Annotated in this window: 101 protein-coding genes, 2 tRNA genes and 3 pseudogenes (2 of these 106 running past the window's edge); 64 read left to right on the forward strand and 42 right to left on the reverse strand. The window is 71.1% G+C overall.

The features are described from left to right. The 6 genes from FHY03_RS10470 to FHY03_RS10495 all read right to left on the reverse strand — a co-directional run. Positions 1-1775, reverse strand: the 5' portion of a protein-coding gene (locus FHY03_RS10470; protein WP_183930645.1) for a transglycosylase domain-containing protein. 415 nt of this gene lie to the left of the window's left edge; only the first 1775 of its 2190 coding nucleotides appear in the window; its start codon is at positions 1773-1775; the stop codon falls past the left edge of the window. Positions 1776-2056: 281 nt separating this feature from the next. Continuing rightward, the gene (locus tag FHY03_RS10475; protein WP_183930647.1) at positions 2057-3139 is read right to left on the reverse strand and encodes an FAD-dependent monooxygenase; all 1083 of its coding nucleotides are present in this window, start codon (positions 3137-3139) and stop codon (positions 2057-2059) included. Then, positions 3121-3771 (reverse strand): methyltransferase domain-containing protein, encoded by a 651-nt coding sequence (locus FHY03_RS10480; protein ID WP_183931315.1) that lies wholly within the window; start codon positions 3769-3771, stop codon positions 3121-3123. Before FHY03_RS10480 ends, FHY03_RS10475 begins: the two co-directional genes overlap by 19 nt. 41 nt (positions 3772-3812) lie before the next feature. Beyond that, positions 3813-4868, reverse strand: coding sequence for a type III polyketide synthase (locus FHY03_RS10485; protein WP_183930649.1), 1056 nt, complete (start codon positions 4866-4868; stop codon positions 3813-3815). Between the two features lie 112 nt (positions 4869-4980). Next, positions 4981-5067: transfer RNA gene (locus tag FHY03_RS10490), tRNA-Leu, on the reverse strand. Positions 5068-5159: 92 nt separating this feature from the next. Further along, a complete protein-coding gene (locus FHY03_RS10495) occupies positions 5160-5987 on the reverse strand; it encodes a zinc-ribbon domain-containing protein (RefSeq protein WP_183930651.1) in 828 nt (275 codons plus the stop codon). A gap of 143 nt (positions 5988-6130) precedes the next feature. Between FHY03_RS10495 and ftsE the strand changes: the two genes are divergently transcribed. Genes ftsE through FHY03_RS10515 form a run of 4 tightly spaced genes read left to right on the forward strand, consistent with a single transcriptional unit; the run spans position 6131 to position 8950 of the window. Next, on the forward strand, positions 6131-6841 hold the full coding sequence (ftsE, locus tag FHY03_RS10500; protein ID WP_183922969.1) for a cell division ATP-binding protein FtsE: 711 nt from the start codon (positions 6131-6133) through the stop codon (positions 6839-6841). Next, positions 6838-7710 (forward strand): ABC transporter permease, encoded by an 873-nt coding sequence (locus FHY03_RS10505; RefSeq protein WP_183930653.1) that lies wholly within the window; start codon positions 6838-6840, stop codon positions 7708-7710. The genes ftsE and FHY03_RS10505 overlap by 4 nt, the downstream gene beginning before the upstream one ends. Then, positions 7707-8246, forward strand: a complete 540-nt coding sequence (locus FHY03_RS10510; RefSeq protein ID WP_183930655.1) for a YdcF family protein — start codon at positions 7707-7709, stop codon at positions 8244-8246. The genes FHY03_RS10505 and FHY03_RS10510 overlap by 4 nt, the downstream gene beginning before the upstream one ends. Beyond that, positions 8243-8950 (forward strand): 1-acyl-sn-glycerol-3-phosphate acyltransferase, encoded by a 708-nt coding sequence (locus tag FHY03_RS10515; RefSeq protein WP_183922496.1) that lies wholly within the window; start codon positions 8243-8245, stop codon positions 8948-8950. The genes FHY03_RS10510 and FHY03_RS10515 overlap by 4 nt, the downstream gene beginning before the upstream one ends. A 140-nt stretch (positions 8951-9090) precedes the next feature. On the opposite strand, the gene FHY03_RS10520 is transcribed toward FHY03_RS10515, so the two are convergent. The 3 genes from FHY03_RS10520 to FHY03_RS10530 are packed head-to-tail and all read right to left on the reverse strand — an operon-like array spanning position 9091 to position 12029. Next, positions 9091-9999, reverse strand: coding sequence for a prephenate/arogenate dehydrogenase family protein (locus tag FHY03_RS10520; RefSeq protein WP_183930657.1), 909 nt, complete (start codon positions 9997-9999; stop codon positions 9091-9093). After that, positions 9999-11147, reverse strand: a complete 1149-nt coding sequence (gene hisC, locus FHY03_RS10525) for a histidinol-phosphate transaminase (RefSeq protein ID WP_183930659.1) — start codon at positions 11145-11147, stop codon at positions 9999-10001. The genes FHY03_RS10520 and hisC overlap by 1 nt, the downstream gene beginning before the upstream one ends. A 48-nt stretch (positions 11148-11195) precedes the next feature. Further along, the gene (locus tag FHY03_RS10530) at positions 11196-12029 is read right to left on the reverse strand and encodes a formate/nitrite transporter family protein (protein WP_183930662.1); all 834 of its coding nucleotides are present in this window, start codon (positions 12027-12029) and stop codon (positions 11196-11198) included. Positions 12030-12132: 103 nt separating this feature from the next. Between FHY03_RS10530 and FHY03_RS10535 the strand changes: the two genes are divergently transcribed. The 3 genes from FHY03_RS10535 to FHY03_RS10545 are packed head-to-tail and all read left to right on the forward strand — an operon-like array spanning position 12133 to position 14306. After that, positions 12133-13263 carry a homoserine O-acetyltransferase gene (locus FHY03_RS10535; protein ID WP_183930664.1) on the forward strand — a complete coding sequence of 377 codons (1131 nt, stop codon included), beginning with the start codon at positions 12133-12135 and terminating at the stop codon, positions 13261-13263. After that, positions 13260-13859 (forward strand): methionine biosynthesis protein MetW, encoded by a 600-nt coding sequence (metW, locus tag FHY03_RS10540; protein ID WP_183922487.1) that lies wholly within the window; start codon positions 13260-13262, stop codon positions 13857-13859. Before FHY03_RS10535 ends, metW begins: the two co-directional genes overlap by 4 nt. A 45-nt stretch (positions 13860-13904) precedes the next feature. Further along, complete coding sequence (locus tag FHY03_RS10545; RefSeq protein ID WP_183922485.1) at positions 13905-14306, forward strand: response regulator; 402 nt, start codon at positions 13905-13907, stop codon at positions 14304-14306. Here the strand turns inward: FHY03_RS10545 and FHY03_RS10550 are convergent. The 4 genes from FHY03_RS10550 to FHY03_RS10565 form a co-directional block, all read right to left on the reverse strand. Beyond that, positions 14284-15765 (reverse strand): PAS domain-containing protein, encoded by a 1482-nt coding sequence (locus tag FHY03_RS10550; protein ID WP_311721625.1) that lies wholly within the window; start codon positions 15763-15765, stop codon positions 14284-14286. The two genes, FHY03_RS10545 and FHY03_RS10550, sit on opposite strands and share 23 nt — an antisense overlap. A gap of 481 nt (positions 15766-16246) precedes the next feature. Continuing rightward, entirely contained in the window at positions 16247-18181 is a 1935-nt protein-coding gene (locus tag FHY03_RS10555) for a glycoside hydrolase family 127 protein (RefSeq protein WP_183930666.1), read from the reverse strand. A gap of 93 nt (positions 18182-18274) precedes the next feature. Beyond that, a complete protein-coding gene (locus FHY03_RS10560) occupies positions 18275-19942 on the reverse strand; it encodes a carboxylesterase/lipase family protein (protein WP_183930668.1) in 1668 nt (555 codons plus the stop codon). Between the two features lie 229 nt (positions 19943-20171). Further along, positions 20172-20720 carry an FxDxF family PEP-CTERM protein gene (locus FHY03_RS10565; protein WP_311721363.1) on the reverse strand — a complete coding sequence of 183 codons (549 nt, stop codon included), beginning with the start codon at positions 20718-20720 and terminating at the stop codon, positions 20172-20174. Between the two features lie 249 nt (positions 20721-20969). Here FHY03_RS10565 and FHY03_RS10570 point away from each other — a divergent pair, with 249 nt between their 5' ends. After that, positions 20970-22034 (forward strand): spore photoproduct lyase family protein, encoded by a 1065-nt coding sequence (locus FHY03_RS10570; RefSeq protein WP_183930670.1) that lies wholly within the window; start codon positions 20970-20972, stop codon positions 22032-22034. A gap of 231 nt (positions 22035-22265) precedes the next feature. Here the strand turns inward: FHY03_RS10570 and FHY03_RS10575 are convergent, their stop codons facing one another. The 7 genes from FHY03_RS10575 to FHY03_RS10605 form a co-directional block, all read right to left on the reverse strand. Next, complete coding sequence (locus FHY03_RS10575; RefSeq protein WP_183922475.1) at positions 22266-22847, reverse strand: DUF4142 domain-containing protein; 582 nt, start codon at positions 22845-22847, stop codon at positions 22266-22268. Positions 22848-23029: 182 nt separating this feature from the next. Beyond that, positions 23030-23611, reverse strand: coding sequence for a single-stranded DNA-binding protein (gene ssb, locus FHY03_RS10580; protein WP_183930672.1), 582 nt, complete (start codon positions 23609-23611; stop codon positions 23030-23032). 109 nt (positions 23612-23720) lie between these two features. Continuing rightward, entirely contained in the window at positions 23721-25592 is a 1872-nt protein-coding gene (locus FHY03_RS10585; RefSeq protein WP_183930674.1) for a ferrous iron transporter B, read from the reverse strand. 13 nt (positions 25593-25605) lie between these two features. Continuing rightward, on the reverse strand, positions 25606-25911 hold the full coding sequence (locus FHY03_RS10590) for a FeoA family protein (RefSeq protein ID WP_311721364.1): 306 nt from the start codon (positions 25909-25911) through the stop codon (positions 25606-25608). Positions 25912-25976: 65 nt separating this feature from the next. Continuing rightward, a complete protein-coding gene (locus tag FHY03_RS10595; RefSeq protein ID WP_183930676.1) occupies positions 25977-26654 on the reverse strand; it encodes a COQ9 family protein in 678 nt (225 codons plus the stop codon). Beyond that, positions 26654-27628 carry a DMT family transporter gene (locus FHY03_RS10600; RefSeq protein ID WP_183930678.1) on the reverse strand — a complete coding sequence of 325 codons (975 nt, stop codon included), beginning with the start codon at positions 27626-27628 and terminating at the stop codon, positions 26654-26656. The genes FHY03_RS10595 and FHY03_RS10600 overlap by 1 nt, the downstream gene beginning before the upstream one ends. Positions 27629-27716: 88 nt before the next feature. Then, a complete protein-coding gene (locus FHY03_RS10605) occupies positions 27717-28391 on the reverse strand; it encodes a hypothetical protein (RefSeq protein ID WP_183930680.1) in 675 nt (224 codons plus the stop codon). Between the two features lie 214 nt (positions 28392-28605). Between FHY03_RS10605 and FHY03_RS10610 the strand changes: the two genes are divergently transcribed. Both FHY03_RS10610 and FHY03_RS10615 read left to right on the forward strand, forming a co-directional pair. Then, entirely contained in the window at positions 28606-29616 is a 1011-nt protein-coding gene (locus FHY03_RS10610) for a histone deacetylase family protein (protein ID WP_183922456.1), read from the forward strand. 22 nt (positions 29617-29638) lie between these two features. Continuing rightward, positions 29639-31003, forward strand: a complete 1365-nt coding sequence (locus FHY03_RS10615) for a sugar porter family MFS transporter (RefSeq protein WP_311721365.1) — start codon at positions 29639-29641, stop codon at positions 31001-31003. A gap of 20 nt (positions 31004-31023) precedes the next feature. On the opposite strand, the gene FHY03_RS10620 is transcribed toward FHY03_RS10615, so the two are convergent. Beyond that, positions 31024-31959, reverse strand: a complete 936-nt coding sequence (locus FHY03_RS10620; protein WP_183930684.1) for a ribose-phosphate pyrophosphokinase — start codon at positions 31957-31959, stop codon at positions 31024-31026. An 80-nt stretch (positions 31960-32039) separates the two neighbouring features. Between FHY03_RS10620 and FHY03_RS10625 the strand changes: the two genes are divergently transcribed. The 6 genes from FHY03_RS10625 (at position 32040) to ribH (ending at position 37450) form a co-directional block, all read left to right on the forward strand. After that, a complete protein-coding gene (locus FHY03_RS10625) occupies positions 32040-33404 on the forward strand; it encodes a glutamate--tRNA ligase (RefSeq protein WP_183930686.1) in 1365 nt (454 codons plus the stop codon). Positions 33405-33421: 17 nt separating this feature from the next. Beyond that, positions 33422-33769 carry a hypothetical protein gene (locus tag FHY03_RS10630; protein WP_183922448.1) on the forward strand — a complete coding sequence of 116 codons (348 nt, stop codon included), beginning with the start codon at positions 33422-33424 and terminating at the stop codon, positions 33767-33769. A 216-nt stretch (positions 33770-33985) separates the two neighbouring features. Next, positions 33986-34933 (forward strand): bifunctional diaminohydroxyphosphoribosylaminopyrimidine deaminase/5-amino-6-(5-phosphoribosylamino)uracil reductase RibD, encoded by a 948-nt coding sequence (gene ribD, locus FHY03_RS10635; RefSeq protein ID WP_221190124.1) that lies wholly within the window; start codon positions 33986-33988, stop codon positions 34931-34933. Between the two features lie 9 nt (positions 34934-34942). Next, positions 34943-35566 carry a riboflavin synthase gene (locus tag FHY03_RS10640; protein ID WP_183930690.1) on the forward strand — a complete coding sequence of 208 codons (624 nt, stop codon included), beginning with the start codon at positions 34943-34945 and terminating at the stop codon, positions 35564-35566. Then, positions 35556-36689, forward strand: coding sequence for a 3,4-dihydroxy-2-butanone-4-phosphate synthase (ribB, locus tag FHY03_RS10645; RefSeq protein WP_183930692.1), 1134 nt, complete (start codon positions 35556-35558; stop codon positions 36687-36689). Before FHY03_RS10640 ends, ribB begins: the two co-directional genes overlap by 11 nt. 341 nt (positions 36690-37030) lie before the next feature. Next, positions 37031-37450: a 6,7-dimethyl-8-ribityllumazine synthase gene (ribH, locus tag FHY03_RS10650; protein WP_183922440.1), complete on the forward strand. Its 420-nt coding sequence runs from the start codon at positions 37031-37033 to the stop codon at positions 37448-37450. A gap of 340 nt (positions 37451-37790) precedes the next feature. Here the strand turns inward: ribH and FHY03_RS10655 are convergent, their stop codons facing one another. Both FHY03_RS10655 and FHY03_RS10660 read right to left on the reverse strand, forming a co-directional pair. Next, positions 37791-38600, reverse strand: a complete 810-nt coding sequence (locus FHY03_RS10655; protein ID WP_183930693.1) for a DUF72 domain-containing protein — start codon at positions 38598-38600, stop codon at positions 37791-37793. After that, positions 38597-39310: an HPP family protein gene (locus FHY03_RS10660; RefSeq protein ID WP_183922436.1), complete on the reverse strand. Its 714-nt coding sequence runs from the start codon at positions 39308-39310 to the stop codon at positions 38597-38599. The genes FHY03_RS10655 and FHY03_RS10660 overlap by 4 nt, the downstream gene beginning before the upstream one ends. A gap of 214 nt (positions 39311-39524) precedes the next feature. On the opposite strand from FHY03_RS10660, the gene FHY03_RS21040 reads away from it, so the two are divergent. The 3 genes and pseudogenes from FHY03_RS21040 to FHY03_RS21045 all read left to right on the forward strand — a co-directional run bounded on the left by FHY03_RS21040 (position 39525) and on the right by FHY03_RS21045 (position 40055). Beyond that, the gene (locus tag FHY03_RS21040) at positions 39525-39674 is read left to right on the forward strand and encodes a hypothetical protein (RefSeq protein WP_260158876.1); all 150 of its coding nucleotides are present in this window, start codon (positions 39525-39527) and stop codon (positions 39672-39674) included. A 20-nt stretch (positions 39675-39694) separates the two neighbouring features. Continuing rightward, positions 39695-39817: pseudogene (locus FHY03_RS21330) on the forward strand (cupin domain-containing protein); the annotation flags it as partial. Between the two features lie 82 nt (positions 39818-39899). After that, positions 39900-40055: a hypothetical protein gene (locus tag FHY03_RS21045; protein WP_260158968.1), complete on the forward strand. Its 156-nt coding sequence runs from the start codon at positions 39900-39902 to the stop codon at positions 40053-40055. Positions 40056-40109: 54 nt separating this feature from the next. Here the strand turns inward: FHY03_RS21045 and FHY03_RS10670 are convergent. Next, a tRNA-Gly gene (locus FHY03_RS10670) sits at positions 40110-40184 on the reverse strand. Between the two features lie 159 nt (positions 40185-40343). Here FHY03_RS10670 and FHY03_RS10675 point away from each other — a divergent pair. The 19 genes from FHY03_RS10675 to FHY03_RS10765 all read left to right on the forward strand — a co-directional run bounded on the left by FHY03_RS10675 (position 40344) and on the right by FHY03_RS10765 (position 61127). After that, a complete protein-coding gene (locus FHY03_RS10675; protein ID WP_132908299.1) occupies positions 40344-41054 on the forward strand; it encodes a response regulator transcription factor in 711 nt (236 codons plus the stop codon). Between the two features lie 11 nt (positions 41055-41065). Then, entirely contained in the window at positions 41066-42379 is a 1314-nt protein-coding gene (locus tag FHY03_RS10680) for an ATP-binding protein (RefSeq protein ID WP_183922434.1), read from the forward strand. A gap of 212 nt (positions 42380-42591) precedes the next feature. Beyond that, positions 42592-44145, forward strand: a complete 1554-nt coding sequence (locus tag FHY03_RS10685; RefSeq protein ID WP_183930696.1) for a SulP family inorganic anion transporter — start codon at positions 42592-42594, stop codon at positions 44143-44145. Positions 44146-44311: 166 nt separating this feature from the next. Then, complete coding sequence (locus tag FHY03_RS10690; RefSeq protein WP_183930698.1) at positions 44312-45163, forward strand: TorF family putative porin; 852 nt, start codon at positions 44312-44314, stop codon at positions 45161-45163. A 291-nt stretch (positions 45164-45454) separates the two neighbouring features. Continuing rightward, positions 45455-46351, forward strand: a complete 897-nt coding sequence (locus tag FHY03_RS10695; RefSeq protein WP_183931323.1) for a tetratricopeptide repeat protein — start codon at positions 45455-45457, stop codon at positions 46349-46351. Continuing rightward, positions 46348-46971, forward strand: a complete 624-nt coding sequence (locus FHY03_RS10700) for an LON peptidase substrate-binding domain-containing protein (RefSeq protein WP_183930700.1) — start codon at positions 46348-46350, stop codon at positions 46969-46971. Before FHY03_RS10695 ends, FHY03_RS10700 begins: the two co-directional genes overlap by 4 nt. Before the next feature lie 8 nt (positions 46972-46979). After that, on the forward strand, positions 46980-47165 hold the full coding sequence (locus FHY03_RS10705) for a Trm112 family protein (RefSeq protein ID WP_311721366.1): 186 nt from the start codon (positions 46980-46982) through the stop codon (positions 47163-47165). 413 nt (positions 47166-47578) lie between these two features. Next, positions 47579-47890 carry an STAS domain-containing protein gene (locus FHY03_RS10710; RefSeq protein WP_260158877.1) on the forward strand — a complete coding sequence of 104 codons (312 nt, stop codon included), beginning with the start codon at positions 47579-47581 and terminating at the stop codon, positions 47888-47890. Then, entirely contained in the window at positions 47887-48255 is a 369-nt protein-coding gene (locus tag FHY03_RS10715; protein WP_183922417.1) for a response regulator, read from the forward strand. The genes FHY03_RS10710 and FHY03_RS10715 overlap by 4 nt, the downstream gene beginning before the upstream one ends. Continuing rightward, entirely contained in the window at positions 48252-50240 is a 1989-nt protein-coding gene (locus FHY03_RS10720; RefSeq protein WP_183930704.1) for a chemotaxis protein CheA, read from the forward strand. Before FHY03_RS10715 ends, FHY03_RS10720 begins: the two co-directional genes overlap by 4 nt. Next, positions 50237-50767 (forward strand): chemotaxis protein CheW, encoded by a 531-nt coding sequence (locus FHY03_RS10725; RefSeq protein ID WP_183930706.1) that lies wholly within the window; start codon positions 50237-50239, stop codon positions 50765-50767. Before FHY03_RS10720 ends, FHY03_RS10725 begins: the two co-directional genes overlap by 4 nt. Before the next feature lie 100 nt (positions 50768-50867). Further along, entirely contained in the window at positions 50868-52652 is a 1785-nt protein-coding gene (locus FHY03_RS10730; protein ID WP_183930708.1) for a methyl-accepting chemotaxis protein, read from the forward strand. Beyond that, a complete protein-coding gene (locus tag FHY03_RS10735; RefSeq protein WP_183930710.1) occupies positions 52649-53140 on the forward strand; it encodes a chemotaxis protein CheW in 492 nt (163 codons plus the stop codon). The genes FHY03_RS10730 and FHY03_RS10735 overlap by 4 nt, the downstream gene beginning before the upstream one ends. A 117-nt stretch (positions 53141-53257) precedes the next feature. Further along, entirely contained in the window at positions 53258-55312 is a 2055-nt protein-coding gene (locus tag FHY03_RS10740; protein WP_183930712.1) for a methyl-accepting chemotaxis protein, read from the forward strand. A 91-nt stretch (positions 55313-55403) separates the two neighbouring features. Next, positions 55404-57089: a methyl-accepting chemotaxis protein gene (locus tag FHY03_RS10745; protein WP_183930714.1), complete on the forward strand. Its 1686-nt coding sequence runs from the start codon at positions 55404-55406 to the stop codon at positions 57087-57089. A gap of 92 nt (positions 57090-57181) precedes the next feature. Then, positions 57182-57991, forward strand: coding sequence for a protein-glutamate O-methyltransferase CheR (locus FHY03_RS10750; protein ID WP_260158921.1), 810 nt, complete (start codon positions 57182-57184; stop codon positions 57989-57991). Positions 57992-57996: 5 nt separating this feature from the next. Next, positions 57997-59073: a chemotaxis response regulator protein-glutamate methylesterase gene (locus tag FHY03_RS10755; protein WP_183922955.1), complete on the forward strand. Its 1077-nt coding sequence runs from the start codon at positions 57997-57999 to the stop codon at positions 59071-59073. Between the two features lie 15 nt (positions 59074-59088). Continuing rightward, on the forward strand, positions 59089-60816 hold the full coding sequence (locus tag FHY03_RS10760) for a hypothetical protein (RefSeq protein ID WP_183930718.1): 1728 nt from the start codon (positions 59089-59091) through the stop codon (positions 60814-60816). 68 nt (positions 60817-60884) lie between these two features. Then, positions 60885-61127 (forward strand): glutaredoxin, encoded by a 243-nt coding sequence (locus tag FHY03_RS10765; protein WP_260158878.1) that lies wholly within the window; start codon positions 60885-60887, stop codon positions 61125-61127. Positions 61128-61178: 51 nt separating this feature from the next. Here FHY03_RS10765 and FHY03_RS10770 read toward each other — a convergent pair whose 3' ends face one another. The 3 genes and pseudogenes from FHY03_RS10770 to FHY03_RS10780 form a co-directional block, all read right to left on the reverse strand. Further along, positions 61179-61595 carry a cupin domain-containing protein gene (locus tag FHY03_RS10770; RefSeq protein ID WP_183930720.1) on the reverse strand — a complete coding sequence of 139 codons (417 nt, stop codon included), beginning with the start codon at positions 61593-61595 and terminating at the stop codon, positions 61179-61181. A 65-nt stretch (positions 61596-61660) separates the two neighbouring features. Continuing rightward, complete coding sequence (locus FHY03_RS10775; RefSeq protein WP_183930722.1) at positions 61661-62539, reverse strand: type 1 glutamine amidotransferase; 879 nt, start codon at positions 62537-62539, stop codon at positions 61661-61663. 48 nt (positions 62540-62587) lie between these two features. Then, positions 62588-63544, reverse strand: a pseudogene (locus tag FHY03_RS10780) (methyl-accepting chemotaxis protein); the annotation flags it as partial. Positions 63545-63920: 376 nt separating this feature from the next. Here FHY03_RS10780 and FHY03_RS10785 point away from each other — a divergent pair. The 5 genes from FHY03_RS10785 to FHY03_RS10805 all read left to right on the forward strand — a co-directional run bounded on the left by FHY03_RS10785 (position 63921) and on the right by FHY03_RS10805 (position 74515). Beyond that, positions 63921-67049, forward strand: coding sequence for a TonB-dependent receptor (locus FHY03_RS10785; protein ID WP_183930725.1), 3129 nt, complete (start codon positions 63921-63923; stop codon positions 67047-67049). Between the two features lie 57 nt (positions 67050-67106). Then, on the forward strand, positions 67107-68615 hold the full coding sequence (locus tag FHY03_RS10790) for a tryptophan halogenase family protein (protein WP_183930727.1): 1509 nt from the start codon (positions 67107-67109) through the stop codon (positions 68613-68615). 46 nt (positions 68616-68661) lie between these two features. Further along, a complete protein-coding gene (locus tag FHY03_RS10795) occupies positions 68662-72066 on the forward strand; it encodes a glycosyl hydrolase 2 galactose-binding domain-containing protein (protein WP_183930729.1) in 3405 nt (1134 codons plus the stop codon). 203 nt (positions 72067-72269) lie between these two features. Beyond that, entirely contained in the window at positions 72270-73799 is a 1530-nt protein-coding gene (locus tag FHY03_RS10800; protein ID WP_183922387.1) for a carboxylesterase family protein, read from the forward strand. Further along, positions 73796-74515 carry a GDSL-type esterase/lipase family protein gene (locus FHY03_RS10805; protein WP_311721367.1) on the forward strand — a complete coding sequence of 240 codons (720 nt, stop codon included), beginning with the start codon at positions 73796-73798 and terminating at the stop codon, positions 74513-74515. The genes FHY03_RS10800 and FHY03_RS10805 overlap by 4 nt, the downstream gene beginning before the upstream one ends. 270 nt (positions 74516-74785) lie before the next feature. Here the strand turns inward: FHY03_RS10805 and FHY03_RS10810 are convergent, their stop codons facing one another. The 3 genes from FHY03_RS10810 to FHY03_RS10820 are packed head-to-tail and all read right to left on the reverse strand — an operon-like array spanning position 74786 to position 76739. Beyond that, the gene (locus FHY03_RS10810; RefSeq protein WP_183922385.1) at positions 74786-74983 is read right to left on the reverse strand and encodes a hypothetical protein; all 198 of its coding nucleotides are present in this window, start codon (positions 74981-74983) and stop codon (positions 74786-74788) included. Beyond that, entirely contained in the window at positions 74980-76128 is a 1149-nt protein-coding gene (tgt, locus tag FHY03_RS10815) for a tRNA guanosine(34) transglycosylase Tgt (protein WP_183930731.1), read from the reverse strand. Before tgt ends, FHY03_RS10810 begins: the two co-directional genes overlap by 4 nt. After that, positions 76125-76739 carry an EF-hand domain-containing protein gene (locus FHY03_RS10820; RefSeq protein WP_260158879.1) on the reverse strand — a complete coding sequence of 205 codons (615 nt, stop codon included), beginning with the start codon at positions 76737-76739 and terminating at the stop codon, positions 76125-76127. Before FHY03_RS10820 ends, tgt begins: the two co-directional genes overlap by 4 nt. Before the next feature lie 601 nt (positions 76740-77340). Here FHY03_RS10820 and FHY03_RS10825 point away from each other — a divergent pair. From FHY03_RS10825 to FHY03_RS10845, 5 genes and pseudogenes are all read left to right on the forward strand, one after another. Further along, the gene (locus FHY03_RS10825; protein ID WP_183930733.1) at positions 77341-78534 is read left to right on the forward strand and encodes a carbohydrate porin; all 1194 of its coding nucleotides are present in this window, start codon (positions 77341-77343) and stop codon (positions 78532-78534) included. Positions 78535-78637: 103 nt separating this feature from the next. Beyond that, positions 78638-80200, forward strand: a complete 1563-nt coding sequence (locus FHY03_RS10830) for an alpha-N-arabinofuranosidase (protein ID WP_183922378.1) — start codon at positions 78638-78640, stop codon at positions 80198-80200. 11 nt (positions 80201-80211) lie between these two features. After that, positions 80212-81264 (forward strand): annotated as a pseudogene (locus FHY03_RS10835) (family 43 glycosylhydrolase); the annotation flags it as partial. Between the two features lie 497 nt (positions 81265-81761). Continuing rightward, positions 81762-84668 carry a TonB-dependent receptor gene (locus FHY03_RS10840; RefSeq protein WP_183930737.1) on the forward strand — a complete coding sequence of 969 codons (2907 nt, stop codon included), beginning with the start codon at positions 81762-81764 and terminating at the stop codon, positions 84666-84668. 64 nt (positions 84669-84732) lie between these two features. Continuing rightward, positions 84733-85815, forward strand: a complete 1083-nt coding sequence (locus tag FHY03_RS10845; protein WP_183930739.1) for an arabinan endo-1,5-alpha-L-arabinosidase — start codon at positions 84733-84735, stop codon at positions 85813-85815. Between the two features lie 153 nt (positions 85816-85968). Here FHY03_RS10845 and FHY03_RS10850 read toward each other — a convergent pair whose 3' ends face one another. Continuing rightward, the gene (locus FHY03_RS10850) at positions 85969-86796 is read right to left on the reverse strand and encodes an endonuclease/exonuclease/phosphatase family protein (RefSeq protein WP_183930741.1); all 828 of its coding nucleotides are present in this window, start codon (positions 86794-86796) and stop codon (positions 85969-85971) included. 141 nt (positions 86797-86937) lie between these two features. Beyond that, positions 86938-87759 carry a cold-shock protein gene (locus FHY03_RS21335; RefSeq protein WP_183922368.1) on the reverse strand — a complete coding sequence of 274 codons (822 nt, stop codon included), beginning with the start codon at positions 87757-87759 and terminating at the stop codon, positions 86938-86940. 265 nt (positions 87760-88024) lie between these two features. Here FHY03_RS21335 and FHY03_RS10860 point away from each other — a divergent pair, with 265 nt between their 5' ends. The 12 genes from FHY03_RS10860 (at position 88025) to FHY03_RS10915 (ending at position 100356) form a co-directional block, all read left to right on the forward strand. Continuing rightward, entirely contained in the window at positions 88025-88645 is a 621-nt protein-coding gene (locus FHY03_RS10860; RefSeq protein WP_183930743.1) for a ribonuclease D, read from the forward strand. Further along, complete coding sequence (lptC, locus tag FHY03_RS10865; RefSeq protein WP_183922363.1) at positions 88638-89270, forward strand: LPS export ABC transporter periplasmic protein LptC; 633 nt, start codon at positions 88638-88640, stop codon at positions 89268-89270. Before FHY03_RS10860 ends, lptC begins: the two co-directional genes overlap by 8 nt. Before the next feature lie 12 nt (positions 89271-89282). Then, positions 89283-89831 carry an LptA/OstA family protein gene (locus tag FHY03_RS10870; RefSeq protein WP_183922361.1) on the forward strand — a complete coding sequence of 183 codons (549 nt, stop codon included), beginning with the start codon at positions 89283-89285 and terminating at the stop codon, positions 89829-89831. A gap of 321 nt (positions 89832-90152) precedes the next feature. Further along, complete coding sequence (lptB, locus tag FHY03_RS10875) at positions 90153-90947, forward strand: LPS export ABC transporter ATP-binding protein (protein ID WP_183922949.1); 795 nt, start codon at positions 90153-90155, stop codon at positions 90945-90947. Positions 90948-90975: 28 nt separating this feature from the next. Beyond that, positions 90976-92457: an RNA polymerase factor sigma-54 gene (rpoN, locus tag FHY03_RS10880; protein WP_183930745.1), complete on the forward strand. Its 1482-nt coding sequence runs from the start codon at positions 90976-90978 to the stop codon at positions 92455-92457. Between the two features lie 107 nt (positions 92458-92564). Further along, on the forward strand, positions 92565-93521 hold the full coding sequence (epsC, locus tag FHY03_RS10885) for a serine O-acetyltransferase EpsC (RefSeq protein WP_183922357.1): 957 nt from the start codon (positions 92565-92567) through the stop codon (positions 93519-93521). 2 nt (positions 93522-93523) lie between these two features. Beyond that, positions 93524-94279 (forward strand): gamma-glutamyl-gamma-aminobutyrate hydrolase family protein, encoded by a 756-nt coding sequence (locus tag FHY03_RS10890; protein ID WP_183922355.1) that lies wholly within the window; start codon positions 93524-93526, stop codon positions 94277-94279. A 287-nt stretch (positions 94280-94566) separates the two neighbouring features. Continuing rightward, positions 94567-96333, forward strand: coding sequence for a DUF885 family protein (locus tag FHY03_RS10895; RefSeq protein ID WP_311721368.1), 1767 nt, complete (start codon positions 94567-94569; stop codon positions 96331-96333). Positions 96334-96407: 74 nt separating this feature from the next. Beyond that, on the forward strand, positions 96408-97322 hold the full coding sequence (locus FHY03_RS10900; RefSeq protein ID WP_183930747.1) for a dihydrodipicolinate synthase family protein: 915 nt from the start codon (positions 96408-96410) through the stop codon (positions 97320-97322). Positions 97323-97335: 13 nt separating this feature from the next. Further along, positions 97336-98334 (forward strand): 4-hydroxyproline epimerase, encoded by a 999-nt coding sequence (locus tag FHY03_RS10905; protein ID WP_183930749.1) that lies wholly within the window; start codon positions 97336-97338, stop codon positions 98332-98334. A gap of 127 nt (positions 98335-98461) precedes the next feature. Continuing rightward, on the forward strand, positions 98462-98767 hold the full coding sequence (locus tag FHY03_RS10910; protein WP_183922349.1) for a hypothetical protein: 306 nt from the start codon (positions 98462-98464) through the stop codon (positions 98765-98767). Beyond that, a complete protein-coding gene (locus FHY03_RS10915) occupies positions 98764-100356 on the forward strand; it encodes a methyl-accepting chemotaxis protein (RefSeq protein WP_221190126.1) in 1593 nt (530 codons plus the stop codon). The genes FHY03_RS10910 and FHY03_RS10915 overlap by 4 nt, the downstream gene beginning before the upstream one ends. A gap of 1 nt (position 100357) precedes the next feature. Here the strand turns inward: FHY03_RS10915 and FHY03_RS10920 are convergent, their stop codons facing one another. Next, positions 100358-101530, reverse strand: a complete 1173-nt coding sequence (locus FHY03_RS10920) for a phosphatidylserine/phosphatidylglycerophosphate/cardiolipin synthase family protein (protein ID WP_183930751.1) — start codon at positions 101528-101530, stop codon at positions 100358-100360. 150 nt (positions 101531-101680) lie between these two features. On the opposite strand from FHY03_RS10920, the gene rpoZ reads away from it, so the two are divergent. Beyond that, the gene (rpoZ, locus tag FHY03_RS10925; RefSeq protein ID WP_183922344.1) at positions 101681-102025 is read left to right on the forward strand and encodes a DNA-directed RNA polymerase subunit omega; all 345 of its coding nucleotides are present in this window, start codon (positions 101681-101683) and stop codon (positions 102023-102025) included. 286 nt (positions 102026-102311) lie between these two features. Here the strand turns inward: rpoZ and FHY03_RS10930 are convergent, their stop codons facing one another. From FHY03_RS10930 to rpmI, 6 genes are all read right to left on the reverse strand, one after another. Further along, positions 102312-103187, reverse strand: coding sequence for an aldose 1-epimerase family protein (locus tag FHY03_RS10930; RefSeq protein WP_183930753.1), 876 nt, complete (start codon positions 103185-103187; stop codon positions 102312-102314). Then, positions 103180-105570: a phenylalanine--tRNA ligase subunit beta gene (pheT, locus tag FHY03_RS10935; RefSeq protein ID WP_183930755.1), complete on the reverse strand. Its 2391-nt coding sequence runs from the start codon at positions 105568-105570 to the stop codon at positions 103180-103182. Before pheT ends, FHY03_RS10930 begins: the two co-directional genes overlap by 8 nt. Positions 105571-105595: 25 nt before the next feature. Continuing rightward, positions 105596-106705: a phenylalanine--tRNA ligase subunit alpha gene (gene pheS / locus FHY03_RS10940; RefSeq protein WP_183930757.1), complete on the reverse strand. Its 1110-nt coding sequence runs from the start codon at positions 106703-106705 to the stop codon at positions 105596-105598. Beyond that, positions 106702-107043 carry a GIY-YIG nuclease family protein gene (locus FHY03_RS10945; protein ID WP_183922337.1) on the reverse strand — a complete coding sequence of 114 codons (342 nt, stop codon included), beginning with the start codon at positions 107041-107043 and terminating at the stop codon, positions 106702-106704. Before FHY03_RS10945 ends, pheS begins: the two co-directional genes overlap by 4 nt. Before the next feature lie 328 nt (positions 107044-107371). Continuing rightward, positions 107372-107737, reverse strand: coding sequence for a 50S ribosomal protein L20 (gene rplT, locus FHY03_RS10950; protein WP_183922336.1), 366 nt, complete (start codon positions 107735-107737; stop codon positions 107372-107374). A gap of 20 nt (positions 107738-107757) precedes the next feature. Further along, the gene (rpmI, locus tag FHY03_RS10955) at positions 107758-107961 is read right to left on the reverse strand and encodes a 50S ribosomal protein L35 (RefSeq protein ID WP_058755056.1); all 204 of its coding nucleotides are present in this window, start codon (positions 107959-107961) and stop codon (positions 107758-107760) included. A 195-nt stretch (positions 107962-108156) separates the two neighbouring features. Here rpmI and FHY03_RS10960 point away from each other — a divergent pair, with 195 nt between their 5' ends. Beyond that, entirely contained in the window at positions 108157-110313 is a 2157-nt protein-coding gene (locus FHY03_RS10960; protein ID WP_183930759.1) for an AsmA family protein, read from the forward strand. 7 nt (positions 110314-110320) lie between these two features. Here FHY03_RS10960 and FHY03_RS10965 read toward each other — a convergent pair whose 3' ends face one another. The 3 genes from FHY03_RS10965 to FHY03_RS10975 form a co-directional block, all read right to left on the reverse strand. Continuing rightward, a complete protein-coding gene (locus tag FHY03_RS10965) occupies positions 110321-110974 on the reverse strand; it encodes an NADPH-dependent F420 reductase (RefSeq protein WP_183930761.1) in 654 nt (217 codons plus the stop codon). An 81-nt stretch (positions 110975-111055) separates the two neighbouring features. Further along, entirely contained in the window at positions 111056-112288 is a 1233-nt protein-coding gene (locus FHY03_RS10970; protein WP_311721369.1) for an MFS transporter, read from the reverse strand. A gap of 5 nt (positions 112289-112293) precedes the next feature. Then, complete coding sequence (locus FHY03_RS10975; RefSeq protein ID WP_183930763.1) at positions 112294-112521, reverse strand: hypothetical protein; 228 nt, start codon at positions 112519-112521, stop codon at positions 112294-112296. Between the two features lie 376 nt (positions 112522-112897). On the opposite strand from FHY03_RS10975, the gene FHY03_RS10980 reads away from it, so the two are divergent. Further along, positions 112898-114031, forward strand: a complete 1134-nt coding sequence (locus FHY03_RS10980) for a hypothetical protein (RefSeq protein WP_183922328.1) — start codon at positions 112898-112900, stop codon at positions 114029-114031. Between the two features lie 196 nt (positions 114032-114227). Beyond that, positions 114228-115343, forward strand: the 5' portion of a protein-coding gene (locus FHY03_RS10985) for a hypothetical protein (protein ID WP_183930765.1). The gene runs 81 nt beyond the window's last position; 1116 of the gene's 1197 nt are visible here — the first part of the coding sequence; its start codon is at positions 114228-114230; its stop codon lies beyond the right edge, outside the window.

Below are 115343 nucleotides of genomic sequence, written 5' to 3' on the forward strand. Positions count from 1 at the left end.
GCCTGGCGCATGAACTGCGCGAAGGCGCGCGCCGGCGCGGTGCCGCCGTGCAGCCCGCCGACCGGCTTGGCGTCGTCGCGGCCCATCCACACGCCGGTGGTCAGCCCCGAGGAGAAACCGAGGAACCAGCCGTCCTTGCTGCTGGTGGTGGTGCCGGTCTTGCCCGCCACCGGGCGGCCGATCTGCGCGGCGCGGCCGGTTCCGGTGTTGACCGTGGTCTGGAGCAGGTCGATCATCTGCGCCGCGACGTTGGGCGCGACCAGCACGTGGCTGCGATCGACCTCGTGGCGGTAGATCTCCTCGCCCTCGGCGGTCACCCGCGTGATCCCGAACGGCGTCACCGCCACGCCCTTGTTGCCGACGCTGGCGAAGGCGCGGGTCATGTCGATCACCCGCACCTCGGAAGTGCCGAGCACCATCGAGGGATGGGTGTTGACCGCGGTGGTGATGCCGAAGCGCCGCGCCATGTCGGCCACCGTCTGGAAGCCGACCGCATAGCCGAGCTTGGCCGCGATCGTGTTGAGCGAGAAGGCGAAGGCGGTGCGCAGCGTGACCTCGCCCGAGAAGCGGCGCGAGTCGTTGCGCGGGCTCCAACCGTCGATCGTCACCGGCTCGTCGACCTCGCGGTCCTCGGGCGTACGCCCGGCCTCAAGCGCGGAGAGATAGACGAACAGCTTGAACGCCGAGCCGGGCTGGCGCTGCGCCTTGGTGGCGCGATTGTAGTTGGAGGTGACATAGTCGGTGCCGCCCACCATCGCGCGCACCGACCCGTCGCGATCGAGCGCGACCAGCGCGCCCTGCGCGCCCGCGGGAGCGTTGGCGCGGACCGCCTCGTCGGCGGCGCGCTGCATCGCCGGGTCGAGCGTGGTCCAGACCTCGAGCGGCCGCTCGGTCTCGTCGATCAGCAGCTCGAGCTGGGGCAGTGCCCAGTCGGTGAAATAGCGCACGCTGTTCTGCCGCGGCGCGGGCGCGAGGCGGACGTCGTTGGGATCGGCGGCGGCGGCCTGGCTCGACGTGATGAAGCCGTTGCGCACCATCTGCTGGATCACCACGCCGGCGCGACCGACCGCGGCCTCGGCGTCGGCGGTGGGGGAGTAATTGGACGGCGCCTTGACCAGCCCCGCGATCACCGCCGCCTCGGTGAGGCTCAGCTGGCTCGCGCCGTGGCCGAAGAACTTCCGGCTCGCGGCGTCGATGCCGTAGGCGCCGCCGCCGTAATAGACTTTGTTGAGGTACAGCTCGAGGATCTGGTCCTTGCTGAACTTGCGCTCGAGCGCGAGCGCCAGGATCGCCTCGCGGAACTTGCGACCGAACTTTTTCTGGTTGTTGAGAAAGACCGTGCGCGCGAGCTGCTGCGTGATGGTCGAGCCGCCCTGCACCCAGTGGCCGCGCTCGTAGCGCACCCCGACCGAGCGGGCGATCCCGATCGGATCGACCCCGACGTGGCTGCGGAAGCGTCGGTCCTCCACCGCGATCGTCGCGTCGGTCATCACCGCGGGAATACGATCGTAGCTCAGCCACTGGCCGTAGCTCGGCCCGAGCGAGACCAGCACGCTGCCGTCGGCGGCGTGGACGCGCACCATCTGGCCGTTGGGAGAGGATTTGAGCGACTCGAAGCTCGGCAGTTGCGAGCGCGCGATATACACCGCCACGACGAGCGCACCCACCGCGAGCACGGCGAGCGCCAGCAGCGTCTTGAGCGCGACGCTCAGCCGCCGCCGCCACGGGGAGCGCGCCGGGCGCGAGCGGGAAGTGCGGGAGGGGGCGCGGGCCATGGCGTCGGCCCTGGCGGATAGTGGCTTGAGCCAGGCTTAACAAGCGGATTGGCGCGCGATTAACTCGCCGCGGTGATCGGGGGAGCGCGGCGACGACGCGCGCCTCGCTCGCTTGCGGCGTCCGGCGTGCTTCGAGACCGCGCTTCGACAGGCTCAGCGCCTCCTCAGCACGAACGGGAAGGGCAGCGCCGTCCTATACTCTGCCTATCCCGACATTTCTTCGTTCGCGCTGAGGAGAGGCTGAGCTCGTCGAAGCCTCGTCTCGAAGCGCCGCCACGCGCCTACTCGCCCCCGATCCGCGTCCAGCGCGCCAGCGTCTCGAGCAATCCGGCGCGGGCGAGCGGCGCCAGCAGCGGCGCGGCGAGCACCGGATGCTCCGCCAGCGCGCGCACCGCCCCCGCCACGGCGAGCGGTGCCCCCGCGCGGCGGACGAAGCGCGCCTGCCACGATGCCGCCGCCAGCGCGCCGCCGTCGTGCCACGCTCCCGCCGCGCTGATACCGCTCGCCAGCGCGATTCCCATCCCCTCGCCGGCGAGCGAGGGGATCACCGCGGCCTGGTCGCCGAGCCGGAACAGGCCGGTCTCGCCTGGCCGCGCGCGCCACCCGTAGGGCACGTTGGCGACCGCCTCGATCGCGCCGTGCGCCGCGTCGCCGAACCGCTCGCCCAGCGCCGGCGCCTCTGCCGTTAGCATCTCGAGCAGGCGCGCGGGCGTCCCCGCCGCGCTCAGCCGCGAGCGGCGTAACGCGAGGCAGATGTTGGTGCTGCCGTCCTCCTGGCGCACCACGCCCGCATAGCCGCCGCGGAACAGGTGGAGCTCGACCGCGTCGCCGACCAGCCGCGCCAGCGCGGGCGAGTCGGCGCGGCGCGTGCGCAGCCCCAGCGACGGATCACCTTTCGGTGCGGGCCGTGCGCTGCCGCGCACGTCATGCTTGCCGCTGGCGAGAAACAGCGCCTCGCTCGCCAGCAGCGCGCCGTCGGCAGTGCGCACCGCACCGTCCTCCACCGCGCGCGCCGCGACCCCCCGCTCCACCGCCGCGCCCGCCGCCACTGCGCGCGCGAGCAGCAGCGAGTCGAGCCGGTGACGCGAGACGCCGCGCGCGGGCGCTGGCAGCGGTGCCTCAACCACGCGCCCCGCGGCGAAGAGGCGTACGCGGCGAACCACCGCGGGGCCGAGCGCGTCGGGGTCGATCCCAAGCCGCTCCACCGTCGCCAGCGTGCGCCAGCTGAGGAAGCCGCCGCACAAAGCGTCGCCGGTCTCGCGCGTGCGCTCTATCACCAGCGCGCGCGTACCGCCCTGCGCCAGCGTGATCGCCGCCGCCGCACCGGCGGGCCCGCCGCCCAGGATCAGCGGCGCTCGACGCACAGCCGGAACGGAAAGGCGCGGTAGACGCGCGCGTCGCGCACGCCCGCGGCGGCGAGCAGCGGGAGCCACTCGTCGGGTCGGTAGCTGCGCGCAATCGAGACATGGCCGTCGTGGCGCACGATCGGGTGCCAGCCGAAGCCGCGTGCCAGCAGCGGCCAGGCGCGATAGGCGACAGCGTGGCGGTGAAGGTCGTTGACCAGCCAACCGACGCGCGCGTGCCGCTCCATCCAGGCGAGAAAGGCGATCAGCTGGTCGCGCGTCATATGGTGCGCCACCAGGCTGGAGATGACGAGGTCCCACGGCTCGTCGCCGAGCGCGCGATAGTCGCCGACGCGCCAGTCGACCGCGAGCCCGGCCGGGCTGTGCGCCAGCGCCGCGGCGCGGCTGCGCTCGTTCTGGTCGACGCCGACGAGTTCGAGGGCGACCCCGCGCCGCTCGCCCCAGCGCGCGATCCGCCGCAGCATGTCGCCGTCGCCGTAACCGACGTCGAGCAACCGGTAGCGTCCGCCCGGGCGGCAGGTGCGCCGCAGGAAAGCCAGCGTGGGGCGAGCGGCGAGCGTCACGACATTGACCCGGGCGAGATCGGCGACCACCGCCGCATAGATCTCGGGCGCGAGGTCGTCCGCGTCCATCAGCTCGTCCGCGATCCGCCGCTCGGCGAGCGAGGGCGCGCTCACGGCGCGGTACGGAAGGCGATCCCCTCCGCCGCCATGCCCGGTCCGAAGGCGAGCGCCACGCCGTGTCGCACCGGTTCGCCGCGCAGCACGCGCGCGAGCACGAAGAGCAGGGTCGCCGAGGACATGTTGCCGCAGTCGCGCAGCACCGCCCGCGAGTCGGCGAGCGCCTCGGGGGGTAGCGCCAACGCCTGCTCGACCGAGTCGAGGATCGAGCGGCCGCCGGCATGCACCGCCCAGCGGTCCACCGTCGCGCCGCCGGTGAGCGAACCGACCAGCGCTGGATCGCGCAGCGCGCCGCCGAGGCGGCCGGGTACTTCGCCCGAGAGATGCATCGCGAAGCCGCGGTCGGTGATGTCCCAGCGGATCAGCGAGTCCGATTCCTCCAGCGCGGCGCTGAACGGCCGCTCGAGCGCGAGCCCGCGCGGCACGGCGGTGACCAGCGCGGCGGCGGCACCGTCGCCGAACTGGAGCATGGCGAGCAGCGACTCCAGTTCGTCGCTCGCCTGGAGGTGGAGCGTCGACAGCTCCACGGTCACCACCAGCACGCGCGCCGCCGGCTCGGAGCGAACGATATGACGCGCGGTGCGCAGCGCCACCACCGCGGCGTAGCAGCCCATGAAGCCGATCAGGGTGCGCTCGACGGTCGCCGCCAGACCGAGCCGTCGCGCGATGATCTGGTCGACGCCCGGCGCGACGAAGCCGGTGCAGCTCGCCACGACGAGATGCGTGACGCCGTCGAGCGCGACCTGCTCGGCCAGAGCGCCGACCGCGGCGAGCGCGAGCGTGGGGGCCGCCGCGGCGTACAACGCCATGCGCGCGCCGGTGCCGGGCAGCGTCTCGGCGGCGTAGAAGCCGCCCGCGGCGACCGGCGAGCCGGCGCTCTCGGGCAGCACCGACCAGCGGTGCGCGATGGCCGCGCGCGCGGCCATCCGCTCGAACACGCGCGCGGGCCGCTCAGGCAGGCGGTCGCGTGCCCAGTCGACGAAGGCGGTGTGGATGTCGTGCGTCGGCGTCGCGGTGCCGATCGCGTGAAGATACGCGGTACAGGTCATGCTCGGGGCGTAACGCCTGGGAGCGGCGCTCGGCGCCGACGTCCGGCTGCTCCCGCTTGGGACGAGCCGTGCGGGCTCGCCGGCCCGCGGCTCCCGCGCCTAGGCGGGAAGGTGGTGCGGTCGAGAAGACTCGAACTTCCACGTCCTTTCGGACACAACGACCTCAACGTTGCGCGTCTACCAATTCCGCCACGACCGCACGTGATGTCCGCCGGGGTATGCCCGGCGGCTGGCAGGAGCGGGCCCCTAGCAAAGCCCTGAGGGGCTGGCAACACGCTTTCGTCGCCCGGCTCAGCTTTCCTCGCCGACGAAGCTGAGGTCGAGCCGCTTCGACGTGGCGGGGACGTCGACCTGCGCCGAGTTGAAGTCGAGCGCCCCGTTGGGCAGCAGCGTGCGCTGCTGCGGCGTGATCGTCCAGCTGAAGACGATCTTGCCCTGCGCGTCGCGCAGGTCGGCGCGGATGTCGGGGACCCGCTGGCGCGTCGGCGACGGGTTGGTGATCTGCCCGCTGACCGCGAACAGCTCCGAGCCGTTGGCCATCTTGCGGCGCTCGATCGGGTGATCGACGATGCGCAGCGGCAGCTCGGCCGGCCCGATCGAGAGGCCGACCTGCTGCGCCAGGCCGGGCGCGGTGGTCCACAGGATCACCGCCACCGCGGCGAGCATCAGCAGCCCGGCGGCAAGGCTGGCGATGGTACGCATCCGCGCGGTGTTGCGCTCGGGGCGGAACGGCGGGCGATGCGCGAAGGCGTCGTAGCCGGCGGCCACGGCGGAGGGCTCGGGATCGGCCTCGACGAAAGCGGGCGCGATCAGCGGGGGCGGGGCGGGGGGCGACGCGGGCGCAGCGGCCGGCGGCATCGCAGCGTCCGGCTCGGCGACGCGCGAGATGGGGAGGCGCGCCGGCTCGGGCTCGGGCTCGGGCGGGTAGCCTTCCGGCTCCGCGGCGTTGGAGGGCGCGAACGCCTCTTCCTCGTCGAACGCGTCGATGAGCGGTTCGTCCCGCGGCTCCTGGTACCAGCTGTGTCGGCAATTGGCGCAGCGCACGGTGCGGCCGGTCGCGCCGACCGTGCCGTCCGGCACCTGATAGCGCGCGCGACATTCGGGACATTCGATGATCATGGCGGGCCACCGGCAGGAACTGATCGCGATTCTAAGCACGTGCGAGCCATCTGAGGCAAGCGGCCCGTCACCTGCTTGATGCGCGGGGGCACGCGTGCGATGGCGGCGGGGCGATGCGCAGGCGAGAGGTGGTGAGCGGCCGGGTGGCGGGGATCGTCCAGTTCGAGAATGTCGGGCTGCGCTACGGCCAGGGCGAGGAGGTGCTGCGCGACGTCAGCTTCGCGCTTGCGCCGGGCGAATTCTATTTCCTCACCGGCGCGAGCGGCGCGGGCAAGACCTCGCTGCTGAGCCTGCTCTACCTCGCGCAGCGCCCCAGTCGCGGCATCATCCGGCTGTTCGGCGAGGACGTGGTGACGCTGCCGCGCGCGCGCCTGCCCGGCTTCCGCCGCCGCATCGGCGTGGTCTACCAGGATTTCCGCCTCGTGCCGCACCTCAGCGTCGCCGACAACATAGCGCTGCCGCTGCGCATCGCCGGGGCCGACGAGACCGAGGTTGCCGAGGCGGTGCGCGAGATGCTCGCCTGGGTCGGCCTGTCGCACCGCGCCGCGGCCTTGCCGGAGACGCTGTCCGGCGGCGAGCAGCAGCGGGTCGCGATCGCGCGGGCGGTGGCGGGGCGGCCCGAGCTGCTGCTGGCCGACGAACCGACCGGCAACGTCGACGAGCCCATGGCCGACCGGCTGATGCAATTGTTCGCCTCACTCAACGGGCTCGGCACCACCGTGGTGGTAGCGACGCACGACCCGCAGCTGCTGCGACAGGTGAAGGGCGCGCAGCTGATGCGGCTGGCGGACGGGCGGCTGCTCGACCCAACCGGCGCGCTGCGCTTCCCGCCCGCCCGCGTGAGCATGGCATGAGCGCGGTGATCGCCCGCGTGCTCGATCCCGCGCGCGCGACGCGCGCGATGGTGGGCGTGCTCGCGATCATGCTGTTCCTGACGCTGCTCGCCGCGGCGGCGGGGATCGGCGCGGGGCGCGGCGCGGCGGCGTTGGGCGCGCGGCTGAGCGGACGCGCCACGGTGCAGTTCACCGACGCCGATCCCGCCGCGCGCGGGGCGGCGGCGGCGCGCACGCTGGCGGCGCTGCGGTCCTCGCCCGCGGTGACGCGCGCGCGCGCGGTGCCGCGCGCCGAGCTGGCGAGGCTGGTGGCGCCCTGGCTCGGCAGCGCGGCGGACGACCCCGACCTGCCGATGCCCGAGCTGATCGATCTCGAGCTCGCGCCCGGCGACGACGCGCTCCCGGCCGCGCGCGCGGTGCTGCGCCGCGCCGCGCCCGGCGCCGTGATCGACTCGCACGGCGCCGCGGTGGCACCGCTGGCGCGGCTGCTCCGCGTCGCGTCGATCCTCGCCGTCGCGGTCGCGGCGCTGATGGTGGGCGCCAGCGCCGCGGTGGTGGTGCTGGCGGCGCGGGCGGGGCTGGAGGCCCACCGCGCCACGATCGCTGTGATGCACGGGCTCGGCGCGACCGATGCCCAGGTGGCGGGTCTGTTCCAGCGCCGTGTCGCGCGCGATGCCGCGACCGCCGCGCTGGTCGCGACGGCGGCCGCCGGCGTGACCGCGGTGCTGCTGATCCCCGCCTTTGCCGTGGGCGCCGGCGCGCTCGGCGACATCGTCGCGCTCGGCGCGCAGGGCTGGAGCGTGCTCGCGGCGCTCCCGTTCGTCTTCGTCGGCTTCGCCGCGCTGGTGGCACGCCGCACCGTCACCCACGCGCTGGCACGAACGCTGTGATCAAGCGGCTGATCGCGCTCGCGCTGCTCGGCTGGGCGCTGGGCTTCGCATTGTTCATGCTGGCGCTGCCGGGCACCCCCGACGCGAGCCTGCGCACCGACGCGATCGTGGTGCCGACCGGCGCGGCCGGGCGGATCGCGCGCGGGCTCGACCTGCTCGAGCAGAAACGCGCGCGGCGCATGCTGGTGACCGGCACCGCGCCGGGCGTGACGCGCGCCGATCTCGCGCGGATCAGCGGCCATGCCGCCACTTTCGCCTGCTGCGTCGACCTCGGTGCCGAGGCGGTCGACACGCGCGGCAACGCCGAGGAGACCGCCGCCTGGGTCAAGGCGCACGGGTATCGCTCGATCCGGCTGGTCACCTCCGACTGGCACGCGCGCCGCGCCGCGCTCGAGCTCGCCGCCGCGCTGGGCACGTCGGTGAGCGTCGCGGTCGAGGGCGTGCCGAGCGAGCCGACGCTGGCGCAGGCGGTGAACGAATACAACAAGCTGCTGCTGCGTGCGGTGGTGCTGGGGTGGGAGCGGGTGAGACGGTGAACGCGCTGAGATCCTGGCTCTTCCGGCTGGTGTTCTATGCCGGCTCGGTGCCGATCGTGCTGGTGGTACCGATCGTGGCGCTGTTCGGACAGCGCGCGATGGTGCCATACGCGCATGTCTGGTCGGCCTATCATCGCTGGGCGGCGCGCGCTCTGCTCGGCGTGCGCACGCGCTTCGAGGGCGAGCTGCCCGCGGGCCCGGTGCTCTATGCCGCCAAGCACGAGGCGATGTACGAGACGGTGGAGCTGCAGCCGCTGCTGCGCGGCCCGGCGGTGGTGCTCAAGCGCGAGCTGTGGAACATCCCCTTCTGGGGCTGGGCGACGCGGGTCTACGGCGGGATCCCGGTCGATCGCGACGCGTCCGCCGCGGCGCTGCGCCAGCTGGTGCGCGACGCCAAGGTGGCGCGCGAGGCACGGCGATCGGTGATCGTCTATCCCGAGGGGACGCGCGTGCCGCACGGCGAGGCGCCGCCACTGCGCTCAGGCTTCGCGGGACTGTACAAGGCGCTGGGCTATCCGGTGGTGCCGATCGCGCTCGACAGCGGCCGGCTGGGACTGCGCCGCGGCACGGTAACGCCGGGAGAGGTGACGATCCGGCTGGGCGAGCCGATCCCGCCGGGGCTGCCGCGCCGCGAGATCGAGGCGCGCGTGCACGCCGCGATCAACGCGCTGAACGCGGGGGATGCGAGTGCGGGTGAGGCCTAGACGTCGATCTTAGCCGTTTGGCGGCATCCTGAGCTCGTCTCAGGATCCTCAGTGCCGCATACCTGGGCGCCGGAGCGCTCGCGGGCCGGTGGATGCTGCAACGAGTTCAGCATGACGCCAGTCTGCGGGAGAAGGCCTCCTCAGTCGTGCCGGCGCCCGAAGTCGGCGGCGGCGTCGTCCTGTCCCTGGTCGACGATCGAGCGGCGGATCGCGCGCGTTCGCGCGAAACGGTCGTACAGCGCGTCGCCGTCACCCCAGCGGATCGCGCGTTGCAGCTGGCTGAGATCCTCGCTGAAGCGCTGCAGCATCTCTAGCACCGCCTCCTTGTTGGCGAGGAAGACGTCGCGCCACATCACCGGGTCCGACGCGGCGATGCGGGTGAAGTCACGGAAGCCGCCGGCCGAGAATTTGATCACCTCCGACTCGGTCACCTGGCCGAGATCGTCCGCGGTGCCGACGATCGTATAGGCGATCAGGTGCGGCAGGTGGCTCGTCACCGCCAGCACGCGGTCGTGGTGCTCGGGCGCCATCCGCTCGACATCGGCGCCGAGCCGGTGCCAGAATTCCTCGACCCGCGCGACCGCGAGCGGGTCGCTCTCGGCGAGCGGGGTGACGATGCACCAGCGCCCGCGGAACAGCGAGGCGAAGCCCGCCTCCGGGCCGCTCTGCTCGGTTCCCGCCACCGGGTGGGCGGGCACGACGCGCTCGGGCGGCAGCACCGCGGCCAGCGCCTGCGCCACCGCGGTCTTGCAGCTGCCGACGTCGCTGACGATCGCGTCGGCGGGCAGCTCCTCCGCGATCTCGGCGGCGACCGCGGCCATGGCGCCGACCGGCACGCACAGGATGACGAGATCGGCGTCGGTCACCGCCGCGGCGGCGCTGTCGGCGACGTCGTCGACCAGGTCGATCCGGCGCGCGGTCTCACGCACCGCGGCGCTGGCGTCATGTCCGGTGAGCCGCACGGTCGGCAGATACTGGCGCACCGCGCGCGCCACGGACGAGCCGATCAGCCCGAGCCCGATGACCGACACGCGGCTGAACGGCAGCATCAGCCGCGCTCGATCCCGGCGTCGGCCGCCTCGGCGTGCGCGGGCGCGGTGTCGCGCTCGACCAGCGCACGCAGCGCCGCGGCGACGCCGCGCGTCTCCTCCTCGGTGCCGATGGTGATGCGCAGCCCCTGCGCGAGCCCCTGGCCCGGCAACCAGCGGACGATATAGCCCGCGTCCATCAGTCCCTTGTAGGCCGTCTCCGCGTTCAGCGCGCCCTCGAACACGACCAGCACGAAATTGGCCTCGCTCGGGATCGCGCGCAGTCCGCCGTTGCCGAGCTTGGCGATCTCGTCGGCGAACCAGGCGCGCCATGTGGCGTTGTGCGCGCGGGTGTGCTCGACGAACGCGCGATCCTGGATCGCGGCAACCGCGGCGCGCTGGCCGCCGATGGTGATGTTGAACGGCAGCCGGATGCGGTGCAGCGCCTGGACAATGTCGGCGTGCGCGTAGCCCCAGCCGATGCGCTCCGCGGCGAGCCCGTGGATCTTGGAAAAGGTGCGCGTCACCAGCACGTTGGGTGCGGTCGCGGCGAGCTCGAGCCCGCCGTCGTCGTCGTGGTCGGCGAGATATTCGGCATAGGCCTGGTCGAGCACCAGCAGCACGGTCCGCGGCAGCGCGGCGTGGAGGCGCGCGATCTCGGCGCGCGGCGCGAAGGTGCCGGTCGGGTTGTTGGGGTTGGCGACATAGACGACGCGCGTGCGCTCGGTGACGCAGGCGAGGATCGAGTCGACGTCGGTGGCATAGTCGCGGTCGGGCGCGATCACCGGGGTGGCGCCGACTCGCCGCGCCGCGATCTCGTACACCGCGAAGCCGTAGCGGACGAAGATGACCTCGTCGCCCGGCCCGGCGTAAGCGCCCGCGGCGAGATGGAGGATCTCGTCCGAGCCGTTGCCGTAGATGATCCGCGCGGGGTCGAGCCCGAAGCGCGCCGCGATCGCCTCGCGCACGATCGCGCCGCTGGCGTCGGGATAGCGCTCGAGCGAGTCGGCGGCGGAGGCGAAAGCGGCGCGCGCCGCGGGCGAGGTGCCGAGCGGGTTCTCGTTCGAGCTGAGCTTGGCGACCGTGCGCCCGTCATCGGTGGTGGAACGCCCCGGGACGTAGGGGGCGATGTCCATGATCCAGGACTTGGGGCGCGGCGCATCACTCATGTGCGATCGGGTAGCGGGTGTGAGGCGGCTGGGGAAGAGGGCGGCGCGTCACAGCTCCTGCCGCACCTGCGCGTGCGCGAGCAGCGCGAACAGCCCGGTGCCGCCGATCACGTTGCCGATCAGCGCCGGCAGGATCAGCCCGACGAGCGCCTGTGCGAAGCTCACCTCACCCGCGAAGGCGAGCAGCCATGCCTCGCCCGAGCCGGCGACGACATGCGCGAAACCGCCCAGCGCGATGAAATAGGTGAGGACGAACACCACCCAGAATTCCTGACCGCGCGACGAGGGCAACGCCCAGGGCACCGCCGCGATCAGGAAGCCGGCGGGGATGCCGAGCCGCAGCGTCGCCCAGAAATCATGCGCGAGCAGCTCGCGCGACGTCTCCAGCATCGCCGCGCCGCCCTCGGGCGAGCCGATCAGGCGATAGTGGACCAGCCCTGCGATCAGGAGCGTGCCGAGCAGGTTGGTGCCGAGCACCAGCGCCCATAGCCGCAGCAGCCGCACGAGATTGCCGAGGCTGGGATGGGTCGCCACCGGGATCACCGCCGACAACGTGCTCTCGGTGAAGAGCTGGAGCCGCCCGAGGATCACGACGAGGAAGCCGAGCGTGTAGCCGACGCTGGTCACCAGCGGCGTCCAGCCTGCCTCGGGCAGGTCGCGCGCGATCAGCGACTTTCCCAGGATCGAGGCGCTGATCGCGACCCCGCCGGCGAGCCCCGACCAGACCAGCGACCAGCTCGGCCGTTCCAGCTCCTCGTCGCCGGCACGGCGGATCACCTCGTGAATCACGCGCGGGCTGGCCGCCTGACGCTGCTTCACCGCCGCGCGCTCGTCAGGATCGAGGTCGATGTCGCGCTCGCGCGCCTCGGCGTCGTCCGCCATGAAGGGCCTCCCGCGTCGGGCTGACGCTCGACGCCAACGCGGCGCAGGCGCGCGCGGGTCCGGCTCGACTTGGGCGGGGCGGCGCGGGTAAAGCGGCTGCCCGATGCTCACCACGCCCTCCTCGCTGGACCAGCGCTTCGGCCTGTCGCGCCACGTCGTGCTGCCGGGGCCACTGCGGCTCGACGGCGGCGCGCTGCTCGCGCCGGTCGAGATCGCCTATGAGACCTATGGCACGCTCGCGCCCGACGGCGGCAACGCGCTGCTGATCTGTCACGCGCTCACCGGCGACCACCACGTCGCCTCGGCGCATCCGCGGACCGGCAAGCCGGGCTGGTGGCAGCGCATGGTCGGCCCCGGCCGCCCGATCGACACCGACCGCTTCTTCGTGATCTGCGCCAACGTGCTGGGCAGCTGCATGGGCACGTCCGGCCCGGCGAGCATCGATGCGGCGACCGGCCGGCCCTATGCGATGGCCTTCCCGGTCATCACAATCCGCGACATGGTGCGCGCGCAGGCGCTGCTGCTCGACCATCTCGGCGTGGCCAAGCTCGCCGCGGTGGTGGGCGGATCGATGGGCGGGATGCAGGCGCTGAGCTGGGCGGCGACCTTCCCCGAACGGCTCGACGCCTGCCTCGTCATCGCCTCCACCGCGCGCCACACCGCGCAGAACATCGCCTTCCACGAGGTCGGGCGGCAGGCGATCATGGCCGACCCGAACTGGGCGGGTGGTGACTATTACGACGGCATGCCCCCCGCGGCGGGACTGGCGGTGGCGCGGATGGCGGCGCACATCACCTATCTCTCCGAGGCGGGGCTGACCGAGAAGTTCGGCCGCCGCCTCCAGGCGCGCGAGCAGAAGTCGTTCGGCTTCGACGCCGATTTCCAGGTGGAGAGCTACCTGCGCCATCAGGGACTGGCCTTCACCGACCGGTTCGACGCCAACTCCTACCTCTACATCACCCGCGCGATGGACTATTTCGACCTCGCCGAGGAGCATGGCGGGCTGCTCGCGCACGCCTTCCGCGCCGCGCGCGCGCGCTTCTGCCTCGTCAGCTTCGACACCGACTGGCTGTACCCCACCGCCGAATCACGTGCGATCGTCCAGGCGCTGGTGGCGGCGCGCGCGCCCGCCAGCTTCGTCGAGCTCTCCAGCCCCTATGGCCACGACGCCTTCCTGCTCGACTCGCCCGAGCTCGACCGCGTGATCGGCGGCTTCCTCGGGACCGGCGCATGAGCCTGCGCCCCGATCTCGCGATCATCGCCGCGCATGTGCCGCCGGGCGCGCGCGTGCTCGACGTCGGCTGCGGCGACGGCGAGCTGATGAAAGCGCTGCGCGACACCAAGGGGGTGGACGCGCGCGGGCTCGAGCTCGACCCGCGCAACGTCGCCGCGGCGGTGTCGCGCGGTCTGTCGGTGATCCAGGGCGACGCCGACACCGACCTCGCCGGCTACCCCGACCAGAGCTTCGACTATGCCATCCTGAGCCAGACGCTCCAGACCGCGCGCGCGCCCGACCGCGTGCTCGACGAACTGCTGCGGATCGGGCGCCACGCTTTCGTCAGCTTCCCCAATTTCGCGCACTGGCGGGTGCGGCTTTCGCTGCTGTGGGGCGGGCGGATGCCGGTGACGCGGCTGCTGCCCGAGCGCTGGTACGACACGCCCAACATCCACCACCTCACCGTGGACGATTTCCGCGCGCATCTCGCCGAGCGCGGGGTGGCCACCGAAGCTGCCTGGTTCCTCTCGGGCGACAAGCGCACCGGCGGCGCGGCGGCGAACTTCCTCGCCGAGCATGCGGTATTCCTGCTGCGTCGGAACCCCGCCGATTGATCGGGGTTAACCCGAGCCAACCAGCGGAGTCATCGAAGCGACGTCATGCCCCAGACCGCGCTCATCGTGGAGGACGAGATCTTCGTCGCGCTCGACCTCGAGCGGATCCTCGAGGACGCGGGATTCGTCGTCGCCGCGATCGCGGCGGATGCGGAGAGCGCCTATCGCGCCGCGCCGGGCTGTCAGTTCGCCTTCGTCGACGTCAATCTGCGCGATGGCGCGACCGGTCCCGTGATCGCCGAGCGGATCGCGCGCGAGCACGGCGTCAAGGTGGTGTTCGTCACCGCCAACCCCGGCCAGATCACCGACCCCGGCAGCGCGCTCGGCTATATACGCAAACCCTTCAACGATGAGGCGATCCTCAGCGCGGCGCTGACCGCGACCGAGATGGCGCCGGTCGATGCCGCGACGCCGCCCGAGTTCGTCAGGTGGCCGCGGCGCGGCTGAACGCGGGCAGCGGCACCATCACCACCAGCTCCAGCCCGTCCGGATGCCAGGTGCGCGTCACCGCGCCGCCGAGCTGACGCACCGCGCTGAGCTCGATCAGCTGGCTGCCGAAGCCGCCGCCCGGCGGGGGGAAGTCGAGGATTGGACCGTCGCGCTCGCGCCAGTCGAGCCGCACCGTGCCGTCGCGGCGCGCCACCGCGAGGTCGATGCGGCCGTGCTCAGCCGACAGCGCACCATATTTGCTCGCGTTGGTGGCGAGCTCGTGGAACAGCAGCGCCAGCGGCGTGGCGGCGCGATCGTCGACCGCGACGTCGTCGCCGCTGATCGTGATCCGCTCGCCCGGCGCGCGCTGATAGGGCGCGAACAGCTCGGTGAGCAGGCCGTGGAGGCTGTCCTGCGCGAGATGCGGTCGCGACTCGTTGCTGTGCGGGCGGACGAAATCATGCGCGCGGCCCAGCGCAATGATGCGCTGGCGCAGGTCGTTGGCGACGGTCGCCAGCTCGGGATGCGCACGCGCGGCGAAGTGGATCAGCCCCGAGATCACCGAGAAGATGTTCTTGATTCGGTGGCTCAGCTCCTGGCTCACCACCTCACGCTCCTCGAGCGCCAGCTTCTGCTCGTGAATGTCGGTGCAGGTGCCGAACCAGCGCGTGATCGCGCCGTGGCGGTCGCGGATCGGCAGCGCGCGGCCGAGCACCCAGCGGTAGGTGCCGTCGGCGTAACGCAGCCGATACTCGATCTGATAAGCCTCGCCGGTCTCGAGCGAGTGGCGCCACACCGCCCAGGCGCGCGCCTGGTCGTCGGGGTGGAACATGCCGTTCCATTCGTCGCCGTCCGTCGTGCCCTCGGGCATGCCGGTGAACTCGTACCAGCGCGCGTTGTAATAATCGTGATAGCCGTCGGGCAGCGTCGACCACACCATCTGCGGCATCGTGTCTGCCAGCGTGCGGAAGCGCGTCTCGCTCTCGGCGGCGGCGCGTCGTGCCTCGCCCGCGGCCTCGCGCCACGCCGCGTCGTCGCGTGAGCCGCGCAGCCGCGCCATGACATTGGCGGCGAGCACGCGCAGACCGTCGCGCTGCAACGCCGTCAGCCCGTCCGGGCGCGGCACCATGTCGAGCACGCACAGCGCGCCGAGCGGGACGCCGTCGTCCGCCACCAGCGGCATCCCGGCGTAGAAGCGCACGCCGGGGTCGCGCAGCAAGGGGTTGCCGAGGAAGCGCTCGTCCGCGGTCAGATCGGGGAAGACGGTCACGTCCTCCTCCCACATCGCGTGCGCGCAGAAGGACTCGGAGCGCTTGGTCCCCTCCATGTCGGTACCGGTTGACGCGAGGAAGGTCTGGTCGGCCTCCTCGATCAGCGTGATCAGCGCCACCGGTGCGGCGCACAGCTGTGCGGCGAAGTCGGTGATCTGGCGCAGCGCGGCCGAGCGCCGCAGCGAAGCGAGATGGAGCGAGTCGATCGTGGCGCGGCGCCGCGCCTCGTCGATCCGCCAGCCGCGCGTGGCGAGCCCGGCCCCCCCGGGCTCGATCGCGCCGCCAGGCGACGAGTCCACGCTTTGCTGGCTCACGACGCTCGCACCTAGACCGACGAACTGCGGTGAAGGACGGAAATGTCGCCGATTTCTGCTGTTAGATCATAGAGATAAAGCATCGGCTTGGTCACAATCTTAGAGATTATCTGTCACGCTAGCACGCCGGAAAACACCTATCGAGCGTTCCGCGGGTGACAACCATTCTCTTCAACGCTCGTTGCGGAAAAACGCCGCAGCCGTCGATATTGTACGGCGCCTGGTCTGTATTGCCCGAGCTGCCGCGTTTCAGTCCGAAGCGGCTGGATTCGTCGCCGACCCTGACCTGAGACCGACGGAAAAACATCCGCTGAGCCCGCGCGAGCGTCGCGAGGCGCGCGACGGCGCCCCCGCGTCGGCGGGGACGGAAGCGCTACGTCGGGTCACTCAGCTGCCAGTACGTCGCGTAACGCTCGTGCGCGATGCGGTGATAGGGGATGAGGCGGACCTCGCGACGATCCGCCGACGTGATGGTGAACTCCAGCGGAGTCCCCGTGGGCCGCACTGCCCGGGCGAGCGACGTGGCGTCGCCGGCGAGCGTCGGTGCGGTGAACGGGGCATCGTTGTAGCTGCCGTAGCGGCGCTCGTTGACCACGATGTCGGCGCCCGGGGCGAGACCGTCGCTTCCCAGCGCGCCCGCCATTACCAGCGGCCCGTACAGGATCGCGGCGATGCCCGGCGCCGCCGGCGCCTCCTCCACCGTCACGTCCATCGCGAGGCGTAGCTCGACGCGGTCGCCGTCGCGCCAGGTCCGCGTCAGCGCGAGATAGCGCCCCGGCGCGCGCGAGCGCATGACCTCGCGCCCGTTCACCCGCACGGTCGCCTCGCGGCTCCAGCGCGGGTGGCGCAGCTGGAGCGTCAGCTCGGTCGGGGCCGCGAGCGTCCAGCGCAGCGCGGTGCCGGGCTGCTCCGGGAAGCTGGTGGTCTGGGTCAGCGTCGCCTGCCGCTCGGTCCAGCGCACGGCGGAGGGGATGAAGAGGTTCACGTAGAGCGAGCGATCGTCGTGGAAGTAGATCGAGTCGCGGTATTTGACGTGGTTCTCCATGCCCGTGCCGGTGCAGCACCAGAAGGAAGCCTCGGGCGTGTGGTACAATTTCATATAGCCGGGGCGGGCGCCCTGGAAATAGGTCGCCATGCCGCTGTCCGGGTCCTGCGAGGCGAGGATGCCGTTGTACAGCACGCGCTCGTAGAAGTCGGCGTAATCGGCGCTGGGCTCCTGGAGGAACAGCGCGCGCGTCAGCCGCAGCATGTTGTGCTGGCAGCACGTCTCCGATCCCTTGGCGGAGAAGACGTGCTCGGCGAAGGCGGCCATAGGAAAGAAATGCTCGTTGTCGCCGTGCCCCCCGGTCGCGAACGAGCGCGTGTGCGCGACCGTGCGCCAGAAGAAGGCGGCGGCGTCGCGGTAGCGCGTCTCGCCGGTGGCGGCATAGACACGCTCGAAGCCGATGACCTTGGGGATCTGCGTGTTGGCGTGGAGCCCGTCGAGGTGATCGCGCTGGCGCGCCAGCGGCTCCAGGATCGCCTTGTGCGAGAAGCGCTGCGCCAGGGTGCGGTAATCGGCGTTGCCGGTCATCAGATAGAGGTCGGCGAAGATCTCGTTCATGCCGCCATGCTCGGTCTCGAGCATGGCCTCGAACTGCTGGTCCGACAGCGGACGCGTCGCCACCACCGCCCAGTCGGCGAACCGGATCAGCACCGCGCGGGCGCGCTGGCTGTCCGCCAGCAGCGCCGCGTCGCGCAGCCCGGCGAAGATCTTGTGCAGCGTGTACCAGGGCACGCCCGTGATCGGCTCGCCGCGCAGGTGCGCCGCCACGAGCGCCGGCCCCTTGGGGAAGGCGCAGACCAGGCCGCTGTCCGAGGCTCGCTGGCAGGCGGCGAGCTCGTCCGCGATATAGTCGACCCGCTCGCGAAAGCGCGCGTCACCGGTCGAGCGCCACGCCAGCGCGCAGGCGGTGAGATAATGGCCGAGCGTGTGGCCGTGGCAGTTGATGTCGGCCCAGGTCGGCTCGGACTCCCACCCGCCGTAGACCGGTGCCTTCGCCGCCAGCCCGGCGTTCACGCGAAAATTGTGGAGCAGCCGGTCGGGTTCGAGCCGCAGCAGATAGGCCTCGGTCATCCGTTGCGCGTGGAGGAAGGGACCGTCCGCGAGATCGACGTCGCGCAGGTCAAAGGCACGAAGCCGGTCCGGGACGGCCGCCGCGAGCGGCGCCGCGTCGGCATCGAGGGCGGGTACCGCCAGCGGCAGCACCGCCGCACTAGTGAGGAAGTGGCGTCGCGAGAGCGCGCGCGTGGTTCTGACGTCGATCATCCTAGCGCTCCGTCCTGCCGCTCGTTCGCGAATACCGCCCCACGATCACCCTCGTCGCACGAAGGCGTCCGTGACGTCCATCTGCCCTGTCGCTCAGGCGAGCAGCACCCGGCGCACGTCGCCGTCCGGATCGTCCGCCATGCGGCAGTGATCGTCGAGGATCATGGTCTGGCAGCGGTTCGGGTCGGTCGCCTCCCAGGCCAGGCCGGGCTGGCTGGGGTTGCCCGTGCGGGCGAACTGCGCCCAGGCCGTCGCGGTCCGGCGCGCCAGCGCGCGGGCGGCCGGCGTGTTGCCGGTCCCCTGATCGCACAGCGCGGTGTTGTCGAAGCAGAAGGCGAGCTCGGCGGTGTGCCAGGCGCCGCACTGGCCGTCGAGCTGGGGCGACTGCCAGGTGAACCAATATTGGTAGGCGGGCGCACCGCCCGCGTCGTGGCGCAGCTTGACCATGCGCTGCACGTTGTTGCGCTGCGCGTAGCCGCCCACGCCGTAGGAGAGCGTCCGGATGCTCTTGTTCGGCTGCGCGCGCCTCATCGCGGCGATCAGCGCGTCCGCCTTTCCGGCGCCGAGATCCTTCGCAAGCGACGCGCGCCACTCCGCCTCGCTGGGGTTGGAGCTGTACGACATGCCCTCCTCGCTGACCGAGCCGATCAGCAGCGGCACGTCGCGCGCCTGCTCCGGCGCGGCGTCGTGGAACGAGCGCAGCGTGACCGTCGCCTCGTCGAGCGTCGGGCCCCAGCCCACGCGCGGCGGCGCACCCGGACCCATGGCGAACCAGAACGAGCGACGCATCGGGCCGTTGATCTCGCCCGCCACCTTGTTGCTCGCGTCGAACAGGCGTTGCCACGGCATCGCTTGCAACGCCGCGAGGTCGCGCGGGCCGACGCCCAGCTCCTTCACCACGCGCCGGGCGTAGTCGCGCGACTGGTCGCGGCCGGGAATGTTGCCGCCGCCGCCCGACTGGATCGCGGCGCGGTGGACCATGCCGCGGGTCGAGGGCATGCCGAGCAGCGTGGTGACCTTCGATCCGCCGCCGGACTGGCCGTAGATCATCACCTTGTCGGGATCGCCGCCGAAGCCGGCGATGTTCTCCTGCACCCAGCGCAGCGCGGCGACGCAGTCGGTCATGCCGACGTTGACCGACCCCTCGTACGCGCTGCCGCCGACCTCGGTCATGTCGAGGAAGCCGAGCACGTTGAGCCGGTGATTGATCGACACCTGCACCACGTCGTGATGGCGTGCCATCTGCGCGCCGTCGTGCGAGGCGAGCTCGTAGGAGGAACCGAAGCTGAAGCCGCCGCCGTGGAAATAGACCATCACCGGTCGGCTGCCGCTCAGCGACGGCGTCCAGACGTTGAGCTTGAGCATGTCCTCGCCCTGGAAGCCGTCGGTCCATTGCTGCAGGAAGGTATGCTCCTTGGCGCGGAAGCTGTGCGGCGTCTGGGGGCAGTTGGCACCGTAGGCGAGCGCGGGATAGGCGTGCTGCCACGGCGTCGGCGGCTTGGCCGGCAGCCAGCGATTGCCGCCGCCGGTGTCGTCGCCATACGGGATGCCCTTGAAGACCAGCACGTCGTCGGAGACGTAGCCGCGCACCGGGCCATAGCGCGTGCGCGCGATCGCGCTCCGCGGCGTGGTACAGCGGGCGGCAACGGCATCGTCCCGCCGCGGCGTCGCGGCCTCCGCGCGGACGGAAAGGGCGGCACCGGCGGCCGCCCCGCCCAGCAGCGCCGCGCGCCGGTCCATCGTGACACGTGGTAGCGTCATCTCCGCTTCTCTCCTGGCCGCCATCCGACGTGGTGGTATCGTTACCATCAGCCTGCGGAAGCGGCGGCGTGCCGTCAAGTGGTGGCGGAGACGGAGTGGAACGATCCCGGCCGACGACCCGCCTGGGCGACGTGTCGCCCGCAACCGAGCCGCCGAAACGACGAGGGGGAGGGGCGCCGTCGAAGCGCCCCTCCCCCGAGCAGGTCGATGAGTGGCGGAAGCCGCTCGATCAGACGGCCTGACGCGGGCGGAAGGTCACGCGGCGGCGGCGCATCGCGTAGCCGACCACGCCGAAGCCCATGATCATCATCGCCCAGGTGGCGGGCTCAGGTACCGCCGAGCTCAGCGGCGCGAACGTCGCCTGGCCGCCATAGGCACCGTTGCCGCGCGAGATGCCGTTGACGACGAGGCGGTTCAGCTCACCCGCGACGATCGGCACGTTGTTGACGAAGGCGACCTCGAAGGCGCCGCCGGCGGTGCGCGTGATCTCGGCGGCGACGCCGTTGATGAACACCGAGGTAAAATCGACGTCGCTGACCGAGCCGAGGTCGGTCACGCTGGTCGTCACCGTGCCGCTGCCCAGGCCGTCGGTCGGCAAGGTGAAGGTGAAGGTGTCGGTGAACGCCCCCGCGCGGATGCCGCGGTTGAAGAAGGCGCCCGAGAAGGAGCCGCCGGCGCCCGGAGTCGCCTTGAAGTTGCGCGAGCCCACCGGGAAGGTGGCGGCGGTGGCCGACGAGGCCGCACCGGTCGAGGCGGCTGCCACCAGGGCGATAGCCACGAGATTCTTCATACGGATTCCTCTTACGTCACGTCAGCAGGACGCGGCGCTCGGCCGCGGAGCGGCGTCCCTGCCAGTCGCCTCGCGAAAGGTTAACTAAATAATAACTTATGTCGCTTCTTTCTGCGCCACTGCGGCTTCAAAAGCACGGTCGCGATCGCCTCGGGTCCGCCGGCGTGATCGCGTGATGCGTGTCTCACCGCGGGCGAGGCGCATGGTGCGGGCGCGACGGCACCCCATATCGCCCGCATGGCACTGCCCCGCACGCTCATCGACCCGAGGCTGATCTACCTGGAGCCGGCGGTGCGGGAGTTCGCGCGCGGGCGCGACGTGCTGGCCCGTTTCCCCGATGCCGAACAGATCGAGGTGCCGAGCCACTGGAAAATCGATGCGCTGTCCGATCCCGCGCTCGCGGAGGACTGGTTGCGGGTCAAGCGCGACGTCCTCGTGCTCGGCGTCAAGAAGGGCCTGTCGATGCGGCCGAACGGGCGTTCGGCGGACTTCATCGCGCCATCTTCGTCGAACGGCTGCGCGATGGCATGCGCCTATTGTTATGTCGGCCGCCGGAAGGGCTATGCCAATCCGATCAGCATCTTCGTCAACGTCGACGCGATCGCGCGGGCGATCGGGCGCCATGCCGCCAGGCTGGGCCCCAAGCCCGCCCCCGACAGCATCGACCCGGTCGACTGGGTCTATGATCTGGGCGAGAACGGCGACCTCTCGATCGACGCGTCACTGTCGGACAATGTGCGCGATCTCGTCGCCGCGTTCCGCGACATCCCCAACGCCAAGGGCTCGTTCGCGACCAAGTTCGTCAATCGCGACCTGCTCGACTACGACCCGCAGGGTCGCACCCGCGTGCGCTTCAGCCTGATGCCCGAGACGATCGCCAAGGTGGTCGACGTGCGCACGTCGGCGATGAGCGAGCGCATCGCCGCGATCAACGACTTCGTCGACGCGGGCTACGAGGTGCACGTCAACTTCTCCCCCGTGATCGTCCGCGAGGGGTGGGAAGCCGACTGGAAGGCGCTCTTCGCCGAGCTCGACGCCGCGCTCTCCCCGACGGCGCGGGCGCAGCTGAAGTGCGAGGTGATCTTCCTCACCCACAATGAGGGGCTGCACGACCTCAATCTGCTGTGGCACCCGCGCGCGGAGGAATGGCTCTGGCGACCCGACCTGCAGGAGCGCAAGTGGAGCCAGTCGGGGATGCGCAACCTGCGCTACAAGGCGGTTTGGAAGCGGCAGTGGCTCGATCGCTTCCTCGCCTGGCTGGGCGAAGCCCTGCCCTATTGCACGGTGCGCTACGCTTTCTGACCTCCCGTCGGGATGAGCGCAGGCGGCGTATAGACGTCTTCAACGTCAAGCGACGGCGCCGGGCGCCACCTCCCAAGGAGCGCGTCGCGCCGCAGGTCCTGGCGCGCTCCATCGGGGTCCGGGAGTGCGATCGCCGGAGCGCCGATCGCTCGGGAGGCGGCGGTGATCGCACGCGGCGCGGCCGAGCGGGCGCCCGGCGGCGACGCGGGGATCACCCGCGCGAGTCGTGACTTAGACCTTGAGCCCCTTGGCCATGTTGAGATGCGCGGTAACGGTCGGTACCAGATCCTGCGCGAACGTCTTGAGCGCGGGCACGTCACCCGAGGCGGCATAGGCCTTGAGCACGTCGAGCGTCTGCTGGTGCGCCGCCGACTGCGCCGCGGCATAGGCGCTGTCGAACGCGCTGCCCTTGGCGGCGCGCAGGCTCTCCACCGTCTGCTGCTGCTCGGCGCTGAGCGTCGCGACCGGCTGGATCGCGGGCGACAGTCCGGCGGTGACGGTCTTCAGCTTGGCGGTGGAGGCCTCGTGCGCGTCGATCATCGCCTTGGCGAAGCGCTTGACCGCCGGCGAGGAAGCGTTGGTGAGCGCCAGCCGCGAGGTCTCGATCTCGAACGCGTCGCTGGCGGCCGCGGTGTTGGCGAAGCTCTGACCGGCGGCGGCTGGCGCGGCAGCGGTCGGCGTGGCGGTCGCCATCCCGGTCGCGCCGAGGTCGCTGCCGTTCGCCGCGCCGGCCTGCGTCGTGTCGTTCCCGCGGCTGCATGCGCCGAGCGCCAGCACGGCGGTGGCGGCGAGTATCGTCGTACGAAGGCTCATCATGTCGGTCCTCTCCGAATCGTCTCGGCGTAAGCGCCTGCGCGCGCGCAACGTTCCGGAAACAGACCCGATCGCCGTTGCTTAACAGCGGTATCGTGGAGCCACGCCAACACCATCTCAGCAAGCCTCGCGGTCTGCCTCGGCACCGACGCCCCTGCTTCAGATCCTAGAGCGACCTCGCATCAGAAGGGCACGTCGTCGTCCAGGTCGTCTGCGAAGCCGCCCCCGAAGTTGCCACCGCCCCGGCTGCCGCTGCTACCGCTTCCGCCACCAGCGCCGGCACCGCCGCCCGCGCCGCCGCCGAAGCCACCACCGCCGCGCGAACCGCCGCGTCCGCCGCCGCCGCCGCCGCCGCCGAAGTCGTCACCGCCGCCGAAATCGTCGCGGGCACCGCCGCCACCGCCGCTACCCTGCGGCCCGTCGAGCATCGTCAGCACCGAGTTGAAGCCCTGCAGCACCACCTCGGTGGAATATTTGTCGTTGCCCTGCTGGTCCTGCCACTTACGCGTCTGCAGCTGGCCCTCGATATAGACCTTGCTGCCCTTGCGCAGGAAGCGCTCGGCGACGTTGGCGAGCCCCTCGTTGAAGATCGCGACCGAGTGCCACTCGGTCTTCTCCTTGCGCTCGCCGGTGTTGCGATCCTTCCACGATTCCGACGTGGCGATGCGGAGGTTCACCACCTTGCCGCCGTTCTGGAACGAGCGCGACTCGGGGTCGCGCCCGAGATTGCCGACGAGAATGACCTTGTTGACGCTGCCTGCCATCGAATCCTCTGCGCGCCGGTACCGCCGGCGCCTGCTGGTGAGTGCCGGCCACGCCGGCGTACCGCGGCGCCCCCGCCAGGAGCGGGTCGGCGACCGATGGCCTAGATAGTCACAGCCCCGCCGCCACCGCCAGCCAATAAGTGATCCCCGCCATCACATAGGCCGCCGCGAACAGATAGCCGATCATGAACAGCGGCCAGCGCCAGCCGTTGGTCTCGCGCCGCGTCACCGCGATCGTCGAGATGCATTGCGGCGCGAACACGAACCACATCAGGAAGGCGAGCGCGGTGGGCAGCGACCAGCGCCCGCGCAGATGATCGACGAGGCTCTTCGCGCCCGAGGCGTTTTCGGTATCGTCGATCGCATAAGCGGTGCCGATCGCCGCCACCGCGATCTCGCGCGCCGCCATCGTCGGGATCAGCGCCAGCGCGATGTCGTGATTGAAGCCGATCGGGCGGACGATCACTTCCAGCCCGCTCGCGATGCGACCGCCGATCGAATATTCGACCTGTTTCTGCCCCGCCGGCGCCTGCGGAAAGCTGAGCAGCGCCCACAGCACCACCGTGGTCAGCGCGATCGTGGTGCCCGCGCGCTTGAGGAAGATCTCGGTACGGCTCCACAGCCCCAGCCCGACGTCGCGCAGCCGCGGCATCTGATATTTGGGCATCTCCATCATGAAACCGGACGACTCGCCCTTGGTCACGGTGCGCCGCAGCAGCAGCGCCGCCACGAACGCGCCGACGATGCCGAGCAGGTAGAGCGCGAACAGCACCAGCCCCTGCAGCCCGACGAACGGCAGCACCTGCCGCGCCGGGATGAACGCACCGATGATGATCGTGTAGACCGGCAGCCGCGCCGAGCAGGTCATCAGCGGCGCGATCAGGATCGTGGTCAACCGGTCCTTCTCGTCCTCGATCGTGCGCGTCGCCATGATCCCGGGCACCGCGCAGGCGAAGCTGGAGAGCAACGGGATGAAGGCGCGTCCGGAGAGGCCCACCTGCGCCATCAGCCGGTCCATCAGGAAGGCGGCGCGGACCATATAGCCGCTCGCCTCCAGCACCAGGATGAAGAGGAACAGGATCAGGATCTGCGGCAGGAACACCACCACCGCGCCCACCCCCGCGATCACGCCGTCGGTCAGCAGCGAGCGCAGGAAGCCGTCGGGCAGCACGCCCTTCAACCACGCCTCCGCCGCGGCAAAAGCACCCTCGATCCAGCCGATCGGCGCCTCCGACCAGCTGAACACCGCCTGGAACATCACGAACAGCAGCGCGACCAGCAGCACCGGTCCGAACAGGGGATGGAGCGCGACCGAGTCGAGCATGTGGTTCCAGCGCCGCACCGGCGTCTCGCTCACCGTCGCGGCGGCGGCGATCGCGCGCGCGCGGCGCTGGAGCGTGACGATATCGTCGTCGACGCTGCCGTCCGAGGCGCGCAGCCGGCGCAGCCCCACCGCCGCGGGCGATCCGCCGACCAGCGCGGTGAGCTGACCGCGCAGCAGATCGATGCCGCGGCGCCGCACCGCGACGGTCGGCACCACCGGCACGCCGAGCTCGCGCTCGAGCACCGCGGGATCGAGCACCAGCCCGTCGCGCTCGGCAAGGTCGACCATGTTGAGCGCCACCACCACCGGCAGACCCAGCGCGATCAGCTGCATCGCGAAGCGCAGGTGGTTGTCGAGGTTGGAGGCGTCGATCACCACCAGCAGCGCGTCGGGCAGCCGCTCGCCCGCCTGCGCGCCGGTGACGACGTCGCGCGTCACGCGCTCGTCGGGCGATGCCGGGTCGAGGCTATAGGCGCCGGGCAGGTCGACCAATTCGACCGGGCGGCCGTCGTCGAGTGCGAGCCGGCCGGAGTGTCGCTCCACGGTGACGCCGGGGTAGTTGCCGACCTTCTGCCGCGCGCCCGTCAGCGCGTTGAACAGCGCGCTCTTGCCGGCATTGGGATTGCCGACCATCGCGACCAGCGGCGGGAGTTCCATCAGGAGCGGCGGGTCATTCCGCCGGCAGCGGATCGGGCGAGACGCTGATCGCGCGCGCCACGGCGCGGCGCAGCGCCACCGTCATCCGCCCGATACGGCAGGCGATCGGCCCGCCGCCCAGCCGCGAGCGGTGCAGCACCTCGATGGCGACGCCCTCGTCGAAGCCGAGCTCGCGCAGACGCCGCGCCTCGGGCGAGGCGAGCCGCGCCCACTCGATCGACCCCACCGTCGCCGACCGTCGACGCGGCAGCGTCTCGAGCGTGAGCGAGTCGGCCGCGTGGTGAGCGGCGGCATGGCGGGGGGAGCGGATCGCGGTCACGGCCCCGGTATAGGGCGCATGCAACTGATTATCAATAAGCTGCGATGCCCTATCGCCGCGTCGGGTCAGACGACGGGGTAGCGCAGGCGACCGACGAACCGGCTCAGGCTGGGGCGGCGCATGGCGCGCTGCTGGAACGCCGCCTTGCTCTTCTCGAAGCGCATGATGCCGTCGATCCGTCGCGCCAGGAAGGCGCTGGTATCGGCGTGCGCCTCGCTCTCGTCGTCGAGGAAAACGGTCGTGGTCGCGGCATAGACCGCCAGCAGCATCGCGCGCTTGGTGTAATGATTGTAGTCGGTCGCGCGGTCGCCCGCGAGCCGCCACATGCGATCGACGCTGCGCCAGCCGAGTCGCGCCGCGCGCGCGACATTCTGCGGCAGCGCCAGCACCGCGCGCGCGCGTCGCAGCGCCTCGCGCTCGGGCGCCAGCACCGTCAGCCGCGCCTCGACCAGCGCGGTAACTCGCTCGCGGATCTTCATCGCGCCGAGCCGCTCGGGCGGCAGCGCGCGCGCCATCTCGGCGTCGACATGGTCGAACCAGGCGTCGATCATCGCGACCGGCCCGTCCGCGAAGGCGAGCCGCGCGACGTCGGCGTCGATGTCGTGGTTCTCGGCGGCGAGGTCGCGCGCGGCGTCGCCCCAGCCGTCGAAGGCGGCGTTGGCGGCGATCGCGGGGGCGAGCAGCGCGCGCACCTCGTCGAGCGTCAGGTCCTGCGGCGCGACCGCTGCGGCATCGTCACTCATCACGCTTCCTTCGTCACCGGGTTGCCCGCCGGCAACGTCTCCGCCGGTCTAGCACCCTCGCGCTCGCGCCGCACCAGCACCAACGCCGCCGCGATCATCGCCACGCCGACCAGGTCGGGGCCGCCGAGCGTCTCGCCGAACCAGACCCAGCCCACCGCGGTGGCGACCATCGGCTGGATCAGCAGCGCCAGCCCGATCACCAGCGGCGCGGCGCGCCCCAGCGCGTAGATCATGCAGCCCTGGCCGATCACCTGGCTGACCAGTGCGACGCCCAGCAGCGGGGTCCAGTTCCCCGGTATGATCCGCTCACCCAGCGCGAGCGCGATCACCAGCAGCGGCAGCAGCGAGGCCGCCGACGAGAGCGCCAGCGCGGGCAGCGGCGCCATCGCGCGGCGCACGTCGGACATCAGGATGAAATAGATCGCGTAGAGCACCCCCGCGCAGACGCAGAGCAGGTCGCCGCCGAGTTGGCGCGGGTCGAGCTGGTAGGAGCGGCCCATCAGCAGCGCCGCGCCGGCAGCGGCGAGCAGCAGCGCCAGTCCCTGCCACCGCGTCGGCCAGGTCCGCGCCACCAGGAAGCCCCACAGCGGGAACAGGAAGGTCGCCGAGTTGCCGAGCAGGGTGGCGTTGGCCATGGTCGTCTGCAGGATGCCGGCATGCCAGGTGCCGAGATCGGCGGCGAAGGCCAGCCCGGCGAGCGCGAGCAGCCAGGTGCGCCGCGCCGGCGCGGACGTCGCGGGAGCGACCCCGCGCGTGCGCCGCGCCGCCACCAGCGCGGCGCCGCCGAGCAGCGGCAACGCCAGCGCCATGCGCCAGAAGGCGGCGGCGACCGGGCCGACGTCGGCGAGCCGGACGAACAGCGGCCCGAAGGCGAGCGCGCTGTTGGCGACCACCAGCGCGCCGAACGCCGCCGCGCCCGTCTCCGGGTGCGCGCGCGCCGCGGCGAGCGAGGTGGCGCTGGTCGGCTGGTCCATCGCGCGACCCTTAGGCCGCGTTCACGGCGCGGGAAAGCGCGGCGGTGACCCGCGCCACCCGGTCAGGCCGGGCGGCGCGGGGCGCGGCTCACTTCGCGGGCGCCACCGCGGCGACGGGCACGGCGGCGGCGACCGGTGCGGCCGCCGCGGCGGCGACGATCGGCGTAGCGGCCACCGGCGTCACCGCCAGCGGGGCCGGCGCCGCCGCGGCGAAGGCGAGCGGCACGTCCTCGTCGACGAAGCCCTTCACCGGTGTGCCGACCGCGAGATGCGCGCTGGTGCCGGTCATGAAGAAGCCCGCCGGCAGGAACACCAGCGCCGACACCGCCGTGGCCCCGATGCCCCCGGCGGTCCCCTTGTCGTCGAAGCCGCCCGACAGCCGCACCTGGCGACCGTTGACGGTGAGGTAGAGCAGCCGCGCCGCGAAATGGCCCGACTTGCCCCACATGCCCTTGTTGCGGACCTCCGTGAGCTCGCCGACCGCGGGCGTGCCCGCCGGCACGACGGTGGTGCCCTGCACCAGCAGCGGCTCCGCGGTCTCGAGGTGGACGCGCTGGCCGATCTTGAGCTTCTTGCCCTTGGTGGTGAGCTCCTCGGTGAGCTTCAGCGGCACCTCGGTGCCGGTGCGCAGCACCGCCTGCCCGGTTACCGGTGCGGCGATCGGCGCGACGGCCGCGGGCTGCGCCGGCGTAGCGACGGTCTGCGCGCCGGCGGCGCCGCCCACGAGCAACAGCGCCGCGGCCGCGGCGTATACATGAACCATGATGTGAACCCCCGTTTCGGCCCGCCCCCGCGGGCCGCGGCGGAACCTCGCCGAGCGCCCCGCCGCGGTCAAACGGGATCGCAACGGAAGTGGATCGGATCTGGGACATTCTCACGTCGACTTGACGAAGGCGCGGTGCCGGCGGCACGGCGTGGAGATCGTCCAGAGGTCGCGCGAGAGTCCGATTGACCGTCAGCCACGAACGCCCGCGCCGGTGAGGCGCTTCTACGCGCCGCAGCAGGCACTGCACGCGCCCGCGCTGGAACTGCACAATGGCGCCTTCACCGCCTACGCCGAGGTGCCAGAGCGCGCCGCGATGATCCTCGCTGCGATCGGCGGGGCGGAGGCGCCACCGGACCGCGGTCGCGCGCCGATCGCGGCGGTGCACGACGCCGCCTATCTTGACTTCCTCCGCGACGCGCCCGCGCTGTGGCGCGCGGCGGGGCGGCCGGGCGACGCGATCCCCTACGCCTTCCCGATCGTCGGCCGGCGCCCGCTGGCGCTGTCGCGGATCGACGCGCTGCTCGGCGCGCACGCCTTCGACGCGACCACGCCGATCACCGACCATACCTGGAACGCCGCCTACTGGAGCGCGCAGACCGCGCTCGCCGCGACCCAAGCGGTGCTCGACGGCGAGCGCGCCGCCTTCGCCTTGTGCCGCCCGCCCGGCCATCATGCCGGGCGCGACTATTGCGGCGGCTACTGCCACGTCAACGTCGCGGCGGTGGCGGCGCAGGCAGCGCGCGACGCGGGGCGCGCGCGGGTGGCGGTGCTCGACATCGACTATCACCACGGCAACGGCACGCAGGACATCTTCTACGCGCGCGGCGACGTCCTCTACGCCTCGGTCCACGCCGACCCGGCGAGCGACTATCCCTTCTACTGGGGCCATGCCGACGAGCGCGGTGAGGGCGAGGGGGCGGGCGCGACGCTCAACCTGCCGCTGCCGCGCGGCACCGTGCTGGCCGGGTTCCGCGCCGCGCAGGCGCAGGCACTCGAGGCGATCGCCGCCTTCGGCGCCGACTTCCTCGTGCTCAGCTTCGGCGCGGACACGTGGGAGGGCGACCCGATCAGCCACTTCCGCCTCACCACCTCGGACTATGCGGTCCTGGCGGGCGACATCGCCGCGACCGGGCTGCCGTGCGCGATCGTGATGGAAGGCGGCTATGCGGTGGAGGCGCTGGGTGCCAATGTCGCCAGGCTGCTGAGCGGGTTCGCGAGCTGAGAGAAGGACAGGACGGATGGCGGTGACGGCGATAGTCCCGGATCAATCGGGCGGCAGCGCGCCGCCGCTCAACGCCGGGCTGCTCGCCTGCATCGTCACCGCCGCGCTCGCGGGGCTGCTGTTCGGCTTCGACACCGCGGTGATCTCGGGCACGACCGTATCACTGACGCGCGCCTACGGGCTCGACAGCTTCTGGCTCGGCGTGACCGTCTCCTCCGCGCTGTGGGGCACGCTGATCGGCGCGCTGTTCGCGGGCATCCCGGGCGACCGCTTCGGCAGCCGCGACACGCTGCGCGTGCTCGCGCTCTTCTATGTCGCCGGGGGCATCGGCTGCGGGCTGGCGTGGAGCTGGGAATCGCTCGTCTTCTTCCGCGTGATCGCGGGGTTGGCGGTGGGCGGTTCGTCGGTGCTGGCGCCGGTCTATATCTCCGAGATCGCCCCGCCCGCGCGCCGGGGCGGGCTGGTCGCGGCGTTCCAGTTCAACATCATCCTCGGCATCCTGCTGGCGTATGTGTCGAACGCGATCATCGCCGCGCTGGCGCTGGGCGCGGACGACTGGCGCTGGAAGTTCGGCGTCTCGGCCGCGCCCGCGATCGTCTTCCTGCTGCTGCTGCTGCGCATCCCGCACTCGCCGCGCTGGCTGATGGCCAAGGGTCGCGTCGCCGAGGCGCGCGACGCGCTCGCCCGCGTCGGCATGGGCGAGGAGCAGGCCGAGAAGGAGCTGGCCGCGATCCACGCCGGCTTCGCCGCGAAGCCCAGCGGGGAGAAGCTGTCGTGGCGGCGTCACCGCAAGCCGATCATGCTGGCGCTGCTGGTGGCGGGCTTCAACCAGCTCTCGGGCATCAACGCCTTGCTCTATTATCTCAACGACATCTTCGCGGCCGCCGGGGGCGCGCTCTCGGCCGACGTCCAGGCGATCATCATCGGCGTCGTGAACGGCATCTTCACCGCGGTGGGCATGCTCCTGATCGACCGGCTCGGGCGCAAGACGCTGCTGATGGTCGGCTCGGCCGGCATGGCGGCCAGCCTCACCGTGGCGGGGCTGGCGCTCGGCGGGTCGCTGCCGGGCTGGATCGTGCTGCCCGCGCTGATCGGCTTCATCGCCTTCTTCGCGCCGAGCACGGGCGCGGTGATCTGGGTCTATATCAGCGAGGTCTTCCCCACCGCGGTGCGCGGGCGCGGCAGCGCGGTCGGCGCCTCGACGCACTGGGGGCTGGACGCGATCATCGCCGCCGCCTTCCCGACGGTGGCGGCTTTGTCGGTGAGCCTGCCCTTCTACGTGTTCGCGGCGATGATGCTGCTGCAGCTCGTCGTGGTGGCGCTCTACTTCCCCGAGACCAAGGGCGTGCCGCTCGAGGAAATGGAGCGGCGGCTGGGGATCGGCTGACGCCCGCGCCGTCGCGGGCCTCAGTCGAACAGGCTGCTGACGCTCGACTCGTCGGCGATGCGGCGGATCGCCTCGGCGAGCAGCGGCGCGATGGTGAGATGGCGGATCTTCGCCGCCCCGCCGATCGCCTCGTGGTTGCCGATCGAGTCGGTGATGACCAGCTCGTGCAGCGCCGAGCCCTCGACCCGCGCCACCGCGCCGCCCGAGAGCACGCCGTGGCTGACATAGGCGACCACGCCCTCCGCGCCCGCCTCGCGCAACGCGGCGGCGGCGTTGCAGAGCGTGCCGGCCGAGTCGACGATGTCGTCGATCAGCACGCAGAAGCGCCCCTCGACGTCGCCGATGATGTTCATGACCTCGGACTCGCCGGCGCGCTCGCGGCGCTTGTCGACGATCGCGAGCGGGGCGTTGTCGAGCCGCTTCGACAGCGCGCGCGCGCGCACCACGCCGCCGACGTCGGGCGAGACCACCATCAGGTTCTTCTCGCCGAAGCGCGCGCGAATGTCCTGCGACATCACCGGCGCGCCGAAGAGATTGTCGGTGGGGATGTCGAAGAAGCCCTGGATCTGCCCGGCGTGCAGGTCGACCGAGAGCACGCGGTCGGCGCCCGCGGTGGTCAGCAGGTTGGCGACCAGCTTGGCCGAGATCGGAGTGCGCGGCCCGGGCTTACGGTCCTGCCGCGCGTAGCCGAAATAGGGGAGCACGGCGGTGATCCGCTTGGCCGACGCGCGCTTCAGCGCGTCGATCATGATCAGCAGCTCCATCAGGTTGTCGTTGACCGGATAGCTGGTCGACTGGACAACGAAGACGTCCTCGCCGCGCACGTTCTCCATGATCTCGACGAAGATCTCCTCGTCGGCAAAGCGGCGCACCAGCGCCTCGGTCAGCGGCACCTCGAGATAGTCCGAGATCGCGCGCGCCAGCGGCAGGTTGGAATTGCCGGTCATCAATTTCATCGAGAACACCCTTTCGCGCCCGTTGCTCTAGGCTGGGGGGCTGGCGAGGGGAAGGGGCGGCGCGTAAGCGCGGGCGGGCCATGACCAGCCCTTCCTCTCCCACCGTCACCCGCTTCGCGCCGTCGCCGACCGGGCGGCTCCACGTCGGCAACATCCGCACCGCGCTGCACAGCTGGATGCTGGCGCGGCGCGACGGCGGGCGCTTCGTGCTGCGCATCGACGACACCGACGCCGAGCGCAGCGAGGAGCGCTACGTCGACTCGATCCGCGCCGACCTCGCCTGGCTCGGGCTGGTGCCCGACCAGGAGGTGCGCCAGTCGGAGCGGTTCGCGCTCTACCAGGCGCGCTTCGACGCTCTGGTCGCTGCGGGACGGATCTACCCGGCCTATGAGAGCGCGCAGGAGCTGGACCTGAAGCGCAAGGTGCTGCTCGGCCGCGGGCTGCCGCCGGTGTACGATCGCGCCGCGCTCCGCCTCACCGACGCCGAGCGCCAGGCATTGGAGCGGGACGGCGTGCGCCCGCACTGGCGCTTCAAGCTCGACCACGACTCGCCGATCGAGTGGGACGACCTGGTGCGCGGTCCGCAGCGCTTCGATCCGGCGACGATGAGCGACCCGGTGGTTCGCCGCGCCGACGGCTCGTGGCTGTACATGCTACCCTCGGCGATCGACGACGCCGATCTCGGCATCACGCACGTGGTCCGCGGCGAGGACCATGTCTCGAACACTGCGCTCCAGCTGCAGATGTTCGCGGCGATGGACGCGCCCGCGCCCGCCTTCGCGCACGCCGCGCTGCTGACCGGGAGCGAGGGCAAATTGTCGAAGCGGCTCGGCTCGCTCGGGGTCGACCATTTCCGCGAGAGCGGGATCGAGCCGGCAGCGGTGCTCTCGCTGCTGGCCCGGATCGGCACCAGCCAGCCGGTCGAGCCGCTCGCCGACCCGGCGCCGCTGATCGAGGCGCTCGACTTCGCGCACTTCGGCCGCGCGCCCGCGCGGTTCGACGAGGCCGAGCTGGCCCAGGTGAGCGCGCGCGTCGTCCACCAGCTGCCGTACGAGGCGGTCGCCGACCGGCTCCCTGCGGGGATGGACGCCGCGGCGTGGGACGCGGTGCGGCCCAATCTCGCCACCGTCGCCGAGGCGGCCGACTGGTGGGGTGTGATCGAGGGACCGATCGAGGCGGCGATCGCCGCCGAGGACGGCGCCTATCTCGCCCAGGCCGGCGCCGCGGCGCGCGCGATCGACTGGGCGGGCGATCCGTGGCACGCGCTCACCGCGCGGCTCAAGGCGGAGAGCGGGCGCAAGGGCAAGCCGCTGTTCCTGCCGCTGCGCCGCGCGCTGACCGGGCGCGACCACGGTCCCGACATGGCCGCGCTGCTGCCGCTGATCGGGCGCGACCGCGCGCTCGCGCGGCTCGATGCCGCGGCGGACTCGAACCGCGGCGTCTAACCCCCTATATCGTCGCGATGCAGTTCTTCGCCCGACTGTCGCCGCTGCGCGCCGCGCGTGACCTCCGCTTGTTCTTCCACACGCGCGAGCGCTACGAATGGGGGTTCCTGGCACTATCGGTGGCGATCACCGGCTTTCTCGTCTGGGCGTTCTTCCACGATTCGTACTTCGAGAAGGAATATAAGCCGAACATCATCTACTTCGAGCAGTGGAAGCTGGATCGCACCGATGCGCAGATCGTCGCGCAGCAGCAGATCGACCAGGCCAAACGCGAGATCGCCCAGCGCGAGCAGCGCGCGCGCGAGGAGAAGCTGCGCCAGGGCTTCAAGCGGCTCGACGACAAGCTCAACGCGATGGGGATCTGAGCGGGGCGGGGCAGGCGGTGATGCCGTACCCTCTCCGTCGCCCCGGCGGAGGCCGGGGCCCAGATGGGAAGAGCGCAGTGAGTGCCGCTGCCGTCCCGCAACTGGACCCCGGCCTGCGCCGGGGTGACGTTGGAGGGCGAGTTGAGCGCATTCTGTCGAGGGCCAGCCGATGGTGGCGTGCCGATGTGCGCTGACCTCCCCTCCGATCCCCGCTGGATGGCCGCCGCGCTCGCACTGTCCGAGCGGACGCGCGCGCGCACCTACCCCAATCCGAACGTCGGCTGCGTCCTCGTCCGCGACGGCGCGGTGGTCGGCCGCGGCTGGACCCAGGCCGGCGGCCGCCCGCACGCCGAGGCGATGGCGCTCGACCAGGCGGGCGCGCGCGCGCGCGGCGCCACTGCCTATGTCACGCTCGAGCCCTGCGCCCACGCCAGCCCGCGCGGCCCCGCCTGCGCCGACCTGCTCGCCGCGGCGGGGATCGCGCGCGCGGTGGTGGCGCTCGGCGATCCCGACCCGCGTACCGACGGCGCCGGTCTGGCGCGGCTGCGCGCGGCGGGGATCGCGGTGGATGTGGGCGTCGACGCCGCGGCGGCGCGGCGCGCGATGGCGGGGTTCCTTACGCGGCGTGCCCTCGGGCGGCCCTGCGTGACGCTCAAGCTGGCGCTGTCGCTCGACGGCGCCGCGGCGATGGCGGACGGGCGCAGCCAGTGGATCACCGGACCGGAGGCGCGCGCACACGCGCATCTCGAGCGCGCGCGCCACGACGCGATCCTGGTCGGCCGCGGCACCTGGGAAGCGGACCGGCCGCGGCTCGATGTCCGGCTCGCGGGGCTGGAGGCGCGTGCGCCGCTCCGGGTGGTGCTGTCGTCGGGGGCGTCGGCCGCGCGTGAGGACGACCCGCGCTGGATCGAATCCCCCGCCCGAATCGCCTCCCTTCCCGCCGACCACCTGCTCGTCGAGGGTGGCGCGCGCACCGCCGCCGCCTTCCTGCGCGCCGACCTGGTCGATCGCCTGCTGCTCTACCGCGCGCCGATCCTGATCGGCGGCGGGCGCACGCTGCCCGACATCGGGCTCGCCGCGCTCGGCGACGCGCACGCGCGCTGGCGGCTCGCCGACGCGCGCCAGCTTGGCAGCGATCGGCTCGAAGTCTACGAGCGCGGCTGAGAGGTCATCATGTTCACCGGCATCGTCTCCGACATCGGCACCATCCGCCAGATCGCGCAGCGCGGCGACACCCGCGTGGTGATCGACACCGCCTATGACGTCGCCACGATCGAGCTCGGCGCGTCGATCGCCTGCTCGGGCGTGTGCCTGACCGTCGTCGACAAGGCGCCGCACGAGAGCGGCGTCGGCGGCTGGTTCGCGGTCGACGTCTCGCACGAGACGCGGAGCCGCACCGCGCCCGCGCAATGGGCCGAGGGGCGCAGCCTCAACCTCGAACGCGCGATGAAGCTGGGCGACGAGCTCGGCGGGCATATCGTCACCGGCCATGTCGACGGCGTTGCGACGGTGGAGGCGATCACCGCCGACGGCGACTCGCGCCGCATCGCCTTGCGCGTGCCGGGCGACCTGGCGCCGTTCCTCGCGCCCAAGGGCTCGGTGACGGTCGACGGCGTCTCGCTCACCGTCAACGCGGTGGAGGACATGGCCGACGGCACGCGCTTTACCGTCAACCTGATCCCGCACACCCAGGCAGTCACCACGCTCGGCGCCCTGGCCGAGGGAGAGGCGGTCAACATCGAGATCGACGTGCTCGCGCGTTATCTCCAGCGGATGGAGCATTATCGTGGTCGCTGAGCCGGCGGCGCTGGCGCGGCTGCGCCACGGCTATCTCTCCTCGCCCGAGGAACTGATCGACGAGGCGCGCAACGGCCGGATGTTCATCCTGGTCGACGACGAGGATCGCGAGAACGAGGGCGATCTCGTCATTCCCGCGCAGATGGCGACGCCCGAGAAGATCAACTTCATGGCCAAGTACGGCCGCGGGCTGATCTGCCTCGCGCTGACCAAGGGCCGCGTCGAGCAGCTCGGGCTCGACCTGATGAGCCGCAACAACGGCACCCGCCACGAGACCGCCTTCACCGTCTCGATCGAGGCGAAGGAGGGGGTCACCACCGGCATCTCCGCCGCCGACCGCGCGCGCACGATCGCGGTGGCGATCGACTCGACCAAGGCGCGCGACGACATCGTCACCCCCGGCCACGTCTTCCCGCTGGTGGCGCGCGACGGCGGCGTGCTGGTGCGCGCCGGCCATACCGAGGCGGCGGTCGACGTCGCGCGGCTCGCCGGGCTCAACCCCTCGGGCGTGATCTGCGAGATCATGAACGAGGACGGCACGATGGCGCGACTCGACGATCTCGTCACCTTCGCGCAGTTCCACCACCTCAAGATCGGTACGATCCGCGACCTGATCGCCTATCGCCGCCGCCACGACCATCTCGTCGAGCTGGTCAGCGAGGCGCCCTTCACCAGCCGCTGGGGCGGCGACTGGACGGTGCGCGCCTATCGCAACAAGGCGACCGGCACCGAGCAGATCGCGCTGGTCAAGGGCCGGGTCGATCCGAGCAAGCCGACGCTGGTGCGGATGCACGCGCTCTCGCCCTTCGCCGACATGTTCGGCGAGGACAGCCAGCGCAGCCACCTGCTGTCGCGCTCGATGGAGCTCATCGGCGAGGCCGGCGCGGGGGTGATCGTCGTGATCAACCGCCAGCGCGCCGACGCCTTCACCACCGCGGTGCGGATGAAGGCGGGCGAGGCGGTAACGGTCGATATGGAGGAACTGCGCGACTATGGCGTCGGCGCGATGATCCTCGCCGAGCTCTCCGTCCACGACATGGTGCTGCTGACCAACACGCACCACACTTTGGTCGGGCTCGACGGCTACGGCCTGTCGATCGTCGGCGAGCGCGAGATCGACTGAGCGGGGTGGGCGGGGTGAGCCGAGCGCGACCTGCCAGGCGCGAGCGAGGGACGGAGTGGCCGGTCACCCCCTTCGCCTCGACCTCGGCTCGCGTCCTATCGCGGCCGCACCACCACCTTTCGTCATCCCCGCGAAGGCGGGGATCCAGACACGCTGGCGGGCGTGGCGGTGTGCAGCGCCAGCCGCCCCCGACGGCACGTACCTGGCGCGGCTCAGGACGAGAGGCGCGAGGACCGCGCGTCTGGATTCCCGCCTGCGCGGGGATGACGTGAAGGGGCGCAGTGCCGGCGCGCACCCCTGCGTGGGCAGCACCATCATACGACCACATCGAGGAGACCAGCGTGGCGCATATCCTGATCGTCGAGGCACGCTTCTACGACCATCTCAACGACCTGCTCGTGGCGGGCGCGCGCGGCGCGATCGAGGCCGCCGGGCATAGCTGCGAGGTGCTCACCGTGCCCGGCGCGCTGGAATTGCCCGGCGCGATCGCCATGGCGTCCGAGCGCGGGCGCTGGGACGCCTTTGTCGCGCTCGGCGTGGTGATCCGCGGCGAGACCTATCATTTCGAGATCGTCGCCAACGAGAGCGCGCGCGGGATCATGGCGCTGACGATGGACGGGGTGGCGATCGGCAACGGCGTGCTCACCACCGAGGACGAGGCACAGGCGATCGTGCGCGCCGATCCGGCGCAGCTCGACAAGGGCGGCGCCGCGGCCAAGGCGGCGCTGGCGCTGCTCGACCTGCGCGACCGGCTGGGCTGAGCGCGGGCCGGCTGTCCTACAGCCGGCGCGTGCGGCTATCATTCCGTCCTGATCGTCTGAGCCGAAGCGTGCTCCTGCGTTCGCAGGAGCCCAGCGCGGCGAGCGTCATCCTCCCGGCCTGGGCTCCGGCGTTCGCCGGAGCACGGATCGGCTCGGGTGTATCGGAGTTCAGGACGCCCGCATGCTCGCCGACCTTGCCCGTCGATCGCCTCGCCCGGTTGTGTCGGCATGCGTGCCGGCGGCTCAACATTCGCAACATGCGCGCGCCCAGAGTGCCTCGCGGGCGCAGTGTACGGTTCGTGTGACACCGCGTGGTGACTCAACATTCGCAACATTCGCGCTACGCCGGGGTCCACCCCAGCCGGTTGAGCAGCGCCATCGCGGCATGCGGCGCGCGCACCTTGGCGCCGTTGATCATGAACACGAACGTGTCGCGCGGCCGCACCGGTGCCGGCTCGGCGACATAGGGCAGCCCGTGGGGGCTCTTCCCCGCCGCCCAGTCACGCGCCACTTGCGCCCAGCGGTCGAGCGCGGCCGGCGCATAGCCCGCGGGCTCCTCCTCGCGCGCGTCCTCCAGCCGGGCGTAGACGAAGTCGCCCGAGAGATCGGCGAGCGCGGGATAGTCTGCGGAGTCGCCGTAGACGATCGCCACGCCGGCGGCGCGGCACAATGCGACAAATTCAGGGTTCGCGAACGATTCGTGCCGCACCTGGACAGCGTGGCGCAGCGCGACCCCGTTCTGCTTCGCCGGCAGCAGCGCGAGGAAGGCGCGCAGGTCGTCGGCGTCGAACTTTCGGGTTGCCGCCATCTGCCACAGGATCGGGCCGAGCTTGTCGCCCAGCTCGGTGATCCCCTGGCCGACGAAGCGCTGCACCGACTCGCCCGCCTCGGCCAGCACCTTGCGCGTGACACAGTAGCGCGACGCCTTGAGCGCGAAGACGAAACCCCCGGGCGCGGCGTCGCGCCAGCTTGCGAAGGTCGCGGGCTTGAACGAGGAATAGAAGGTGCCGTTCACCTCGATCGCGGTGACGTGGCGGCTGGCATAGTCCAGCTCGCGCTTGTGCGGCCATTTCTCGGGATAGAAGGTGCCGCGCCACGGCTCGTAGGTCCAGCCGCCGATGCCGACTCGGATGGGTGCCGTACTTGTCATGCCACCGGCGTGCCGCGTCGCGCGCGCGCTGTCGAGCCGGCCGTCGCCGGCGCGGCGCGGCGCTGCGCCGCATGCCATTCGGCACGGGTGAGCAGGGCGTCGAGATCCTCGGGGGCGATGTCGAACGTCTCGTGCAGGTCGGCGAGCGCAGCGTCGATGTCGGCGGCGTGGAGCCCCGCCGACACCGGGGCGGCGGCGCGATGCGGATAGGAGCGCGCGGTGGCGCGGTGGAACAGCAGACCCGCGCCGACCAGCGTCAGCGAGTTGAGCGCGACCGGCAGCAGCGCGAAGCCGAAGCCCGCGGCATGCACCGCCGGGCCGCCGATCACCGCGGTGAGCGCGGCGGCGCCGCCGGGCGGGTGGAGGCAGCGCAGCAGCGACATGACCAGGATCGCGCTGCCCGCCGCCACGCCGGCGGCGAGCGCGGTGCCGGGGACGAGCCGGTACACCGCCACGCCGACCAGCGCGGAGAGCGTGTTGCCGCCGATCACCGGCCAGGGCTGCGCCAACGGGCTCGCCGGCACCGCGAACACCAGCACCGCGGAGGCGCCGAGCGGCGCGACGATCAGCGGCAGGTCGGCGCGCTCCAGCGGCAGCACGGCACAGACCAAAGCGGTGAGCGCGATGCCGATCGCGGCGCCGACGCAGGCGATCAGCCGCTCGCGGAAGTGTGCGCCGGAGAGCAGGGGCTTGAAGAGGCGTGACGGCATCGCGCGACGGTGTGGCGTGGCACGCACATGACGTCAATTCACCCCCGCCCCGGCCGATCATTCGCCCGTCCGCGCCGCGGCCGGGCGCCCGCTCGGACTGTAAATCATCGCGCGACCGGCGAAGACCGGCGCCGTGATACGCTCAGGCTCCGACATCACCGACGAGTCGGCCCAGCACCTTCGCGTGGTCGACTACTAGCGGGAGGGGAGACGTATGGAACGCCGGACGATGCTGGGGTTTTCGCTGGCCACGCTGGTCGGCAGTACGTCGCTCGGCGAGCCAGCAGGCGCCGCGACGCCGGCGTCGGCTGGGGCGGTGCGGGCGGCAGTGACCATGACGGTCGGCCGCACCGGATCGGTGTGAGCGCCACCACCTACAAGGTGGTGACCCGGGAGACCGGGGGCGCGCTGTTCGTCGTCGAGCAGGCTAAGCAGCGCCGCGGCGGACCGCCGCTTCACGTCCATCACGGCGAGGATGAACTGTTCTACGTCCTGGCAGGCGACTATGTCGTCCAGGTCGGCGATCAGCGGTTCCCGCTCGGCACGGGCGACTGTATCCTGGGCGTTCGTCGGCGCAGGGAGGGGGCGGTTGCTGCTGAGCTACGCACCCGCGGGCAAGATGGAGGCCTTCTTCAACGCCTGGGAACAGCTCGGCTTCACGCCGGGCGGCTACTCGCAGGAAAAGGACGCCGCACTGCTGCGCTCCTACGGCATGGAGCGACGCGGTCCCCCGATCGCGCTATGAAGGCTTGGCGCCCTTCGGAATGTCGCTGAGATGTGTCGCGTCGGCGAGGCCGACTGGAGCGGGCGAAGGGATTCGAACCCTCGACCCCAACCTTGGCAAGGTTGTGCTCTACCCCTGAGCTACGCCCGCTCTGGCGCCTGTGCCGCCCTCGTGACGAGGACCGGCTGGGTGAGGCGCGGCCACTAGCAGCGGCCCCGACGCCCGGCAACAGCTTTTTACGCACCACCGCATTTTTCTGCCGCACGCGCGAATTGACCCCGATCAGCCCTGACCTTAGGTCCCGCTGGCATGACCGCTCCAACGATCCTGCTCGTCGAGGACGATCCCTCGCTCCGCATGCTCACCGCGCGCGCGCTGCAGGAGAACGGCTTCGCGGTCCGCCCCGCCTCCGCCGCGCCCGAGATGTGGCTGGCGCTCGATTCAGGCCCGGTGGACCTCGTACTGCTCGACATCATGCTGCCCGGCACCAGCGGGATCGACCTGTGCCGCTCGCTGCGCCAGAAGAGCGACGTGCCGATCATCTTCATGTCGGCACGCGCCTCGGAGACCGACCGGGTGGTCGGACTCGAGCTGGGCGCGGACGACTATATCGCCAAGCCGTTCGGCACGCGCGAGCTGGTGGCGCGGGTACGCGCGGTGCTGCGCCGGCCCGCGCTCGACCGCCGCGCCGGCGCGGGCGACCAGGGCATGCTGACCTTCGACGGCTGGACGATCAATCTGCCGCGGCGCGAGCTGAGCTCGCCCAGCGGCGCGATCGTCGATCTCACCGGCGCCGAGTTCGACCTGCTGGTCGTGCTCGCCGACCATGCGCAGCGCGTGATCGCGCGCGAGCGGCTGATCGAGCTCAGCCGTACCCGGCTGGGCGATAGTTCGGATCGCTCGATCGACGTGCTGATCAGCCGGCTGCGTCGCAAGCTCGGCAGCGCGGGCGCACCCGCGCCGATCGTGACGGTGCGCGGCGTCGGCTATATGCTCAACGCGCCGGTCGAGCGCGGCTGACCCGCGCGCGGATGCGCTCGCTGCGCCGCCCCGCGCTCGGCCTGCTCGGCCAGGTGCTGGCGATCCTGCTGCTGACTCTGGTGATCGAGTTCGGCGCCAGCACCCTGCTGTACGAGCGCGCCAGCCGGTTCGCGGTACGCGACGACGAGGCGAACCGGCTCGCCGAGCATCTCGTCATCAGCCGCCGCCTGCTCGCCGAGCGCCCTGCGGCGCAGCGCGAGCGCATGGCGGCCGAGCTCACCACCGACCGCTACGCGCTGCGCTGGAGCGAGGCGCTGCCCGCCCCGCCGCCGATCGCGCCGGCGCTCGACGAGATGCAGCGGCAGGTGATCGAGTGGGAGCCCTCGCTCGCCGCGACCGACCTCCGGCTGCGCGTGCAGACCCCGGGGCGGCGCTCGGTGGTGACCGGCGGCTTGCGGCTCGATGACGGCAGCTGGCTGTATTTTCGCACGCTCGAACCGGTCGCGACGATCAATCTCGCCTTCGAGCGGATCGCGCTGGCGATGGTGCCCGCGATCGCGCTGATGGTGCTGGGCGGGATCCTGCTGCGGCGCGTGCTGCTGCCCTTGCGCCGGCTTGCCGCGGCGGCCGAACGGGTGGGGCACGGCGAGGTCGTCCCCGTCGAGGAAGACGGGCCGGGCGAGGTGCGCCGCGTGATCGGCGCGTTCAATCGCATGCAGGATCGCATCCAGGCGCTGATCGCGGGGCGCACGCAGGCGTTGGCGGCCGTAGGGCACGACCTGCGCACGCCGCTGGCGCGGCTGCACCTGCGCACCGAGTCGCTGCCGCAGCTCGAGGCACGCGAGGCGATCGCGCACGACGTCGCCGAGATGGAGTCGATGATCACTTCTTTGCTCGCTTTTCTCGGCGGCGAGGCGGAGCCCGAGCCGACCAGCGTGGTCGACCTTGCGGTGATGTGCGCCACCGTGATCGACGACGCGCAGGACCGCGGGGCGGACGCCGAATATGACGGGCCGGATCACTGCGAGTGGAGCGTGCGCCGGCTCGGCTTCAAGCGCGCGCTGGTCAATCTGGTGGAGAACGCGCTGCATTACGGCGAGCGCGCGCGTCTGACGCTGCTGCCCGGCGACGCGGCACTGACGATCCGCGTCGAGGACGACGGACCAGGCATCCCCGACGACCAGCTCACGCGCGTGCTCGAGCCCTTCGTCCGGCTCGACCCGGCGCGCGGGCGCGACACGGTAGGGTTCGGGCTGGGGCTGTCCATCGTCCAGCTCGCCGTCGTCGCGGAAGGCGGTACGCTGACCTTGTCTAACCGCGCCGAGGGCGGGCTGCGCGCCGAGATCGTGCTGTCGCGGCGCTGAGGCGCTTCGTGCCGGCCGGAAGCTGCGCGTGGCCCGCGAGCAACACAACGACACGTCTCGGCCGAACGCGGGACACTACGTAGCGCTACTCCCTGGACGATTACTCATCAGGAGGTTGCCGCCGTGGACGACGCCAGCGGACGCGTGTTCAGTCGAGAGGTCGCGGCGTCTCGGCCGGCCTTCCCTCCCGCCCAGCGCCGGGTCGCGGCGTGATGGCCAGCCTCGCGCAACCCGCCGCCGCGGTCGCCCGTCCCGGCGTCTCGATCCCCGCGATCCGCTTCCTCGGGCGCGACCTCACCGCCTCGATCGTCGTCTTCCTCGTCGCCATGCCCTTGTGCATGGGGATCGCCATCGCCTCGGGCGTTCCGGCCGAGAAGGGCCTGATCACCGGCATCATCGGCGGAATCGTGGTCGGCGCGATCGCGGGTTCGCCGCTTCAGGTCAGCGGCCCCGCGGCGGGCCTCGCGGTGATCGTCTACGAGCTGGTGCGCGACCAGGGGATCGGCGCGCTCGGGCCGATCCTCATCCTCGCGGGGCTGGTCCAGTTCGTCGCCGGCGTGTTCCGGCTCGGCGGCTGGTTCAAGGCGATCTCGCCCGCGGTGGTGCACGGCATGCTCGCGGGGATCGGCGTGCTGATCGTCGTCGGCCAGTTCCACGTGCTGTTCGATCATCGCCCGCTGCCGAGTGGTCTGCAGAATCTGGCAGCGGCGCCGGGACGGCTGTTCGGCCTGTCGAGCAACCTGCAGGCGACCGAGTTCGCCTTCGCGATCGGCGTCGCGACGATCCTGGCGATGCTCGGCTGGGAGAAGTTCCGCCCGCAGTCGCTGCGGCTTCTGCCGGGTGCGCTAGTCGGCGTCGTGGTCGGCACGTTGCTGTCGCTGACGCTCGGGCTCGAGGTCGCGCGCGTCCAGGTCCCCGCCTCGATCGTGGGCGCGATCGCGCCGCCGAGCGCCTCGGCGCTGGCGAGCTGGCTCAACCCCTCGATCCTCGCCGCGGCCTTGGCGATCGCCTTCATCGCCTCGGCCGAGACGTTGCTCTCCGCCGCCGCGGTCGACAAGATGCACGACGGCGTCCGCACCGACTATAACAAGGAGCTGCGCGCGCAGGGGGTCGGCAACCTGCTGTGCGGGCTCGCCGGCGCGCTGCCGATGACCGGCGTGATCGTGCGCAGCTCGGCCAATGTCCAGGCACAGGCGGCGACTCGACTGTCGTCGATGCTGCACGGCGTGTGGATCCTCGGCTTCGTCGCCGCGCTGCCGTTCGTGCTCACCGCCATCCCGATGGCAGCGCTGGGCGCGGTGCTGGTGGTGACCGGGGTGCGGCTGGTGAGCGTCAAGCATGCCACCCACCTGTTCCGCGACTATGGCGCGCTGCCGGTGCTGATCTGGGCGGCGACGCTGGTGACGGTGGTGACGACCGACCTGCTGACCGGCGTGCTGGTCGGCATCGGGCTGACGATCCTCGAGCTGGTGCCGCACCTGCGCCGCCTCCGGCTCAAGGTGTTCGAGGCGAGCGATGGCGAGTCGCACGCGATCACGCTCGACGGCACCGCCACCTTCGTCACGCTGCCGAAGCTCTCCGAGACGCTCGACCGCGTGCCCGCCGGCACCAACGTGCGGATCGACGCCACGCGGCTCGACGCGGTCGATCACACCAGCGCCGAGATGCTGCGCGACTGGTTCCAGCGCCGCCGCGCTGCCGGGGCGACGGTGGAGATTACCGGGGCGCGTGGCAGGATCGCCACACTCGCGGAGCATCGTCACTGAGCAGGTGGGCTGGCAACTTTTGACATCAAGCAGAAATAATTCGGCAACATCGCCTGAATACGTCTGGAGGGTGGCTTAGCGGCTGCCCTCCCGACGCCTTCATGGGCACGGGGGAGAGCAAGCCCGGGTCACGAGCAGGAGGAGCCTCTGCCACAAGGGAGGTTCCATGAACTACACGCTTCGTCTCGCGGCCGCGGCGCTCGCCGCCGGCCTCGCCGTTCCCGCCGCCGCGCAGGACACCGCGCCGCCCAAGCCCGTCACCGTCTCTGGCTCGGTCGGCCTCGTCAGCGACTATCGTTTCCGCGGCGTGTCACAGTCCGACGAGAATCTCGCGGTGCAGGGCGGCTTCACCATCGCGCACGAGAGCGGCGTCTACATCGGCACCTGGGGCTCGAACCTGGCGGGCTGGGGCACGTTCGGCGGCGCCAACATGGAGCTCGACCTGATCGCCGGCTACAAATTCCCCGTCGGCGGCGGCACGCTCGACGTCGGCGCGACCTGGTACATGTACCCGGGCGGCTTCGACAACACCGACTTCATCGAGCCTTATGCGAAGCTGTCGGGCACGCTCGGCCCCGCCTCGCTGACCGCCGGCGTCGCTTACGCGCCGAAGCAGGAAGCACTCGGCTCCTGGTACCTCAACGGGACCTCGGCGGCGAACGGCGTGTATGATCGTCCGGGGGACAAGAACGACAATCTCTACGTCTGGGGCGACGTTGCCGCGGCGATCCCCAACACCGGCCTGACCGCCAAGGCGCATGTCGGTGCCTCAAAGGGCAACAAGGGCCTCGGGCCGTTCGCCACCAGCGTCGCGCCGACCGGCGAGTATGTCGACTGGATGCTCGGCGCCGACTACGCGATCCCGACGACGCCGCTGACCTTGGGCGTCGCCTATATCGACACCAACATCTCCGAGCGTGAGGCGGCCTATCTCCAGCCGAGCTTCAGCAAGGGGCAGGACGGCACCGGGACGATCGCGGGCAGCACCGTGGTGGTGTCGCTGACGGCGGCATTCTGACGGTCGAACGCGCGATTCCACTACGGGCTTCATCCTGAACGCCTCCCAGGATCCACTGTCGCGCGCGCTCAGATGATGAGGCGCTCGCGGCGTCGTAGATCCTCGAACGAGTTCAGGACGACGCTGAAATGGATCGGGCGCGCCGTCCGCGTCCGATCGAGCCTCACGCTTGCCGCGATAGAACGAGCGTCGCTTGTCGGGGTCACCGCGCGGCAGGGGGTTTGTATCCCCTGCCGCCTTCCCACATAAGGGCCCCAGCAATCGCAGGAGCGCCCCTTGGCCACGCTAGGAATGTCATCGGCAGAGAAGGAGGCCGTGCAGCGCTTCCGGTCCGAGGTCGTCGAGCCCTCGATGACCCACCTCGTCATCATCGATTTCTGGGCCGAGTGGTGCGGGCCGTGCAAGGCGCTGGGCCCGGTGCTGGAGAAGGTCGCCGCCGAATACGCCGACAAGGGCGTGGTGCTGGTCAAGGTCGATACCGACAAGGACCAGTTCATCGCCGCGCAGTTCCAGATCCGCTCGATCCCGACCGTCTACGCGATGTTCCAGGGGCAGCTCGTCGCCGATCTGACCAGCGCGCGCACCGAGTCGCAGCTGCGCACCATCCTCGACCAGCTGCTGCGCCAGCTGCCGATCGCGGGCGAGGCGCAGGAGCAGGAGGCCGAGCTCGAACCGCTGATCGCGATGGGCGAGCAGGTCCTCGCCGAGGGCGATGCGGCGCGCGCGCTGTCGATCTTCGACCAGCTCGCCGACATGGCGCCCGATCACCCGGCCGTGCTGTCGGGCCGGATCCGCGCGCTGGTCGCGGCGGGCGAGGTGGACGAGGCCGAGGCAGCGATCGCCGCGCTGCCCGAGGAGGTCGCGGCGCTGCCCGACGTCGCGCGCGCGCGCTCGGCGCTGGCGCTGGCGCGCTCCGCGCCCGCGGTGGACGATCTCGCTCCGCTGGAAGCCGCGGTAGCGGCTGATCCGGACGACCTCCAGGCGCGCTACGACCTCGCCAACGCGCGCATGGCGGCGGGCAACCGCGACGCCGCGGCGGAGGGCTTCCTGTCGATCGTCGCGCGCGAGCGCGACTGGAACGAGGGTGCGGCGCGCCAGCAGCTGCTCAAATTGTTCGAAGTGGTCGGGCTCGAGGACCCCTGGGTCGCGGCGCAGCGGCGCAAGCTGTCGGCGACTTTGTTCGGATGAGCGAGACGACGCGGCTCTCGATCTTCCCGCTGCCGGGCGCGCTGCTGTTCCCGCAGTTGCACCTGCCGCTGCACATCTTCGAGCCGCGCTACCGCGCGATGGTGTCCGACGCGATGGCGCGCGATCGGCGCATCGCGATGATCCAGCCGCGTCCGGACAGCGAGGATCGCGGCCGGCCCGGGCTGTTCGAGGTCGGCTGCGTGGGTCGCATCGCCGAGGTGGAGGCGCTTGAGGACGGGCGCTACAACCTGATCCTTCAGGGCCTCGCGCTGTTCCGCCTGGTGCGCGAGATCGAGGTGACGACGCCGTTCCGGCAAATCGAGGCGCAGCTGCTGCCGTCACCGGCGGACGAGACGCTGTCGCTCAGCGCGCGCTCCTCGCTTGAGCTGGAGGCGCGGCGTTTCGCTGCGGTGCAAGGCTATGCAGTCGACTGGAAGGCGGTCGGCCGGCTCGACGACACCAGTCTGGTCAACGGCATCGCGCAGATCGCGCCGTTCGACGTGGCGGCCAAACAGGCGTTGCTCGAGGCCGACGGTATCGCCGACCGCGCCGAGCTGCTGGTGCAGCTGATGCAGTTCTTCGGCCGTCACGACGGCGAGGACCGGGTCACGTTGCAGTGAGCGACGCGGTGCCGCCGATCCTGGACGACTGGCTGCTGGCGCGACTGGTGTGCCCGGCGACGCGCACGCCGCTGCGCTACGATGCGGCGCGCGGGCTGCTGGTGTCGGACGCGGCGCGGCGCGGCTATCCGGTGCGCGACGGCGTGCCGGTGCTGCTGGTCGAGGCAGCGGTGCCGCTCGACGACGCTGAGTAGATCACCGAAACGGGTTGACCCGTTACGGCGAAGTAACGCCCGCTCACTGCTGAGCTGATCCTGATACGTCAGCGTGCTTTCGCCAACTATCGCTGCTGACCCGGATCGGCGATCAAGTATAGGTCAGCCATCCTAACGCTAACTAATATGCTGTAAACGGCATGTGCTCAGCACGTTCGTCAGCTTCTGCTTCATCGATGCGGCCGGATAGCGCGCTCATCGATGATCCAGCGGAGAAGATCGGACGTGATGACGACCCGCAGCGACGCGCCCATGATCGGTCGCACGCCAGGCCATCGCGCGGGACGACGGTGCGCTGCTCCCTTACCAGGGAGTGGCGCGGCGACGCGTGCGCTGTGTCCGGCTCCCGTAGGGCCGACGCGAGATGGTGTCTGGACGAGGATCTGACCGGTATGACCACCGCGATCATGGCGGAGCGCGACCTCTCGCTCGCGACCATCGACCGGCTCGCCGCCGCCCTGCGCGAGGCGCTCTCGCGCGGCGGCTCGATACGGCTCGACCTCACCCATGTCGCCACCCCCGATCTCGCGCTGCTCCAGGTCGTCGAAGCGGCGCGGCGACAGGCGTCGCGCGACGGCGTCGACATCACGCTGGCCGCGCCGGCCGGGGCCGTTCTGGCGAGGGCGCTCGAGCGCGCCGGCTTCACCTCCGGCTTCGACGCCACCGACCATGATTTCTGGTTCCACGGAGACCCGCCGCGATGAGTGCCTCGATCCTGACCGTCGACGATAGCGCCAGCCTGCGCATGGCGATCCGCATCGCGCTGACCGGGGCGGGCTATACCGTGACCGAGGCGTGCGACGGCGCGGATGGGCTGGCCAAGGCGGCGGCGACCCGCTTCGACCTGATCGTCACCGATCTCAACATGCCCAACATGGACGGGCTGAGCATGATCCGCGCGCTGCGCGAGCAGCCCGCGCAGACGGGCGTGCCGATCATCTTCCTCAGTACCGAATCGGACGCGGAGGTGAAGGCGCAGGCCAAGGCCGCCGGCGCGACCGGCTGGCTGGTCAAGCCGTTCGAGCCCGAGCAGCTGATCCGAGTGGTGCAGAAGGTGCTCGGGCGGTGAGCATCGAGGACCCCACCGCCGCCTTCCGGGTCGAGGCACGCGAGCTGCTCGATCAGGTCGAGCAGGCGCTGCTCGACCTCACTCACCGGCTGGACGATGCCGCGCTGATCGACTCGGTGTTCCGCGGGCTGCACACGCTCAAGGGCTCGGGCGCGATGTTCGGCTTCGACGCGCTCGCCGCCTTCACCCACCATATCGAGAGCGCCTTCGACCGGGTGCGCAAGGGGCGCGCCCGCGCCACGCTCGAGCTGGTCGCCACCGTGCTCGCCGCGCGCGACCACATGCGTGCGCTAGTAGAGGGCGACGCCGTGCCGAACGACGGAGCGGCCATCCTGGCGCGGCTCGCCGCCGCGGTAGACGCTCCCGCGACCGAGCCTGCCGCGCCGCCGCGATCCCCGGGGCGGGAGGCGGCTACCGCCGGCTGGCGATTGTCGTTCCGGCTGCCGCGGGCGGCGCTGGCGCACGGCACCAACGCGCTCGCGCTGCTCGACGAGCTGCGCGCGCTCGGCGATTGCACCGTGACGGCGCGGCGCGACACGATACCGCCGCTCGACCAGCTCGCCGAGCGCGACTGCCTGGTCGCCTGGGACGCGGAGCTGCGCGGCGACGTGCCGCACGCCGCGATCGATGATGTGTTCCTCTTCGTGCTCGACGGTATGGAGCTGAGCGTGACGCCGCTCGCGCCAGCCGACGCGGCCATCACCGCGGCCGAGGCGGCGCCGATGCCCGAATCGGCGCGCGAGCCCGACCGATCCGCGTTCGACCAGCCCGCGCCTGACACGTTCGGCGACCGCCGCGCCCGTGTCGCACAGGGCGAGCTGGTCCGCGTGCCCGCGGCGCGGCTCGATACATTGATGGACCGGGTCGGCGAGCTGGTGATCGCGCAGAGCCGGCTGAGCCAGCTCGCCGGGGACCGCCACGACCTGCCGTTACGCTCGGTCGCGGAGGAGGTCGAGCGGCTCGCCGCCGAGCTGCGCGACACGATGATGGTGCTGCGGATGGTGCCGGTGGCGAGCCTGTTCGGTCGCTTCCGCCGGCTGGTGCACGATCTCGCGCGCGAGACCGGCAAGGCGATCGCGCTCGAGACGACGGGCGAGTCGACCGAGATCGACAAGAGCGTGGGTGAGCGGCTGTTCGACCCGCTCGTCCATATTCTCCGCAACGCCTGTGATCACGGGCTGGAGCCGCCGGACGAGCGGATCGCGGTCGGCAAAGGCGACACCGGCACGATCCGGCTCGCGGCGCATCAGGCGGGCGGCGCGGCGGTGATCACGATCAGCGACGACGGTCGCGGCGTCAGTCGCGCGCGCGTGCGCACCAAGGCCGAGGCGAGTGGGCTGGTCCAGCCCGGCGAGGTGCTCAGCGACGCGGCATTGCTCGCGCTGATCTTTCATCCCGGCTTCTCCACCGCCGTCGCGGTGACGAACCTCTCCGGGCGCGGCGTCGGCATGGACGTGGTCAAGCGCGAGATCGAGCGGCTGCGCGGCACGATCGAGCTGGTGAGCACCGAGGGCGCCGGCACCACGATCACGCTGCGCATCCCGCTGACGCTGGCGATCATCGACGGGCTGCTCGTCCGCGTCGGCACGGTGCGCTATGTCATTCCCCTCGCGGCGGTGGAGGAGTGCCTCGAGCTCTCCGCGGAGGAGGACCGCCGGTCGCTCGGCCGCAGTCTGATCACGCTGCGCGATCGGCTCGTGCCGTTCCTGCGATTACGCGAGCTGTTCGCCAGCGACGCTCCGCCCGGTGCCTTTCAGAAGATCGTGGTGGTCGCGACCGGGCGCGAGCGCGTCGGGCTGGTGGTCGATCAGATCGTCGGCAGTCATCAGACGGTCGTGAAGGCGCTCTCGCCGTTCCACCGCGGGATCGGCTCCTTCTCGGGCGCGACCATCCTGGGCGACGGTGGCGTCGCGCTGATCCTGGATGTCGCGCAACTGGTCGCGCGCGGACAGCAGATCGAGGCGGCGATGGAGCAGGCGGCATGAGCGCGCACTCCACCGGCGGCGAAGCGGTCAAAGGCGTCGCAGCGATCGCCTGGGACGCGCACGGCGAACTCGAGGTGCTCACCTTCGATCTCGGCGGCGAGCGCTTCGCGATCGAGGCGACGCTGGTGCGAGAGATCGTCGAGCTGCTGCCCGAGACCAAAGTGCCCGGCGCTCCCGCGCTGGTCGACACGGTGGTGAACCACCGTGGCCGCATCGTGCCGGTGGCTGACCTCCGCGCGGCCTTCGCCATGGTCGCCGCGCCGCCCACCGCGGAGAGCCGCCTCGTCGTGGTCGAACTCACGCTCGACGACGAGACGCTGCTGCTCGGCTTGCGCGCCGATCGCGTCCACGAGGTGGTGACACTCGCCGAGGCGAACAGCGAGGACGCGCCGAGCGTCGGCGTGCGCTGGCCGCGCGCTTATGTACGGCGGCTGGTGCGCTCGGGCGACGACGTGATCGTGCTGCCCGACCTCGCTGCCATCCTCGCCCCGGCGCTCGACGGCGCGGGCGCGGGCATCGGAGAATGAGCTGGGCGGCGCCGCGGCGTCTTCATCTGGCGACCACCGGTTCCTTCGGACCGGCAGATTCAGTCATTTCGTACCGACCCTCTTACCGAGGACCCCAGTGATGCGTGCCACGATCAAGCTGAAACTCATCGTCACCTTTGCCCTGCTGACCCTGCTGCTGCTCGCCGTCGTCGGCGTCGCGATCACGCGGATGGGGACGCTCGACACCGCCATCGCCGAAGTGCTCGACGGGCCGACGAAGCGCGCGCTGCGCTCGCTCGCGCTCAACGATGCGCTGGGCGACGTGATGCGCATGGAGAAGAACATGGCGATGACGACCGACGACGCGCTGACGCGTACGTTCGACGAGCGGCTCGGCCAGGATCGCGCACGAGTCGAGCGGCTGATGGCCGAGGGGCTGGCCAATGCCTCGGAGGAGAACAAGCTGCGTTGGGGTCAGCTGCAGGACCAATGGGCCGCGTACAAGGCGGTCAACGACCGCATCCGTGCACTCGCCCTCGCCAATCAGAACGTGGAGGCGGCGCGACTGTCGCTCGGCACGGCGCTCAGGCTCGGCGACGAGATCACCCAGACGAGCGACCAAATGGTTGCCGCGAACCGCGCCTCGATGCAGCGCGCCGAACAGGACACCGACGCGCTCTACGCCCAGTCGCGCTGGATGCTGATGGCGACCGCTGCGGTGGCGCTGCTGGTGGCGATAGCGGGGGCGGTGTGGATCGCGCTGCTGGTATCGCGCGGGCTGCGCGCCGCCTCGACCGCGATCGAATCGGTGGCGCTGGGCGACCTCGACCAGGACGTGCGAGTCTCCGGCAACGACGAGATCCGCGATCTGGTCGAGGCGGTCAACCGCATGACCGCCAATCTGCGCGGCACCGCGGCGCTGGCCGACTCGATCGCGCGTGGCGACTTGACGATGGAGCACGTGCCGCTGTCGGAGCGCGACCGGCTCGGCCATGCGATGGTGGCGATGGTGGCGCGGCTGCGCGACGTGGTCGGAAACGTGAACGGCGCGGCGGCGCAGGTCGCGGGCGGCAGTCAGGAGCTCTCCTCGGCCTCGGAGCAGGTGTCGCAGGGGGCGACCGAGCAGGCCGCGGCGGCGGAGGAAGCGTCCGCGTCGATGGAGCAGATGGCGGCCAACATCAAACAGAACGCTGACAACGCTACGCAGACCGAGAAGATCGCGCGCCAGTCGTCGCAGGATGCCGAAGCCAGCGGCGCGGCGGTGCAAAGAGCGGTCGGGGCGATGCGCACGATCGCGGAGAAGATCGGCATCGTGCAGGAGATCGCGCGCCAGACCGACCTGCTCGCGCTCAACGCCGCGGTGGAGGCGGCGCGCGCCGGCGAGCACGGTCGCGGCTTCGCGGTGGTGGCGGCCGAGGTGCGCAAGCTCGCCGAGCGCAGCCAGGCCGCCGCGGCGGAGATCGGCGCGATGTCGAGCGACACGGTCGCGGCGGCGGGCGCGGCGGGCGAGATGCTCACCCGGCTGGTGCCCGACATCCGCCGCACCGCTGAACTGGTGGCGGAGATCAGCGCGGCGTGCCGCGAGCAGGATCTCGGCGCCGGGCAGATCAACCTCGCGATCCAGCAGCTCGATCAGGTGACCCAGCAGAATGCCGGCGCGGCCGAGCAGATCTCCACCACCGCCGACGAACTCGCTGGCCAGGCCGAGGAGCTCCAGCAGAGCATGGGCTTCTTCCGCACCGACCAACAGCGGCCGAGCGCGGGCACACCGCGCCGCACGGCGCGCACAGCGGCCGCGCCGCCGTCGCGGGCAGCCACGCCGTCGCGTCGCGCCGGTGAGCCGGCACGTTCGCGCGGCTTCGCGCTCGATCTCAGCAGCGGCGGTCCCGATCGTGAGGACGCCGACTTCGGTCGCGCGGCATGAGCGCGGCGGGCGAGCTCCAGGTCGTTGTCTTCGCGCTGGGTGACGAGCAGTTCGCGCTGCCGGTCGGCGCGGTGCGCGAGATCCTCGACCATCACGCGCCTTTCCGCGTGCCCCATGCCCCGGCGTGGCTGCTCGGCCTCACCGACGTGCGTGGCGCCTCGGTGCCGGTCATTGATCTGCGGCTGCGGCTCGGGCTGACACCGGTCACCGTCACGCCGACGACGCGCGTGCTGGTCGTGGAGGTGACGCTCGCCGAGCGCGCCGCGATCGTGACGCTGGGGCTCACGGTCGATCGCGTGCTCGACGTGCGCAGCTATGCCGCCGCGACGATCGAGCCGCCGCCCGAGCTGGGCGTGCGCTGGCGCGCCGAGCATCTGCGCGGCGTGCTGCGCCGCGACGGCGGTTTCGCCATCCTGCTCGATCTCGCCAGCATCTTCTCGGGCGACGCGGACGCCGAGCTGCTGATCGATACCGCGGAGGACAGCTGATCTCCGGCGCGAGGAACGGTGATGACTTCGCTCGCACGCGGACGGGTGGGCGAGGCGGCCCTCTATCATGGAAGCATTCCGGCCCGTCGCCGGTCGCCCCGCCGCGGAGCCGATCGAATGAAGCGACTGATCGAAGACCTTCCCATCGCGCGCAAGCTGTTTACCGGTATCGGCGCCATCCTGCTGCTGACGCTGGTCGGTGACGCCGCTGTGTTCGTTCAGACAATGAGAGCTCGCACGATCGGCGAGGAGAACCGTCGCTATTCCGTCTTGATCGGCGAAGTCTCGGAGATGATGCAGGCCGTGACCGATCAGGAGACCGGCTATCGCGGCTATCTGCTCGCAGCCGATCCGGGCTTTCTTGATGCCTATCAGCGCGGCGGCACCGACCTGGATCGCGCCTCGCTCGCCGCTCTGTCCGACGCCGGTGGCGTGGCGGCCTTGCGGGCGCAGGTGGAGAGCGTGCGCGGCGCGGCAGCGCGGTGGCGCGAGACGGTCGCGGAGCCCGGGATCCGGCTGATGGCGGACCCCCGCACGCGAGAGCGTGCCCGCGCGATCGAGCGCGGCGGTGCCGGCAAGCGCCTGTTTGACGAACTGCGCACGCGCTACGGCGCCGTCGCCAACGCCCTTCGCGCCCTGCGCGCCGAGCGGCGTCGCCAGCAAGACACTCTCTTCGTCGTCGTTCCGCTCGAGATACTCGCCAGCGCGCTCGCCAGTGCGCTGATGGCGCTGCTGGTCGTCGTGGTGCTGTCGCGCACCTTGGCGCGTCCGGTCACGGCGGTGCAGGAGGAGCTGGCGACGATCGCCGACCCGATCGACACCGGGCGCCGCGACGAGATCGGGCAGATGCAGGGCAGTGTGCGGGCGGTGCGGGAAGCGATCGGCGCCGTCTCGGCGACGCTGCGCGCGGTATCGGTCGGCGAGACGAAGGTCGGCGTGGCGCGGCGCTACGGCGGCCTCAGCGACCAGCTCGCCGACGACATCGACCTGATCCGCCGCAACATGCAGGTGATCGCGCGGATCGCCGATCAGGTCGCCGGCGGCGACCTCACCGCCCAGCCGACGCCACAGTCGGACTCCGACATGCTCGGCCAGGCGCTGGTGACCATGCTGGCCGGGCTGCGCGCCACCGCGACACTGGCCGAGGCCGTGGCGACGGGCGATCTCACCGTCGATCATCGCCCGCGCTCGGAGCGGGATCAGCTCGGCCGCGCGCTGGCGACGATGATCGAGCGGCTGCGCACGATCGTCGGCCATGCCGCCAACGCGGCCGAGCGCGTGGCCGGCGACAGCCAGCAGCTGTCCGGCGCCGCCGAGCAGGTCTCGCAGGGGGCGACCGAGCAGGCCGCGGCGGCGGAGGAAGCGTCCGCCGCGATGGAGCAGATGGCGAGCAACACGCGCCAGAACGCACATAATGCCGCGCAGACCGAGAAGATCGCCCGCCAATCGGCCATCGATGCGGAGGCGAGCGGCGCGGCGGTGCAGATGGCGACCCGGGCGATGCGCGCGATCGCGGAGAAGGTCGGCATCGTGCAGGAGATCGCGCGTCAGACCGACCTGCTCGCGCTCAACGCCGCGGTGGAGGCGGCGCGCGCGGGCGAGCACGGCCGCGGCTTCGCGGTGGTGGCGGCCGAAGTGCGCAAGCTCGCCGAGCGCAGCCAAGACGCGGCGGCGGAGATCGGTGCGATGTCGGGCGAGACGAGCGAGGCCGCGACCGCTGCCGGTGAGATGCTCGGCCGCCTCGTGCCCGACATTCGCCGCACCGCCGAGCTGGTGGCGGAGATCAGCGCGGCGTGCCGCGAGCAGGATCTCGGTGCCGGACAGATCAACCTCGCCATCCAGCAGCTCGATCAGGTGACGCAACAGAGCGCCAACGCCGCCGAGCAGATCGCGGCGACCGCCGACGCGCTCTCTGCCGAGGCCGACGCGCTGCGTCGCGACCTCGGCTATTTCCGAGTCGACGCCGCCGGATCGGCGCCGGTCACGCGCGTCGACACGGCCGTGCGGCCAGCCCCAGGTAGCGAGCCGGCGGTGCTCGCGCGGACTGGGGCAGCGCCCACGGCGCGATCGAAGCGCTCGCTGAAGGCAGGCGCGCTCGTCGACCGGCTCCGTCAGGCGCGCGGTTCGGCACTCGACCTCGCCGGTGATAACAGCGCGCCGGAAGCCGGATAAGTCGTGCGGCGTCGTCATATAAAGGGGCGGGGACCGGCTCGTCCGCGCCTCGCTCTTCAACACCTCGGACCGAGGCGACGATCGCGCCGCCATGACGGTCGAGCCTCTGCTCGTGGAATTGGGTATGCGTGCGACGATAAAGTCGAAGCTGGCGCTGACGTTCGGGATCATCATCGCGCTGCTCGGGAGCGTCGTCGCCGTCGGCGTGTCACGGCTGACGATGTTGAACACGGCGATCAGTGAGGTGATCACCGGGCCGGCGCGACAACTCGAGCGCGCGCTTACCCTCGACGGCGAACTCGGGCGCCTGCTGAATGCTCAGGAGGGCGTCATCCAGTCGAACGACAAGGATGTCGAGCAGCGCGACAATCAGGAGGCGTTAGCCGCGGCCGGCAAGATCGATGCTCTGCTCGACGACGGCACCGCGCATGCCTCACCGGAGGGGGCGCCGCTCTGGCGCGCGGCGCGGGCGGAGTGGGAGCGCTACAAGCCCCTCGACGAGCAGATCCGTGCGCTCGGCATGAGCGGCCGCGACGGGCAGGCGGGGGCGTTGAGCGCGGCGGAAGGTCAGCGCGCCACCAAGCAACTGACGCATGTGTTGGCGGACTTGGTCCGGCTTCAACGCGACCGAATGCAGGCGGTCGATCAGGAAACCGACTTGGTCTTCGATCGAGCACGCTGGCTGCTGCTCATCGCCGCCGGTGCGGCGCTGCTGAGCGCGCTCATCGGCGCGGTGTGGATCTCGCGCCAGATCAGCGACGGACTCGGCTTGATCCGGGAGGGAGTCGCGGCGATCGCGCGGGGTGACCTGACCGCGCGCATCACCACCCGCCACGACGATGAGATCCGCGCGGTCGCCGATCACGTCAACGACATGGCGCGGCTGCTCGGCCAGACGATCGCGGCGACGGCGCGGGCCGCGGAGCAGGTCGCGGCGAACAGCCAACAGCTCTCCGCCGCGTCGGGGCAGATGTCGCAGGGCGCGACCGAGCAGGCAGCAGCGACAGAGGAGGCGTCCGCCTCGATGGAGCAGATAGCGGCGAACATCCGCCAGACCGCCGACAACGCCGCGCAGATGGAATCGATCGCGCGCCAATCCGCGCGCGACGCGGAGGAGAGCGGCGCGGCGGTCCGCAACGCGGTCAGCGCGATGCGCACCATCGCGGCGAAGATCGACATCGTGCAGGAGATCGCGCGCCAGACCGATCTGCTCGCGCTCAACGCCGCGGTCGAGGCGGCGCGCGCCGGCGAGCACGGCCGCGGCTTCGCCGTGGTCGCCGCCGAGGTGCGCAAGCTGGCCGAGCGCAGCGAGGCCGCGGCCTCGGTGATCGGGGCGATGTCGGGCGAGACCGCTGCCGCCGCGACGAAGGCGGGCGACATGCTCGCGCGGCTCGTACCCGATATCCGCCGTACCTATGATCTGGTCGCGGAAATAAGCGCCGCGTGCCGCGAGCAGGATCTCGGCGCAGCGCAGATCAACCTGGCGATGCAGCAGCTCGATCAGGTGACGCAGCAGAATGCGACGGCCTCCGACCAGATCTCCGCCACCGCCGAACTGCTCGCCGGGGAGGCCGAACGCCTCACCCGCGAGATCGCCTTCTTCACGACTGCCGGGTCGGGGGCGGCTCAGCCAGAGGTGGGACGCCGCGAGCGCGCGGCCGGACCGAAGCCTTCCATGGTGAGCCGAGCGCTGCGGGCCGCCGTGCCGCCCCGCGGCGTCGCCATCGCGCTGGCCGACGGACCGGGCAGCGGTGTCGAGCGCGTGTTCCCCGCATGACCGCGCCGAACCGGTCGTCGAAATGCCTCGCCGCGCCGCGGCCGGAGGGTCGTGTCGGCAAGATCGCACCGCTTCCCACACCGGATGACCGGCTGTCCCGCCGCGACTTCGCTCGACTGAGCGCGTATATTCTCGTGCAGTCGGGTATCCGGCTGCCCGACGGCAAGACGACGATGCTCGAGGGACGGCTGCGCCGCCGTGTCCGCGCCACTGGCCACGCAACCCTGACGGACTATTGCGCCACCTTGTTCGAGCGCGGCGGCCTGGTGGCCGAGCGCGAGCATCTGCTCAACGCCGTGACCACCAACAAGACCGACTTCTTCCGCGAGCCGCGCCACTTCGACTATCTTCAGGCCGAGGTGCTGCCGCGGCTGCGCGACGCCGGCGTGCCGCGGCTCCGCGTCTGGAGCGCTGGCTGCTCGACCGGGGCGGAGCCTTATACGCTGGCGATGCTGCTCGACTCCTTCGCAATCGATCACGGCGGGCCCGATTACGGCATCCTCGCGACCGACCTCGACACCGAGGTGCTGGCCGTGGCGCGCCGCGGCGTGTTCCCGACCGCGCAGCTGGATCCGGTGCCGCCGCTGTTGCGCCAGCGCTATCTCCATCACGCACTCGACGGCCGCGAGGAGCTGCGCATCGCGCCGGAGCTGCGCGCGGCGATCGGCTTCGCGCCGCTCAACCTGATCGACCAACATTATCCGGTGGGCGCGCCGATGCACCTGATCTTCTGCCGCAACGTGCTGATCTATTTCGAGCGCGACACGCAGGTCGCGGTAGTGCGCCGACTCGCCGACTGCCTCGCGCCGGGCGGGCTGCTGTTCCTCGGCCACAGCGAGTCCATCGCCGGGTTCGATCTCCCCCTGGTGCCCGTCGCGGGCACCGTGTTCGCGCGGGCGTGAGCGGGATGCGCAAGACCCGCGTCCTCGTAGTCGACGACAGCGCCAGCGTGCGGCAGGCGATGACGGCGATCCTCACCGCCGATCCCGAGCTGGAGGTGACGACCGCAAGTGACCCGTTCGTGGCGGCGCGGCACATCCAGCAGGCGGTGCCCGACGTGATCATGCTCGACGTCGAGATGCCGCGGATGGATGGCTTGACCTTCCTGCGCAAGCTGATGGCGCAGCGACCGATCCCGGTGGTGATGTGCTCCTCGCTGGTGGAGGACGGGTCGGAGACGCTGCTCCGGGCGCTGGAAGCGGGGGCGGTCGATGTCATTCTGAAGCCGCGCGTCGGTGTGGTCGAGCATCTCGCCGACGCGCACGTGCAGATCCGCGAGACGGTGAAGGGCGCGGCCCGAGCGCGGCTGCGCGCCCGGCCGGGGCCGCGAGACGCGCACGACGCGCCGCAGCGCAAGCTCTCGGCCGATGCGGTGCTGCCACCCCCGAGCGGCAACGCGATGAGCCGCACCACCGAGATGGTCGTCTGCGTCGGCGCCTCGACCGGTGGTACGGAGGCGCTACGCGAGGTGCTGGAGGCGCTACCCGCCAACGCGCCGGGGATGGTGGTGGTGCAGCATATGCCCGAGCGTTTCACGCGCGCGTTCGCGCAGCGCCTCGATTCGCTGTGCGCAGTCGACGTGCACGAGGCCGCCGACGGCGACACGGTGATGCGCGGCCGCGTGCTGATCGCGCCGGGCGGGCTGCGCCACACATTGCTCGAGCGGCACGGCGCGCGCTACGTCGTCGCCGTGCGCGAGGGCCCGCTGGTCGCACGTCACCGTCCTTCGGTCGACGTGCTGTTTCGCTCGGCCGCGCGCAACGCCGGTGCCAATGCGGTCGGCGTGATCATGACCGGCATGGGGGATGACGGCGCGCGCGGGCTGCTCGAGATGAAGCAGGCCGGCGCGCGCACGATCGCGCAGGACGAGGCGACCTCGGTGGTGTTCGGCATGCCCAAGGAAGCGATCGCACGCGGCGCGGCCGATCGCGTGGTGCCGCTGGGGCGGATAGCGCGCGAGCTGCTCCAGGCCACGGCGCGCTGAGCGAGGAGAGGAAGGATGCTGGTGGCCCCGATCACGCCCGACCGCGATCTCACCCCGATCGAGCAGCTCGTCGACGGGCTCAACGCGCTCGCGGGCGGGCTGGAGGAACGCTTCCGCGGGGTCGGGGAGACGCTCGCCGCCGGGATCGACACGATCGACCGGATGGCGGGCGCGCTTGACGAGGTGCAGCGCGCGCTCGCACCCGATCGTGCCGGCGCGGCAGTGGCCGAGCTGCGCGCCGCCGCGGCGCGGCTCACCGCGCTGCCGGAGACACAGCGCCGGCGCGCCGAGCATGTCGCGGAGCTGATCCAGCGCACGCGCGCGCTGCGCGCCTTGCTCGCGGAGATGGGCGAGGTGATGCGGCTGCTCGGCTGCTACGGCATGAGCATCAAGATCGCCTCGGCGGGCGAGCCGGCCTTCTTCCAGTTCGTCGCGGTGATGCAGGCCAAGCTGGACGGCAGCGAGCAGCAGCTGCGCCGCTTCGCGCAGGAGCTCGAGCGCTTCGGGCGGATCGTCGCCGACGTGCAGGCGACCGACGCGCGGCTCGCCGGGGAGTGTGCCAAGGTGGGCGCGGAGGCGCCGGTCGAGCTCGCCAACAGCGCCGACGCGCTCGAGGCGCAGCTCGCCGCGGTTGCGCGCATGGCGCACGAGGTGAGCGCGATCACCCGCACGGTGCAGGGCGAGGTGGCGCGCGTGCTCGGCGCGATCCAGATCGGCGACAGCGTGCGCCAGCGGGTCGAGCATTGCGTCGCGGTGCTGCGCGTGATCGATCCCTCGGCGGGGATCAACGGCGAACGTCTAGCGCCCCCACCGCGCGGCGCGGTGGCGCATGTCGCACGGCTGATTGCGGCGCAGATGCGCGCGATCGCGGACGACTTCCGCCACGAGAGCATCGCGCTGCTCGACTCGCTCGCGCGGCTCGGCCCGCTCGCGGCCGAGCTGCTCGCGCTGGTGGAGGCGCAGGCGGCGCGGGTCGCGGCGAGCACGAGCGAGGCCGGCGGTGACGGCGGCGCGCTGCTGCGGCTGGAGCAGGGCATCGCTGCGCTGGGGAACATCACCGCGCGCCTCTTCGACACCGACGAGCAGCTGGCGATGCTGGCCGCCTTCGTCGAAGAGACCGTGGTCGACCTCGGTCGCGGTCTGCAGGCGATCCGCGCGGTGACGCTTGACGTGCAGGACATCGCAACCAACACGCGACTGCTCTGCCGTCGCCACGGCGACACCGGACGCGCGGTCGCGGTGATCGCCACCGAGGTCGACCCGTGCGCGCGCAAGCTGGAGCGGCTGCGCGGCACCGTGGTGGAGCAGATCGCGGCGCTCGGCGGCATCGCGCTGGGCGGCGACGGCGCGGGTGTCGGCGGCGACGCACGCGCGACGCTGCGCGACGCGCTGGCGGTGGTGCGCGCCGCGTGCGAGCGCTCGGATGCGGCGGTAACGGGGAGCGGCGAGGAAGCGCGCCGGATCGTCGCGGCGCTGGAGCACAGCGTCGAGGAGTTGCACGAGCAGCAGATGTTCATCAGCGCGCTCGAGGCCGCGTCGGGCTCTCTCCACGATTGTACCGAAGGGCACGAGACGCTGAGCGATGCCGATACGGCCAGCCTGCGTGACCTGATGCCCTGGATCGCCGGACTTTACACAATGGCGCGCGAACGCGAGATCCACGCGTCCTTCCTGCTGCCCGGCATGACGATGCGGGCGAGCGAAGTGGTGGCACCCGAGGAGGACGAGGACGGCTTGTTCTGAGTCGCAGCGGAACCCGCGGCGTCGGCGCGGCTTGGGGGTGTGATCCCCTGAGACGACGAGGACCTATTATGACCCAGCAAGCTACTCTCTATCGCATGGTGCTGCCCGACCATGTCTGCCCCTTCGGCGTGCGCGCCAAGGCGATGCTGGAGCAGGCGGGCTTCAACGTGGACGATCAGATCCTGGCGACGCGCGACGCGGTCGACCGGTTCGAGCGCGAGCAGCGCGTCGAGACCACCCCGCAGGTCTTCATCGACGGCGAGCGCGTCGGCGGCAGCGACGAACTGGAGCGCTGGCTGCAGCGCCGCTGAGCGCGACGCCGGCTGGGTCCGGCGGGGGCGCATTGCCCCCCGCCGTCGCCCTCAGTGGCCGACAGCCTCCCGGACCTTGTCGGCGGCCTTGGCGAGCAGGCCCTTCTCGGCCTCCTCGGCCTCTTCCTTGGTGCGGAACGCGGCGCCCTCGGGCTCGGCGGGCGGTGCATAGACCGAGAAGAGCTTGAGCTCGCCGCTGCCCTTGTTGATGATGTTGTGCTGCGCGCCCTTGGGCACGACGACGAGGTGGTTGGGACCCGCCTTGGTCGAGTGACCGTCGATCACCACCTGCGCGTCACCGGCGACGATGAAGGTGGTCTGGTCGGCAGGATGGGTCTCCATCCCGATCTCCTCGCCCGCCGGGATGCTCATCAGCACGATCTGTACCTTGGCGTCTCGGTACACTTCCTTCTGCCAGAGCTCGTTCTTCGACGCGAGCTCGACCATGTCCTTGTTGAAGATCGTCACGGGATCATCCTTCCTTGAAGTCTCGTGAAGCCTGACGTTCGAGCCCGGCAGAGCGTTCCCGCGGCTCAGCCGCGCCGGCGTGCCCGTGTCGGCAGCACCAGGTGCTCGATGAAGTTGCGGATCTCGGTCGCGCGGGTCGTCGGGTCGGTGACTTGCGAGTCGAGCCCGAGCCGCCAGGCGAGGTCGCGTCGCCCGGGTGCCGCGTGCAGCGCCTCGACCAGCTCAGCCTGCCCGGCGACGTCCGCCTCCTCGCGGGCCAGTCCGTGCTCGACGAGGTCGTCGGCCTGGCGGCGCAGTGCCGCGGCGACCTCGCCCAGGTCGATCTCCGGGTGGTATTGCACGCCCCAGAACACGCCGTCGCCGTGGTGGATCTCCGCGGCTTGGACCGCGGTCACGGCATTGCCGGCGAGCAGCGTGGCGCCCTCGGGTAGCTCGGCGACCTCGTCGGTGTGGATCGCGGGGGCGTCATAGGCGGGCGGTCGGCCATGCAGCAGCGGATGGTGGCGCCCCGCCGTCGTCGGCGCGATGCGGCGCGCGAACCCGGCCTCGCGGCGCTCACCCATCGCGCGGACGCGACCGCCGGCCGCGACGACCGCGACCTGCAACCCCGCGCACGAGCCGAACGAGGGCACGCCTGCGCCGAACACGTCGCGCATGAAGGCGATGATTCGGCGGCACTCGGGGCTGTCGTCGTAGAGGTGGAGCGGCGATCCGGTGAGGAAGACCGCGTCATATTCGGCGATCTCGGCGGTGCCGGGCGGCGTCGCGCCGTCGTCGGCGGGCGTGATCCGGATGATCGTCGCGCCCGGCGCGATCGTCTCGAGCAGCGCGGCATAGGTCTCGCCCGAGCTGCGCCCGACGCTGTCCCGCCGATGCGCGCGTGCCTCCGGCGGCTCGCTCTCGGCGACGAGGAAAGACAAAGCGGCGAAGGATTGATCGGACACGGTGCGCTGGAACGAGCCGGCGGGCGATCGGCTCCGCCCGTCGATAACTTAGCGCGAGCGCCCGGTCAGCGCGGCGACGATCTCGCTCTCCGAGGCGACATGATCCTCGATGACGCAGCGGAAGCCCAGCCCGGGCATCCCGTGGTCACTCGGCACCCTCGCCTGGGCGACGGTAAGTCCGTCGAGTGCGCGGGTGAGCCGCTCGGCGCCTACGACGACATGCGGGTGCGGTTCGAGATGGCGGTAGCCGCCGGTGGTCGCGACGACACGCCCCTCGGGATCGACGATCGAGATGGTCGCGCGCGCGGCGCGGTTCATCACGCCGATCAGCTCGGCCACCTGCCCCTCGAAGTCGAACTCGAGATAGCATATCCCGACGATCACGCCCTCGCACTCCACGGGTGCGACGTAGATCAGCACCTTGCGATCGTTCGACCAGGGATTGACCCAGACCTCGTCGGTGACCCAGCCCGCGGTCGCGCCGCCCGACAACACCCGGCGGAACTGCGCGAAGTCGGCGAAATGGACGTCGCGGACCGCCATATTCTCGTGCGCGCAGACCCGCACCTTGCCCTCGGCGTCGACCAGGAAGGCATTCAGGAAATACGGCGAATAGCCGAGCAGTGCGCGCAGCCGCTCAAGCGCCCGTGCCTCGGCGCGGGGATCTTTGTCGAGCAGCAGGCTCTCGCGGATGGCATGGTCCGAGGCGAGGAATCGCACGTCGACCGAGCGGTCGTGCAGCATCCGCGCCAGCGCGTCGGCGATCGACTGCGCCAGTTCGCCGAGCCGTCCGCCCTCGAGCTCGCTGACCAGCTCCGCCGCGATCTCGCTGCCCTGACGCAGCCGGCCGAGCAGTTCCTCACGGAAGGCGTGCGACGAGCTGCTCGCCTGCGCCGCGAGCGACTTCACCTCCTGCGCGACGACGCCGAAGCCGCGGCCCGCCTCGCCCGCGCGCGCCGCCTCGATCGCGGCGTTGAGCGCGAGCAGCTTGGTCTGCGCCGCGATCGCCTCGGAGCGGTCGGCGTGCGCGCGAACCTCGGTGCTGAGCGATCCTAACAGCGAACGGATGCGACGCGGCATGGTTATTCCCAGGTGGAGCGAGCGGTATAGGCGAAGAGCGTGAACTCGGGGTAACTCACCTGTGTCAAGCGCCACGGCCGCTGGCAACGCCGCCTTGGGCGCTTCGTCAGATCGTCTCAGGCGCAGCGCCCACGTGCTACTTGCGCAGCATTGATCATACTTAATTAGTATAATGTGAGAGAACGTTCACATCATAGCTGTTCTCGCAGCGCTTTGCTGCTTGACAGTGCGAGGACTTCCACAGATTAAATCAATTTGATTGACGTATCGCCGAAGAGCGCGTCCGCTAAGGAGGGGATTTATGAAGGGGCTCAATGGGTTGAACGCGAGCCGCGCGAAGCTGCTCGCCGCCGTGTCGCTGGTCGGGCTGCTCGGTCTACCGCTGGACGCACTGGCGCAGACCGGCGCCGGCACCGCTACCGGGGACGCGGCGACGACCGATCCCGACCGCGTCGCGGCGCCTGACCAGGCCGGCGAGGAGCCCGCCGACATCGTCGTCACCGGCATCCGCGCCTCGCAGGCGCGCGCGATCGAGGTGAAGCGCAACGCCGACAGCGTGGTCGAGGCGATCAGCGCGCAGGACATCGGCAAGCTGCCCGATGTCACCATCTCCGACTCGCTCCAGCGCATCCCGGGCGTGCAGATCCGCCGCGACGCGGGTGAGGGCGCCGCGGTCAACATCCGCGGCCTGCCGCAGGTGACCACCCTGCTCAACGGCGAGCAGTTTCTCGGCGCCAACTCGGTGACCACGGTACAGCCGAACTTCACCGACATCCCGTCGCAGCTCTTCTCGGGCGCGACCGTGTTCAAGTCGCCGACCGCCTCGCTCCAGCAGGCCGGCCTCACCGGCACGATCGACCTGCTGACGCGGCGTCCGTTCGACCTCAAGCAGGGCCTGACCTTCTCAGCCGCAGGCGAGGGTCAGTATGGCGACAAGACCGAGAAGTGGAACCCGTCGTTCAACGGGCTGGTCGCCTATCACGGTGACCGCGTCGGGCTGCTGGTGTCGGCGTCGTACAGCGACCTGACGCTCGCGAACAGCTTCCGCGGCGTGCAGGATTATGGCGTATCACTGCGCAACGAGTCGGGCAGTGCCACCAATCAGGGCGACTTCGCGGTCGGCAACAACGGCGTCAGCCGTGGCACGCCGGTGCGCGACGCGAGCGGCAACATCACCGGCTATGACGTCAACGGTGACGGCGACGCCAACGACGCCTTCATCACGCCGCAGTCGCACACCGCGTGGAACCGCATCACCGATCGCCAGCGCTTCGGCGCCAACGCGTCCTTCCAGTTCGAGATCAACGACGCGCTGCGGCTGACCGCCGACGGCTTCTACACGCGCCAGACGCAGTACGATCGCACCGCCGGCTTCCAATTCCAGAACATCGACTGGTTGTCGTCGCCCTTCTCGCCGACCAAGTCGCGCGACACCGGCGCGACCTCGGGCGGCTACAACGTCAACACGGTTCAGCAATATACCTACTCGCTGCCGAGCTTCGACAGCTACTCGGAGACCTTCCGCACCAAGAGCGAGTCGCAGAATTACAACGTGCAGCTCGATTGGAAGCCGAGCGATACGTTCAAGGCGACCGTGCGCGGCATCTACGGCAAGGCCAACCGGGACCGCGACCAGTCGTACACGCAGTTCAGCCTGACCAACGGCCGCCAGTGGGGCTATCAGGCCGACGGATCGAAGCGCACCGAGGGCGTCGCCAACGGCGGCCTCGGCAATTATCCCGCCTCGGTCGGCGGCGACCGCACCTTCAACCCGACCGGCTATCAGGTCTACAGCGACACCGCGACGGTCGATTATTCCAGCGGGGCGCCGGTATTCGGCTTCTCGCCCGGCTTCCTCGCCCAGGCGGGTGACGCTTCGCGCTACGGCCTGAAGACGGTCTCGTCAGAAGGCAACGTCTACCAGAAGGGTGACATCTGGGCGCTGCGCGCCGATGCCGAGTGGCAGGCGAACGACCAGCTGAAGGTCGCGTTCGGCGGACGCTATGGCGAGCGCAGCGTCAACCAGTTCACCTTCGATCGGGTCTCGCCGATCTATGCCGGCAACACCGACAATCCGGCGAACCCGGCGGCGGGCTGCCTGGTCAAGTGGAAGGCGTTCGACGTCAACCTCGATGACAAATCGTGCCCGGTCTATGACGCGCAGGGTCGCGGCTACACCGCGGGGCTGACGCGACAGGCGACCGATCCGATCTTCGCCGGGCAGATCAAGCAGTACCAGCTGCCGGCGGCGGGCGCGCCGACGCTCTGGGCGCTCGATCCCAAGGCGATGGACGATAGCGAGTCCTGGCAGAACAAATTCTATCCGGGCAGCCAGAACCTCATCAACCCGGCGCTGTCGTTCGACGTGCGCACGCGCCAGATTTCCGGCTATGCGCAGGTGTCGGGCGAGGGCGAGCTGCTCGGCATGCCGTTCCGCGCCAACGGCGGCCTGCAAGTGGTGAGCACGCGTCTCAACGTTCGGCAGAACATCGTCGGCGCGCCGCAGCCGTACGGGGTGTCGGGGGTCGACGCCGGCGACGTGCGCACCGAGCGCCAGTTCACCGATTTCCTGCCGTCGATCAACGTCGCCTTCGACGTCACGGACAAGCTGCGCGCCCGCGCGGCCTTCTCGAAGACGATGACGCTCCTCGACTTCCAGCAATGGGGTGGTGGCCTCAACGTCAATTACGCGATCAACACCGCCACCAACCTGTTCGAGGCGCGCACCGCCGACTCGCTCGGCAATCCGAACCTCAACCCGTGGCGCGCCACCAACGTCGAGGGCAGCCTCGAATATTACACGGGCCGGTCGAGCCTGATCGCGGCGGGCGCTTTCTACATTGCGGTCGACAGCTTCATCGATCGCACCACCGAGCTGCGCAGCGACATTCCCGACAATGACGGCGTGATCCGCCGCCAGGTCGTCACCAACACCTTCCGCCAGGGTGAGGGTGGGACGCTCAAGGGTGTCGAGCTCTCGGCGCGCCAGTCGCTCGCCGACTACGGCGTCAACGGGCTGTTCGGCGGCTTCGGCGTCGACGCCAACTACACGCTGTCGCTGGGCGACGCAGGTCTGGTCGACCTGGCCGGCAACAACCAGCCGTTCCAGGACAATTCGAAGCATCAGATCAACGCCGCGCTGTGGTTCGAGAAGTACGGGTTGCAGGCGCGCGTTGCCTACAACTACCGCTCGAAGCGACTGGTGTCGTCCAACTATGGCGGCATCGACGGCCTCGCCCAGTATCAGCAGCCGACCAATTATCTCGACGCCTCGATCTCCTATGACGTGACGCCGTTCCTTACCCTCTACGGCCAGGCCTCCAACCTGACCGCGGAGACCGAGCGTTACTATCTCACCTGGCCCGATCAGGTGCTGTACGAGAACATCTACGAGCGGCGCTTCATCGCCGGCGCGCGCGTCCGCTTCTGATCGCCCTGGTCACCGCTCCCGCCCTCGGGCAGGAGCGGTGGGGGGGAGGGACGCATCATGACGCAGGCACCGATCCGCTCGATCACGATCGTCGGCGGCGGCACCGCCGGCTGGATGGCGGCGACCTGGCTGGCGCGCCGCTTCGCGCATCTCGGGCTCGCCATCACCGTCGTCGAGAGCGCCGCGATCGGCACGGTCGGCGTCGGCGAGGCGACCGTGCCCGCGATCCGCGACTTCCTCGCCGCGGTCGAGCTCGGCGAGGCCGACGTGCTGCGCGAGACCGAGGGAACGATCAAATACGGCATCCGCTTCCGCGACTGGCAGCGCGACGGCCACGACTTCTTCCACCCTTTCGGCCTCTACGGCGTGGCGGCGCGCGGCGTCGCCTTCCACCATTACTGGCTCAAGCTGCGGCGAGCGGGAGACCCCACGCCGCTCGGTGCCTATTGCGTCGCAACTCAGCTCGCGGAGCGCGGCCTGTTCCTGCCACCCGCGGATCGTCCCGCGAACGACCTGGGCGTCTTCAACTTCGCGCTTCACTTCGACGCGTCCAAGTTCGCCGCGCTACTCAAGCGTCTCGCGCTCGCCAACCGTGTGCGCCACGTCGAGGGACGGATCACCGAGGTGGTGCGCGACAGCGAGCGCGGTACCGTCAACGCGGTGCGGCTGGAGGACGGCACGCGAGTCGCGGGTGACCTCTGGATCGATTGTTCGGGGTTCCGCAGCCTGCTGCTCGGCGAGGCGATGGGCGTGCCCTACGTCGACTGGCGCCGCTGGCTGCCGTGCGACCGCGCGGTGGCGATCCCGTGTCGCGCCTCGGGACCGCATCGCCCGCTCACCACGGCGACGGCGCGCCCGGCGGGGTGGCAGTGGCATATCCCGCTGCGCCACCGCACCGGCAACGGCTATGTCTACTGCTCCGATTTCACGGGCGACGACGAGGCCGAGGCGCTGCTGCGCGACAGCCTTGAGGGCGAGCCGCTCGCCCCCGCCAACCGGCTGCGCTTCACCGCGGGGCATCGCGCGCGTTCCTGGGAGAAGAACGTCGTTGGGCTGGGGCTCGCCTCGGGCTTCCTCGAACCGCTCGAGTCGACCAGTATCTCGCTGATCCAGTCGGGGCTCGACCGGCTCGCGCCGCTCTTCCCCGACCAGGGCTTCGACCCACGCCTGGCGGCGACCTACAACCGCCAGTCAGTGCTGGAGTTCGAGCGGATCCGCGACTTCCTGCTGCTCCACTATCTCCCCAACCGGCGCGAGGGCGAGCCCTTCTGGGACGCGATCCGCGCGGTGCCGCCGACCGAGGGGCTTCAGGCCAAGCTCGACGCGTGGCGCGCCGCGGGCGAGTTCGTGCGGCGCGAGTGGGACACGTTCCAGGACCCGAGCTGGCTCAGCCTCTACGCCGGCTTCGACGACCTGCCCGCGCGCCCGTCGCCGATGGCGGACCAATATGACGTCGCGACGCTCACCGACAGCCTGACGCGGATGCGCGAGGCGATCGAAGGCACGCTGCGGCTGGCCGAGCCGCACCAGGATTTCCTCCGCCGCGTCGCGGGCGGGGGGCAGTGACAGCGCGCCGCGGCGCGAACCGGGAAGAGAGACGATGGGGTCGAACATGAGGCGGGCTGCGTGGCTGCTGGCGGGGACCGGGCTGGCGCTGGGCGCGACGATGGCGGCGCGCGCCGACGTGCCGGGCAGCGGAGGGCCGTACAACGTGCGCAGCCTGGCCGGCGGGATCGGGATCGAGCGCCCGCTCGCACGCGCCGACGCGCTGATCGCGGCGGGCGCGCCGTACACGCTGAGCGCCTGGGTCCGCCCTGACTCGGTGCAGGACGGCGCGGTCACGCTGATCGCGCTCGGCGCCGCGCCGACGCAGCGTGCGCTGCTGCTGGACGGCGGCCGTCTGATGCTGCGCGACGGCGCGGCGACGGTCCGCGGGCCGGCGCTGAGCCCGGGCAAATGGGTCCATGTCGCGGCGGTGTCCGACGGCGCGCGCGCGACGCTCTACGTCGACGGGCGCCGCGTCGGCGGTGGCGCGGCGCGCGCGACCGCGGTGACGCCCGTGATCGGCATCGCGCCGCCCGGCGCGACCCATTACGGCGGCCAGCTCGTCGGCGCGACGGCGGAAAGCGGCGCGACCGACGCGCGCGCGCTCGCCGCCGCGGCGCGCGCCCGCCCGGACCTCGACTCGGTGCAGATGACCGAGATCGGCGTCGGCTGGCCGTTCCAGAAGAGCGCCAATATCGGGCTCACCGTCCAGCAGGACGCCTGGACGCTCCCCAGGTCGCGCGCCGACGCGACAACTAAGCCGGTCGCCAAGCCCGTGTCGCAGCGGCCCGTGATGCAGCCGACCGCGCCGGGCCATTGGCAGCTCAACGGCTGGCAGCTCGCGGCCGCCCCGGAGATCAAGGGCGACGGCGCGGCGCTGTCGCGACCCGGCGCCGCCGCGGGTGGCGCGTGGCGCGCCGCGACCGTGCCCGGCACGGTGCTTCAGACGCTGGTCGATCGCGGCGTCTACCCGGACCCCTATTACGGCCTCAACAACCTCCAGATCCCCGAGCGGCTTGCCAAGCAGGACTATTGGTACCGCACGCGCTTCACCGTCCCGCCCGACGCGGCGGGCAAGAGGCTGACGCTCGTCTTCGGCGGGATCAACTACGCCTCCGAGGTGTGGGCGAACGGCGAGCGGCTCGGCACCACGCGCGGCGCGTTCATCCGCGGCCAGTTCGCCTACACGCCCGTGGCGGGCGAGAATGTCGTGGCGGTGCGCGTCTCGCCGCCGCCGCACCCCGGCATCCCGCACGAGCAATCGGTCGCCGCGGGCGTCGGCGAGAACGGCGGCCAGCTCGCGATCGACGGCCCCACCTTCGTCGCGACCGAGGGGTGGGACTGGATCCCCGGCATCCGCGACCGCAACACCGGCATCTGGCGCCCGGTCGAGCTGGTCGCGACCGGCGCGGTCAAGATCGGCGACCCGCACGTCGTCACTGACCTGCCGCTGCCGCGCACCGACAGCGCGGATGTCTACGTCACCGTGCCGCTCGACAATGCCGGCGCCGCCGCGCCGGTGACCGTGCGCGTCGCCTTCGGCGGCGTCACTGTCGAGCGGCAGGTGACCGTCGCGCCGGGGCACAGCGAGGTCGCCTTCACCCCGCGCGACTTCCCGCAGCTGCGCGTCGCCAACCCGCAGCTGTGGTGGCCCAACGGCTATGGCGAACCGCACCTCTACGACGTCACCTATCAGGTGAGTGACGCCGCGGGCGTGTCCGACCTGCGCAAGGGCCGCTTCGGCATCCGCGAGGTGAGCTACGATCTGTCGCTGTTCGATCCCGCCGGGGCGCTCCGCCGCGTCAACGTCCAGACCACCGACGGCGCGCTTGCGGGCACCAAGCTGATCGACGTGCGTCACGCCGCGATCAAGGAGTCGCCGCGCGGCTGGGCCGAGTCGCTCACTCCCGCCGGTGCGACCTCCAAGGCGGTGACGCCGATCACCGAGACGTTGCCCGAGCCGCACCTCACGCTGCGCGTCAATGGCGTGCGCATCGCCGCGCGCGGCGGCAACTGGGGGATGGACGACGCGATGAAGCGCGTGAGCTACGACTGGCTCAAGCCCTTCTTCCGGCTCCAGCGCGAGGCGCACATGAACGTCATTCGCAACTGGATGGGCAATAATGACGAGGAGGAGTTCTTCGATCTCGCCGACGAGAACGGCATGATGGTGCTCAACGATTTCTGGCAGTCGACGCAGAACTTCCAGGTGGAGCCCGACGATCCCTCGCTGTTCCTCGCCAACGCGCGCGACACGATCGCGCGCTATCGCAACCACCCCTCCATCGTGCTGTGGTTCGGCCGCAACGAGGGCGTGCCCTATCCGACGCTGAACGAGGGCCTCGACGAGGCGGTGTTCGAGCTGGACGGGACGCGCTGGTTCACCGGCAGCTCGAACGTGGTCAACCTGCAGGGCTCGGGGCCGTACAATTACCGCCCGCCGGTCGGCTATTTCACCGATCTCGCCACCGGCTTCTCGGTCGAGACCGGGACGCCCTCGCTGTCCACCGCCGAGTCGATCGCCAGCTACGTGCCCGCCGCCGACCGCTGGCCACTCGGCGACGTGCTGGCCTATCACGACTGGCATGTCAGCGGGAACGGCGACACCAAGACGTTCACCGCGACGCTGGAGCGGATGTTCGGGGCGGGCACCAGCTTCGCCGATTTCGAGCGCAAGGCGCAGATGATGAACCTCGAGACGCACAAGGCGATGTACGAGGGCTTCCTCGGCCATCTCTGGACCAAGAATTCGGGGCGCCTGCTGTGGATGACCCATCCCGCCTGGCCGTCGAACGCGTGGCAGATCTACTCCTGGGACTATGACACGCACGCGGCCTATTACGGCGCGAAGAAGGCGACCGAGCCGCTCCACGTCCAGCTCAACCTGCCCGGCAACGACCTGGTGGTGCTCAACACCACCCAGGCCGCCGCGCCGGGGCTGACCGCGCGCGTGCGCGTGCTCGGGCTCGACAATCGCGAGCTGTTCGCGCGCGAGGATCGCCTCGATGCTGCGGCCAATGCGGCGACGACGCTGGCGGCGGTGCCGCTCGATCGGCTCTTTGCCGAGCACCCGATGGTGCTGGTCAAGCTGGTGCTGAGCGACGCCGCGGGGAAGACGGTGTCGGAGAATCTCTACTGGCGCGGCCGCGACGAGGGTGCCTATCGCGCGCTCAACGATCTCGCGCCGGTGGCGCTGGCGACGGCCGCGGAGAGCGCCGCCGACGGCGAGGACCGCGTCGTCCGCGTGACGCTGAGCAACGACGGCGCCGTACCCGCGCTCAACGCCAAGCTGACGCTGGTCGACGCCGCGGGCAAGCGCGTGCTGCCCGCCTATTACGACGACAATTACGTCGCGCTGTTACCCGGCGAGAAGAAGGCGATCGCGATCCGCTATCCCGCCGGCGGCGCGACCGCGGCGGCAGTGACGCTGGCAGGCTGGAACGTCCGTGCGACCAAGGTGGCGGTGAAGTGAGGCGCGCGCTGCTCGCCGCGCTGGCGCTGGTGGGGATGGCGGGGTCGGTCACCGCGGGAGCGGCTGACCTCGACGGTCGCGGACTAGCCGAAGGACGGGCCTCCTCGTCCGACCGTCATCCCGGACTTGCTCCGGCATCCACGTCGCCGCACTCCTACCGCGCGATGGATGTGCGGAACGGTGGCTTTCGGACCAAGTCCGGGATGACGGAGTTGGGCGCGGGTGGCGCGTTGCCGTCCGCTACAGGCGCCGTGTTCCTGCGCACGCAGGAACCCATAGCTGCGAATGCCGGCGGGCGCGATCCTGGGCTCCAGCCTCCGCAGGAGCACGTCGCCGCCGCCCCGGTCGCGCGCACCAGCCTCGGCAGCGTCCGCGGCACCAGCGCGGGCGGGCACCTCGTCTTCCGCGGCCTCCCCTATGCCGCGCCGCCGCTCGGCCCGCGCCGCTTCGCCCCGCCGGCGCCACCCGCGCGCTGGCCGGGCGTCCGCGACGCCGCCGCCGCCGCGCCGGCCTGCACCCAGCAGGACTACACCTGGAACCGCGCCGATTACCTCCACCAATCGGAGGACTGCCTGACGCTCGACGTCGGCACCGAGGCGCTCACCGGGCGCCGACCCGTCCTCGTCTGGATCCACGGCGGTGCCAATTACGCCGGCTCGCCCGGCGACATGGCCGAATCGCCGATCGTCGCGCGCGGTATCGTCATGGTCGGCGTGCGCTACCGGCTCGGCGCGCTCGGCTTCCTCCACCACCGTACCGCCGGCGGCGGTAGCCTCGCGACGCAGGACCAGATCGCCGCTTTGCGCTGGGTCCGCGAGAATATCGCGCGTTTCGGCGGCGATCCCGATCGCGTGACGATCGCGGGCGAGAGCGCGGGCGCGCAGGACGTCGGGCTGCTCGTCGCCGCACCCGCCGCGCGGGGGCTGTTCCGTCGCGCCATCATGGAGAGCGGCACGCCCGGCTTCGGCCTGCCGTGGCGCTCGCGCGAGGAGGCGCTGCGGCTCGGCGACCAGGTCGACGACGCGCTCGGCGCGCGCGGCGACGCTGCCGCGATGCGCTCGGTGGCGGCCTGGCCGCTGCTCGTCGCGGGCGAGACGACGCACGATCAGTTGCTCACCGACGACAGCTACCGCTGGCTGCGTACCACCGTCGACGGCATCGTCTTCCCGGAGGGGCCCGACCGGCTGCTCGCCGCGGCGCCGGGAGTCGACGTGCTGATCGGCACCAACCGGATCGAGCTCGACCTGCCCGGCGGGCACACGCGCCGCGACGCCTTCGTCGCGCTGAGCTATCCCGGCCAGGAGGCGGGGGCGCGGCGCTTCTACCGGCTCGACCATCCCGAGCCGCGCGCCGATCCCGCCGACCGCGACGGCACGCGCGACCAGCGTATCGCCACCGACGCGACCTTCCGCTGCCCGGCGCAGCGCTTCGCCGCGACGATGCGGGGGCGCGGCGGCAAGGTGTGGCGCTACCTGTTCGACGGCAGCGCCACCGGCGCGCCGACGCGGCACGCGCTCGAGATCCCCTTCATCTACGCCGACCAGCCGCTGGGCCAGCTCCACCTGATCGACTATTGGGCCAATTTCGTGAAGACCGGTGACCCCAATGGCACCGGCCTGCCGAGCTGGCCCGCGGCAGATGCGGCACAGACCTATCTGGCGCTCGACGCCGCCGGCGCGCGCGCGGCTGTCCCACCCGCCGAGGACGTGTGTCGCTTGGGAGACTCGCTGTGATCGATCGACGCGCCGCATTGCTCGGAGTGGCCGGCGGGATCGCCGCCGGGGCGCTCGCCACCCCCGGCAATGCGGCGGACGAGGCCGCCGAGCGCCGGCTCCACGAGGACTGGCCGTGGCTCGGCCGCTTCGCCGCGGACAATCGCCGGCTGATCGCGGCGGGCGCGAAGATCGGCATCGTCTTCCTCGGCGACTCGATCACCGAGGGCTGGGGCAGCAAGCGTCCGGGCTTCTTCACGCCGGGGCGCGTGAACCGCGGCATCGGCGGGCAGACCACGCCGCAGATGGTGCTGCGCGTCATGGCCGACGTGGTCGCGCTGCGCCCGCGCGCGCTCCACCTGATGGCGGGCACCAACGACATCGCGGGCAACACCGGGCCGATGACGCCGCAGCAGACGCTCGACAACGTCACCGCGATGATCCAGCTCGCGCGCGCCAATCGGATCGCGGTGCTGCTCGGCTCGATCCCGCCCGCCGCCAACTTCCCGTGGCGTCCCGGGCTGGAGACGGTGGCGCCGATCCGGGCCTTCAACGCCTGGGCGCGCGAGGCCGCGCCGCGGCTGGGCGCGCGCTTCGTCGACTACACCCCCGTACTGGCGGAGGCGGCGGGCGGGATGCGGCCGGGGCTTGCCTATGATGGCGTGCACCCGACCGAGCAGGGCTATGACGCGATGGCGATGGTGATCGAGCCGGTGCTGCGCGGGATGAAGCTGTAGCGGTGTCGCCATCCTTGTGACGCTCGCGCTGCCCGCCCCCGTTCCCTCGCCGTTGTCAGCCGGGCGGTTCGCGTCTGAGCGGCGTTCTACCCGTCATCCCGGCTTCGAGCCGGGATCCACGTTCCCGCAGGAGTACCCCCGGTCGGTGTGCGCGGTGCGCTGGATGCCGGATCAAGTCCGGCATGACGGTGAGAGGTGGGGCGCGGTCACGCACCGCCTGGGGTGAGCCAGCGGGAGCGCTCGGCCAGCGCTCGCCGCTCGGGCTGGTCCCTATTTCTCGTCGCGGCGCGAGTTGGCGAACAGCACCGCCGCCGCCACCGCGGCCGAGCCGATCCCCGCTGCCAGCCACGTCTTGCCGCCCTGCCAGCGGCGATCGCGGCGCTGTTGCGCCGCCTTGCCCGCGCCGGCTTCCTCGTGCGCCTTGGCGGCGGCCACTTCGGCGAGGATCTCGTTGGGTTGGTCGCTCATCGGGTCTCTCCTTTGCCCGCGCCATAACGTGCGCGGAACGCGTTGGCGAACGTCGCCAGCACGCCCTGCGCGATCGCCGCGCGCAGGTCCGCCATCAACGCCTCGTAGAAGGCGATGTTGTGCTCGGTCATCAGCATCGCGCCGAGAATCTCGCCGCTGCGCACCAGATGGTGGAGGTAGGCGCGCGTCCAGGTGGCGCACACCGCGCAGCCGCAGTCGGGATCGAGCGGCGCCTGGTCCTCGTTGAAGCGCGCGTTGCGGATGTTGATCGGGCCGTCGCGCGTGAACGCCTGGCCGGTGCGCCCCGAGCGCGTCGGCATCACGCAGTCGAACATGTCGACCCCGCGCTCCACCGCGCCGACGATGTCATCGGGCTTGCCCACGCCCATCAGGTAGCGGGGCTTGTCGACGGGGAGTTGCGCCGGCGCATAGTCGAGGCAGCCGAACATCGCTTCCTGCCCCTCGCCGACCGCGAGGCCGCCGATGGCGTAGCCGTCGAAGCCGATGTCGACCAGCGCGTCGGCCGAGGCGCGGCGCAGCCCCTCGTCGAGCGCGCCCTGCTGGATGCCGAAGATTGCATTGTGCTCGGCATGCGCGCCGCCGCCGTCGAAGGCGTCGCGGCTGCGCCTCGCCCAGCGCATCGATCGCTCCATCGCCGCGGCCTGGACCTCGCGCGTCGAGGTGGTGGGAACCAGCTCGTCGAACGCCATCACGATGTTCGAGCCGAGCAGCCGCTGGATCTCGATCGAGCGCTCGGGCGTGATCAGGTGGCGCGTGCCATCGAGGTGCGAGGCGAAGGCGACGCCCTCCTCCGAGCGCTTGGTCAGCTCGCTGAGGCTCATCACCTGATAGCCGCCCGAGTCGGTCAGGATCGGTCGCTCCCAGCCCATGAAGGCGTGGAGCCCGCCGAGCCGCGCCACCCGTTCCGCGCCGGGGCGGAGCATCAGGTGGTAGGTGTTGCCGAGGATGATGTCGGCGCCGGCGCGCTCGACGTCGGCGGGCTTCATCGCCTTCACCGTCGCGGCGGTGCCGACCGGCATGAACGCGGGCGTGCGAATATCGCCCCGCTCCATCCGGATCGTGCCGGTGCGCGCAGCGCCATCGGCGGCGTGGACCTGGAAGGCGAAGCGTGGCGCGGCGCTCATCGCGCGCGCTCCGGCTCGGGCGCGTCGGCATCGGGCGGCGGCGCGTCACGCCCGCCACGCTTCCTGTCCTGCCCGCGACCGTCGCTGCGCTCCGCCTTCTTGGCGTCCTCCTTCTTCGGCGGCCGGCGCCCCGCGGTCGGGCCCTGCGCGTCGACCGGCATGGTGCGATAGGTCAGCAGCTCGGCGCGGCTGACGAGATGGTCACCGTCGCGGTCGTAGCGCGCGAACAGCCGCGAGAAATGATCCTCCAGCTCGTCGAGCGTCACCGCGTCGTCGTCGTTGCGATCCACCTCATAGGGGCTGGGCAGCGCGTGCTGGTCGCCGAGGAAGCGCTTGGCCCAGTCGGAGAAGGCGAGGTAGCGCAGCTTGCCCGTCTTGGCGGTGTCGATCGCCTCGAACGAGCGCCGCACGCCCTCCTCCAGCTCGGCGCGGTCCACCATCGCGTCGCCGTTCGTATCGAAGGTGGCGATCATCATCGCCACGGGCTCGGCGACGAGCGTGGCGGGGGTCTGCGGCGCGGCGGGCAGCGGCGCGCGGACGGTGACGGTCTCGCCCTCCTGCTGCGGGAGCGGCGCGGGCGCGGCGGCGAGGAGCAGGGCGAACGCGAACATGCCGACGTCCGTGGCAGAAGCAGCGGCGCGGGCCAAGGGGCGGGGTGGCGCGTGCGGGTCGGCCACGAGCGCGCACCCTCGGCCAAGTGGCGGCGGCGGCGGGCTTTCGTCGTTCAGCTCGGAGCCGCGGCGGGCGCGAATGTTGCGAATGTTGAGTCACTGGCGCGGTTCGCGCGAACGTTGAGTCGCGCGGCGGCGGGTGGGCGGTCTCGGTTTACGGGCGTCGCTGACGAGATGCTGGCCGGCGACGATGAGACAGAGCGGGACGGCGTGTGGCAGTTCCGGGCGGTGTAGGACAGCGGCGTTGAGGTCTGACCGTTGCCGACCGCAGATCCTCCCCGGCACGGGGAGGATCTGAGGAGGCGCGCCAGTGGCCAGCCGCTCACGCCCCTCACACCACCGCGACCATCACCGGGCCCGCGGCAGAACAGCGTGCTCGTCCCCGGCCAATGCCGGGACTTAGCGGAGGCACCCGCGGGCCTCACCGCGGACCTACCATCCAGGCCCGGTCCCCGGGGCGCACGGCGCGCGTCGACCGGCCCCTGTTCGCCCCGCGCGCGCTCGGCTAAGCGCCGCGCGGCACGGGGGGACGGAGTGCGGCATGGGGGTCCAATCGACGCGCATCGGGCTGGTGCTCGCGTGCCTGACGCTGATCGCCGCGCCCGCGCGGGCACAGGACGAGCGCCCGACCGGCTATCCGCGCTCGGCCAACGAGCGGCGCGACGGCACGCTGACGCTTTCCGCGGTCTACACCGCCGACCTTGCCGCCGATATCGCCGGCGGGCGCGCGCGCGGCGCGCGCTATCTCGACAACCTCGACCTCCAGGCTGCGGTCGACCTGGAGCGCCTGGTCGGCTGGCACGGCGCGCGCGCTTTCGGCTACGTCATTCGTGACAACGGGACGAGCCTCTCCGCGCTCAGCGGCGACGCGCAGGGCGTGTCGAACATCGAGACCGCGGTGCCCGCCACCCGCCTGTTCGAGGCATGGGTCGAGCAGGACATCGGGCGCCGCGCCTCAGTCAAGGCGGGGCTGTACAACCTTAACGCCGAGTTCGACACGACCGTGAGCGGCGGGCTGTTCCGCCTGTCCTCGCACGGCATCGGCCCCGAGCTTTCGCAGTCGGGACGACGCGGGCCGTCGATCTTTCCGGTGACCTCGCTCGCGCTGCGCGGCGAGGTCGGCTTCGGTACCCACTGGCTGCTCCACGCCGCGGTGCTCGACGGCGTGCCGGGCGACCCCGATCGCCCGGCGGCGACCGCGATCCGGCTGCGCCGCGCCGACGGCGCGCTGCTCGTCGCCGAGCTAGGCTGGCTTGACCGCGCGACCAAGTTGGCGATCGGCAGCTGGCGCTACACCGCCCCGTTCGCGCCGGTCGGTGACCCCGCGGCACGCGGTCGCGGCAATGCCGGTGGCTATGTGCTGGCCGAGCGCCAGCTCCTCGGCGACACGCGCGGCGGCGCGGGGGTGAGCGGCTGGCTGCGCTACGGCGTCGCCGATGCGCGCTATAATGCCATCACGCACTATCTCGGCGGCGGGCTCGTGCGCTCGGGCACGTGGCGCGGGCGCGACGACGACCAGCTGGGCCTGTCGTTCGCCTGCGCCTGGTTCGGCGACCGCCACCGCGCGATGGTCGACACCGGCGCGCGCGAGCTGATCGTGGAGGGCGCCTATCGCTGGGTCGCGGCACGCTGGCTCAGCCTTGAGCCCAACGCGCAATATGTAATCGACCCGAGCGGCCGTCGCGACATCCCCGACGCGCTGGTGTTCGCGCTCCGGGTCAAGGTCGGGCGTTGACGCAAAGTGTTTGCGTTCGGACGAGCACGCCCATAATGTCTGAGTAATCGTGATCTGGGTGAGCCGCGTCGGGGAACGCGCCGCCGACCAACGGGAGGATGGGATGAAGGGACGTCTGTTCGCGCTCACCGGCGCGCTGATGCTGGCGGCGCTCGCGCCGGTGCCGGGCATCGCGCAGGAACCCGCCACGCCGACCGCGACCGCGACGGTCCACGGCGACCGGCAGGGGCCGACCTACGACAAGCGCATCTTCACCCAGTTCGCCGAGCATCTCGGTGACGGCATCTACGGCGGCCTGTTCGTCGGCAACGACCGCAAGATCCCTAACACGCGCGGCTTCCGCAACGACGTGGTCGGGGCGCTGAAGGAGCTGGGCGTGCCGGTGATCCGCTGGCCGGGCGGCTGTTTCGCCGACGAATATCACTGGCGCGAGGGGGTCGGGCCGAAGAACAAGCGCCCGGTCAAGATCAACACCCACTGGGGCGGCGTGACCGAGCCCAACAGCGTCGGCACGCACGAGTTCATGGAGCTGGTCGAGCAGGTCGGCGCCGAGCCCTATATCTCGGGCAACGTCGGCAACGGCACGCCGCAGGAGATGGCGGAGTGGGTCGAATATATCACCTCGCCTGCCGGCACGCTCGCCGACGAGCGCGCCGAGAACGGCCACAAGGCGCCGTGGAAGCTGCCCTATTTCGGCATCGGCAATGAGCTGTGGGGCTGCGGCGGCAACATGCGCCCGGAATATGCCGCCGACGTGACGCGCCGCTACGCCACCTTCGTCAAGGCACCCGCCAACACCAAGATCCTCAAGATCGCCTCGGGCGCCAACAACGACGACTACAACTGGACCGAGGTGATGATGCGCGAGGCGCGCGGCCAGGTCGACGGCCTCTCGCTGCATTACTACACCGTGCCGGGCGGCTGGCCGCCGCGCGCCTCGGCGAGCCAGTTCGACGAGGCGGGCTGGGCCGAGACGCTCGCCGGCGCGTGGAAGATGGACACGCTGATCACCGGCCATTCCGCTGCGATGGACAAATACGATCCCGAGAAGAAGATCTTCCTCGCGGTCGACGAGTGGGGCACCTGGTACGCGCAGGATCCCGGCACGCACCCGGGCTTCCTGCGCCAGCAGAACAGCCTGCGCGACGCGTTGGTCGCGGCGATCCACCTCAACATCTTCGCCAAGCACGCCGATCGCGTGAAGATGAGTGCGATCGCGCAGATGGTGAACGTGCTGCAGGCGATGATCCTCACCGACGGCAGCAAGATGGTGCTGACGCCGACCTACCACGTCTTCCACATGTACAAGCCGTACATGGACGGCACGGTGCTACCGATCGAGCTGAAGTCGCCGTGGTACAACAAGGACCAGTGGGTGATGCCCGCGGTCAGCGCCTCGGCGGTGCGCGACAAGGCCGGCGTGGTGCACGTCGCGCTCGCCAACGCCGACCCGAACCGCTCGATCACCGTGCAGGCGGCGCTCGCCGGGCTCAACGCCAGCGGCGCGACCGGCCAGATCCTGACCGCGCCGGCGATGACCGCGATCAACACCTTCGACCAGCCCAACGCGGTCGTCCCCGCCGCCTTCACCGGCGCGCAGGTGGCGGGCGGGCAGCTCAACGTGACGTTGCCGGCCAAGTCGGTCGTCATGCTGACGTTGCAGTGAGCGCGGACGACATGACGCTGCTCTCGCGCCGCCTTGTTCTCGCGGGCGGCGCCAGCCTGGCGGCGCTGCCCGCGCTGGCGCAGCGCCGGCGCGGCCCGGTGGGAGAGGGGGCGCGGGCGGGCACGATCGTCAACCCGCTGGTGCGCCAACGCGCCGACGCGCAAGTGTTCCGCCACTCCGACGGCTGGTATTACATGACCGGCTCGGTGCCCGAATACGACCGGCTGGTGCTGCGCCGCGCGCGCACGCTCGCCGGCCTCTCGACTGCCGCCGAGCGCGTGCTGTGGCGGCACGAGAAGAGCGGGCCGATGTCGGGCTTCCTGTGGGCCCCCGAGCTCCATCTGATCGACGGCAAGTGGATCATGTATTTCGCCGCCGGCCCGAGCGGCGGCGGCGAGGACGTGTTCCGCATCCGCACCTATGCGGTGGTGTGCGACGGCGCCGACCCGATGACGGGCGGATGGACCGTGCTGGGCCAGCTCGAGACGCCGTGGGACAGTTTCAACCTCGATTCGACCAGCTTCCTCCATCGCGACACGCGCTATCTCGCCTGGGCGCAGCGCGAGCCCGGGATCGAGACCAACTCGAACCTGTATCTGGCACCGCTGAAGACGCCGCTGACGCTCGCGGCCAGGCCGGCGCGGCTGTCGGTGCCCGAGCTTGACTGGGAGGTCCGGGGCTTCAAGGTCAACGAGGCGCCCGCGCTGCTGGCGCGCAACGGCCGCCTGTTCCTGACCTATTCGGCGAGCGCGACCGACGCCCGCTACTGCATGGGGATGCTCACCGCGCGCGACGACGCCGATATCATGGACCCGCGCAGCTGGGCCAAGTCGCCCGCGCCGGTGCTCAAGACCTCGCGCGCGCACCGCATCTTCGGCCCTGGCCACAACAGCTTCACGGTCGACGAGCGCGGCCGCGACATGCTGGTGTTCCACGCGCGCGACTATGAGGCGATCAAGGGCGATCCCTTGTTCGACCCCAACCGTCACACGCGCGTCCAGCCGATCCGCTACAGCGCGGACGGCACGCCGGTCTTCGACCCGCCGGTCGCGAACGGGCCGCTGTCGCGCGGCTGACCGGGGCGGCGGCGCTGGTGCGCGCCGCCGCTCGCTGCTTCACCGCGGCCCCAGCGTCGGCGCTCCTCGCGCGTGAGCGCCGTGAGCCTTCGATCCAAGCTGTCGGCCCGGCGCCTGAGGGACGCGTTGCCGCGATCGCTCGCGGCGCCGGCGCACCTTCCATCCCAAGCAGATCTGGACCGCGACGGGCATGCCCGGCGGCATACGCGTGGTGGCGGCCCGTCAGGACCGCTTTCTGGATGGCTGGTTGATGTACCGCAGGCGCCGGCCGCAAGAATCAACAACCTGTCCGACTAATGTACCTCATGCGGTTCGAGCGGACGCCGTTCGCCGCAAGCGGCGAAGCGGGCGAAACAGATCGCTTACGCGTCCGTCATTTCTACTGACACCAACGATAATCACCCTTGTCACCTTCTACGAACAGGCATATGTCGGAGTATTAGAAGGTGCAGTATGCGCCCGATGTCAGCGTGAGGGAGGGGATGATGGCGATAAAGGCCGCTTTCTTGGTTTCGGTCTCGGCGGGTTCGCTGCTGCTCGCGAGTGCCGCGTCGGCGCAGGAGGCGCCGCTGGCCCCCGGCACTGCCGCGCAGCAAGCTCAGCCCGCGCCCGGGGGATCGCCGTCGGAAGACGCGGCCGGCGCCGACGACATCGTCGTCACCGGGGTGCGCGCCTCGATCATCGGTGCGCTCAACGTCAAGCGCGACTCGGTCCAGATCGTCGACTCGATCGTGGCCGAGGACGTCGGCAAATTGCCCGACAATAACGTCGTCGAGGCGCTCCAGCGCGTCACCGGCGTGCAGGTCACCGATCGCGGCAACGCCGAGGCGGGCGCGCTGTCGATCCGCGGCCTCACCGACCCGCTCACCACGCTCAACGGCCGCATCATCTTCACCACGACGGGCCAGTCGTTCGCGCTACAGGACATCCCCGCCAACCTCGTCAAGCGGGTCGACGTCTACAAGACGCGCGCCGCCGACCAGATCGAGACCGGTCTCGCCGGGCAGATCGACGTCTTCACGCGGCGCCCGTTCGACTTCGACGGTTTCGCCATCTCGGCGGTGGCACGCGGAATCTACAATGAGCAGGCCGACACGTTCAATCCGAACGTCTCGGCGCTGATCAGCGACCGCTGGGAGACCGGCATCGGCGACGTCGGCGTGCTCGTCAACGCGAGCTATTCGCGCACCAAGTTCCGCACCATGTCGGTGGCCTCGGGTGCGCAGGTTCCGTTCGCCACCGAGAACCCGCCCGCCGGATCGGGGCTGACCCCGCTCCAGCGCATCTTTCCGCTCGCGCCCGATGCGAACAGCGCCACCGGCTTCGCCCCCGCCGCACCCGGCCTCGGCGCCTGGTCCCCCGGTACGCGCGAGGGCCTGCCCTATGCGCCGGGCTCGACCATGCTCGTCAACGGCGTCGACACGCCCTACTATCTCTCGCGCGACGCGGTGTTCAGCGGCGACCTCTACGGCAAGCGCGAGCGCCCGGCGGTCAACGCCGCGCTGCAATGGTCGCCCAATGCCAGCTCGACCTACACCGCCGAGTTCTTCTGGAGCGGCTTCCGCCAGACCACCTACAACAGCCTGATGTTCTCGTTCGTCGACTGGTGGGGCAGCCTCGGCGCCAATCCCGGCTCGACGATCTCGCTCTACCCCGAGACCAACATCATCAAGACGCGCAGCGTCGGCGACGTATTCGGCTTCAACAGCGGCGACCTGACGCGCGCCACCACCGACAGCTTCGTCTACGCGCTCAACGGCAAGTGGGACGTCGGCAACGGCAAGATCGTCGCCGACGCGGCCTATCAGACCAGCCGCAACGACACGACCTTCACCGCGATGCGGATCAACCGCGTCGCCAGCCGGATCGACGTCGACTTCAACGCGCGCGACGGCATCCCCTCGTACAATTTCAGCGACAACGCGCTGCTGCTCGACCCGGGCCAGTGGACCGCGGGCGAGTTCTACGACAACGCCAACCGCGACACCGGCTCGGCCTTCACCGCCACGGTCGACGCCGACCAGTCATGGGATTCCGGCTTCTTCCGCAAGATCAAGGCCGGGCTGCGCTATGACGCGCGCAAGGCGGCGAGCGAGGTGCGCACCCAGGCGGCCGACGCGAACGGCGGGCTTGGCGTCAACTTCGGTACGCTCTCGGACAGCCTGCGCTACGTCAACAAGGGGTTCTTCGACGGCGAGGCCGACGTGCCGACCTCCTGGGTCAACGCCGACGGCTATTATCTCGCCAACAACACCGACGAGATCCGGCGGCTGTACCAGACCAAGTTCCCCAACATCCTCACCGCGGACCAGCTCTCGCTCACGCGCGTGTTCGACATCAGCGAGAAGACGATGTCGGCCTATATCCAGGCCGACGCCGAGCTCTCGATCTTCGGCCGCCCGCTGAGCCTCGAGGCGGGCGTCCGCTACGTCGACGTCGATACCGACTTCACCTTCGTCGACCGTTACAGCGCCGGGGCGCAGCTGCGCGGCTCGCAGACCACCAGCAAGCTGCTGCCGTCGGCGACGCTCCGCTACGACATCACTGACAAGCTCCGCGCCCGCTTCAACTACGGAAAGACGCTGCGCCGCCCGGCGTTCGGCGACCTCAACCCCAACTACAATCTGACCGGCGACCTCACCAGCGTCGGCTATGGCACGGGCACCAGCGGCAACATCAGCCTGCGCCCGACGCAGTCGACCAACTACGACCTCGGCCTGGAATGGTATTTCGACCGCGACAGCGCGCTGTACGGCACGCTGTTCCGGCGCGAGATCGACGGGCTGGTGGTCGGCGCGCGCTCGCGCGTCACGGTGCTCAACACCGGGCTCAACACCAGCAGCTTCGTCGTCAACCGGCCCGAGAATGCGTCGGACGGCGTGCTCAAGGGCGCCGAGCTCGGCTTCGTCTACTTCCCGCACTATCTGCCGAGCTTCCTCGACGGCCTGGGCGCACAGGGCAGCGTGACGATCCTCGACTCGTCGCAGAACGTGCCCGAGTTCGACGAGGCCGGCGCAGTGGTGGGGCAGCTGCGCTCGTCCTTCTTCGGCGTCTCTGACCTCTCCTACAACGCGACCCTGGCCTATGACCACGGCCCGATCGGCGCTCGTCTCTCCTACGTGTGGCGCAAGGAGTTCCTGCAGCGCAACGAGGCGGCACTGTTCGCCAACCCGATCGGCGTGTGGCGCCGGCCCGACAAGAGCCTCGATTTCCAGCTCACCGCCAAGCTCACCGACGACCTCGGCCTGACCTTCGACGCCACCAACCTGACCAAGGCGAAGCAGCAGGAATATTACCGCTTCGACTCGGCCGGCAACCAGGAGCAGTTCAATCTGGGCACGCTGCTGATCCCGCGCACCTTCGCGATCGGCGTCCGCTACACCTTCGACTGAGCGTGCTGCTGGCGGGCGGGGGCGGCGTGCCCCGCCCGCGTCCCTTCACGCCGGGAGAGAGACGATGGCGAGCAGAACGAACCGCGCCGCGGCGGCGCTCGCCGGCGCGACCGCGCTGCTGGCCGGGTGCGGCGGCACGAGCGGCAGCGGCGCGGCGGCACTTCCGCCAGTGGCCGCGGCGCCGGCGCCTTTGCCAAGCCCGACGCCGACTCCCGCAACCGGCTCGATCGCGCTGACCGGCGCGACCAGTCCGGTCCACGATCCCGCGATCCTCGCCGAGGAGGGCCGCTTCTATCTTTTCACCACCGGCAATGGCGGGGACGCGGCCGGGCTGCTCGGCCTGCGCACCTCGGACGACCTCAAGCATTGGACCTTGCGCGGTGGCTCCTATGCCGCGCTGCCCGCATGGGCCGCGAGCGCCGTACCCGGCGCGACCGGCATGTGGGCGCCCGACATCTCCAAGGTCGGCAGCGAGTACCGGCTGTATTATTCGATCAGCACTTTCGGCAGCAATCGCTCGGCGATCGGTCTGGCCACCGCTTCGGTGATCGACCCGACCGCGCCGGCCGCGCACTGGGTCGACCAGGGCTACGTGATCCGGTCGGACGTGACCGACGATTACAACGCGATCGACCCCAATGCCTTCACCGACGCGGACGGGCGGTCGTGGCTGGTGTTCGGCAGCTTCTGGAGCGGGATCAAGCTGATCGAGCTCGATCCCGCCACCGGCAAGCGGCGCGACGGCGACCCGCTGCGCAGCCTCGCCGCGCGACCGTCACCCGGGGCGATCGAGGCGCCCTTCGTGATCCGGCACGGCGGCTTCTATTATCTCTTCGCCTCGTTCGACTTCTGCTGCCGCGGCGCGGCGAGCAGCTACAACACCGTGGTCGGGCGATCCGCGGCGCCGACCGGCCCCTATGTCGACCGCGCCGGCACCCCGATGCTCCAGGGCGGCGGCACGCCGGTGCTGGCCTCGGGGCAGGGGACGGGCGACCGCTATGTCGGGCGCGGCCATGCCGCGATCCTGCAGCGCCCCGACGGCGACTATATCGTCTATCACGCCTATGACACGCAGAGGAATGGCACGCCGACGTTGCAGATCCAGCCGCTCGCCTGGGACGCGGACGGTTGGCCGGTAGCGCGCTAGCGCCTGATCCGTCTCGATGGCTCCGTGCTCCGGCGAAGGCCGGAGCCCAGGGCGCCAGGTGCGACGCTCGTGGCGCTGGGCTCCTGCGCGCGCAGGAGCACCTTCCCCGTTCACATCAGGTGAGCCACACGCCCGTCCCCGCGGTCCGGCGGCTCAGCGCAGCAGCGTGACCTTGGCGGTGACCGGGAAATGGTCGGACGGGTACACTCCGCCAGGGCGGTCGGTCACCACCTTGGTCCCGCTCGCGCGCGCGCCGTCGAGGAAGATATAGTCGATCCGCCGGTCCGCCACGCCGGTGAAATCGTGGAAGCTCAGGCCGCCGGGGCGCTTGCCCCAGGCGTCGGTCATCCCCGCGGCGAGCCGGCGATAGGCGGCGCTGTCGGGCGTGGCGTTGAAGTCGCCGGTCAGCACCACCGGCAGCCCGGGTGCGATCGTCGGGATGCGCTCGAGCAGCAGCGCGGCGGCGCGGTCGCGCGCGCCGTCGTCCTGGTCACGGTGCGCGAGATGGGTGTCGACCAGCAGGAAGCGGCGTTTGGGATCGCTCTTCAGCGCGAACTCGCCCCAATTGGCCATGCGCGGCAGGTCGGTGCCCCAGCTCTGGCTGCCCACCACATCGGGCGTGTCGGAGAGCCAGAAGTCGCCCTGGCGGAGCAGCGTCAGCCGGTCGGTGCGGTAGAGGATGCCCATATGCTCGTTCGTGTGGCCGCCCATGCGGTCGCGCCCGAACCAGCGATACTCGGGGAGCGCGGCGACCATGTCGTCGCCCTGGCGCTGCAGCAGCTCCTGCGTGCCGATCACGTCGGGATGGACCCGGCGCAGCATCGCTACCGCGGCAGCGCGGCGCGACGGCCACGGCTGCGGCCCCTCGTCCGAGGCGTAGCGGACATTGTAGGTCATCACCTGGAGCGACGGCGCGCAGGCGCCGGTCAGCGCGACGAGCGCGAGCGCGGCGGCGCGGGCGGGGCGAAGGCGTGTGATCATGGCAGGGCTCCCTCGCCGCCGCGATGCGCGAGCGAGCCCGCGAGGGCAAGCGCTTAGGGCCGCTCGACCTCACGTAGATACGAGAACGGCCCGCCCGACGAGGCCGGGCGGGCCGCTTCTGTCAGCCGCTCGAGGAGCCGATCAGCTCGACGAGGACAGGTTCACCGCAGCGTACTTGCCGCGACGATCGACCTCGATCTCGAACTGCAGCCGGTCACCCTCGTTGAGCGTCGGCATGCCGGCGCGCTCGACGGCCGAGATGTGGACGAAGGCGTCAGGCTGGCCGTCGTCGCGCTGGATGAAGCCGAAGCCCTTCATGGCGTTGAAGAACTTAACCGTACCCGTGGCCTTCTCGCCGGTCAGCTGGCGCTGGGGTGCGCCGGCGCCGCCGCGTGCACCACCTGGCGCGCCGCCGAAGCCGCCCTCGCGCGGGGGCGCGCGATCGGTCACCGGCATCGGCTCGCCCTCGATCTTGAGGTCGGTCGCCGAGATGCGGCCGCCGCGATCGACGAGGGTGAAGCCGAGCGGCTGACCCTCGGCCAGGCCAGCGAGTCCCGCCTGCTCGACCGCGGAGATGTGGACGAACACGTCCTCGCCGCCGTCATCGCGCACGACGAAGCCGAAACCCTTCTGCGCGTTGAAGAACTTGACGACGCCCGTGCCCTCGCCGACGACCTGGGGGGGCATGCCGCGGCCGCCGCCGAAGCCGCCACCACCGCCGCCGCCGCCGAATCCGCCGCCGCCGCCGCCGAAGCCGCGACCACCGCCGCCGCCGCCGCCGAAGCCGCCGCCGCCAAAGCCGCGGTTGCCGCCGCCGCCGCCGAAGCCGCCGCGATCCTCGTAACCGAACCCGCCGCCGCCGAACCCGCCGCCGCCGAAGTCGTCACCGCCGCCGCCGAAACCGTCGCGCTTGTCGCGCCCACGTCCGCCGCGATTGCCGCGGCCGCCCTTGTCGTAACCCATAACCCTGTTCGTCTTCCCGGTCCGCCCGAACATTCTCAACGAGACCACGCGCAGGACGGCGAACGCGGTTCCCCGGGCGCAGATCCTATTGCGCCGCATCGCTCGTCATAGCCGAACAATGCAGCGCCGTCGAATCGTTGTGCGAGTCTTTTCTTCCCAGATGCGCCAATCACTTGCTTCTTATCCCACGGAGAACACCGCCCGTCGCAGACGCAACCGAACGAACGCGTTGAGCCGGCGCCGCTGCCCCGCTACAGCCGCGCGCATGGCTGTCCATTTTCATGAGGAAGATCTGCCCGGCGACGTGTTCGCCCCGGGCGCCGCGCTCGCGGTCGACACCGAGACGATGGGGCTGATCACCCCGCGCGACCGGCTCTGCCTGGTGCAATTGTCCGACGGCAGCGGCGACGAGCATCTCGTCCGCTTCAACCCGGGCAGCGACTATGCCGCGCCGGTGCTGCGCGCCGTGCTCGCCGACCCGGCGCGGGTGAAGCTGTATCATTTCGCGCGCTTCGATATCGCCGCGATCCGCCACTATCTCGGCGTCGTGGCGGCGCCGGTCTATTGCACCAAGACCGCGTCGCGGCTGGTGCGGACCTACACCGATCGTCACGGGCTGAAGGAGCTGGTGCGCGAGCTGCTCGGGCAGGACATCTCGAAGCAGCAGCAGTCGTCCGACTGGGGCGGCCCCGAGCTGAGCGAGGCGCAGCGCGACTATGCTGCCTCCGACGTGCGCTTCCTCCACCGGCTGCGCGACGAGCTCGACCGGCGGCTGGCGCGCGAGGGGCGCACCGCGCTGGCGCAGGCGTGCTTCGACTTCCTGCCCGCGCGCGCCGAGCTCGACCTCGCCGGCTGGCCCGAGGTGGACATCTTCGCGCATGTCTGAGGTGGCGATCCGCACGCGCTCGGAGCGCCAGCGCTGGGCGCAGCCCGGCGGGCGCCACGATCGCCTGATCGCCACCGCCAACCGCCTGCTGCCGCTCTCGATCGGCGTGCTCTTCGCCTTCCTGGTAATGGCGCCGCTGACGATGGGAGGCGACGCCTCCTTCGTGCTTGACAAGAACAAGGTCGAGGTCGCGCGCGAGCGGCTCAAGATCCAGCGCGCGCGCTATCGCGGCACCGACGCCAAGGGCCAGCCCTTCGCGCTCACCGCGGGTTCGGCGCTGCAGAAGAGCTCGGCCGAACCGGTCGTCAACATCCGCGACCTCGCCGCCGCGATCCGGCTGTCGGACGGCCCGGCCGAGATGACCGCGCCGACCGGCCGCTACGACATGGACAGCGAGCAGGTGAACGTCGCCGGCCCGATCAAGGTGCGCGGGCCCAACAACTACGCGCTCGACACCACCGACGCGGTGGTCGACCTCAAGACGCGGCGGCTGCGCTCCACCGCCGCGGTCACCGGCACCGTCCGCCAGGGCACGTTCAGCGGCGACAGCATGCGTGCCGACCTGGAAGCGCGCACCGTCACGCTCGACGGCAATGCGCGCTTGCGGATCGACCCGAGAAAATAGAAAGAGCGCTGGATGTTGCGCTCCTTCGCCCCGGTCGCCTGCCGAGTCCCGCTGCTGGCCGTGCTGCTCGCCGGCGGCGCGGCCGCGCAGACGCGGCACAACAGCGCCGCGCCGATCGACTTCGGCGCGGACCATATCGAGCTGCAGGACCGCGCCAACCGCGCCGTGCTGGCGGGCAACGTCAAGGTACGCCAGGCCGAGATGACGCTCGACGCCGCGCGCATGACGGTCGCTTATACCGGCCAGGTCGAGGACGGGAACCCGCAGGTGTCGCGGCTCGACGCCGCGGGCGGGGTGACGGTGACCCGGCCCGACCAGACCGCGCGCAGCACCTACGCGGTGTACGACCTCAACCGCCGCGTCATCACGATGCTGGGCGGGGTGCGGCTCACCCAAGCGGGCAACACCGTCAGCGGCGGGCGGCTGACGATCAATCTCGACACCGGGCGTGCGGTGATCGACGGCTCGGCGGTGGCGGGCGGCGGCGCGGGCGGCGGCAACGTGACGCAGGCGCCGAGCGGGCGCGTGACGGGGACCTTCTCAGTACCCAAGCGGAACTGAGGCCGGGGACGACCGAATTGGGAGGCCCTTCGGGACGAGGCTTCGACGGGCTCCGCCTCTCCGCAGGGCGAGTGGTAGTGAGAACCGCTGGTCAGCGATGATGCAGCTCTTGCCTCCTCCTCTACCGTTCGTGCTGAGGAGGGATCGAGCGAAGTCGAGAGCCCGTCTCGAAGCACTGGGTCCCACGCCCCTTCACCCCTGACCGCACACCGCTCGTCACGTCCCCTCTTCAAACGCCGGCGTCGATCGGGCATGCACGTTCCCTGCCAACCGGCGCTTCGTTAGCGAACCGGTAACCCTGTTATGCGAGGCCTGACGGCGATGGACAGCGTCACCACCCAGCTCGACCGCGAACCGCTCGACCAGGTCGCGCCGATCCACGAGGCGCCGGTGCAGAGCGGGCTCCAGGTCGTCTCGATCGCCAAGAGCTATGACAAGCGCGTGGTGCTCACCGACGTGTCGGTCTCGGTCGGCCACGGCGAGGTGATCGGGCTGCTCGGCCCCAATGGTGCGGGCAAGACCACCTGTTTCTACTCGGTGATGGGGCTGGTGAAGCCCGATTCGGGCCGCATCATGCTCGACGGCGACGATATCACCGGCCTGCCGATGTACCGCCGCGCCATCCTCGGCCTCGGCTATCTGCCGCAGGAGACCTCGATCTTCCGCGGGCTCACGATCGAGAAGAACATCCTGACGGTGCTCGAACTGTCCGAGCCAGACGCCGCCGCGCGCGCGGAAAAGCTGGAGACGCTGCTCGCCGACTTCGGCCTCACCCGGCTGCGCGACGCGCCCGCGATGGCGCTGTCGGGCGGCGAGCGCCGACGCGCCGAGATCGCGCGCGCACTCGCGGCCGACCCGTCGATCATGCTGCTCGACGAACCGTTCGCGGGCATCGACCCGATCTCGATCGCCGACATCCGCGACCTGGTGTGCCAGCTCAAGGAGCGCGGCATCGGCGTGCTGATCACCGACCACAACGTGCGCGAGACGCTCGACATCGTCGATCGCGGCTACATCATCTACGACGGCAAGGTGCTGTTCACCGGCAGCCCCGAGGAGCTGGTGCGCGACGAGAACGTCCGCCGCCTCTATCTGGGCGAGAGCTTCACGCTGTGAGGCCGGCGCGCCGCGGACCCGTGATCCCGTGAGCCTCGCCCCCCGCCTCGACCTGCGCCAGTCGCAGTCGCTGGTGATGACGCCGCAGCTCCAGCAGGCGATCAAGCTGCTGGCGCTGAGCAACCTCGAGATCGAGGGCGTGATCGCCGAGGAACTCGAGCGCAACCCGCTGCTCGAGTCGAGCGCGCCAGCCGACGACGCGCCCGTCGCCGCACCCGAAGCCGCCGAGGCGCCGCGCGACGAGCCCGCGGGCGCCGACGAGCTGGTGATGGCAGGCGAGGGCGCTGGCGAGTCGCTCGACGTGGACATCGCCGCCGAACGCTTCGACGACGGCCCCAGCGAGTCGGCGGCCGAGCGGATCGGCGACCTCGGTTCGGGCAGCGGCAGCGGCAGCGCCGAGGCGATCGACTTCGACTCCTTCGCCGACACCAGCGAGAGCCTCGCCGACGTGCTGCTGGCGCAAGCCGGTGCGACCTTCGACGCGACCGACCTGTTCGTCGCGCGCGCGCTGATCGACCAGATCGACGAGGCCGGCTATCTCCGCGCCGACCTGCACGACGTCGCCCAGCGGCTCGGCGTCGCGGTGGCGCAGGTCGAGGCGGTGCTCGCCGGGATCCAGCGCTTCGAGCCGACCGGCGTCGGCGCGCGCGACCTCGCCGAGTGCCTCGCGATCCAGGCGCGCGAGGCCGATCGCTACGACCCGATGATGGCGCGGCTGCTCGACCATCTCGACCTGCTCGCGCGCGGCGATCTGGCCAGGCTCAAGAAGATCTGCCGCGCCGACGACGAGGACATGGCGGACATGATCCGCGAGCTGCGCGGCTATGATCCCAAGCCGGGCTTCCGCTACGGCGGCGACCCGCCCGCCCCGGTGATCCCCGACCTCACCGTGACGCGCGCGCGCGGCGGCTGGGCGATCGAGCTCAACGCCGCGACGCTGCCGCGCGTGCTGGTCAACAAGAGCTATTACAGCGAGCTGGCGGGCGGCGCGCAGGATCGTGCGGGCAAGACCTGGCTCGCCGAGAAGCTCGCCAGTGCCAACTGGCTGGTCAAGGCGCTCGACCAGCGCCAGCGCACCATCATTCGCGTCGCCACCGAGATCGTGCGCCAGCAGGAGGCCTTCTTCCTCCACGGCGTCGCGCACCTGCGCCCGCTGACGCTGCGCCAAGTGGCGGACGCGATCGAGCTGCACGAATCGACCGTCAGCCGAGTCACCAGCAACAAATATCTCAGCTGCGCGCGTGGTCTGTTCGAGCTGAAGTATTTCTTCACCTCGGCGATCGCCGCGGCGGACGGCGGCGACGCGGTCTCGGCCGAGGCGGTGAAGAGCGCCATCCGCGCGCTGATCGCGGGCGAGGGCGATACGATCCTGTCCGACGACACGCTGGTCGAACTGCTCAACGCCAAGGGCTTCGGGATCGCACGGCGGACGGTGGCGAAATATCGCGAGGCGATGGGGATCGGCAGCTCGGTGCAGCGCCGCCGCGCGCGTACGTTGCAGCGCGCCTGACCGATGCCGCGCACGCGAACCTCCTCGCCGCGCAAGAAAAGCTTGGATCACCTACTCGGATGGTGGAGTATGACTCGCGGCTCGGACCAATGGGCGAGAGGCGAGGCATGAGCGACGGGGCGGCGAGCGGGGCGGGTGAGGGCTCGGCAATCGCCGCGGCGGTGCTGGCGCTGCGCGGCGCGCGCGACGACTGGCGTGCCGGCCACCCGTCGGAGGAGGCGCGCACCTTCCCATCGCGCGCGGCGCTGGAGCGCGTGGTGGAGACGCTCGCCGCCGCGCTCTTCCCCCGCCGGCTCGGCCAGTATCGCGGCGGTGCGGGCGAGGAGGACGGTTTCGTCGCCGCCAAACTGCTCGCCGCCGCGACCGAGCTCGAGCGCGAGATCGGCGCCGAGCTGGCCTATTGGCAGGCCGAGGCGCGCAGCGGCGCGTTCGATCCCGAGCAGCCCGCGACGATCGTGCGGCTGTTCCTCGCCACGCTCGGCGAGGTGCGGCGGCTGATCGACAGCGACGTCGCCGCCGCCTTCCTCGGCGACCCCGCGGCGCGCAGCGCGGACGAGATCCTGGTCTGCTACCCCGGCGCGATCGCCAGCCTGCACCACCGCATCGCGCACCCGCTCTACCAGCTCGGCGCACCGATCACCGCGCGGCTGGTCTCCGAGATCGCCAATGAGCGCACCGGGGTCGACATCCATCCGGGCGCGACGATCGGCGCGCATTTCTTCATCGACCACGGCACCGGCGTGGTGATCGGCGAGACCGCGATCATCGGCGAGCGCGTGCGGCTCTATCAGCACGTCACCCTCGGCGCGCGCACGCCCTTGTGCGACGCGCCCGATCGCCCGCGCGAGCGTTACGCGCGCCACCCGATCGTCGAGGACGACGTGGTGATCTACGCCGGCGCGACGATCCTGGGGCGCGTGACGATCGGGCGCGGCGCGATGATCGGCGGCAACGTCTGGCTGCTCGAGGACGTGCCGCCGGGCCGAATTGTGGCGCAGCCGGTGGCGCAGGTGCTCGCGCCTGCCGACGGCGAGCGCTGGCGCGACGGACTGGCGGGAGACTGAACATGGCGTCGCGGCGGCCGCTGATCGGAGTGTTGTGCTGCAACGAGGTGGCGCATCGCCCCGTACAGGCGGTGGCGAGCCGCTTCGTCCGCCCGCTCGCCGCGGTGTCGGGCGCCACCGTGCTGCTGGTGCCCGCGCTGACCGGCGCCAACGAGGCCGCCGCGCTGGCCGCGCCGCTCGACGGGCTGCTGCTGACGGGTTCGCGCTCGCACGTCGCGCCCGCGCGCTACGGCGGCACGCTCGACCTCGCGCCCGAGGCGCTCGACCCGGAGCGCGACGAGGTGGCGCTGTCGCTGGCGGACGCGATGATCGCCGCGGGCAAGCCGGTGTTCGGCATCTGCCGCGGGCTGCAGGAGATCAACGTGCTGTTCGGCGGCTCGCTCTCGGCCGACCCGTGCTGCGGCCGGCACCTGCGCGGCGGCAGCTGGGCACAGCGCGACTATGCCGAGCTGTTCACGCTGCGCCACGACGTCCAGCTCGCGCCCGGGGGGCAGCTGGCGCGCGCGACCGGCGAGCGACAATTGACTGTCCACTCGGTCCACGAACAGGCGATCGAGCGGCTCGGCGGCGGGTTGCGGGTGGAAGCGCGGTCGAGCGACGACGGCGTGATCGAGGCGGTCGCGGCGCATGGCTGCGGCGCGGAGGTGCTGGCGGTGCAATGGCATCCGGAGTGGGACGTCGACTCGAGCGCGGGCAGTCAGGCGTTCTTCGCGCTGATCGGCGCCGCGCTGCGCGGCGAGGGCGAGCGGGCGAACTGAGGCGCCAGCGGCGCGATCGTCACTCCCGCGCGACAGGCCGTGGGCGCCGCCTCCCGCTCGGCCCACTGACGTCGGCCTGAGCTCGTCTCAGGATCCACGGTCCGCGGACGAACTGGCTGTTGAACAAGCGGCGAGTCCTGAACCAAGATCGGGATGACCGGGAGGGTGGGCAGCGCCGGGCTACGCCTGTGCCCTGCGCGCGACGCGGCAGGCGCTTAGCGCAAGAAAGAGGGTGTGGGAAAGCTCGCCGCGCTCTACGCCGACATCATGCCGGTCGGGGAGGACATGTGAGAACTTATTGGACCGCGCTGCTGGGCGCGACCGTGCTGGCGGCGGCATCCTGTACGCCCGCGCTCGCCGCCCCGGCGCGCGGCAGTGCCGACGCGACGCTGCGCCAGCTCTACACCGAGGAATACACCTGGCGACAGCAGCAGCTCGCCGCGGACGAGGACAGCCGCCACGAGGCGCGCGCGCATCTGCCCGACGTCGGCCCCGCGGCCCAGGCGGCGCGGCGGAAGCGCTGGGAGGACACCGTGGCGCGGCTGCGCGCGATCCGCCCCGCCGATCTCTCGCTTGCCGAGCAGGTCAATTATGCGGTCTATCGCCAGCAGATCGACGCGCTCCTCAACGAACAGCGCTTCCGCGACTATGAGATGCCGCTCACCGCCGACACCAGCTTCTGGGGCGACGTCGCCGCGTCGGCCCGCGACCCGCTGGCGAACGAGAAGGAGTATCGCGCCTATCTGTCGATGCTGGGCGAGCTGCCGCGCTATTTCGACCAGCAGATCGCCGCGATGCGCGCCGGCCTCCGGCGCGGCTTCACCCCGCCCCGGGTGACGCTGGCAGGGCGCGACATCGGCGTGGCGCAGGTGGTCGAGGCCAGGACGATCGCGGACAATCCCTTCTACGCACCCTTCGTCACCATGCCGAGGCAGATTCCGGCCACAACCCAGGCCGAGCTACGCCGCGACGGCGAGGCGGCGATCCGCGACTCGGTCGTCCCCGCGCATCGCAGACTGCTCGCCTTCCTGCGCACGGAATATGTTCCCGGCGCGCGCACCACGCTCGCCGCCGCTGACCTCCCCGACGGCCGGGCCTATTATCAGTCCAAGGTCGCGGAATATACGACGCTGCCGCAGACCCCCGAGCAGGTGCACGCGATCGGGCTCGCCGAGATCGCCAAGATCCGCGCGCGCATGCTCCAGGTGATGGCACAGGTGAAGTTCCAGGGCGACCTGCCCGCCTTTCTCACCTTCCTGCGCACCGATCCGCGCTTCTACGCGACCGCGCCGCAGCAGCTGCTCGATCGCGCGGCGTGGATCGCCAAGACCTTCGACGGCAAGGCCTCACGCTACTTCGGCCGGCTGCCGCGCAGCCGCTTCGCGATCCGGCCGGTACCCGCCGACGTCGCGCCCTTCTACACCGCGGGGCGCGGCGGGCCGGGCGTGTACCTCGTCAACACCTACGACCTGCCCGCGCGCTCGCTCTACGCGCTGCCCGCGCTGACGCTGCACGAGAGCGCGCCGGGGCACGCCTTCCAGATGCCGCTCGCCGCCGAGAACAAGGACCTGCCGCCGTTCCGCCGCGACACCTACCTGTCGGTCTATGGCGAGGGCTGGGCGCTCTACTGCGAGACGCTGGGCGAGGAGATGGGGATGTATGAGACGCCCTATGATCTCTTCGGCATGCTCAGCTACCAGGCGTGGCGCGCGTCGCGGCTGGTGGTCGATACCGGCATCCACGCGTTGGGCTGGAGCCGCGAGCGCGCCCAGGCCTATCTGCGCGATAACACCGCGCTGTCCGACCACGAGGTCACCACCGAGGTCGATCGCTACATCTCCTGGCCCGGGCAGGCGCTGAGCTATTACACCGGCCAGCTCGCGATCCAGCGCGCCCGCGCGCGCGCCGAGCAGAGGCTCGGCCCGAAGTTCAACGTGAAGGCCTTCCACGATGCGGTGCTGGCGCTCGGCTCCGTGCCGGTGAGTGAGATCGATCGCCGCGTCGACCAGCTGATCCGCGACGATGGTCGCGGCCCCTATCCCGACGAAGAGTAGTCGGACAGGTTGCACTTACATATTATACTTAGTATACGATCTACCTGAAAACGGACGTGAAGGCGATGTCGACGATGGCGATCGGTTGGAAGGGTGTGTTCCCGGCGGTGACGACCCAGGTGCGCGAGGATCTCACGCTCGACCTCGCCGACACCCAGCGCGTCGTCGACGAGCTGATCCGCGACGGCGTCACCGGGATCATCGCGCTGGGCACGGTGGGCGAGAACAACTCGCTCGATCACGACGAGAAGGTGTCGGTGCTCTCCGCCATCGTCGAGGTCGTGAAGGGGCGCGTGCCCGTGCTCACCGGCGTCTCCGAATATGATATGCGCCGCGCGGTGCGCTACGCCCAGGCCGCGGAGAAGGCCGGGGCGGACGGGCTGATGCTGCTGCCGCCGATGGTCTACGTCCCCAAGCCCGACGAGCTGGTGGCGCATTTCCGCGGCGTGGCGGAGCGCACCGCGCTGCCGATCATGCTGTACAACAACCCCCCGGCGTATCGCACCGTGATCGACCGCTACGTCCTCGAGCAACTGGTGCCGGTGGAGAACATCGTCGCGGTGAAGGAATCGGCGCCCGATACGCGCCGCTTCACCGATTTCCGCAACGATCTCGGCGACCGCTACGTGCTGTTCGCTGGCCTCGACGACGTCGCGCTAGAGGGGCTGTATCTCGGCGCGCGGGGCTGGGTCTCCGGCCTGACCAACGCCTTTCCCAGAGAATCGGTGGAGCTGGTCGCGGCGGTCGAGCGCGGCGATCACGCCAAGGCGCTCGAGATCTACCGCTGGTTCATGCCCTTGCTCCACCTCGACGCCGAGCACGACCTGGTCCAGTCGATCAAGCTGGCCGAGCAGGTGATGGGGCGCGGCTCGGAGCGCGTGCTGCCGCCGCGCTACGTGCTCACCGGCGCGCGCCGCGCCGAGGTGATCGCGCTGGTCGAGCGCGCCGCCGCGACGCGCCCGAGCTTGTCGCCGCCCGCCGCGGCCTGATAGCCTTCGCGTCATGCGCCACACCTTCTTCTGCGTCGACGGCCATACCGCGGGCAACCCGGTGCGACTCGTCGCCGGGGGCGCGCCGCTGCTGCGCGGCGCCTCCATGTCCGAGCGCCGGCAGGATTTTCTCGCCCGCTACGACTGGATCCGCACCGGGCTCTGCTTCGAGCCGCGCGGGCACGACATGATGTCGGGTGGCTTCCTCTACCCGCCCACCACCGCCGACGCCGACGTGGGTATCCTGTTCATCGAGACGAGCGGCTGCCTGCCGATGTGCGGCCACGGTACGATCGGGATCATCACCTTCGGGCTGGAGCACGGGCTGATCCAGCCGACCACGCCGGGGCGGCTTCGGGTCGAGGTGCCCGCCGGCGTGATCGACATCGCTTATGCGGTCGCGGGCGAGAAGGTGACCTCGGTCCGCATCACCAACGTGCCGAGCTATGTCGCGGCGCACGGGGTCGAGGTGGAGGTGGCCGGGCTCGGGCGGCTTCGCGTCGACGTCTCCTACGGCGGCAATTATTACGCGATCGTCGAGCCGCAGGGGGGCTATGCGGGGCTCGACGCGATGGGCGCGGATCGGCTGATCGCGGCCTCGCGGCTGGTACGCGCCGCGGTGCGTGAGAAGGTCGAGCCGGTCCACCCGCTCGACCCGACGATCCGCGGGGTCAGCCACGTGCTCTGGGCCGACCGCCCGCGCGGCAACGACGCCGACGGGCGCAACGCGGTGTTCTACGGCGACAAGGCGATCGACCGCTCGCCCTGCGGCACCGGCACCTCGGCGCGGCTGGCGCATCTCGCCGACCGCGGCGACCTCAAGGTCGGTGACCGCTTCGTCCACGAGAGCTATATCGGCAGCCGCTTCATCGGCCGGGTCGAAGCGGCGACGACGCTGGGCGACGTGCCCGCGATCGTCCCCTCGATCGAGGGATCGGCGGTCGCTACTGGCTTAAACACGATCTGGATCGACCGCGCCGACCCATTCTGGGCCGGGTTCCAGGTAACATGAGGGGGGAGCGCCGGCGTCGCTCTGGCGCGACCGCGAGGCCGCGACACCCGCGCGCTCAGCGACGCGGGGCGGCGCTAACCTATGTGAGGGAAACGAGGCGTTAACGATCGTCGCCTAGACAGTTGGCATGACGCGCCGTCTTCCGATCCCGCTGCTGCTTCACGGCGTGCTCTTCGCGGCGGTGCTGCTGGTGCTGGCGCTGCGACCGCCGGCCGAGGGGACGCTGCTGCTGGTGCCGATCGCCGCCGCTCCGGGCATGCTCGCCTCGGCCGCGCTCGCCGCCGACGCGCGGCTGGTCGGGCGCGGGCCGGGACGAAGCCTGGTGGTGCGCGGCGCGCGCGACCGGATCAAGGCGCGGCTGCGCCTCGGCGACGCGCTGCTGCTCGCCGCACCCTCGCCGCTGTGCGGCGACGCCATCGGAGTGAGGGCATGACCGTGATCGGCTGGCGCGTGCTCGACACGCTGACGCTCGAGCAGATGCGCCTTCTCGGCATGCGGCTGATCGCCGCGCTCGGCTGGGTCGCGCTCGCGGCGGTGGCGGTGATCCAGCTGGCGCTCACCGGCGCGATCGATCCGGTCGTGCTCGGCGCGGGGATCGCCCTCACCGCTGCGCCGACCTGGCTCGCCATCAAGGGTCGAACCGACGCCCAGGCGCGCACCATCGCGGGGACGCTCGCCGCCACCGCCCCCGCGCTGCTGGTCTATGTGCTCGAGGGCCATCCCTGGCAGATGGACGGGCACATGTTCTTCTTCGTCGCGCTCGCCGCGCTGGTGGTGCTGTGCGACTGGCGGCCGATCGTCTTCGCCGCGGGGCTGATCGCGCTCCACCACCTGCTGCTCGAATGGTTCGCGCCGGCCTGGGTGTTCGCGGGCGAGGGGCGGCTCGGCCGCGTGCTGGTCCACGCGCTGGCGGTGGTGATGCAGGCAGGCGTGCTGTGGCTGGTGACGGGCGCGCTCGAGCGGCTGCTCGAACGCCAGCGGCTCTCGCTCGAGCACAGCCGCGTGCTGGTCGCGGAGGCCGACGAGGCGCGCGCCACCGCCGAGCAGGCGCGCGCCACCGCGACCGAGGCGCTGCGTCAGGCGCGCGCCGCCGGGGACGCCGCCGCGGCCGAGCGCGCGCGGCTGCGCGGCGTCGAGCAGGACGCGGCGTCGCGGCGGCGCGACGAGCTGCTCGCCGTCGCCGAGGCGTTCGAGGGTTCGGTGGCGCAGGTGGTGCGGGCGATCGGCAGCGCGGCGGGGCAGCTCGAGCGCTCCTCGATCGCGCTCGACGATCTCGCCGCGGGGGCCGGAATGCAGGCCGCGGCGGTGGCGAGCGAGGCGGTCGAGGCGACCGCGCAGATCCGCCACGTCGCCGATTCGATCCGCGATCTCGGCGGCTCGATCCGTGCCATCGCCGACTCGGCCGACCAGCAGAGCGCGCTCACCGCGGTGGCGCAGGCGGCGGCGGGCAGCGGCGTCGGCCGCATCGGCGAGCTCGAGGAGCACGGCCAGCGCATCGGGCAGCTCGTCGGCGACATCCGCGACATCGCCGAGAAGACCAACCTGCTCGCGCTCAACGCGACGATCGAGGCGGCGCGCGCGGGCGAGGCGGGGCGCGGCTTCGCCGTGGTCGCGGGCGAGGTGCGTTCCCTCGCCGCCGACTCGACGCGCGCGAGCGACCGCATCAGCGCCCTGCTCGGCGCGATCTTCGCGGGCGTGGGCGACGCCGCCGCGGCGCTGACCCGCGCCGATACGGCGGTGGCGCAAGTGTCGAGCGCGGCGGGCGGGATCGCGGCCTCGGTGTCGGACCAGCGTCAGCTCGCCGCCGGGATCGAGGCGGGCGCGACCCGCACGGCGAGCGGCGCCGAGCTGATCGAGCGTCGCATCGACGAGGTCGCCGCCGCGGTACGCTCCACCGCGTCGCTGTCGCAGACGGTGCGCGGCAGCGCGGGCGAGCTCGTCGCCAGCGCGCGCGCGCTCGACGGTGCGACCGAGCGCTTCGTCGGTTTCCTCAAGGGCGAGACGCCGCGCCGCGCCGCGTGACTCAGCCCTCGTCGATCCCCCAGTTGAGCCCGCGCGAAATCGCCGGATCGGCCACCGCGGTGAGCGCATAGGCGACCAGCTGCTTGCCGCGCTGCCACCAGCCGGTCGCGGCGCGATAGGCCTCGGGCGTCACCTCGTTGGACTGCGCGATCTCGCCCTCGACATAGGCGCGCGCATGCGCCGCGAAGGCCGGATCGTCGATCCGCAGCATCAGCTCGAGGTTGATGAACAGGCTGCGCATGTCGAGGTTGGCGCTGCCGATCCAGGTGGCGTCGTCGACCACGTACAATTTGGTGTGCAGCTTCGTCGCGGCATATTCGAACACGCGCACGCCGCGGCGCAGCAGCCCCGCATATGTGAAGCGCGCCGCCGCGATCGTCACGTTGTTGTCCGACTTGGACGCGGTGACGACGCGCACCGCGGCGGCACGGCGACCGGCGCGGTCGAGCGCGCGCAACAGCGTCGGGCTCGGCGTGAAATAGCCCGCGATCACGTCAATGCGGGTCGCGCGCCGCATGTCGTCGCGGATTGCGCGCGCCCAGGGCGACAGCTCGCGCGTCGGGCCGCCGATCAGCCAGCGCAGCCTGCCGTCGTTCTCGCTCCACCGCGCCAGCGCGCGGTTGAGCCGGCGCACCCGGCTGCGGCCGTGGATGCCCTGCTCCAGCGCGTCGAAATAGCCCGCCATCCGCGTCGCGGCGGGGCCCTCGAGCAGCAGGCCGAGGTCGCGCCACGCCTGCTCGCGCGGCGTGCCGAAATAATCGTCCTCGATGTTGAAGCCGCCGATGATGATCCGTGCGTCATCGGTCTCGGCGTCGGCGAGCGCGAGCTTCTGGTGGTTGCGCAGCAGATAGCGTCGCCCCAGCCGCGGCGAGAAACGGCACACCGACACGCCGGCGCGCTCCAGCGGCGCGAAGAAGTCGGGGTCGGCGTCGTCGCTGCCGAAGCCGTCGACGATCAGCGCGACACGCACGCCGCGCCCCGTCGCGGCGGTGAGCGCGGCGTTGACGCGGCGCCCCGATTCATCGTCGGCGTAGATGTAGTAGAGCACGCGCAGCGAGCGGCGCGCGCCGTCGATCAGCGCGATCAGCCCTTCCAGCCGGCGCGGGCCGGTGTCGAGCAACGTCAGGCGGTTGCCCTCGACGGTGAACGTCGGCTGGGCGGGAGCGTCATCCATCGCCCTCAGATGGCGGGTCGCGCCGCGGCGGGCAAGCGCACCGCTGCCCCGGCGCGGGGTGAAGGCGGGGGGGCGCGGCTTCCTTGACGGCTGGCCGGTGCTCGACTAGATGCCCATCCTTCACTAAAGTTTACGACAAGAGGATACGCGATGGCGCGCGTCACCGTCGAGGATTGCGTCGACAAGATCCCGAACCGCTTCGATCTCGTCCTGCTCGCCGCCCAGCGCGCGCGGCAGGTGTCGGGCGGTGCCGAGCTGACGATCGACCGCGATCGCGACAAGAACCCGGTGGTCGCGCTGCGCGAGATCGCCGAGGAGACGGTTAAGCCCGACGAGCTCCACGAGTCGGTGGTGCAGAGCCTGCAGCGCGTCCAGATCGACGACGAGGAAGAGGCCGACGCGATCGGCAGCCTCGCCGCCTCGGCCGAAGCGCTGCGCCTCACCGCGGTCGCCCCGCCGCGCAACCAGAACCTCGGCGCCGACTACGACGGCTGAGGCGTTCCGTCGCCTTGCCTGTGCTCCTGCGCGGGCAGGGGTGCGGGGGTGACGGGCGCTGGCTCCCGTGCCGGCGTGCGCCGGATGACGGGACGACCTTGTCAGATAAGCCGCTAAGTGGCGTCGACGGCAGGAAGGTCACTCTGTCTTCGTTCTGGCGTCATCCTGAATTCGTTTCAGGATCCACCGCCCGGCACGAACCGCCACCGCTGAGAACGCGGCTCCGTTGATCCTGAAACGAGTTCAGGATGACGCTAGGAGAGGGGAGCGGGTACGGCGCCCCCTCTCACCCCACCAACGTCACGCTCATCGTGATTCGCTTCTCGCCGCCGGGCGCCACCTCGAACACGCCGGGCTTGTCGCGATACTCGCCGGTGTAGCCCTCGGGGTCGGCGATGCCGTGCCACGGCTCGACGCAGACGAACGCCGCCCCCGGCTTGGTCCAGATCCCCAGCTTGGGCGTGTCGGGGAAAGCGATCTCGAGCTGCGGGCCCGCCTCGGCGCCGTAGTGGACCGACTGCGAGTGTATCTCGTCCCACACCAGCGCATCATGCGCGAACAGCGCGTCGTCGAGCCGTAGCACGCGCCCGTCGAGCGGGGAGGGCACCGTTGCCGCCGCGATCGTGCCGTCGGCGGCGATGCTGCGCAGCCGCGCGGGCTCGTCCGCGGCGAAGACGATGCGGTGATCGCCGCGCGCCTGGCCATAAGGCAGCGGCCAGGCGAAGGCGGGGTGGAAGCCGAAGCTCGCCGGCAGCGGCACGTCCGCGGGGTTGGCGATGGTCGCCTCGATCGCCAGCGCCGCGCCTTCGAGCGCGTAGGCGAGCTCGAGCCGGAAGGCGAAGGGGTAGCGCGCGCGCGTCGCGGCATCGTCGGTCAGCGCGAACACCGCACGCGTCGGCGTCGCCTCGATCACCGCGAAGTCGCTGCGCCGCGCGAAGCCGTGCTTGCGCATCGGATAGTCGACGCCGTCGACGCGGATGGTCTCGCCCGAGGGCGCGCCCACCACCGGGAAGAGGATCGGCGCGCGCCCGTTCCAGAAGCGTGGGTCGGCGTCGGTCATCAGCTCGCGCCCGTCGGCGTCGGTCAGCGACGAGAGCTGCGCGCCGTGCGGGTCGATCGCCGCGCCCAGCATCCCGTTCGACAGTCGGATCCACTCAGCCACGCAGGGTTGCTCCCAATTTGCCCGCCGCGGCGACCACCTTGTCGGCGATCGCCTTGAGCTCGGCGTCGGTGAAACTCTTCTCGCCGGGCTGGAGCACCACTTCCAGCGCGACCGACTTCTGCCCCTCGGGCACGCCCGTGCCGGTGAAGACGTCGAACACGCGCGCACGCACGATCGCGGCCTTGTCGGCGCCCTTGGCGGCGCGCGCCAGCGCCTCGGCGGCAAGCGCGACGGGGGCGAGGAAGGCGAAGTCGCGGCGCACCGGCTGGAGCGCGGGTGGCGCATAGGCCGGACGCATGAAACCCGTGCCGCGCTTCGCCGGCAGCGAGTCGAGGTACAGCTCGACCGCGGCGACCGGGCCGGACAGGTCGAAGGCGCGCAGCACCGCGGGATGGACCGCACCGAACGCCGCCAGCACCGTCTTGGGACCGAGCCGCAGCGTCCCCGAGCGACCGGGGTGGAAAGCGTCGCCCGCCTCGCCCATCACCTGGAGATTGTCGACCGGCGCCCCCGCCGCGGCGAGCAGCGCCAGCGCCTCCGCCTTGGCGTCATAGGCGTCGAAGCCGGCGGCCTTGCCGTCGCGCCAGCCGCGCGCGCGGCGGTCGCCCGCGAGCACGATGCCGAGCGTGGCGCGCTCGTGCGGCGCGCCGTCCTTCGCCAGGTAGCGCCGGCCCAGCTCGAACAGCCGCACGCCGTCGCTGCCCTGACGCAGGTTGCGCTCGGCCGCGGCGAGCAGGCCGGGGAGCAGCGAGGGCCGCATCACCTTGAGCTCCTCGCTGATCGGGTTGGCGAGCGTCCAGGCGCCGCCGCCGAACACCGCGGCGTGGCGCTCCGCGACGAAGCTCCACGTCACCGCCTCGTCGAGCCCGCGCGCCGCGGCGGCGCGGCGGACGCGGCGCTCGACCTTCTGCTCGGGCGTGGCGGTCGGGCGCGCGACGCCGGACAAGCGGGGCAGCGCCACCGATTCCACACGGTCGAGCCCCTCGATCCGGATCACCTCCTCGACCAGGTCGGCGGTGCCGTCGACGTCGGGGCGCCAGGTCGGCGGGGTGACCTGCCAGTCGGACGAGACGGCGAAGCCGAGCGCTTCGAGGATCGCGCGCTGCCGCTCGGCGGGTACGTCGAGGCCGCCGAGCGTCGCGGCGCGTGCCGGGTCGTAGGCATAGCTCGGCATCGCCACCGGCGGCGCGCCCACGCGCGTGACATTGCTGGCGGTGCCACCGCAATATTCCCGCACGAGGAAGGTGGCGATCGCGAGCCCGTCATCGAGGAACGCCGGGTCGACGCCGCGCTCGAAGCGCTGGCGCGCATCGCTGGTCAGCGCGAGCTTCTGGCCCGTGCGCGCGATCGCGTCGGGCGCGAAATAGGCGCATTCGATGATCACGTCGGTGGTCGTCCCCGACACGCCCGAGTGCGCGCCACCCATGATGCCGCCGATATCGTGCACCGCCGCATCGTCGGCGATCACGGTCATGCCCGCGGCGAGTGTATAGGTCCGGCCGTTGAGCGCCTCGACGGTCTCCCCGTCGCGCGCCTGGCGCGCGACCAATGCGCCGGACAGACGGGCGCGGTCGTAGACGTGCAGCGGGCGGCCGAGGTCGACGGTGAGGTAATTGGTGATGTCGACCAGGGTCGAGATCGGCTTCTGCCCGATCGCGCGAAGGCGGCGCCGCATCCACTCCGGCGACTCGCCGTTGATGAGGCCCGCGACCGTCTGTGCGTAGAAAGCGGGGCAGCCCGCGGTATCCTCGATCCGCACGTCGGGGCCGGGGCCCTCGCCCGGTACCGCCGGCACGGTCAGCGGCACGAGCGTGCCGAGCCCCGCCGCGGCGAGGTCGCGCGCGATGCCGCGCACGCCCATGCAGTCGGGGCGGTTGGGCGTCACCGACACGTCGATCACCGCGTCGTCGAGCCCGGCGTAGTCGGCGAAGGTCGCGCCGACCGGCGCGTCGGCGGGCAACTCGATGATGCCGTCATGGTCGTCGCCCAGCTCGAGCTCGCGCGACGAGCACATCATGCCGTTCGACTCGACCCCGCGGATCGCCGCGACGCGCAGCACCATGCCGTTGGCGGGGACGGTCGCGCCCGCGGTGCCGAACACGCCGACCAGCCCGGCGCGCGCGTTGGGCGCGCCGCACACCACCTGGAGCGGCGCGCCGCCGTTGACCTCGGGGCCGGCCTCGACCGTGAGCACCTGGAGCTTGTCCGCCTGCGGGTGCGGCGCGGCGGTGAGCACGCGCGCGACGCGGAAGCCGCCGAGCCGCGCGGCGGGGTTCTCGACCCCTTCCACCTCGAGCCCGACGCGGGTGAGCGCGGCGACGATCGAGTCGAGCGACTCGCTCGTGTCGAGATGGTCCTTGAGCCAGGAGAGCGTGAATTTCATCGGTTCGTCCGGAGCTGAAGGAAGGTCAGGCGGGGGTGCCGACGCCGCCCGACAGCGTCGGGACGTCGAGCGCGGCGAAGCCGTAGTGGTGCAGCCAGCGCGTGTCGGCCTCGAACATCGGGCGCAGGTCGTCGATGCCGTATTTGAGCATCGCCAGCCGGTCGATTCCGCAGCCGAAAGCGAAGCCCTGCCACTCCGCGGGATCGAGCCCGCAATTGGCGATCACGCGCGGGTGGACCATGCCGCTGCCCAGCACCTCCATCCAGCCCGCATCGCCGCCGATGACGCGCTTGCCCTTCTCGACCGAGAAGCCGACGTCGACCTCGGCGGAGGGTTCGGTGAACGGGAAATAGCTCGGGCGCAGCCGCAGCACGACGTCGTCGCGCTCGAAGAAGGCCTTGAGGAAGGTCTCGAGCGTCCACTTCAGGTGGCCGAGCGTGATGCCCTTGTCGATCACCAGCCCCTCGACCTGGTGGAACATCGGCGTGTGCGTCGCGTCCCAGTCCGAGCGATACACGCGGCCGGGCGCGATGATGCGGATCGGCGCGCCCGCGCCGTTCTGGCGGCGCGCGACCTCGACCATGGTGCGGATCTGCACCGGCGAGGTATGCGTGCGCAGCACCAGGGGCGCGGCCTCGGCGCCCTCGGCTTGCGCGACGTAGAAGGTGTCCTGCATCGCGCGCGCCGGATGCGTGTCCGGGATGTTGAGCGCACCGAAATTGTGCCAGTCGTCCTCGATCTCGGGCCCGGTGGCGACCGCGAAGCCGAGGTCGGCGAAGATCTCGGCCAGCTCGTCCATGACCTGGCTGACCGGATGGACCGTGCCGCCCGCGGGCAGGTCGACCGGCAGCGTCATATCGAGCGCCTCGCTGGCGAGCTGCGCGTCGAGCGCGACCTGCTCCAGCACCGCCTTGCGCGCGGCGATCGCGGCGGTGACCGCCTCGCGGAGCTGGTGGATCGCCGGGCCGCGCGCCTGTCGCTCCTCGGACGACAGCGCGCCAAGCGTCTTGAGCAGCGCGGTGACGCGCCCCTGCTTGCCGAGCGCCTCGACCCGCACCGCCTCGAGCGCATCGAGCCCCGCGGCCGCGGCGATCGCGGCGAGCAGGTGGGTCTGGAGCTCGTCGGTATCGGTCATTCGTCACCTTTGTCAGTCACGCGGTCGTTGTGCCCTGCCACGGGATCGAAGCCGAGGCCGAGCGCGAGATCGGACCACGCCGGGTTCGCCTCCTCGATCAGCCGCAACTTCCAGTCGCGCCTCCACTTCTTCAGCTGCTTCTCGCGTGCGATCGCAGCGTCCATCGTGTCGGCGGTCTCGTACCAGACCAGCCGCACCGCTCCGTAGCGGGTGGCGAACCCTGGGATCAATCCTCCGCGATGCTGCGCCAGTCGCGCGAGCAGGTTCGAGGTGACGCCGACGTACAGCGTGCCGTGGCGTCGGCTCGCGAGAATGTAAACGCACGGCTGCTTCGGCATGGCGGCGGCGGTTCGGCAGATCGAGGTATCTAGGCAATGTAGACGACCTCGCTGGCGAACGGCGTCAGCGTCGTGCCACGTTTCTTCGACGTGCCGCTCTTGCCCCGTCCGTCATCCCCGCGGAGGCGGGGATCCATTCGCGCGGGTCCGCGTGAGAGGTGGAACGTCAGCGTGTATGGATCCCCGCCTTCGCGGGGATGACGTGTAGGGGTGTGGGTGACGACGTGAGCGGAATACGCGTCAGCTGTATGACGGCCTCCCCGCCCCCCAAACGAGAAGGGGCGCCGGTGTCCCCACCAGCGCCCCTCGTCTCAACGCGGAGGAAGCCTCACGCCGCCTGCGGCAGCGCGGCCTTCGCCTGGGCGATGATCGCGGTGAAGGCGGCGCCCTCGTTCATCGCGATATCGGCCAGCACCTTCCGGTCCAGCTCCACGCCCGCGAGCTTCAGCCCGTGCATGAACTGGCTGTAGGTCAGGCCCTCGGCGCGGACGCCGGCGTTGATGCGCTGGATCCACAGGCCGCGGAAGGTGCGCTTCTTCACCTTGCGGTCACGGTAGGCGTACTGGCCGGCCTTCTCGACCGCCTGCCGCGCGACGCGGATGGTGTTCTTGCGACGGCCGCGATAGCCCTTCGCCTGCTCCAGGATGTTCTTGTGCTTGGCGCGAGTGGTGACGCCCCGCTTGACGCGTGCCATATGCTATTCCTCCTCGTCGCTCAGTTCAGGCCGTACGGCGCCCAGGCCTTCACCGTGGCGGTGTCGGCCTTCGACAGCACCGTGGTGCCGCGGTTCTGGCGGATGTACTTGGCGTTGTGGCTGATGAGGCGGTGGCGCTTGCCGGCGACGCCGTGCTTGATCTTGCCGGTGGCGGTGAGCTTGAAGCGCTTCTTGACGCCGCTCTTGGTCTTGAGCTTGGGCATTTTCGTCCTTTCTGCTGGAGCGTTCGGCTGAAACGGCCGCGGCAGCCCTGGATGGCCGGGCCGTTCGTCACCGCCGATCGCTCGGAGAAGCGCGCGCCTTAGCCGCGCTCCCGGCGAAAAGCAACCGCCCGCATCTGGCACGGTCGCGCGCGCGGCAGCGGGAACCGCGCCGCCGAGTCGCGCGATTGGACCGCCATGGCAACGATCCCGCCCGACACGGTCGCCGCGCCCGCTCCGTCCGCGGCGTCGGCCGGCGCGGCGGGTACATCACCGCCGCCCGCGCCGCCGGAAAGCGCCGGCCGATCGCGCGGCCGCGGCTGGCGGATCGCGCGCAACGTCGCGCTGGGCCTCGTCGCGCTCATCGCCGCGATCTGGCTGGTGCTGTTCGTCACCAAGGGCCGCTTCCTCAAGCGCCCGTTCGAGAGCGTCGTCGGCAAGCTGACCCATCGCGAGGTGACCGTCGGAGGCGACTTCCAGCTCTATTTCGCGCCGCTCAAGATCAAGTTCTACGCCGAGCGACTCGCCATCGCCAACCCCGGCTGGGCCACGCGCCCGAACCTGTTCGCCGCGGAGCGGATCGATTCGCGGATCGCGCCGCTGTCGCTGCTGGTCGGCAAGCGCCGGCTCTACTGGCTCGATCTCACCAACGGGGCGGTCGACCTCGAGTGGGATCCCGCGCACACGCGCAACACCTGGACCTTCAGCGAGGACAAGGGCTCGGGCAAGCCGCTCGACCTGCCGCGGATCGATCGCGCCACCGTGACGGGCACGCAGGTGCGCTACCGCGACCCGCGGATGAGGCTGCTCGCCGACCTGACGCTCGACACGATCCGCTCGGCCGACGCGCGCATCGGTCAGGCGGTGGGGCTGAGCGGCACCGGGCAGCTGCGCGACACGCCCTTCACCCTGGCGGCACGGCTGCTCTCGCCCGACGCGACCGTGGCACGCGGGCGCAACGAGCTGGTCGCGCGCGCGCGGGTCGCAGGCAACATTGTCGACGTGGCCGGCACGCTGCCTAGCCTCGCCGAGTTCGAGGGCGTGCCGCTGGCGGTGCGCGCGACGGGGCGCAACCTGTCGACCCTGCTCGACGTCATCGGCGTGGTGATCCCCAACACTCGCACCTACCGGCTCGGCGCGCAGCTGGTGCAGAGCGGGAACGAATATCGTTTCACGCGGCTGCGCGGCACCTTCGGTGCCAGCGACGTCGCCGGGCGGCTGACCATCACCAACGGCGCGCGGCTCCACCTCGATTCGGAGCTGACGACCCGCCGGCTCGACATCGTCGATGCCGCGCCGTTCATCGGCTACAACCCGGACATCGTCGCGGAGAAGGGCGCGGTCGCCGCCGCCGCCGCGACCGGCGCCGCACCGGCGCGGATCCTGCCCGATGCCGCGCTGCCGGTGGCGACGATGCAACGCTTCGACGCCGACCTGAAGTGGCATATCGGCGTGGTGCGCTCGCGACGGGTGCCGATCGCCGACATCGACATGGTGCTCGATCTCGAGCGCGGACGGCTCGCGCTGTCGCCGCTCACCTTCGCGATGGCGCGCGGCAACGTCGCCGCCGACGCGATCTTCGACACGCGCGAGCGGCCCAGCGCGGTCAGCTATGACATCCGCCTCGCGCCCACCCCGATGGGGCGGCTGCTCGCCGGCTATGGCGTCGCCGAGTCGGGCACGTCGGGGACGATCCGCGGCCGCATCCAGCTGGCCGGGCGCGGCGACACGATCCACGACTCGCTCGCCAGCGCGCGTGGGCGGATCGCCTTCGTGATGCCCGCGGGCACGTTATGGACGCGCAACGTCGAGCTCGCCGAGATCGACCTCGGCACCTTCGTCCAGAAGATGTTCCAGCAGGAGCTCAAGGAGCCGGTGCGGATCAATTGCGGCCTGGTCGCCTTCACTGTCCGGGACGGTATCGCCGCGACCGACCCGGTCCTGATCGACACCAAGAACAACGTGATCCTGGCGCGCGGCGGATTCAGCTTCAAGACCGAGGCGCTGGACCTCGCCTTCCGCGCCGATTCGAAGAAGTTCAGCCTCTTCTCGGGCCAGTCGCCGGTCGGGTTGGGCGGCTATTTCGCGCAGCCGCAGCTGAACGTGATCTCGCCGCAGCTGGTGGTGCGCGCCGGGGCCGGGCTGGGCCTGGCGGTGGTGGCGACGCCGGTCGCGGCGCTGCTGGCGTTCGTCGATCCGGGCGACGCCAAGGCGGCGCAGTGCGGCCCGATCCTCGCGGGCAAGACCGCGGCGGCGCAGCGCGACGAGAAGGGCGAGCCGCGCACCGATGTCGGCAATGGCACGACCAGCAAGGCGCCGGCGCCGAAGCGGAAGAAGTTCCTGGGGATCTTCTAGGCCGCCCTCACCGCCACGATCCCTCGGGAAGGTCGACGTCGCGAACGGCCGCGTCGAGCGCGGCGACCAGCCCGGCGCGATCCAGCGGCACGCAATAGGCCGGCTTGGCGCGCTCGAACCGCCATCCCTCGGCCAGCGGTCCCACGTCGACCGCGCCGTAGCTGAGCGAGCCGTGCAACGCCGCTACCTGCGCGCAGGCGCCCTCGTCGTCGCCCGCGATCGGCAGCGCGCGGCGTGACCCGCCCGGCAGCACCGGCGGCGCGCGCAGGTCGCGCGCGAGGATGGCGTTGAATGCCTTCACCACCGTCGCCGCTGGAAAGTGACGCGCCACCATCTCGCTGGTCGTGGTCGAGCGCGAGTCGAGCGCGGCGATCGGGCCGTCGCGGTCGGGATAGTGGTTGTTGGCGTCGGCGACGACCCGACCCGCCAGCAGCCCCGGCGCGAGCGTGAATACCGCGGTGAAGGGGATCGCGAGCACCACCAACTCGCTCAGCGCGGGCACGTCGTCGGCGCGCGCGGCGGCGCAGCCGATCGTCGCGGCGAGGTCGTAGATGGTCTCGGGCGCGCGCGAGTTGGCGAGCGTCACCTCGTGCCCCACCACCACCGCGCGCCGCGCCAGCGCCTGGCCGACCTGGCCCGCCCCGATGATCCCGACCCGCATCGCTCACTCCGCACTGACCTCGGTGCTTTATAGCGGCGTGAAAGGGGGACAGCGGTCGGGGCGAGCGGAAGTGTCGCGCCGTCACGCCGAGGCGGGCGGCGGCGCGGTGCCAGGTTCCTCCGGCACGGCGAGCGGTCGCACCCGCACCAGCAGCACGCCGCCGAGCAGCGCGAGCCCCCCGAGCGCGGCGCAGAACAGCACGACCCCCGGCCAGCCGTGACGAGTCCAGGCAATGCCGCCCGCCGATCCGAGCACGCTCGAGCCGACATAGTAGAAGAACAGATACCACGCCGCCGCCTGCCCGCGCGCGGCGCCACCGCGACGGCCGACCCAGGCGCTCGCGATCGAGTGGGCGCCGAAGAAGCCGATCGTCAGCACCGCGATGCCGAGGATCACCAGCCACAAGGGCGTCGCCGCGGTGAGCGCCACCCCCGCGATCAGCAGCACGACCGGGACCCAGAAGACGCGGCGTCGGCCGAGTCGTCCCGCCAGCCCGCCGAACAGCCGCGAGCTGACGGAGCCGAGCACGTAGAGCAGGAACACCGCCCCGATCGTCGCCTGCCCGAGGCCGTACGGCGGCGCGAGCAGGTGGAAGCCGGCATAATTGTAGATCGTCACGAACGCGCCCATCAGCAGGAAGCTCTCGACGTAGAGCAGGCGCAGCCCGGGATCGCGGAACAGCGCCGCGGCGCCGCGCGGCAGCGCGAGCCAAGCGGCGTCGCTCGGCGCGAACCGGCGCGACGGCGGGGCCAGCCGGCGGAAGGCCTCGGCCAGCGCGAGCCCGATCAGGCCGACGCTCGCCAGCGCCCAGCGCCAGTCCGCCACCGCGGCGACGAGGCTGGCCACCAGCCGCCCGCCCATGCCGCCGAGCGCGCTGCCCGCGATATAGAGACCCATCGCCGCGCCGATCGAGGCTGAGTCGACCTCCTCGGCGACATAGGCCATCGCCACCGCCGGCACGCCCGCGAGCGCCAGCCCCGCGAGCAGCCGCAGCGCGAGCAGCCCGTACCAGCCGGGCACCACCGCCGCGGCCATCGTCAGCAGCGCCGCGGTGATCATCGCCGCCACCATCAGCGGGCGGCGCCCGACCCGGTCCGACACCGCGCCGGCGACGAGGATGCCGAGCGCGAGCGGCCCCGTCGCGAGTGACACCGCCAGCGACGCCGCCTCCGCGCTCAGGCGGAAGTGCGTGGCGAGCAACGGCAGCAGCGGCTGCACCGCGTACAAGGTGGAGAAAGTGGCGAAGCCGGCGAACAGCATCGCCAGCGTGAGGCGGCGATAGGCCGGCGAACCTGCCGCCAGTGCGGGCGGCACGGCGCTCAGCCGGTGCCCTGCGCGCGCGCCCCGGCGATCATGCGACGCGCGATCTCGCGCACGCCCTCGTCGTCCTTGCTGTCGTCCCGCGCCGGATCGCCAAGGTGCGACAGGCTCCCTTCGAGGAAGTCGAGCAGCCCGGGATCGCGCGACTCGACATATTCGATGAGCTTGAACAGCAGATGCTCGGTGGCGATCTCGCGCTGCCGCGTCCGGCTGAGGTCGTCTCTCATGGAGTGCTCCTTTCGAGCTTCTCTAACCCTTGGCGCCGGGCGCGGCTCCCCAACGAGGCAGCACCTTTGGCGTACGCTCGCCGAAATCGCGACATTTCCGCTGCCGAGCCGTTCGCGGGACGAACAAGATGCTGTTTACGCTTCATTTTACCGAGATCTCGCGGCACCATTCGCCCGCTCGAGCGGGCGGCGAAGGTGCGTCCCTTTTCGGGAAGGAAGCGCGCGCTTGGTCGCTTGCCGGTCCGTGGCAATCCCGCATGCTCACCGGGCTTGTCAGCTAACCTACGGTGACGACGCGAAGAACGAGAGAACGCCCACAACCACCGCATCGAACGCGGGGCGACCGGCACGGCCGGTCGGATAACAGGAGAGAGCTATGGTCAGCGTGCTGCACGGCTCGGCTGTCGTTGCCATGGTGGAGCAGGGCCAGAGCGAGGCCCGGCCCGCCAGCGCGCTGCCGCCCGATCGCGTCCTGAGCGCGGTCGCGTCGGCGGAGGTCGACGACCCGCTCGTCGCGGTTGCGCGCGACCATGCCCAGGCGCTCGACGCCGACGTGCTGCTGATCACCTGGCAGCCCCCCGCCGGCGCGCCGGTGGTGCTCTACGCCGGCGGCGCGGGGCTCACGCGCGAGCGGATCGATCGGCTCGTCGCCGAGCAGGCCGTGCATCCGGCGCGCGCGGCGCGCGAGTGGCGCCCGGAGAGCGAAGGCGACGAGGGCGGCGCACGGCTGCTCGCCGTCTTTCCCGCCGGCGATGCCATGGTGACGGTCACGACGCTGTTCGCCCGCCCGAGCGAGACGGCGCGGCGACGCGCCGAGGCCGAGGCCGCGCGCCGTCAAGCGCTGCTCGACGCCTTCTTCGCGTTATGGGCGCAGCGCGCGCGCGCGCAGGCGCAGGCGCGGGGCCTCGCCGAGGCGGTGAACCACAGCGACGTCGGCGTGCTGCTGGTCAACGCGCGCGGCCAGCTGATGCTTGCCAACGGGATCGCCGAGGCGCTGATGGCGCGCCAGGACGGGTTGCGGCGCAGCGGCACGCTGCTGAGCGGCAGCCGCCTGCCCGACACGCTGCGGCTGCAGACCGCGATCGACCATGTCGTCGGCGGCGGCACGTCGCGCACACGGGCCGCCGCGCCGGTGATCGCGCTGGGCCGCGCCGAGCGGCGGCCGCTGCTGGTCGCGATCGTCGCCACCGACCAGCCGCCCGTCACCGCCGAGGACTGCGCCGCGATCCTCTATGTCTTCGATCCGGCGCAGGAGCTGCGCCGGCTGATCGAGCCCGTGTGCAAGCTCTATGGCCTATCGCCGGTAGAGACCCGGCTCACCTGCCTGCTCGCGGACGCGCTGAGCCTGGCCGATGCCGCCGCGGCGATGCACGTGCGCGAGCAGACCGCGCGCTCCTACCTCAAGCAGATCTTCCTCAAGACCGACACCAACCGGCAGGCCGAGCTGGTGTGGCTGATGCTGAAGAGCGCGGTGCGCCTGGCGCCGATCTGCCGCACGACTTTCGTGTGAACACCCCCTGAACGAGGGGGGCGGCTTTCCCCGAACGAGGGCAAGGGAATCACTTATGTCGGGGCAGAGAAGCGCCAGCGAAGTCCGCATACCGATAACGTACCGAGGATACGGTGCCGCACCGCTCCTCCGACGACGGCGACGTCGCGCGGTCAACAGGGGGCGTGGCGATCACGTGATAGCGAGGAACGCCGACATGAAAGCACCATTCTACCGCTCCTGCTCCGTCGCCGCGCTGCTGATCGCAGCCCCCGCGGTGGCGCAGACCGCCGACCCCAGCAACGGCGCGAGCGCGGGGCAGAACGCCGCCGCGGGCGGCTCCACCGCCTCGACCGACAGCTCGAACAACTCGACCAACGACTACTCGAACAGCTCGACGAACGACTGGTCGAACAACTCGACCGCGGACAATTCGAACAGCTCGACGACGGATAACTCGAACAGCTCGACCACTGATAATTCGAATAGCTCGACCAACGATTACTCGAACAACGCGGTGACCACGTCGGACAGCTCGAACAATTCGACCAACACGGCGGACAGCTATAACTCGTCCACGTCGGACAGCTCGAACAACTCGACCACGACCACCGACGCCTCGGACAACTCGACCACCGACAATTCGGTGACCACCAGCGACAGCGGCAATGCCACCGCCTCGGCCGGTCGTGTCGCCGCCAACAACAGCGCATCCGCGACCGACAACACCAACAACTCGTCGAGCGACTCCTCCAACAGCTCGACCAACACGACCGACAGCTACAACGACAACTCGACGACCACGACGACGACCACCGACGCCTCGGACAACTCGTCGACGGATAACTCCGACAGCTCGATGACGGACAACTCGAACAGCTCGACGACCGACAATTCCAACAGCTCGACCAACAACAGCAACAACGACAGCTCGACGACGACGACGACAGACGCGTCGGACAATTCGACCACCGACAACTCGAATAATTCGACCAACGACAATTCGAACAGCTCGACGACCGACAACTCCAACAACTCGGTCAACAACAGCAACAACGACAGCTCGGACAACTCGACCGACAATTCGGTCGCGAACAGCAACAACGACAGCTCGGATCACTCGATCTCGCTGGTCGGCACCTCGGCGACCGCCTCCGCGTCCAACGCCAACGTGTTCGGCGACAGTCCCATCGTCGCCAGCTCGACGCTGTCGAGCTACGTCACCGGTGTCTCGGTGAGCTTCGGTGGCGGCGGTGAGGGTGGCACGCCCGGCGCGGCCAACCAGCTGAGCAACAGCGGCGGCGCGTTCCAGAACTACGCCGGCATGCAGGCG

The sequence above is a fragment of the Sphingomonas sp. BK345 genome, assembly GCF_014193845.1.
GTDB lineage: Bacteria > Pseudomonadota > Alphaproteobacteria > Sphingomonadales > Sphingomonadaceae > Sphingomonas.

Bases quoted from the DNA above. Each gene is read 5' to 3' on its own strand.
- tgt (WP_183930731.1), bottom strand. From the start codon at position 76,128: ATGAGCGCCGCGCCACGCTTCGCCTTCCAGGTCCACGCCGCCGATGGC.
- FHY03_RS10630 (WP_183922448.1), top strand. From the start codon at position 33,422: ATGCAGTTCTTCGCCCGACTGTCGCCGCTGCGCGCCGCGCGTGACCTC.
- FHY03_RS10555 (WP_183930666.1), bottom strand. From the start codon at position 18,181: ATGATCGACGTCAGAACCACGCGCGCGCTCTCGCGACGCCACTTCCTC.
- hisC (WP_183930659.1), bottom strand. From the start codon at position 11,147: ATGAGTGATGCGCCGCGCCCCAAGTCCTGGATCATGGACATCGCCCCC.
- FHY03_RS10975 (WP_183930763.1), bottom strand. From the start codon at position 112,521: ATGAGAGACGACCTCAGCCGGACGCGGCAGCGCGAGATCGCCACCGAG.
- FHY03_RS10595 (WP_183930676.1), bottom strand. From the start codon at position 26,654: ATGAGTGACGATGCCGCAGCGGTCGCGCCGCAGGACCTGACGCTCGAC.
- FHY03_RS21335 (WP_183922368.1), bottom strand. From the start codon at position 87,759: ATGGGTTACGACAAGGGCGGCCGCGGCAATCGCGGCGGACGTGGGCGC.
- FHY03_RS10495 (WP_183930651.1), bottom strand. From the start codon at position 5,987: ATGATCATCGAATGTCCCGAATGTCGCGCGCGCTATCAGGTGCCGGAC.
- FHY03_RS10605 (WP_183930680.1), bottom strand. From the start codon at position 28,391: ATGGTTCATGTATACGCCGCGGCCGCGGCGCTGTTGCTCGTGGGCGGC.
- metW (WP_183922487.1), top strand. From the start codon at position 13,260: ATGAGCCTGCGCCCCGATCTCGCGATCATCGCCGCGCATGTGCCGCCG.
- FHY03_RS10600 (WP_183930678.1), bottom strand. From the start codon at position 27,628: ATGGACCAGCCGACCAGCGCCACCTCGCTCGCCGCGGCGCGCGCGCAC.
- epsC (WP_183922357.1), top strand. From the start codon at position 92,565: ATGAGCGACGGGGCGGCGAGCGGGGCGGGTGAGGGCTCGGCAATCGCC.
- FHY03_RS10765 (WP_260158878.1), top strand. From the start codon at position 60,885: ATGACCCAGCAAGCTACTCTCTATCGCATGGTGCTGCCCGACCATGTC.
- FHY03_RS10560 (WP_183930668.1), bottom strand. From the start codon at position 19,942: ATGACGCTACCACGTGTCACGATGGACCGGCGCGCGGCGCTGCTGGGC.
- FHY03_RS10840 (WP_183930737.1), top strand. From the start codon at position 81,762: ATGGCGATAAAGGCCGCTTTCTTGGTTTCGGTCTCGGCGGGTTCGCTG.
- FHY03_RS10710 (WP_260158877.1), top strand. From the start codon at position 47,579: ATGACCACCGCGATCATGGCGGAGCGCGACCTCTCGCTCGCGACCATC.
- FHY03_RS10905 (WP_183930749.1), top strand. From the start codon at position 97,336: ATGCGCCACACCTTCTTCTGCGTCGACGGCCATACCGCGGGCAACCCG.
- FHY03_RS10690 (WP_183930698.1), top strand. From the start codon at position 44,312: ATGAACTACACGCTTCGTCTCGCGGCCGCGGCGCTCGCCGCCGGCCTC.
- lptB (WP_183922949.1), top strand. From the start codon at position 90,153: ATGGACAGCGTCACCACCCAGCTCGACCGCGAACCGCTCGACCAGGTC.
- FHY03_RS10695 (WP_183931323.1), top strand. From the start codon at position 45,455: ATGTCATCGGCAGAGAAGGAGGCCGTGCAGCGCTTCCGGTCCGAGGTC.
- FHY03_RS10980 (WP_183922328.1), top strand. From the start codon at position 112,898: ATGGTCAGCGTGCTGCACGGCTCGGCTGTCGTTGCCATGGTGGAGCAG.
- FHY03_RS10900 (WP_183930747.1), top strand. From the start codon at position 96,408: ATGGCGATCGGTTGGAAGGGTGTGTTCCCGGCGGTGACGACCCAGGTG.
- pheT (WP_183930755.1), bottom strand. From the start codon at position 105,570: ATGAAATTCACGCTCTCCTGGCTCAAGGACCATCTCGACACGAGCGAG.
- FHY03_RS10910 (WP_183922349.1), top strand. From the start codon at position 98,462: ATGACGCGCCGTCTTCCGATCCCGCTGCTGCTTCACGGCGTGCTCTTC.
- FHY03_RS10800 (WP_183922387.1), top strand. From the start codon at position 72,270: ATGACGGAGTTGGGCGCGGGTGGCGCGTTGCCGTCCGCTACAGGCGCC.
- ribD (WP_221190124.1), top strand. From the start codon at position 33,986: ATGGCCGCCGCGCTCGCACTGTCCGAGCGGACGCGCGCGCGCACCTAC.
- FHY03_RS10545 (WP_183922485.1), top strand. From the start codon at position 13,905: ATGCCCCAGACCGCGCTCATCGTGGAGGACGAGATCTTCGTCGCGCTC.
- FHY03_RS10700 (WP_183930700.1), top strand. From the start codon at position 46,348: ATGAGCGAGACGACGCGGCTCTCGATCTTCCCGCTGCCGGGCGCGCTG.
- FHY03_RS10730 (WP_183930708.1), top strand. From the start codon at position 50,868: ATGCGTGCCACGATCAAGCTGAAACTCATCGTCACCTTTGCCCTGCTG.
- FHY03_RS10675 (WP_132908299.1), top strand. From the start codon at position 40,344: ATGACCGCTCCAACGATCCTGCTCGTCGAGGACGATCCCTCGCTCCGC.
- FHY03_RS10860 (WP_183930743.1), top strand. From the start codon at position 88,025: ATGGCTGTCCATTTTCATGAGGAAGATCTGCCCGGCGACGTGTTCGCC.
- FHY03_RS10830 (WP_183922378.1), top strand. From the start codon at position 78,638: ATGAAGGGACGTCTGTTCGCGCTCACCGGCGCGCTGATGCTGGCGGCG.
- FHY03_RS10890 (WP_183922355.1), top strand. From the start codon at position 93,524: ATGGCGTCGCGGCGGCCGCTGATCGGAGTGTTGTGCTGCAACGAGGTG.
- FHY03_RS10740 (WP_183930712.1), top strand. From the start codon at position 53,258: ATGAAGCGACTGATCGAAGACCTTCCCATCGCGCGCAAGCTGTTTACC.
- FHY03_RS10785 (WP_183930725.1), top strand. From the start codon at position 63,921: ATGAAGGGGCTCAATGGGTTGAACGCGAGCCGCGCGAAGCTGCTCGCC.
- pheS (WP_183930757.1), bottom strand. From the start codon at position 106,705: ATGACCGATACCGACGAGCTCCAGACCCACCTGCTCGCCGCGATCGCC.
- FHY03_RS10655 (WP_183930693.1), bottom strand. From the start codon at position 38,600: ATGACAAGTACGGCACCCATCCGAGTCGGCATCGGCGGCTGGACCTAC.
- FHY03_RS10480 (WP_183931315.1), bottom strand. From the start codon at position 3,771: ATGGACGCGGACGACCTCGCGCCCGAGATCTATGCGGCGGTGGTCGCC.
- FHY03_RS10715 (WP_183922417.1), top strand. From the start codon at position 47,887: ATGAGTGCCTCGATCCTGACCGTCGACGATAGCGCCAGCCTGCGCATG.
- FHY03_RS21040 (WP_260158876.1), top strand. From the start codon at position 39,525: ATGGAACGCCGGACGATGCTGGGGTTTTCGCTGGCCACGCTGGTCGGC.
- FHY03_RS10725 (WP_183930706.1), top strand. From the start codon at position 50,237: ATGAGCGCGCACTCCACCGGCGGCGAAGCGGTCAAAGGCGTCGCAGCG.
- FHY03_RS10585 (WP_183930674.1), bottom strand. From the start codon at position 25,592: ATGGAACTCCCGCCGCTGGTCGCGATGGTCGGCAATCCCAATGCCGGC.
- ssb (WP_183930672.1), bottom strand. From the start codon at position 23,611: ATGGCAGGCAGCGTCAACAAGGTCATTCTCGTCGGCAATCTCGGGCGC.
- FHY03_RS10625 (WP_183930686.1), top strand. From the start codon at position 32,040: ATGACCAGCCCTTCCTCTCCCACCGTCACCCGCTTCGCGCCGTCGCCG.
- FHY03_RS10745 (WP_183930714.1), top strand. From the start codon at position 55,404: ATGACGGTCGAGCCTCTGCTCGTGGAATTGGGTATGCGTGCGACGATA.
- FHY03_RS10870 (WP_183922361.1), top strand. From the start codon at position 89,283: ATGTTGCGCTCCTTCGCCCCGGTCGCCTGCCGAGTCCCGCTGCTGGCC.
- FHY03_RS10915 (WP_221190126.1), top strand. From the start codon at position 98,764: ATGACCGTGATCGGCTGGCGCGTGCTCGACACGCTGACGCTCGAGCAG.
- FHY03_RS10795 (WP_183930729.1), top strand. From the start codon at position 68,662: ATGAGGCGGGCTGCGTGGCTGCTGGCGGGGACCGGGCTGGCGCTGGGC.
- FHY03_RS10505 (WP_183930653.1), top strand. From the start codon at position 6,838: ATGAGCGCGGTGATCGCCCGCGTGCTCGATCCCGCGCGCGCGACGCGC.
- FHY03_RS10640 (WP_183930690.1), top strand. From the start codon at position 34,943: ATGTTCACCGGCATCGTCTCCGACATCGGCACCATCCGCCAGATCGCG.
- FHY03_RS10520 (WP_183930657.1), bottom strand. From the start codon at position 9,999: ATGCTGCCGTTCAGCCGCGTGTCGGTCATCGGGCTCGGGCTGATCGGC.
- rpoZ (WP_183922344.1), top strand. From the start codon at position 101,681: ATGGCGCGCGTCACCGTCGAGGATTGCGTCGACAAGATCCCGAACCGC.
- FHY03_RS10535 (WP_183930664.1), top strand. From the start codon at position 12,133: ATGCTCACCACGCCCTCCTCGCTGGACCAGCGCTTCGGCCTGTCGCGC.
- FHY03_RS10825 (WP_183930733.1), top strand. From the start codon at position 77,341: ATGGGGGTCCAATCGACGCGCATCGGGCTGGTGCTCGCGTGCCTGACG.
- FHY03_RS10850 (WP_183930741.1), bottom strand. From the start codon at position 86,796: ATGATCACACGCCTTCGCCCCGCCCGCGCCGCCGCGCTCGCGCTCGTC.
- FHY03_RS10755 (WP_183922955.1), top strand. From the start codon at position 57,997: ATGCGCAAGACCCGCGTCCTCGTAGTCGACGACAGCGCCAGCGTGCGG.
- FHY03_RS10530 (WP_183930662.1), bottom strand. From the start codon at position 12,029: ATGGCGGACGACGCCGAGGCGCGCGAGCGCGACATCGACCTCGATCCT.
- FHY03_RS10810 (WP_183922385.1), bottom strand. From the start codon at position 74,983: ATGAGCGACCAACCCAACGAGATCCTCGCCGAAGTGGCCGCCGCCAAG.
- FHY03_RS10845 (WP_183930739.1), top strand. From the start codon at position 84,733: ATGGCGAGCAGAACGAACCGCGCCGCGGCGGCGCTCGCCGGCGCGACC.
- FHY03_RS10570 (WP_183930670.1), top strand. From the start codon at position 20,970: ATGGCACTGCCCCGCACGCTCATCGACCCGAGGCTGATCTACCTGGAG.
- FHY03_RS10685 (WP_183930696.1), top strand. From the start codon at position 42,592: ATGGCCAGCCTCGCGCAACCCGCCGCCGCGGTCGCCCGTCCCGGCGTC.
- FHY03_RS10575 (WP_183922475.1), bottom strand. From the start codon at position 22,847: ATGAGCCTTCGTACGACGATACTCGCCGCCACCGCCGTGCTGGCGCTC.
- FHY03_RS10790 (WP_183930727.1), top strand. From the start codon at position 67,107: ATGACGCAGGCACCGATCCGCTCGATCACGATCGTCGGCGGCGGCACC.
- FHY03_RS10760 (WP_183930718.1), top strand. From the start codon at position 59,089: ATGCTGGTGGCCCCGATCACGCCCGACCGCGATCTCACCCCGATCGAG.
- FHY03_RS10485 (WP_183930649.1), bottom strand. From the start codon at position 4,868: ATGACCTGTACCGCGTATCTTCACGCGATCGGCACCGCGACGCCGACG.
- rplT (WP_183922336.1), bottom strand. From the start codon at position 107,737: ATGGCACGCGTCAAGCGGGGCGTCACCACTCGCGCCAAGCACAAGAAC.
- FHY03_RS10735 (WP_183930710.1), top strand. From the start codon at position 52,649: ATGAGCGCGGCGGGCGAGCTCCAGGTCGTTGTCTTCGCGCTGGGTGAC.
- FHY03_RS10660 (WP_183922436.1), bottom strand. From the start codon at position 39,310: ATGCCGTCACGCCTCTTCAAGCCCCTGCTCTCCGGCGCACACTTCCGC.
- FHY03_RS10820 (WP_260158879.1), bottom strand. From the start codon at position 76,739: ATGTTCGCGTTCGCCCTGCTCCTCGCCGCCGCGCCCGCGCCGCTCCCG.
- FHY03_RS10920 (WP_183930751.1), bottom strand. From the start codon at position 101,530: ATGGATGACGCTCCCGCCCAGCCGACGTTCACCGTCGAGGGCAACCGC.
- FHY03_RS10960 (WP_183930759.1), top strand. From the start codon at position 108,157: ATGGCAACGATCCCGCCCGACACGGTCGCCGCGCCCGCTCCGTCCGCG.
- FHY03_RS10965 (WP_183930761.1), bottom strand. From the start codon at position 110,974: ATGCGGGTCGGGATCATCGGGGCGGGCCAGGTCGGCCAGGCGCTGGCG.
- FHY03_RS10680 (WP_183922434.1), top strand. From the start codon at position 41,066: ATGCGCTCGCTGCGCCGCCCCGCGCTCGGCCTGCTCGGCCAGGTGCTG.
- FHY03_RS10945 (WP_183922337.1), bottom strand. From the start codon at position 107,043: ATGCCGAAGCAGCCGTGCGTTTACATTCTCGCGAGCCGACGCCACGGC.
- lptC (WP_183922363.1), top strand. From the start codon at position 88,638: ATGTCTGAGGTGGCGATCCGCACGCGCTCGGAGCGCCAGCGCTGGGCG.
- rpmI (WP_058755056.1), bottom strand. From the start codon at position 107,961: ATGCCCAAGCTCAAGACCAAGAGCGGCGTCAAGAAGCGCTTCAAGCTC.
- FHY03_RS10620 (WP_183930684.1), bottom strand. From the start codon at position 31,959: ATGAAATTGATGACCGGCAATTCCAACCTGCCGCTGGCGCGCGCGATC.